97 protein-coding genes, 2 tRNA genes and 8 pseudogenes (1 of these 107 running past the window's edge) are annotated in these 115,343 nt (G+C 58.4%); 50 read left to right on the top strand and 57 right to left on the bottom strand.

Going from position 1 to position 115,343, the window contains the following annotated elements; all coding sequences use genetic code 11:
• Positions 1–32: 32 nt before the first annotated feature.
• The 8 genes and pseudogenes from AC0L7L_RS07355 to AC0L7L_RS07320 all read right to left on the bottom strand — a co-directional run bounded on the left by AC0L7L_RS07355 (position 33) and on the right by AC0L7L_RS07320 (position 8,682).
• A complete protein-coding gene (locus tag AC0L7L_RS07355) occupies positions 33–1,133 on the bottom strand; it encodes an extracellular solute-binding protein (RefSeq protein WP_473513112.1) in 1,101 nt (366 codons plus the stop codon).
• Positions 1,134–1,223: 90 nt separating this feature from the next.
• Positions 1,224–2,318: an ABC transporter ATP-binding protein gene (locus AC0L7L_RS07350; RefSeq protein ID WP_473513109.1), complete on the bottom strand. Its 1,095-nt coding sequence runs from the start codon at positions 2,316–2,318 to the stop codon at positions 1,224–1,226.
• A gap of 301 nt (positions 2,319–2,619) precedes the next feature.
• Positions 2,620–3,446: pseudogene (locus AC0L7L_RS07345) on the bottom strand (MBL fold metallo-hydrolase).
• Positions 3,447–3,448: 2 nt separating this feature from the next.
• Positions 3,449–4,228 (bottom strand): TatD family hydrolase, encoded by a 780-nt coding sequence (locus AC0L7L_RS07340; protein WP_272211167.1) that lies wholly within the window; start codon positions 4,226–4,228, stop codon positions 3,449–3,451.
• A 6-nt stretch (positions 4,229–4,234) separates the two neighbouring features.
• Entirely contained in the window at positions 4,235–5,779 is a 1,545-nt protein-coding gene (metG, locus tag AC0L7L_RS07335; RefSeq protein ID WP_473513105.1) for a methionine--tRNA ligase, read from the bottom strand.
• Between the two features lie 163 nt (positions 5,780–5,942).
• On the bottom strand, positions 5,943–6,989 hold the full coding sequence (locus tag AC0L7L_RS07330) for a DNA polymerase III subunit delta' (protein WP_473513103.1): 1,047 nt from the start codon (positions 6,987–6,989) through the stop codon (positions 5,943–5,945).
• On the bottom strand, positions 6,982–7,644 hold the full coding sequence (gene tmk, locus AC0L7L_RS07325; RefSeq protein ID WP_473513100.1) for a dTMP kinase: 663 nt from the start codon (positions 7,642–7,644) through the stop codon (positions 6,982–6,984). Before tmk ends, AC0L7L_RS07330 begins: the two co-directional genes overlap by 8 nt.
• Positions 7,645–7,800: 156 nt before the next feature.
• A complete protein-coding gene (locus AC0L7L_RS07320; RefSeq protein WP_272211162.1) occupies positions 7,801–8,682 on the bottom strand; it encodes a septal ring lytic transglycosylase RlpA family protein in 882 nt (293 codons plus the stop codon).
• Positions 8,683–8,989: 307 nt separating this feature from the next.
• Here AC0L7L_RS07320 and AC0L7L_RS07315 point away from each other — a divergent pair.
• A tRNA-Ser gene (locus AC0L7L_RS07315) sits at positions 8,990–9,079 on the top strand.
• Between the two features lie 124 nt (positions 9,080–9,203).
• Here the strand turns inward: AC0L7L_RS07315 and AC0L7L_RS07310 are convergent.
• Positions 9,204–9,950, bottom strand: a complete 747-nt coding sequence (locus tag AC0L7L_RS07310; RefSeq protein ID WP_272211160.1) for a hypothetical protein — start codon at positions 9,948–9,950, stop codon at positions 9,204–9,206.
• 503 nt (positions 9,951–10,453) lie between these two features.
• Between AC0L7L_RS07310 and AC0L7L_RS07305 the strand changes: the two genes are divergently transcribed.
• From AC0L7L_RS07305 to istB, 3 genes and pseudogenes are all read left to right on the top strand, one after another.
• Positions 10,454–10,915, top strand: coding sequence for a hypothetical protein (locus tag AC0L7L_RS07305; RefSeq protein WP_473513097.1), 462 nt, complete (start codon positions 10,454–10,456; stop codon positions 10,913–10,915).
• Between the two features lie 58 nt (positions 10,916–10,973).
• Positions 10,974–12,568: pseudogene (gene istA / locus AC0L7L_RS07300) on the top strand (IS21 family transposase).
• Positions 12,565–13,325: pseudogene (istB, locus tag AC0L7L_RS07295) on the top strand (IS21-like element helper ATPase IstB). Before istA ends, istB begins: the two co-directional pseudogenes overlap by 4 nt.
• A 602-nt stretch (positions 13,326–13,927) precedes the next feature.
• Here istB and AC0L7L_RS07290 read toward each other — a convergent pair.
• From AC0L7L_RS07290 to AC0L7L_RS07280, 3 genes and pseudogenes are all read right to left on the bottom strand, one after another.
• On the bottom strand, positions 13,928–14,908 hold the full coding sequence (locus AC0L7L_RS07290) for an ExeA family protein (protein ID WP_473513095.1): 981 nt from the start codon (positions 14,906–14,908) through the stop codon (positions 13,928–13,930).
• Positions 14,905–16,557 (bottom strand): annotated as a pseudogene (locus tag AC0L7L_RS07285) (transposase family protein). Before AC0L7L_RS07285 ends, AC0L7L_RS07290 begins: the two are co-directional and overlap by 4 nt.
• A 108-nt stretch (positions 16,558–16,665) precedes the next feature.
• A pseudogene (locus tag AC0L7L_RS07280) lies at positions 16,666–17,145 on the bottom strand (recombinase family protein); the annotation flags it as partial.
• Between the two features lie 361 nt (positions 17,146–17,506).
• On the opposite strand from AC0L7L_RS07280, the gene AC0L7L_RS07275 reads away from it, so the two are divergent.
• The 9 genes from AC0L7L_RS07275 to AC0L7L_RS07235 all read left to right on the top strand — a co-directional run bounded on the left by AC0L7L_RS07275 (position 17,507) and on the right by AC0L7L_RS07235 (position 26,425).
• Positions 17,507–18,439, top strand: coding sequence for a hypothetical protein (locus AC0L7L_RS07275; protein WP_272211156.1), 933 nt, complete (start codon positions 17,507–17,509; stop codon positions 18,437–18,439).
• Positions 18,440–18,472: 33 nt separating this feature from the next.
• A complete protein-coding gene (gene tssI, locus AC0L7L_RS07270) occupies positions 18,473–20,539 on the top strand; it encodes a type VI secretion system tip protein TssI/VgrG (protein ID WP_272211155.1) in 2,067 nt (688 codons plus the stop codon).
• 10 nt (positions 20,540–20,549) lie between these two features.
• Positions 20,550–21,479 (top strand): ankyrin repeat domain-containing protein, encoded by a 930-nt coding sequence (locus AC0L7L_RS07265; RefSeq protein ID WP_272211154.1) that lies wholly within the window; start codon positions 20,550–20,552, stop codon positions 21,477–21,479.
• On the top strand, positions 21,469–22,743 hold the full coding sequence (locus AC0L7L_RS07260) for a Tle-like phospholipase domain-containing protein (protein WP_473513092.1): 1,275 nt from the start codon (positions 21,469–21,471) through the stop codon (positions 22,741–22,743). The genes AC0L7L_RS07265 and AC0L7L_RS07260 overlap by 11 nt, the downstream gene beginning before the upstream one ends.
• On the top strand, positions 22,691–23,155 hold the full coding sequence (locus tag AC0L7L_RS07255) for a hypothetical protein (RefSeq protein WP_473513090.1): 465 nt from the start codon (positions 22,691–22,693) through the stop codon (positions 23,153–23,155). Before AC0L7L_RS07260 ends, AC0L7L_RS07255 begins: the two co-directional genes overlap by 53 nt.
• Positions 23,155–24,243: a DUF2169 family type VI secretion system accessory protein gene (locus AC0L7L_RS07250; protein WP_473513088.1), complete on the top strand. Its 1,089-nt coding sequence runs from the start codon at positions 23,155–23,157 to the stop codon at positions 24,241–24,243. Before AC0L7L_RS07255 ends, AC0L7L_RS07250 begins: the two co-directional genes overlap by 1 nt.
• Complete coding sequence (locus AC0L7L_RS07245; protein WP_272211148.1) at positions 24,240–24,644, top strand: PAAR-like domain-containing protein; 405 nt, start codon at positions 24,240–24,242, stop codon at positions 24,642–24,644. Before AC0L7L_RS07250 ends, AC0L7L_RS07245 begins: the two co-directional genes overlap by 4 nt.
• Entirely contained in the window at positions 24,631–25,260 is a 630-nt protein-coding gene (locus tag AC0L7L_RS07240) for an AP2 domain-containing protein (protein WP_272211147.1), read from the top strand. The genes AC0L7L_RS07245 and AC0L7L_RS07240 overlap by 14 nt, the downstream gene beginning before the upstream one ends.
• Before the next feature lie 78 nt (positions 25,261–25,338).
• Positions 25,339–26,425 (top strand): IS3 family transposase gene (locus tag AC0L7L_RS07235; protein ID WP_272211146.1). Its coding sequence is split into 2 segments (ribosomal slippage): positions 25,339–25,595 and positions 25,594–26,425, totalling 1,089 coding nucleotides; the frame shifts between segments, so codons are not numbered across the junction.
• A 14-nt stretch (positions 26,426–26,439) separates the two neighbouring features.
• Here the strand turns inward: AC0L7L_RS07235 and AC0L7L_RS07230 are convergent.
• Positions 26,440–26,820 (bottom strand): annotated as a pseudogene (locus tag AC0L7L_RS07230) (transposase); the annotation flags it as partial.
• An 819-nt stretch (positions 26,821–27,639) separates the two neighbouring features.
• Here AC0L7L_RS07230 and AC0L7L_RS07225 point away from each other — a divergent pair.
• Positions 27,640–27,855: a helix-turn-helix transcriptional regulator gene (locus AC0L7L_RS07225; RefSeq protein WP_272211145.1), complete on the top strand. Its 216-nt coding sequence runs from the start codon at positions 27,640–27,642 to the stop codon at positions 27,853–27,855.
• A 428-nt stretch (positions 27,856–28,283) separates the two neighbouring features.
• Here the strand turns inward: AC0L7L_RS07225 and AC0L7L_RS07220 are convergent, their stop codons facing one another.
• The 9 genes from AC0L7L_RS07220 to AC0L7L_RS07180 all read right to left on the bottom strand — a co-directional run bounded on the left by AC0L7L_RS07220 (position 28,284) and on the right by AC0L7L_RS07180 (position 38,654).
• Positions 28,284–29,204 (bottom strand): GIY-YIG nuclease family protein, encoded by a 921-nt coding sequence (locus tag AC0L7L_RS07220; RefSeq protein WP_272211144.1) that lies wholly within the window; start codon positions 29,202–29,204, stop codon positions 28,284–28,286.
• A 68-nt stretch (positions 29,205–29,272) separates the two neighbouring features.
• A complete protein-coding gene (locus tag AC0L7L_RS07215) occupies positions 29,273–31,306 on the bottom strand; it encodes a DEAD/DEAH box helicase (RefSeq protein WP_473513084.1) in 2,034 nt (677 codons plus the stop codon).
• Positions 31,307–31,316: 10 nt separating this feature from the next.
• On the bottom strand, positions 31,317–32,474 hold the full coding sequence (locus tag AC0L7L_RS07210; protein WP_473513081.1) for a hypothetical protein: 1,158 nt from the start codon (positions 32,472–32,474) through the stop codon (positions 31,317–31,319).
• A complete protein-coding gene (locus AC0L7L_RS07205) occupies positions 32,471–33,808 on the bottom strand; it encodes an EH signature domain-containing protein (protein WP_473513079.1) in 1,338 nt (445 codons plus the stop codon). The genes AC0L7L_RS07210 and AC0L7L_RS07205 overlap by 4 nt, the downstream gene beginning before the upstream one ends.
• Positions 33,805–34,659 (bottom strand): OmpA family protein, encoded by an 855-nt coding sequence (locus AC0L7L_RS07200; protein WP_473513078.1) that lies wholly within the window; start codon positions 34,657–34,659, stop codon positions 33,805–33,807. The genes AC0L7L_RS07205 and AC0L7L_RS07200 overlap by 4 nt, the downstream gene beginning before the upstream one ends.
• A 65-nt stretch (positions 34,660–34,724) precedes the next feature.
• Complete coding sequence (locus AC0L7L_RS07195) at positions 34,725–36,197, bottom strand: methyl-accepting chemotaxis protein (RefSeq protein WP_473513076.1); 1,473 nt, start codon at positions 36,195–36,197, stop codon at positions 34,725–34,727.
• A gap of 122 nt (positions 36,198–36,319) precedes the next feature.
• Entirely contained in the window at positions 36,320–37,156 is an 837-nt protein-coding gene (locus tag AC0L7L_RS07190; protein ID WP_473513074.1) for an IS5 family transposase, read from the bottom strand.
• 339 nt (positions 37,157–37,495) lie between these two features.
• Positions 37,496–37,669: a hypothetical protein gene (locus AC0L7L_RS07185; RefSeq protein WP_272211134.1), complete on the bottom strand. Its 174-nt coding sequence runs from the start codon at positions 37,667–37,669 to the stop codon at positions 37,496–37,498.
• 157 nt (positions 37,670–37,826) lie between these two features.
• Positions 37,827–38,654, bottom strand: a complete 828-nt coding sequence (locus tag AC0L7L_RS07180; protein WP_272211133.1) for a type I restriction enzyme subunit R domain-containing protein — start codon at positions 38,652–38,654, stop codon at positions 37,827–37,829.
• A gap of 396 nt (positions 38,655–39,050) precedes the next feature.
• Between AC0L7L_RS07180 and AC0L7L_RS07175 the strand changes: the two genes are divergently transcribed.
• Positions 39,051–39,203 carry a hypothetical protein gene (locus AC0L7L_RS07175; protein ID WP_473513071.1) on the top strand — a complete coding sequence of 51 codons (153 nt, stop codon included), beginning with the start codon at positions 39,051–39,053 and terminating at the stop codon, positions 39,201–39,203.
• A gap of 70 nt (positions 39,204–39,273) precedes the next feature.
• Here the strand turns inward: AC0L7L_RS07175 and AC0L7L_RS07170 are convergent, their stop codons facing one another.
• Positions 39,274–39,684, bottom strand: a complete 411-nt coding sequence (locus tag AC0L7L_RS07170) for a helix-turn-helix transcriptional regulator (protein ID WP_473513069.1) — start codon at positions 39,682–39,684, stop codon at positions 39,274–39,276.
• Positions 39,611–40,300: an AraC family transcriptional regulator ligand-binding domain-containing protein gene (locus AC0L7L_RS07165; protein WP_473513067.1), complete on the bottom strand. Its 690-nt coding sequence runs from the start codon at positions 40,298–40,300 to the stop codon at positions 39,611–39,613. The genes AC0L7L_RS07170 and AC0L7L_RS07165 overlap by 74 nt, the downstream gene beginning before the upstream one ends.
• An 88-nt stretch (positions 40,301–40,388) precedes the next feature.
• On the opposite strand from AC0L7L_RS07165, the gene AC0L7L_RS07160 reads away from it, so the two are divergent.
• From AC0L7L_RS07160 to AC0L7L_RS07110, 11 genes and pseudogenes are all read left to right on the top strand, one after another.
• The gene (locus AC0L7L_RS07160; protein ID WP_473513064.1) at positions 40,389–40,739 is read left to right on the top strand and encodes a helix-turn-helix transcriptional regulator; all 351 of its coding nucleotides are present in this window, start codon (positions 40,389–40,391) and stop codon (positions 40,737–40,739) included.
• A gap of 103 nt (positions 40,740–40,842) precedes the next feature.
• Positions 40,843–41,037, top strand: a complete 195-nt coding sequence (locus AC0L7L_RS07155) for a hypothetical protein (protein WP_272211129.1) — start codon at positions 40,843–40,845, stop codon at positions 41,035–41,037.
• A gap of 44 nt (positions 41,038–41,081) precedes the next feature.
• Positions 41,082–43,454: an arylsulfatase gene (locus AC0L7L_RS07150; RefSeq protein WP_272211128.1), complete on the top strand. Its 2,373-nt coding sequence runs from the start codon at positions 41,082–41,084 to the stop codon at positions 43,452–43,454.
• Between the two features lie 346 nt (positions 43,455–43,800).
• Positions 43,801–45,415, top strand: a pseudogene (locus tag AC0L7L_RS07145) (DUF1254 domain-containing protein).
• A 240-nt stretch (positions 45,416–45,655) separates the two neighbouring features.
• The gene (locus tag AC0L7L_RS07140) at positions 45,656–46,015 is read left to right on the top strand and encodes a hypothetical protein (RefSeq protein ID WP_272211126.1); all 360 of its coding nucleotides are present in this window, start codon (positions 45,656–45,658) and stop codon (positions 46,013–46,015) included.
• Positions 45,999–47,162 carry a DUF1254 domain-containing protein gene (locus tag AC0L7L_RS07135; protein ID WP_473513061.1) on the top strand — a complete coding sequence of 388 codons (1,164 nt, stop codon included), beginning with the start codon at positions 45,999–46,001 and terminating at the stop codon, positions 47,160–47,162. Before AC0L7L_RS07140 ends, AC0L7L_RS07135 begins: the two co-directional genes overlap by 17 nt.
• A gap of 175 nt (positions 47,163–47,337) precedes the next feature.
• Complete coding sequence (locus AC0L7L_RS07130) at positions 47,338–47,799, top strand: hypothetical protein (RefSeq protein WP_272211123.1); 462 nt, start codon at positions 47,338–47,340, stop codon at positions 47,797–47,799.
• 86 nt (positions 47,800–47,885) lie between these two features.
• Complete coding sequence (locus AC0L7L_RS07125) at positions 47,886–48,137, top strand: hypothetical protein (protein ID WP_272211122.1); 252 nt, start codon at positions 47,886–47,888, stop codon at positions 48,135–48,137.
• Between the two features lie 323 nt (positions 48,138–48,460).
• Positions 48,461–49,192 (top strand): porin family protein, encoded by a 732-nt coding sequence (locus AC0L7L_RS07120; RefSeq protein WP_272211121.1) that lies wholly within the window; start codon positions 48,461–48,463, stop codon positions 49,190–49,192.
• 84 nt (positions 49,193–49,276) lie between these two features.
• A complete protein-coding gene (locus tag AC0L7L_RS07115) occupies positions 49,277–49,588 on the top strand; it encodes a helix-turn-helix transcriptional regulator (protein WP_473513058.1) in 312 nt (103 codons plus the stop codon).
• Between the two features lie 271 nt (positions 49,589–49,859).
• On the top strand, positions 49,860–51,824 hold the full coding sequence (locus tag AC0L7L_RS07110) for a mechanosensitive ion channel family protein (RefSeq protein ID WP_473513056.1): 1,965 nt from the start codon (positions 49,860–49,862) through the stop codon (positions 51,822–51,824).
• A 473-nt stretch (positions 51,825–52,297) separates the two neighbouring features.
• Here the strand turns inward: AC0L7L_RS07110 and AC0L7L_RS07105 are convergent.
• The 6 genes from AC0L7L_RS07105 to AC0L7L_RS07080 all read right to left on the bottom strand — a co-directional run bounded on the left by AC0L7L_RS07105 (position 52,298) and on the right by AC0L7L_RS07080 (position 61,539).
• Positions 52,298–53,384 (bottom strand): IS3 family transposase gene (locus tag AC0L7L_RS07105; protein WP_272209663.1). Its coding sequence is split into 2 segments (ribosomal slippage): positions 52,298–53,129 and positions 53,128–53,384, totalling 1,089 coding nucleotides; the frame shifts between segments, so codons are not numbered across the junction.
• 34 nt (positions 53,385–53,418) lie between these two features.
• The gene (locus AC0L7L_RS07100) at positions 53,419–53,787 is read right to left on the bottom strand and encodes a hypothetical protein (RefSeq protein ID WP_473513054.1); all 369 of its coding nucleotides are present in this window, start codon (positions 53,785–53,787) and stop codon (positions 53,419–53,421) included.
• Positions 53,788–54,617: 830 nt separating this feature from the next.
• On the bottom strand, positions 54,618–56,327 hold the full coding sequence (locus tag AC0L7L_RS07095; protein ID WP_473513052.1) for an aldehyde dehydrogenase family protein: 1,710 nt from the start codon (positions 56,325–56,327) through the stop codon (positions 54,618–54,620).
• Positions 56,324–57,946 carry a long-chain fatty acid--CoA ligase gene (locus AC0L7L_RS07090; protein ID WP_473513050.1) on the bottom strand — a complete coding sequence of 541 codons (1,623 nt, stop codon included), beginning with the start codon at positions 57,944–57,946 and terminating at the stop codon, positions 56,324–56,326. The genes AC0L7L_RS07095 and AC0L7L_RS07090 overlap by 4 nt, the downstream gene beginning before the upstream one ends.
• 13 nt (positions 57,947–57,959) lie before the next feature.
• Positions 57,960–59,573 (bottom strand): GMC family oxidoreductase, encoded by a 1,614-nt coding sequence (locus AC0L7L_RS07085; RefSeq protein WP_473513048.1) that lies wholly within the window; start codon positions 59,571–59,573, stop codon positions 57,960–57,962.
• A 7-nt stretch (positions 59,574–59,580) separates the two neighbouring features.
• Positions 59,581–61,539, bottom strand: coding sequence for an alkyl/aryl-sulfatase (locus AC0L7L_RS07080; protein ID WP_473513045.1), 1,959 nt, complete (start codon positions 61,537–61,539; stop codon positions 59,581–59,583).
• A gap of 103 nt (positions 61,540–61,642) precedes the next feature.
• On the opposite strand from AC0L7L_RS07080, the gene AC0L7L_RS07075 reads away from it, so the two are divergent.
• The 3 genes from AC0L7L_RS07075 to AC0L7L_RS07065 all read left to right on the top strand — a co-directional run bounded on the left by AC0L7L_RS07075 (position 61,643) and on the right by AC0L7L_RS07065 (position 64,609).
• Positions 61,643–62,566, top strand: coding sequence for a LysR family transcriptional regulator (locus tag AC0L7L_RS07075; protein ID WP_473513043.1), 924 nt, complete (start codon positions 61,643–61,645; stop codon positions 62,564–62,566).
• Between the two features lie 265 nt (positions 62,567–62,831).
• Positions 62,832–64,130: an OmpP1/FadL family transporter gene (locus AC0L7L_RS07070; protein ID WP_272211112.1), complete on the top strand. Its 1,299-nt coding sequence runs from the start codon at positions 62,832–62,834 to the stop codon at positions 64,128–64,130.
• A 62-nt stretch (positions 64,131–64,192) separates the two neighbouring features.
• Positions 64,193–64,609: a DUF2147 domain-containing protein gene (locus tag AC0L7L_RS07065; protein WP_272211111.1), complete on the top strand. Its 417-nt coding sequence runs from the start codon at positions 64,193–64,195 to the stop codon at positions 64,607–64,609.
• Between the two features lie 135 nt (positions 64,610–64,744).
• Here the strand turns inward: AC0L7L_RS07065 and AC0L7L_RS07060 are convergent, their stop codons facing one another.
• From AC0L7L_RS07060 to AC0L7L_RS07035, 6 genes are all read right to left on the bottom strand, one after another.
• A complete protein-coding gene (locus AC0L7L_RS07060; RefSeq protein ID WP_272211110.1) occupies positions 64,745–65,062 on the bottom strand; it encodes an SCP2 sterol-binding domain-containing protein in 318 nt (105 codons plus the stop codon).
• 96 nt (positions 65,063–65,158) lie between these two features.
• Positions 65,159–66,949 carry an acyl-CoA dehydrogenase C-terminal domain-containing protein gene (locus tag AC0L7L_RS07055; RefSeq protein ID WP_473513039.1) on the bottom strand — a complete coding sequence of 597 codons (1,791 nt, stop codon included), beginning with the start codon at positions 66,947–66,949 and terminating at the stop codon, positions 65,159–65,161.
• Positions 66,950–66,952: 3 nt separating this feature from the next.
• Positions 66,953–69,274: a 3-hydroxyacyl-CoA dehydrogenase/enoyl-CoA hydratase family protein gene (locus tag AC0L7L_RS07050; protein WP_473513037.1), complete on the bottom strand. Its 2,322-nt coding sequence runs from the start codon at positions 69,272–69,274 to the stop codon at positions 66,953–66,955.
• The gene (locus AC0L7L_RS07045; protein WP_473513035.1) at positions 69,274–70,410 is read right to left on the bottom strand and encodes a thiolase family protein; all 1,137 of its coding nucleotides are present in this window, start codon (positions 70,408–70,410) and stop codon (positions 69,274–69,276) included. The genes AC0L7L_RS07050 and AC0L7L_RS07045 overlap by 1 nt, the downstream gene beginning before the upstream one ends.
• A gap of 109 nt (positions 70,411–70,519) precedes the next feature.
• Positions 70,520–70,945 (bottom strand): MerR family transcriptional regulator, encoded by a 426-nt coding sequence (locus AC0L7L_RS07040; RefSeq protein WP_473513033.1) that lies wholly within the window; start codon positions 70,943–70,945, stop codon positions 70,520–70,522.
• Positions 70,946–70,962: 17 nt separating this feature from the next.
• Complete coding sequence (locus tag AC0L7L_RS07035) at positions 70,963–72,732, bottom strand: long-chain-fatty-acid--CoA ligase (RefSeq protein ID WP_473513030.1); 1,770 nt, start codon at positions 72,730–72,732, stop codon at positions 70,963–70,965.
• A gap of 182 nt (positions 72,733–72,914) precedes the next feature.
• Between AC0L7L_RS07035 and AC0L7L_RS07030 the strand changes: the two genes are divergently transcribed.
• Positions 72,915–73,541, top strand: coding sequence for an acyl-CoA thioesterase (locus AC0L7L_RS07030; RefSeq protein WP_473513028.1), 627 nt, complete (start codon positions 72,915–72,917; stop codon positions 73,539–73,541).
• Position 73,542: 1 nt separating this feature from the next.
• Entirely contained in the window at positions 73,543–74,475 is a 933-nt protein-coding gene (locus AC0L7L_RS07025) for an NAD(P)H-dependent flavin oxidoreductase (RefSeq protein WP_272211106.1), read from the top strand.
• Between the two features lie 57 nt (positions 74,476–74,532).
• Here AC0L7L_RS07025 and AC0L7L_RS07020 read toward each other — a convergent pair whose 3' ends face one another.
• From AC0L7L_RS07020 to AC0L7L_RS06985, 8 genes are all read right to left on the bottom strand, one after another.
• Complete coding sequence (locus AC0L7L_RS07020; protein WP_473513025.1) at positions 74,533–75,459, bottom strand: electron transfer flavoprotein subunit alpha/FixB family protein; 927 nt, start codon at positions 75,457–75,459, stop codon at positions 74,533–74,535.
• Positions 75,459–76,220, bottom strand: a complete 762-nt coding sequence (locus tag AC0L7L_RS07015) for an electron transfer flavoprotein subunit beta/FixA family protein (protein WP_473513023.1) — start codon at positions 76,218–76,220, stop codon at positions 75,459–75,461. The genes AC0L7L_RS07020 and AC0L7L_RS07015 overlap by 1 nt, the downstream gene beginning before the upstream one ends.
• Positions 76,221–76,499: 279 nt before the next feature.
• On the bottom strand, positions 76,500–78,311 hold the full coding sequence (gene recJ, locus AC0L7L_RS07010) for a single-stranded-DNA-specific exonuclease RecJ (RefSeq protein ID WP_473513021.1): 1,812 nt from the start codon (positions 78,309–78,311) through the stop codon (positions 76,500–76,502).
• A 252-nt stretch (positions 78,312–78,563) separates the two neighbouring features.
• Positions 78,564–78,725, bottom strand: coding sequence for a hypothetical protein (locus tag AC0L7L_RS07005; RefSeq protein WP_272211104.1), 162 nt, complete (start codon positions 78,723–78,725; stop codon positions 78,564–78,566).
• Between the two features lie 179 nt (positions 78,726–78,904).
• On the bottom strand, positions 78,905–80,218 hold the full coding sequence (locus AC0L7L_RS07000) for a homoserine dehydrogenase (RefSeq protein WP_473513019.1): 1,314 nt from the start codon (positions 80,216–80,218) through the stop codon (positions 78,905–78,907).
• Between the two features lie 153 nt (positions 80,219–80,371).
• Positions 80,372–81,589 (bottom strand): LL-diaminopimelate aminotransferase, encoded by a 1,218-nt coding sequence (locus AC0L7L_RS06995; protein ID WP_473513017.1) that lies wholly within the window; start codon positions 81,587–81,589, stop codon positions 80,372–80,374.
• A 205-nt stretch (positions 81,590–81,794) separates the two neighbouring features.
• Positions 81,795–81,992 carry a hypothetical protein gene (locus tag AC0L7L_RS06990; protein ID WP_272211101.1) on the bottom strand — a complete coding sequence of 66 codons (198 nt, stop codon included), beginning with the start codon at positions 81,990–81,992 and terminating at the stop codon, positions 81,795–81,797.
• A 118-nt stretch (positions 81,993–82,110) separates the two neighbouring features.
• Entirely contained in the window at positions 82,111–82,605 is a 495-nt protein-coding gene (locus tag AC0L7L_RS06985; protein ID WP_272211100.1) for a ferritin-like domain-containing protein, read from the bottom strand.
• 196 nt (positions 82,606–82,801) lie between these two features.
• Here AC0L7L_RS06985 and sfsA point away from each other — a divergent pair, with 196 nt between their 5' ends.
• The 5 genes and pseudogenes from sfsA (at position 82,802) to AC0L7L_RS06960 (ending at position 87,698) form a co-directional block, all read left to right on the top strand.
• Complete coding sequence (sfsA, locus tag AC0L7L_RS06980) at positions 82,802–83,506, top strand: DNA/RNA nuclease SfsA (protein WP_473513013.1); 705 nt, start codon at positions 82,802–82,804, stop codon at positions 83,504–83,506.
• A gap of 37 nt (positions 83,507–83,543) precedes the next feature.
• Positions 83,544–84,381: pseudogene (gene map / locus AC0L7L_RS06975) on the top strand (type I methionyl aminopeptidase).
• 10 nt (positions 84,382–84,391) lie between these two features.
• Positions 84,392–85,213 (top strand): RadC family protein, encoded by an 822-nt coding sequence (radC, locus tag AC0L7L_RS06970; protein ID WP_473513011.1) that lies wholly within the window; start codon positions 84,392–84,394, stop codon positions 85,211–85,213.
• A gap of 202 nt (positions 85,214–85,415) precedes the next feature.
• The gene (gene sthA, locus AC0L7L_RS06965) at positions 85,416–86,828 is read left to right on the top strand and encodes a Si-specific NAD(P)(+) transhydrogenase (protein ID WP_272211094.1); all 1,413 of its coding nucleotides are present in this window, start codon (positions 85,416–85,418) and stop codon (positions 86,826–86,828) included.
• Positions 86,829–87,698, top strand: coding sequence for an aminoglycoside phosphotransferase family protein (locus AC0L7L_RS06960; protein WP_473513008.1), 870 nt, complete (start codon positions 86,829–86,831; stop codon positions 87,696–87,698).
• Positions 87,699–87,759: 61 nt separating this feature from the next.
• Here the strand turns inward: AC0L7L_RS06960 and tig are convergent, their stop codons facing one another.
• Together tig and AC0L7L_RS06950 are read right to left on the bottom strand one after the other, a co-directional pair.
• Positions 87,760–89,331, bottom strand: coding sequence for a trigger factor (tig, locus tag AC0L7L_RS06955; RefSeq protein ID WP_473513812.1), 1,572 nt, complete (start codon positions 89,329–89,331; stop codon positions 87,760–87,762).
• Between the two features lie 197 nt (positions 89,332–89,528).
• Positions 89,529–89,604, bottom strand: a tRNA-Thr gene (locus AC0L7L_RS06950).
• A gap of 174 nt (positions 89,605–89,778) precedes the next feature.
• Here AC0L7L_RS06950 and AC0L7L_RS06945 point away from each other — a divergent pair.
• Positions 89,779–90,552: an NAD kinase gene (locus AC0L7L_RS06945; protein WP_272211091.1), complete on the top strand. Its 774-nt coding sequence runs from the start codon at positions 89,779–89,781 to the stop codon at positions 90,550–90,552.
• 112 nt (positions 90,553–90,664) lie between these two features.
• Here AC0L7L_RS06945 and AC0L7L_RS06940 read toward each other — a convergent pair whose 3' ends face one another.
• Positions 90,665–91,267 (bottom strand): NUDIX domain-containing protein, encoded by a 603-nt coding sequence (locus AC0L7L_RS06940; protein WP_272211089.1) that lies wholly within the window; start codon positions 91,265–91,267, stop codon positions 90,665–90,667.
• Between the two features lie 103 nt (positions 91,268–91,370).
• On the opposite strand from AC0L7L_RS06940, the gene AC0L7L_RS06935 reads away from it, so the two are divergent.
• Positions 91,371–92,234, top strand: coding sequence for a 23S rRNA (adenine(2030)-N(6))-methyltransferase RlmJ (locus AC0L7L_RS06935; RefSeq protein ID WP_272211087.1), 864 nt, complete (start codon positions 91,371–91,373; stop codon positions 92,232–92,234).
• Positions 92,235–92,247: 13 nt separating this feature from the next.
• Positions 92,248–92,847 (top strand): glutathione S-transferase family protein, encoded by a 600-nt coding sequence (locus tag AC0L7L_RS06930; protein WP_272211085.1) that lies wholly within the window; start codon positions 92,248–92,250, stop codon positions 92,845–92,847.
• Between the two features lie 105 nt (positions 92,848–92,952).
• On the opposite strand, the gene AC0L7L_RS06925 is transcribed toward AC0L7L_RS06930, so the two are convergent.
• On the bottom strand, positions 92,953–93,588 hold the full coding sequence (locus tag AC0L7L_RS06925) for an outer membrane protein (RefSeq protein WP_473513004.1): 636 nt from the start codon (positions 93,586–93,588) through the stop codon (positions 92,953–92,955).
• 340 nt (positions 93,589–93,928) lie between these two features.
• Here AC0L7L_RS06925 and AC0L7L_RS06920 point away from each other — a divergent pair, with 340 nt between their 5' ends.
• The 6 genes from AC0L7L_RS06920 to AC0L7L_RS06895 all read left to right on the top strand — a co-directional run bounded on the left by AC0L7L_RS06920 (position 93,929) and on the right by AC0L7L_RS06895 (position 99,002).
• On the top strand, positions 93,929–94,699 hold the full coding sequence (locus tag AC0L7L_RS06920; RefSeq protein WP_473513002.1) for an SDR family oxidoreductase: 771 nt from the start codon (positions 93,929–93,931) through the stop codon (positions 94,697–94,699).
• Positions 94,696–96,720, top strand: a complete 2,025-nt coding sequence (uvrC, locus tag AC0L7L_RS06915) for an excinuclease ABC subunit UvrC (RefSeq protein WP_473512999.1) — start codon at positions 94,696–94,698, stop codon at positions 96,718–96,720. The genes AC0L7L_RS06920 and uvrC overlap by 4 nt, the downstream gene beginning before the upstream one ends.
• A 141-nt stretch (positions 96,721–96,861) precedes the next feature.
• Positions 96,862–97,458 (top strand): CDP-diacylglycerol--glycerol-3-phosphate 3-phosphatidyltransferase, encoded by a 597-nt coding sequence (gene pgsA, locus AC0L7L_RS06910; RefSeq protein WP_473512996.1) that lies wholly within the window; start codon positions 96,862–96,864, stop codon positions 97,456–97,458.
• The gene (gene moaD, locus AC0L7L_RS06905) at positions 97,455–97,709 is read left to right on the top strand and encodes a molybdopterin converting factor subunit 1 (RefSeq protein ID WP_473512992.1); all 255 of its coding nucleotides are present in this window, start codon (positions 97,455–97,457) and stop codon (positions 97,707–97,709) included. The genes pgsA and moaD overlap by 4 nt, the downstream gene beginning before the upstream one ends.
• A 4-nt stretch (positions 97,710–97,713) precedes the next feature.
• Positions 97,714–98,175 carry a molybdenum cofactor biosynthesis protein MoaE gene (locus tag AC0L7L_RS06900; RefSeq protein ID WP_272211075.1) on the top strand — a complete coding sequence of 154 codons (462 nt, stop codon included), beginning with the start codon at positions 97,714–97,716 and terminating at the stop codon, positions 98,173–98,175.
• A gap of 116 nt (positions 98,176–98,291) precedes the next feature.
• Positions 98,292–99,002 (top strand): DJ-1/PfpI family protein, encoded by a 711-nt coding sequence (locus tag AC0L7L_RS06895; protein ID WP_473512987.1) that lies wholly within the window; start codon positions 98,292–98,294, stop codon positions 99,000–99,002.
• A gap of 49 nt (positions 99,003–99,051) precedes the next feature.
• Here the strand turns inward: AC0L7L_RS06895 and ndk are convergent, their stop codons facing one another.
• Both ndk and AC0L7L_RS06885 read right to left on the bottom strand, forming a co-directional pair.
• A complete protein-coding gene (gene ndk, locus AC0L7L_RS06890; protein WP_272211072.1) occupies positions 99,052–99,474 on the bottom strand; it encodes a nucleoside-diphosphate kinase in 423 nt (140 codons plus the stop codon).
• A gap of 113 nt (positions 99,475–99,587) precedes the next feature.
• Positions 99,588–100,256, bottom strand: coding sequence for a glutathione S-transferase family protein (locus AC0L7L_RS06885; protein WP_272211070.1), 669 nt, complete (start codon positions 100,254–100,256; stop codon positions 99,588–99,590).
• A 161-nt stretch (positions 100,257–100,417) separates the two neighbouring features.
• Here AC0L7L_RS06885 and AC0L7L_RS06880 point away from each other — a divergent pair, with 161 nt between their 5' ends.
• The 4 genes from AC0L7L_RS06880 to AC0L7L_RS06865 all read left to right on the top strand — a co-directional run bounded on the left by AC0L7L_RS06880 (position 100,418) and on the right by AC0L7L_RS06865 (position 103,969).
• Positions 100,418–100,987, top strand: coding sequence for a DJ-1/PfpI family protein (locus AC0L7L_RS06880; protein WP_473512983.1), 570 nt, complete (start codon positions 100,418–100,420; stop codon positions 100,985–100,987).
• 77 nt (positions 100,988–101,064) lie between these two features.
• Positions 101,065–101,418 (top strand): ribbon-helix-helix domain-containing protein, encoded by a 354-nt coding sequence (locus AC0L7L_RS06875; RefSeq protein WP_272211069.1) that lies wholly within the window; start codon positions 101,065–101,067, stop codon positions 101,416–101,418.
• A gap of 98 nt (positions 101,419–101,516) precedes the next feature.
• Complete coding sequence (locus AC0L7L_RS06870) at positions 101,517–102,035, top strand: DinB family protein (protein ID WP_272211068.1); 519 nt, start codon at positions 101,517–101,519, stop codon at positions 102,033–102,035.
• A 44-nt stretch (positions 102,036–102,079) separates the two neighbouring features.
• Positions 102,080–103,969 (top strand): ABC-F family ATP-binding cassette domain-containing protein, encoded by a 1,890-nt coding sequence (locus tag AC0L7L_RS06865; RefSeq protein WP_473512980.1) that lies wholly within the window; start codon positions 102,080–102,082, stop codon positions 103,967–103,969.
• 162 nt (positions 103,970–104,131) lie between these two features.
• On the opposite strand, the gene metF is transcribed toward AC0L7L_RS06865, so the two are convergent.
• From metF to AC0L7L_RS06845, 4 genes are all read right to left on the bottom strand, one after another.
• Positions 104,132–105,079 carry a methylenetetrahydrofolate reductase [NAD(P)H] gene (gene metF / locus AC0L7L_RS06860; RefSeq protein WP_473512977.1) on the bottom strand — a complete coding sequence of 316 codons (948 nt, stop codon included), beginning with the start codon at positions 105,077–105,079 and terminating at the stop codon, positions 104,132–104,134.
• 3 nt (positions 105,080–105,082) lie between these two features.
• A complete protein-coding gene (locus AC0L7L_RS06855; protein WP_272211063.1) occupies positions 105,083–106,087 on the bottom strand; it encodes an ArsR/SmtB family transcription factor in 1,005 nt (334 codons plus the stop codon).
• Between the two features lie 101 nt (positions 106,088–106,188).
• The gene (gene mfd / locus AC0L7L_RS06850; protein WP_473512975.1) at positions 106,189–109,695 is read right to left on the bottom strand and encodes a transcription-repair coupling factor; all 3,507 of its coding nucleotides are present in this window, start codon (positions 109,693–109,695) and stop codon (positions 106,189–106,191) included.
• Between the two features lie 14 nt (positions 109,696–109,709).
• Positions 109,710–110,012, bottom strand: a complete 303-nt coding sequence (locus AC0L7L_RS06845; RefSeq protein WP_272211057.1) for an FAD assembly factor SdhE — start codon at positions 110,010–110,012, stop codon at positions 109,710–109,712.
• Positions 110,013–110,105: 93 nt separating this feature from the next.
• Here AC0L7L_RS06845 and recG point away from each other — a divergent pair, with 93 nt between their 5' ends.
• On the top strand, positions 110,106–112,205 hold the full coding sequence (gene recG / locus AC0L7L_RS06840) for an ATP-dependent DNA helicase RecG (RefSeq protein ID WP_473512973.1): 2,100 nt from the start codon (positions 110,106–110,108) through the stop codon (positions 112,203–112,205).
• A gap of 6 nt (positions 112,206–112,211) precedes the next feature.
• Here recG and AC0L7L_RS06835 read toward each other — a convergent pair whose 3' ends face one another.
• The 3 genes in view from AC0L7L_RS06835 to glmU are tightly spaced (at most 60 nt apart) and all read right to left on the bottom strand, a layout consistent with a single transcriptional unit that may run on beyond the window.
• Positions 112,212–112,712, bottom strand: a complete 501-nt coding sequence (locus tag AC0L7L_RS06835; protein ID WP_272211055.1) for a GNAT family N-acetyltransferase — start codon at positions 112,710–112,712, stop codon at positions 112,212–112,214.
• A 60-nt stretch (positions 112,713–112,772) separates the two neighbouring features.
• Entirely contained in the window at positions 112,773–114,602 is a 1,830-nt protein-coding gene (gene glmS, locus AC0L7L_RS06830; RefSeq protein WP_272211054.1) for a glutamine--fructose-6-phosphate transaminase (isomerizing), read from the bottom strand.
• A 24-nt stretch (positions 114,603–114,626) separates the two neighbouring features.
• On the bottom strand, positions 114,627–115,343 hold the 3' portion of the coding sequence (gene glmU, locus AC0L7L_RS06825) for a bifunctional UDP-N-acetylglucosamine diphosphorylase/glucosamine-1-phosphate N-acetyltransferase GlmU (RefSeq protein ID WP_473512969.1). Its footprint extends 645 nt past the window's final position; only the last 717 of its 1,362 coding nucleotides appear in the window; the start codon falls outside the window, past its right edge — the gene reads right to left on this strand; it ends in the stop codon at positions 114,627–114,629.

Raw genomic sequence — 115,343 nt, 5'->3', positions numbered from 1 at the left:
GGCCCTTCCGCGTGTCTGATCGAAGTCAGAGCTTACTGTACCAGCCAGGCCTGGAACTTGGCGTCCAGGTCATCGCGGTAGTCAGCCCACCATTCGTAGTTATAGACAAACACGTTCTTGGAGTTTTCCGGAGCGGTCGGCATGTGCGGGCCCATGTCAACGCCGAGTTCGGCATGCTTTCCGACGAGCGGAGCCGAGGAGTTACGCGCCGGGCCGTATGAGATGTATGCGGCCTGGTCGGCCAGGCGCTGCGTATCGGTCGCGTACTTCACGAAATCCTTGACCATGGCGAGGCGGTCTTCCGGAAGACCTGCGGGAATGATCCAGCCGTCAAGGTCGAACACCTGGGCATCCCAGAGCATTTTAAAGGGCTGGTTTTCTTCAACAATCGCGGAGAACCAACGGCCATTATAGGAAGAGCCCATCACGATTTCACCGTCAGCCAGAAGCTGCGGCGGCTCAGCAGCGGCCGACCACCAGATCACGTCATCCTTGATGGTGTCGAGCTTGGCAAAAGCGCGGTCCTGGCCTTCTTCAGTTTCCAGAACGTCGTAGACATCTTCCTTGGCAACCCCGTCGCAGATCAAAGCCCATTCAACATTGTTGATCGGGCGCTTTTCAAGAGCGCGCTTGCCCGGATAGGTTTCGGTGTCGAACATTGCGCAGATAGATTCCGGCGCCGGCGCACCTTCCGGCAGAAGATCCGGACGGTAAGCAGCGGTTGTTGAATAAACGATCTGCGGAATGAAGCAGTCCGAAACGATCAGGTCGCCGAAATCTTCCGATGCCGGTGTGCCATCCGGCGCCGGAGCGAGCATTTCGTCGGGATCGTATTCCATGGCGAGGCCTTCGTCGCAAAGACGCATGGCATCAGCGGCAACAACATCGACCAGATCCCATGTGACATTGCCGGCCTCGTTCATGGCTCTGAGCTTGGCAACGGCCTCATTCGACGATTCGTCCCAGACAACTTCGATATCCGGGTTCATTTCCATATAGGGATCCGTGTAGGCGCTCTTCTGAGAAGCCTGGTACGCGCCGCCCCACGAGACGATGGTCATTTCTTCGGCGTAGGCCGCCGTCGATGTGGCAAGCGATGCCGCCAGTGCCAGAATAATAGACTTGGTTTTCATAGTCTTTCTTCCCCTTCTTCGAGATAATTCTGCGGGCCTCAATGCCCGCATCTTGAGAGAACCGCCGGTCACAGGACCAGCGGACGCTACTTACGCGACAGGATCAAGCGCCTTGCAGTCGGCGGCGGTAAACCCGATCGCCTGCTGCTTGCCTTGGTGCAAATCCCAGCGCTCGCCGCGATTTCTAACCTTGACGACGAACTCGTTGTTTCCGCACACATTCATGCGCACGCGGATGTGGTCGCCAAGATAGATCAGTTCCTCGATCGTGCCGGTAATGGTGTTGGCATGATCATCCGTGGGAACGATTTCGACACGCTCTGGACGGAGCGAAATAGTGGTGCGGTCGCCGACCTTGTCGACATTCACCTTGTCGGCAACGATCATGGTGCCGTCATCGAGCTTGACCGCGCATTCATCGCCGCGAACCTCGGTAACCGTCCCGCTGAGCTTATTGTTCTCGCCGATAAACTGGGCGACGAACGAGTTCTGAGGGTTTTCGTAAAGCGCGGATGGTTCCGAAAGCTGCTGCACGATACCGTCGTTGAACACTGCGACGCGGTCCGACATGGTCAACGCCTCGGTCTGGTCATGCGTCACGTAAACGAAGGTCACGCCGAGGTTGTCGTGGATGTGCTTGATCTCGTACTGCATCTGCTCGCGCAGCTGCTTGTCGAGCGCGCCGAGAGGTTCATCCATCAGCACCAGTTCCGGGTCAAACACCAGCGCGCGGGCCACGGCCACACGCTGCTGCTGGCCGCCGGAAAGCTGCGCAGGACGCCGGCTTCCGAAATCTCCGAGCTGGACCATGTCGAGCGCACGCTTGACCTTTTCCTCCTGCTCGGCCTTGCCGATGTTGCGCAACTGCAGCGGAAACGCGAGATTTTCAGCCACCGACATATGCGGAAACAGCGCGTAATTCTGGAACACCATGCCGATTCCGCGCTTGTGCGGCGGTACGTTGTTAATCGGCCTTTCGTTGAGATAGATCTCACCGTAAGTGGCCGGTTCGAACCCGGCCAACATCATCAGGCAGGTGGTTTTCCCTGAACCTGACGGGCCGAGCATGGTCAGAAATTCGCCCGGCGGAATATCCAGATTTAATTTTTTAACAACGAGGCTTTCGCCATCATAACTTTTTTGAACACTATCGTACTTAACCGAAGCACCCCGGTTTTCAGCCATTTTGTCCCCTTATTATTTTGGACCTCGCGGGCCGCATTCTTGTGCGCGCCTTCTCAAATGATCCGGCTTCATACTGCAATTCGCGCTGCCTAAATCAACCTCAAATTTAAATAACGGACAAAGAATGGGCAAAAATGATCGCAATTTCAACCGGGGTTTGATGATTTTATGGGGTTGACAGACTTTCGTCTGTATTGGCTTTTACTGCGAAAACAGATGTTTATGGCAGGAAATTCAAGCCGATCGACGATGCCGAACACACGGAATCCCGGCACCTCTCAGAAATTTCTATTAGGAAAATTCAGAGCGCCTCGTCGGCAATCAAGACCTCGACGCTCAACCCGTCATAGGCAGGTTCAACATAATCGGGGGTCTCTTTTGCAACCGTCTCATAGTCGAGAGGGATATGCATATGGGTCAGAATCGCCCTGCGCGCGCCGAGATAATCCACCCAGGACAAGGCCTGCCCCAGCGACAGGTGGCTCGGATGCGGGTGGTACTGCAGTGCGTCGATCACCAGAAGATCGAGATCGCGCAGCTTTTCGATGGCGGTGGCCGGAAAGTCGCTAACATCTGTGCAATAGGCAACATCGCCCAGCCGATAGCCGAGCGAAATAATATCGCCATGCTGCTGGCGGTGCGGCATGAACCGCATCATTCCGCCGGGTCCATCGATGATAACCGGCTTTTCGAAATCGGCAATGACATTGGCCTGTGCAATCGGAGGATAGGCACTGCCCTTCGGTGTTTCGAGACAATAGGCAAAGCCTTCGAGCATCCGCGCCATCGTCTGCTCGTCAGCATAAACGGGAATCCGCTGACGCTGAGCGTGAAAATAACCGCGAAGGTCGTCAATGCCGTGAATATGGTCGGCATGAGCGTGGGTGAACAGCACTGCATCAATACGGCCTACGCCTTCGCGCACCATTTGCTCACGAAAATCAGGCCCGGTGTCGATCACCACCGTCGTCGCGCCGCCGTCGGGAGCAAACTGCTCCACCAACAGTGCCGTGCGTGTGCGCCGATTCTTCGGGTTTTGCGGGTCGCAAGCCCCCAGTCTCCGGTGATGCGCGGCACACCGGGCGATGACGAACAGCCGAGAATGGTGAAACGGCGGCGGTAGACCAAGGTCAGACCCGCGTCATCTTTGAGAAGCAACGAAAGGCGTTTTCTGTGGTCGTATCAGCTATCTCAGCCTCGCTTATGCCCTTGACCTCAGCCAGAACGCGGGCCGTGTTGACCACGTAGGATGGCTCATTGCGCTTGCCGCGAAACGGTGTCGGCGCCAGATAGGGCGCGTCGGTTTCCACCAGCAGGCGGTCCATGGGAACATCGGCGGCAATCGCCCGCAACTCGTCCGACTTCTTGAAGGTCAGGATACCTGAAAAGGAAACGTATCCGCCGAGCTCGACACCTGTGCGCGCCAGTGCCGCGCCGGAAGAGAAGCAATGCAGAATGAAGGGAAACGCGCCCTCGCCTGCCTCCTCACGCAGGATTGCGGCCATGTCATCATCGGCATCACGGCTGTGGATCACCAGTGGCAGACCGGTTTTGCGAGCGGCAGCAATATGGCGCCTGAGGCCCGTCTTCTGTGCCTCTGCCTTTTCCGGCTGGTAATGGTAGTCAAGCCCGGCCTCGCCGATCGCCACCACTTTGGGGTGATCACTCAGGCGAATGACGTCATCGGTGCTGATATCGAGTTCTTCATCAGCATTGGCCGGATGGGTTCCGACAGAGCAGAACACATTCTCATATTTTTCTGCGATTTCAACAACCTGATTGAACTTCTTCACCCGTGTTGAGATCGTCACCATCTGTGCAACGCCCGCCTCCTTCGCCCGCGTAACGAGATCGTCACGCTCGGCGTCGAAGTCGGGAAAATCGAGATGACAGTGCGTATCGATCAGCATGAGTTCCTATTCCTCAGGCGCGACATAGCGCGGAAAGACTGGGGACGGCTTTTCCTGCGGTGTGCCAGCCTTCAGCCGGCCAGCCTTACCCAAATGCTTAAAGTCGCGTTCTGTTTCCGGTATCGAAATCAGATCGAGCAGTTTTCCCGCAGAGGTCGGCATAGCCGGCTGCAACAGGATTGCCACTTGGCGCACCACCTCGGCCGTCACATAAAGCACGGTCGCCATGCGCTCCGGATCGGTTTTCCTTAAAGCCCAGGGCTCCTGCCCTGCAAAATAACGGTCGGCCTCCGAGACAAGCCCGATAATGGCCGCCATGGCGCGGTGGATCGCGAACTTCTCCATGGCGTCGCGGACAGTATCGATCGCCGCGTCAGCAGCGGCCAGCATCGTCTCGTCTTCGGCCGCCAACGGCCCGCATTCAGGGATCTGGCCGTCGCAGTTCTTGGCGATCATCGACAGCGACCGACTAGCGAGATTGCCGATACCGTTGGCAAGATCGGAATTGATGCGGATGCCAATCGCTTCATCGCTATAGCTGCCATCCTGACCGAACGAGACCTCACGCAGCAGGAAATAGCGGATCTGGTCGAGGCCGAAATGGTCGACAAGATTGAAGGGGTCGATGACATTGCCCACGGATTTCGACATCTTCTCCCCCTTGTTGAGGAGAAACCCGTGCGCATAGACCCGTTCCGGCAGCGGCACACCGGCGGACATCAGGAATGCCGGCCAGTAAACCGCATGGAAACGGATGATATCCTTGCCGATGATGTGTACGCCCGGCCAGTATGACCACAGCGGATCGCTCTCATCGGGGAAACCGAGCGCCGTGATATAGTTGGTCAGCGCGTCGACCCAGACATACATCACATGATCCGGGTTATCTGGAACCGGCACACCCCAGTCGAAGGTGGTGCGCGAGATCGAAAGATCCTTGAGGCCGGATTTCACGAATGAGACGACCTCATTGCGCCGTTCGGCCGGGCCGATGAAATCGGGATGCTGGTCAAAATATTCGAGCAGCTTGTCGCCATAGGCAGACAGCTTGAAGAAATAGCTTTCCTCCTCGACCCATTCGACCGGAGAACCGAGCGGCTCACGGCGCAGGCCATCCTCACCGACAGTCGTTTCGCTCTCGTCAAAATAGGCTTCCTGGCGCACCGAATACCAGCCGCCATATTTCCCGAGATAAATATCGCCATTGTCCTGCATGCGCTTCCAGAGCGCCTGTACAGCCTTGCGATGGCGCTCTTCCGTGGTGCGGATGAAATCGTCATTGGAACAATTCAGCTCAGCGAGCAGCCCGCGAAACACTGCCGAATTGCGATCCGCCAGTTCGATCGGCGCGATGCCTTCCTTTTCGGCGGTTTGCTGCATCTTCTGGCCATGCTCGTCGGTGCCGGACAGGAAACGCACATCCACGCCGTCCAGCCTGCGAAAGCGCGCAAGGGCATCGCTGGCAATCATGGTGTAGGCATGACCGATATGCGGTGCACCATTAGGATAGAAGATCGGCGTTGTAATGTAGTATTTGTCTTTATCGCTCATTCTACTGTCCGTGTGCATGGCTGTCGCGGCGCTGGCGGCGGGCCGCTCAGCAGGCTATCTTCGATGTCGGGGCAAGCCGGGTTCCGGTTAAGATCCGGCCCCGGGTGCTTGAAACCAGACCGGTCTTAACGCCACAGCCAAGGCGCATCAAGTCAAACCTGCATCAGCCCGCCACGGCTTGCAGGCCCAGTGCGGATCTCAGACGCGACAGCAGATCGAGGGTCAGTTGCCGGCGGTCGAGATTATAGGCCTCCGCCTCGATGACGTCCCCCGCTATCCGGGCAGACAGCAGCGCCAGTTTGTCGGCGACAACGAGGTCGCCGGAAAGCGCCGCGTTTCGGGCACGCGCCTTGATGTCTCCATCGATATGCCCAAGCAGGAAATTGAAAACCGTTTCGTTTTCTCGCTTGGCAAGTGCGTCGGCGAGCTTGTGCATCACAAGGCGCGCTGCAGCCGGTTCGCCCTTCAGTGCCGCGTCATAGGTATCTATGATCTCCAGTCCGCCATAGTTGAGAAGCTTCAGCGCCTCCGACACACTGCCATTGGCAAGAGACGCCATCCGCTGCGTATCCTGTTCGCCTGCCGAAACCCCGAGTGCAGACAGCGCCGCGGCCAGATCGTTGGCCGAAAGCGGTCGCAGCCGCAGCGGCAGGCAACGCGAACGTATGGTGGGCAAAAGCCGCCCCGGCGCATGCGACACCAGCAGGAACATCGCATTTTTCGGCGGCTCCTCCAGAATTTTGAGGATGGCATTGGCTGCGCTGCGGTTGAGGTCGTCGGCAGCATCAACGATCACAATCCGCCAGTTTCCCGTGCCTGAGGTCTGAGAGAGAAAATGCCCGGCCCGACGAACCTCTTCCACGGTGATCGCCGTTTTGAGTTTGCCGGTTTTCTGGTCGACAGGCCGTTTGAGATGCAGAAGATCATGGGAGGCACCGGCGATAATCTGACGTGTCAGCGGCGCGGCGTGGTCGGGCACAATCAGAGTATCGGGCGCGTGGGTCGCGTCGGGAAAATGCAGAATATGGTTGGCGAAGCGAAAGGCGAGCGTGGCCTTGCCGATCCCTTCGGCGCCTTCAAGAAGAACGGCGTGGTGGCCCTTACCGCTGCGATAGGACTGCGCAAGAAACTGCTCTGCCTCGCCGTGACCGAAGAGCTGCCGGTTCTGTGCGGGCTCAACCGCCCCATCCAGTAAAAGATCATCAGCCATCAGAACCGACCTTCAGTTGTCGCGCCCTCAGCGCGCCATCGACAGCGCGCCACACATCTGCCGCCACGTCTTCGGGCGTCCCGCCAGCGTCCAGCACCCTGCACCGCAGAGGCTCAGCTTCGGCGATCTTCAGAAAAGCGCGGCGACGAGCTTCGTGAATAGCCAGATCCTCTTTTTCAAACCGATCGGGTGCGCCCGCAAGCGCCGTCTCCGGCAACCGCTGGCGCGCACGCTGTAGCCCTTCCGGCGCCGGAAGGTCGAATATGAGGGTCAGATCAGGGACGATACCGTCGACCGCGACACGTTCGACTGTTGTAACAAATTCCGGCGAGAGCCCGCCCGAGACCCCCTGGTAGACCCGCGAGGAATCCATGAAACGGTCACAGAGAACAATACGGCCGCCCTCGAGCGCCGGCTTGATGACCTCTTCGACATGATCGTTCCGGGCGGCGGCGAAAAGTAAAACCTCCATACCGGCCCCGAACGGCTCCGCTGAACCGGAAAGAAGCACATTACGAACCGCTTCGGCGCCAGCCGACCCACCGGGTTCACGCGTGGTCAGGACATCATGCCCAAGTGCACTCAGCCGGGCGGCAAGCAGCCGGATCTGCGTTGACTTGCCAACACCCTCTCCGCCTTCAAAACTGATAAACATGCCTGTGTGCACCGCAACGCCTGCCTTCGGATAGTCTGATCTCCGAACGGTTTAGCGCACCCGCACCGAAATCGGAATCGATTTCCGCGCCCCCAAAGCGCGCCATGGCAAAATGCAGAGATTCGGACCGGGAAAAAAGCCCTGACGGGACAATGGCTACTTCTTGAACGGAATAGGCACTGCCGAAGACAGGTCACCACGATCAGCAAGGATGGAACTGGCAGCCTCAACTGCCGCCGTCTCCGACGCGTTGTCGACAAGAGCAAGCGCATGGCCGTCCGCCGCAACATTGGCGACCTTGGCAACGGAAGTGTTGTCAGAGCCGGCTTGCGGAACGGACTTCATCTTGGCGAGCGCCAGAAGCGTCGTGCCGGAGCCTTCCGCCTTCTCTTCCGTCTTGATCTGAGCGATCTGCACCTGGGCGTCACCCATGCGTGCCGGATCAACACCCGCTGGCAGAGCCGGCTTCGTCTCGTAAGATGCAAGGAGGTAATTCATATCGTCCGGAGACCGGGGCGCCGGACCAACGTAATCGACGCGCACATCCGCAACGCCTTCATGCGTCATGTCGAGCATCTCGGCCGCCTTCTTCGACAGGTCGATAATCCGTCCCGACACAAACGGTCCGCGATCGTTGACACGCACAATAACCGAGGAATCGTTTTTCAGATTGGTCACGCGGACATAGCTTGGCAAAGGCAAAGTCTTGTGTGCAGCCGAAAGGTGATTCATGTCATAGACTTCACCGTTGGCCGTCTGTCCACCGTTGAAATTAGGACCGTACCAGGAGGCAAGTCCCTCCTTGGAGTATTTCTCCACATGTTTGGGTGTGTACCATTTACCCCTCACCTTGTAGGGCTTTCCGACTTTCAGGTAGCCAAGACTTGCGGAGGTCGCGGTCTCCGTTCCGGCCGCCTCGACAGTTACGTTGGCATCGTCCTCGGTATTATCGGTTGCGTCGCCCGTTGTGGCGCACCCGCCCAACAGTGCTGTCACTGCAAGCATTGCCGCCGAAACAGGAAATCGGAATTCTTTCATGCCAGCAATTCTTCCATCTGTCTTGATCAGACCGCGGAACACTTTCCGCCGGATCACGCCATCTTGAAATTTGGATTCCGTCCCCTATCGCGGGACTTCATGGCTGCTTTAAGGCGCGTATCAAATTCAGCGCCCCCTTTCAACCCGAAATTGTTTTGTCCCGGCACCCGCCGTCTGGCGGATGCCGTTGCAATCATATTGCCACGGCAAAGGCAATCCGGCATTGACCGTTACAAGATTGCGATGATAAAGCCCGATCGCCGGATTGGAAACCACAGCATACCTTTTGAGGTATTCCAGCCGATGCGGAGGAGTGGCCGAGCGGTTTAAGGCACCGGTCTTGAAAACCGGCGTACGTGAAAGCGTACCGTGGGTTCGAATCCCACCTCCTCCGCCATTCAGCTATGTAGGTCCTTGTTTTATATTACTTATATTATAGAGTTCTGCCGCCGCCTGCCATCCTGCATGCCATTGTGGTGTGACGCGCGGTTCAGGAATTTTCGATGTAGTGACACACGATGTCAGTCGTTCTCACCTAATGCTTGCTCCTTCAAATCACTTAAGTTCTTAAATAAGCGATCTATGTCGAAGATAAGCGGATCGGATCGACCGCATTCTTTCAGCATTGATGCCGAGTTTTGTAGGCGTTCTGCTGCTGCAAGCACTCGGCGATGCCCGTCTGGATCATTGGATTCCCAGCCTTCAGTGATCCACTTCGGAACAGGCTTTTCACTGGCAAATCTATCCAAGTTTGAAGAAAAGCGGAGAAGGAGGCTGGTTTCATCAAGTTCGTCGTCTCTCCAATTTATCATTGTTGTCGATATGATTTTTGTCCCCTTTCGATGCTGGTTCAGTGTTTCCCGGTCGGCCTCGATTTGAGCCGCAAACTGGGCTAGGGCCGTGTTAAAGGCATGAAGCGCGTTTTGCTCCTTAAGATACGCCGTCTGCTGACCAACGTATTCGGCTTGCCTCCGGGCTTCCTCAGCTTGGCTCTCCATCACGTTGCGATTTAATTCAAACTCGCGCCGAGTGAGCTTGAGTTCAGCTCGCTGCTCTCGAAGTTCGTTCGACTGGATGAACACGGCGGCTATCAACCAAACGAAGGCCAGCGGCGCGAATGCGCCCGCGAGGAAGTCGCCCCAGCCTTCGGCTCGCTCTGGCCAACCCGTCGCAAGAATTATGAGGCCTTCAAGCACGAGTATCACAATTGTGGTGACGACCGCAGTTTTTAGGATCTTCGGTCGGTCGTCGGGTGACTTCTTTTCCATCTTTTACCCCTCGTCGCGCACAATGGTGCCGCTGCGTTCCCGCTTGACTGAGCCTCGCAGAAACAGCGATCCGTCTATTTGGCGGCAGAAACACAAACAAGGGCAGAGAGAAGGAAGCCCGGAATGCCGCGCAAAGATGAAATTGACTGCTCTACCATTGGTTTCTCGCGAGTATCACAACTACTACGTAACCTGTTGGCCTTGTAAACGGATAAACGTCCCTGTCGACGTCGGCCTTGTTCTCCCTCAAAAATCCACCTTGCGCCTGAAGCCAAGATGTTTGCGGTGCGGTCGCCGAGGCGAGTGGACCATTATTCCAAAGTGCACGGTGGCAATGCGCCCCCGGTTCTCCCGGACACGCAAATCGCTAGCGCACGATGATCTAACCGGACATAATGCATGTCGCAGATTTGCAGACTGTGTTGCATTGGTCAGGAAGCACGTACTGCTTCAAACCCTAGGCTATGCTAGCTTTGCATCTGCGCTGGGGGTGATTCTGCAGAATGGACATTGTCGGACAGATAAAAGCTGCGTTTGAGGCAGGCGCCAAGTTCCTCTGGGGCATTTTTCTCGCTGCAATCGTGGCAACATACCTCTACCATTTGAGGCCTGAATGGTTTTTCGGGCTGCCTCAATGGGCGATGCCTGTCGTTAGATTGGTGGCGACCATTTTCGGGGTGTTTGCGCTCGTATCAGCAGTGGAACCCATATGTTCGAGTTTGAAAAAACTTGGGCGGTTTCTGCTGACGCCCTTTAGAAAGAGGCGCATTCGGCGAGAGCTTCTGCGTGTCGGCATTTCTGAGCTATTTTTCATCTGCATCGCGCGGACGTCTCAAAATCGTTCTTTTCCGGCAAAACCAGATTCGGAGCATATTCTCGCGCTTGAGAGAAAAGGCCTTATTGAGAACGGCGGTGCAAAAGTCGGCCACGAAAGCGGCGGAATAATTCGTCCGCGGGCGGAGTAAAATCCGGCCACCTATCTTCCTTCTGCAATGAGCGCAGGAGGGACAGAGGATTTACACCGTGGATCTTTATCTGAAGGTTCGTCTGGCCGTCTCGGAAGGGATGAGCCGGCGTCAGGCAGCCAAACACTTCAACATATCCCGCGACAGCGTAGCGAAGATGCTGTCGTATTCGACGCCACCTGGCTATCAGCGACAATCACCAGTCCGGCGGCCGAAGCTGGACGCGTTCGTTTCGACGATCGACCACTGGTTGGATGAAGACAGACACGTGCCGCGCAAACAGCGCCATACGGCCAAGCGTGTTTTCGACCGGCTTTGTGATGAGTGCGGGTTCACCGGCGGCTATACGATTATCAAGGACTATATCCGGGAGCGGGAACAGCGCCGTCAGGAAGTGTTCGTGCCGCTTTCTCATCCGCCCGGCCATGCGCAGGCGGATTTCGGTGAGGCGACGGTGGTGATCGGCGGTGTCGAGCAGAAAGCCCGGTTCTTTGTGCTCGACCTTCCGCATAGCGACGGCTGCTACGTGCGGGCTTATCCGGCGGCGGTGGCCGAGGCCTGGATTGATGGCCACGTCCATGCGTTCGCCTTCTTCGGGGCCGTGCCGCAATCGATCGTCTATGACAATGATCGCTGCCTTGTGGCGAGGATCCTGCCTGACGGCACGCGTAAGCGGGCAACACTGTTCAGCGGGTTCCTGTCCCACTACCTGATCCGGGATCGCTATGGCCGGCCCGGAAAGGGCAATGACAAGGGTAACGTCGAGGGCCTTGTCGGTTATGCCCGGCGTAACTTCATGGTCCCCATCCCGCAGTTTGCGACCTGGGATGCGTTCAATGCCTTTCTGGAAGAACAGTGCCGGAAGCGCCAATGTGACAGGCTGCGCGGTGAGAGCGAGACGATCGGTGAACGGCTGCAGCGCGATCTGGCGGCTATGCGCCCCTTGCCGGCGTCGCCCTTCGATGCCTGCGATCAGGCCAGCGCCAGGGTGACGGCCCAGTCTCTCGTTCGCTACAAAACCCGCGCATCGGCCAGGAGATCGGGAACGATTTCCGTTCGGAACGATGCGCATATTCAAAGTGCCGGATCGTCGCGTGCGCAAAGAGCGCACGGCGATCCGGTGACTATTCCGTGCCTGTCGCCTACGGTCATCAGGACGTTTGGGTTCGAGGCTATGTCGACAAGGTGGTGATTGGTTGCCGCGGCGAGATCATCGCCCGCCATCCCAGGAGCTGGGATCGGGAAGATGTCATCTTCGACCCTGTTCATTACCTGCCGCTGATCGAACAGAAGATCAATGCGCTGGATCAGGCGGCCCCTCTGCAGGGCTGGGCTCTGCCGGAGGAGTTTGCGACACTGTGCCGGCTGATGGAAGGCCGCATGGCAAAGCATGGCCGGCGAGAATACGTGCAGGTTCTTCGTCTGCTGGAAAGCTTCGATATGGCTGACCTGCATGCGGCGATCAAGCAAGCCCTGCAACTCGGCGCGATTGGCTTCGACGCCGTCAAACATCTGATTCTTTGCCGGGTGGAGCGCCGGCCGCCGCGACTGGATCTGTCGATCTATCCCTACCTGCCGAGAGCAACCGTCGAGACGACATCGGCGAAGGCGTACATGGGCCTCTTGTCATCGGGGAAGGGAGAAGCGGCATGAGCACCGAAGCACCCGAGATTCTGCTTGCCCACGACCTCAAGACCCTGAAGCTGCCGACCTTCCAGCGGGAGTATCAGAAACTGGCCCGGCTTTGCGCCACCGAGGGCGTCGACCACATCGGGTACCTCAGCCGGCTTGCCGAGCGGGAAATGGTCGAACGGGATCGTCGTAAGGTCGAGCGGCGTATCAAGGCAGCCAAATTCCCGGTCGTCAAAAGCCTCGACAGTTTCGACTTTGCCGCCATCCCGAAGCTCAACAAGATGCAGGTGCTGGAGCTGGCCCGCTGCGAATGGATCGAGCGTCGCGAGAACGTCATCGCTCTCGGCCCCAGCGGAACCGGGAAGACGCACATAGCGCTCGCCCTCGGCCTTTCAGCCTGCCAGAAGGGCCTGTCCGTTGGCTTCACCACAGCCGCAGCCATGGTCTCAGCGAGATGATGGAAGCCCGTGACGAGCGGCGCCTCTTGCGTTTCCAGAAGCAGATGGCAGGGTACAAGTTGCTGATCATCGACGAACTCGGCTTCGTGCCGCTCTCCAAGACTGGCGCGGAACTGCTGTTCGAGTTGATCTCGCAACGTTATGAGCGGGGCGCCACCCTGATCACCAGCAATTTGCCCTTTGATGAATGGACCGAAATCATGGGATCCGAGCGCCTGACCGGCGCTCTGCTCGACCGCGTCACGCACCATGTCAACATTCTCGAAATGAATGGCGACAGCTATCGTCTCGCCCAAAGCCGTGCCCGAAAGGCCAGCTGAAACCCTTCAAAATCGCTACGCAGGTATGAGGCCCCCGCTCGGGCTACGCCCTCCCGCGGGCCTCATACCTGCGCCCGAGGTGGCCGACTTTTGCTCCGCCCCGTGGCCGGTTTTTACGCCGCCGTTGACAATGCGCGCCCCAACCCTCACGGAACGAACCTCTCTTCACCGTGAAAGGCTTGCGGATTTGATGATCGAACATGGCGTGGGAACGCGCGATTACCGGATGTTGAAGGTGCAGCGTCTTGACGAGGACTTTTTCAATGAAGACGGTTGATTGAGCTTTCTGATGCGTTTGGTCAGATAGGCAGCCCCCGCCGACCACCGCCACAATGCGGACACTTGCGTTGAAATATATCTGACCCGTTGGCGCCGTATCTTTCCTGGCATCTCGTGCACTGAAGAATGTATGCCTTCTGGTTGTAGTTGTAGGCGCTTGCAAACATAACGGCCTCTGCTTGCAAACATCGGCGATTTCTGCTCGGATTATCTGACAATGGAGAGCGTGATTTGCTCACGCTCTTTGCCAATGTGCTTGCCAACATCCTGCGCTGCTCGCAAACGACGGCCCGTGCTCACATTAACTGCCAGCGAGGGCATGATCAAACCGGCACGCCCGCCTGGCGCAGTTGCTCGGTCAGGTCGCGGGAGTGTTCGGGATCGAGGGTGCCGGCCAGGAAAGCGCGGATATCTGACGGCCGCGCGTTGAGATGCGTGACCAGAGCCGCTGCGTCGTAGCCATTGCGGGTCAATGTCGGCTCGAGATCGTCGATGGCGCGGGACAGCACCTGCTCGACGATTTCGGCGGTGACCGGTTTGGCGCCGAGACGAAAGCCCTGCTCGAATGCGAGGGTGAGATGCATTTCGATCTGGAGCGGTGTCCGCAGCCGGTCGGCGAGGAGGTCGATGGCTTCTTCCTCGAGGAGTTCACCAACCTTCACCCCTTCGGTCGCACAGGCGCCAAGCAGCCATGCGACATAGTCGCGACGCGCGGAACCGATCCCCTCGTAGTCGAATATGGTCGTTCGATACCCGATCTCCTCCATTTGCGGACGACGCAGATCATTGCGCAGACGGGGATGGCCGACAAGCAGCACGGAGAGGAGGATGCCTGCGTCGGCAACCACCTCCATCAGCCGTTTCAGGCCGGTTAGGGTCTTGTGGTGCAGGTCATGGGCCTCGTCGACCACCAGGACGATGGGCCGTTTGCCCTTTTTCATGATGTCACGCAGATCGCGCTCCCGGCGTTCGGCCTGTTTGGGGATCTTCACTTGCGCGCGATCGCCGGGCGACAAGTCGTAGAACAGGGCTTCAATGAGCGACGGCAGCGAAGTGCGCCGTTTGTCGACCGCCAGCGACTTGGCGAGCGCAACCTTGCCGGCCTTGGTGAGCTCGGCTTCGATGCGCCGCAGAAGGTGCGTTTTCCCCGAACCGACGAGGCCGGAGACCACGACAAGCCGGCCGGTCTGGACGGCCGCACACACCTCGCGAATGATGGTGCGCTGATGCTCGGTCTCGAAGTTGCCGGCCCCCTGGAAGGGTCGGTCGAGGCCGTAACTGGATTGAACGTCAGCGAGCATCATTCTTCCTTTCGTCGCGCCTGGAAGCGTTCGCGGATACGGGCCGCGATCATCTTTTTGTCGAGTGTTTCTGCGAGCAGTTCATCAATGAAGGCGCGATCGGTAGCATTCATCGCACCGATCGGCCGGCCGAGCTGGTCGGCAATCGCCCCACGAGCTGTGAGACCATTTGGATAAGCGGTCTCTATCACCGGCTCCGCAAACGGCGTTCTTCGGACGCTCAGCCCGGCCGCAGTTGCGGGCAACGAGGGCAATGGACGGTTCCCGCCGGTGACTGCGGCTCGGGGGAGCCCAAGCTGGTCTGCCAACCGCACTACCTTGTCGAGCCGTTCTTCGACCCGGCTCTTCTGGTATTTGCGATAACGAAAGAGGGGCACCGCCCCGCGCGAAGGCTGGAACGGTCCGAAGCGCTTGCCCTCGTGCTCGACGAACAGTTCCTGATCGAACAGGCCCCAAAGCAAGGTCACCGTTTCGCCGGCGAGTTCGGGCTCGACCTCATAGGATGCCCCCTCGATCGATACGGTCGCGTCTCCAGCAACCGTCCGTCGTTCCGGTTCGCGCGCAAAGGCGCAGAACCGCTCCCAAGAGCACATGGCCCGCACGCCGTCCGGGGGAAGATGCCGCAGCCAATCCTCAATGCGTGCATGGGATTCGGTGCGATGCTCGCCGTTATTGTAGGTGACCAAAGCGCGCCTGAACCACAGGTTGGCTTCCTCCTCGTCCTTCGGCCTGTGGAAATGATAGAGGGTTTCGTGCACTTCCTTGATTGTGCGAAACGGCCGCTCCACCTTGCCCTTCGCACGCGCCGGCGTGCGACGCTCGCTGTCCGACGGGGGCATATGCGTGAGAACCCGGACACCGAGACTGCCCATAACGGACTGGAAAACGCGCGAGCGGCTGACCGGCCCGTTATCCATGTGGATCGTCGTCGGAATACCCTAAAACGGTAGCTCCGGTTCGGGTTTGGCCGCGAACGCGTTGTAGAGAAACCGCAGCGCGGATTCGGCATCCTCGCCGTAGACACAACGATATTCCTGATAGGTCACGCCAGAACGGTCATCGACCACGGAAAACAGCATCAGGGTTGGTTTGCCGCGCCTCTCATCGACCCAAAGCGGTGCTTCCACCTGCTTCAGATCGGACGGGCTCATGTCGAAGTGCCACAGTTCGTTGGAGCGCTGCGCCTGGAAACGGACGGCAGCCACCGGCCGGGTGACGCGCTTATGGTCGAGCCCGCAGACACGCAGCAGCCGATCCATCGTTGCCCGTTTCAAGAGCCCGGGCGGCGCACGCACCAGGCCATCGGGTGTCTCAACGCCGTCTTCCTCAAGCAGCTTTATGGCCCGCGCCGTGGAAATGTGCCGCCCTTTCCGGTTCGCCGTTCTGATCTTCAGGGCGGCGATGATTTCGGCATAGGATTCCATTTCCGGCTGCGGAGCGATCCGGGAGGTTCCATGGTCGGCGCGTCTTACGGATTTGGGACGGTTCAACTCCCGCAGCGCCCGATACAGCGTCCAGATCGAAACGCCGTAGGCTTGCGCCGCGCGAGCGACTATCTCGGTGCGGCCGGGATCACGGGGAGAAAGCAGCGACAACCGGCGCCTGATGTCGACAAGTGCCTCGCCGGGCGGCCGCTTTCTCCGCTCAGCCATTGGCTTCCTCGGATTCTGTGACTTTGGGACCGCCCCCTTCTTGCCGATATGGCGATAGAGGGTTGCCACGGAAACCCCCATGCGCTGAGCAATATTGCGCACCGGTATGCTTCCCTCCTTCATCAGGGCGCGCGCGGCGGCAATATCGCCCGGGCGCATCGCGGGAGGCCGGCCACCCTTGCGACCACGTTGCCGCGCCTCAACCAATCCAGCCGTCGTGCGTTCGCGGATCAGAGCGCGTTCGAACTGCGCGATCGCACCGAAGACATGAAAGGTCAGCATGCCGCCCGGCGTCGTTGTATCGATGCTCTCAGTCAAGGACACGAGGCCGATCTGCGCGCGCTCCAACTCTTCCGCCGTCGCAATCAACTTCTTCAGTGATCGCGCCAGCCTGTCGAGTTTCCAGACAACCAGCGTATCGCCGCCACGCAGCACATCGGAAAGAATTCGACCCAGTTCCGGGCGGTCATCCCGAGCGCCGGATCCACGCTCGGTAAACACCTTCTCGCAACCGGCGCGCCTCAGGGCCTCAAGTTGAAGCTCCGGATTTTGATCGATCGTGCTGACCCTGGCGTACCCGACCCGCATAGCCATCCCAATGTTCTCGAAAGTCGTCGGACGTATAGCATTTGCGACAAATGTTTCTATAACAGTTTTGAGAAGACGTTCTCAGGCCATAGTGGCCCTCGCTGTGGATCTCTCAAAAACCCTCGTTTCCTGAACAGCCTTTAGGTGGCAGGTCCGTTACCCATGGGACACGTCCCAACTATTGTCGGGTCGGGTTTTCCAATGACTTTCGTTCAGAACAATCTTCTCGTTGATGTTGATCAACACCACCGTTCTCAGGTCCGATGCCATACTCCGGTTGCATTTTTGCCGGACTATGATTGACATCATCCCTTAAAGTTGTAAAATTTCTGCTGTCATATTAGCGATAGTGGATATTAGTATGTCCTCTTTGACGATGCTGGAAACAGTTACGCCGATCACGGATATCGATGGACGGGTGTTTGCCTGCCGGCAGGCGATTGACAGCGGACACGGCTTTCTCACCTTTCTCGGTTATCCCGAAGATCGGTCGCAAGGCACGCCGGAAGCGGTGTTGACGCGCGAACTCGCCGACCATCTGCTTGCCCATGGCTTCTCGAAGAAGCGTTCCGGCCTGCCGCTCGGATTGGTGCGGTTGAAGAAATTTCGCAAGCGGCTCGGCATCGTCGATGGCCGCGACCGTCAAGAGCGGGCGCGGCGCGCGGCGCTCGCAAAGCCGGTGCGCATCGTTGACGATATCGACGGAGCCCGCTTCAGGGTCCGGCGCGAACAGAAGACGGATCTCGGCGTCACCATCCTGCGCGGCGTCGAGATCGGCAGGCCCAAGACCAGCCCGCAGGTTGTCCTGACGCCGGCGCTTGCCGCGCTCATCCGCGAATGGGCCGATTTTCCCATGAAGCTCGATGCGTTCCTGCCCTTCGACACCAAGATCCTGATGAACCTGCGTAACCGGCTCGGCCTGTCCTGGCATGACGACCGTGCGGCATGGTGGGCGGAGCGGTTCGGCGACCTGCTGACGCTCACGCCGGAGGATTTTTCCGCCCGTCACGGTCGCAGGCCCAATGTCGCGGCCGACGAGCGGCGGGCGGTGCTCTATGTCGAAAAACGCCTGTCGCAGACGCCGGCAGACAGGGATTTTCTCGATCTGATGATCGATGACTGGTCGGGCAAGCGCAAGGACAACGGCGCGGCCAAGGGCGAGGCGCTGCGCGCCAGAATCGGGCTCAGCTACACATCGGCGCGCCGCTACCGCCGCGCCTACAAGGTGCTGAAGGCGGCAGGCCGGATCGGCGCCAATGGCCTTCCCGTCATTTCCCCATCCCCACGGTCTTGAGCCAAACTCTCCCGCGTCAGGAAGGACATCACCATGAACGCGATCATCGACATGCCGGTCCTCTTTCAGGATCAGGACATCGCCTTCACCTTCGAGGCCCCGGCGTTGAAGGATGCCGGACTTCTTGTTCACGGGTTTACGGCGCAAGAAAAGCTGTTCGAACTTTCCGAGGTGGTGATCGAACTCGTTTCCGACGATCCCAAAATCGATATCAACGCCCTGCTCGACACACCGGCGACGCTGACCATCCATCACAAATATGCCGGCATCCGGCATTTCTCCGGCATCATCGCCGACATGGCCCGCCGCGACGAGGGGCTTCACCGCACCTTCTACACGGTCGTCCTCATGCCTGCGCTCGGCCGGCTCGCCCATGGCTCCGACAGCCGCATCTTCCAGCAGAAGAGCGTGCCCGAGATCATCGCCGAGGTGCTGAAGGAAAGCCGCGTCGAGGATATGCGCTTCGTGCTCGAAGGCACCCATGTGGCGCGGGAATATTGCGTCCAGTACAACGAGACCCATCTCGATTTCGTCCGGCGCATCGCCGCCGAGGAAGGCATCTGGTTCTTCTTCACATCCGGCGAGAACGGCCAGAACCAGGTGACTTTCATCGATACACCGATGATCGTGCCGAAGCTGAAGGAGATGCCGGAACTCGAATACAATGCCAATCCCGGCGGCGTGGCGAAGGGCGTCTTCTGCCGCAGCTTCACCTTCCGCGAGCGCCTGCGGGCGACGAGCTTCACCCAGCGCGAGCGTCTCTTCACGAATCCGGGGTACAGCCAAGAGCATCGCGCCGACCGCCAGGCCGATAACGGCACCAAAGGCGATTACGATCTCTACAACTATCCGGGCGGCTACAAATACGACAATGCCGGCAAGCCGTTTACCAAAACACAGATCGAGGCGGTGCGCGTCGAGGCCACCACCGGCGAAGGCCGCACCAATGCGCCGGCGCTGACGCCGGGCCGCAAGGTCCGGCTCACCGAGCATCCGAATGAGGACTGCAACGTCTTCTGGCATCTTCTCACCGTCACCCATGTGGGCGAACAGCCGCAGGCGCTGAAGGAAGAAGCCGGAGCGGGCGCCACCACCTATGCCAATCGCTTCCTGGCGATGCCGGCGGACCTCAATTACGCCCCGCCGAAACAGCCGAAGCCGAAAGCCGACGGTCCGGAGATCGCAACCGTCAGCGGCCCGGAGGGTGAGGAAATCTACTGCGATGACTGGGGCCGCGTGAAACTTTCCTATCCGTGGGACAGACGCTCGAAAGACAATGAGCACTCCTCGGTCTGGACGCGGGTGACGTCGAGTTCGGCGGGCGGCACTTTCGGCGAGGTGATCCTGCCACGGGTCAAACAGGAAGTGCTCGTCAGTTACATGGGCGGCGACCCCGACCAGCCGATCATCACCGGACGCTCCTACAACGCCCTCAACCTGCCGCCCTACAAGCTTCCCGACAACAAGACCAGAACCGTCTGGCGATCCCAGACCCACAAGGGCAATGGCTATAACGAACTCAGATTTGAGGACGAGAACGACCGGCAGGAAGTCTATGTCCACGCCCAGAAAGACCGCAACGAAAAGACCAACAACAACCACTCCGAACGCATCAACAACAACTGGGTCCAGTCCGTCGGCCACAACAAGGGCATCGAGGTCGAGAACAATCATACCGAGGTGATCGGCGGCGATATGGCGCTTTATGTCGGCCCGGCGCAGAAGGGCATGTTCACGCCCACCGGCGCTGACAGGATGATCGACGGCCTTCCGGGCGTCCCCTACGGCCTTGGCGACAAGGGAGCCGGGGCCGGCGAAGGGTCGATGCAGGTCAGCATCGAGAAGAACCGGAACGAGAGCATCGGCAATAATGACTCTCAACTGGTCCAGAACACCAAGACCGTCAACGTCCTCAAGAGCTATTATCTCGATGTCGGCGAGGAACTGGTGATCACCGCCGGCAAGCGGATTCTCCTCAAGAGCGGCGACAGTGTGATCGTGCTCAACTCCGACGGCTCGATCCAGATCAATGGCAAACAACTCAGCCACAACGTCGGTCAACTGATCAAGCTTCTGTCCGATGTCGTGAAGGTGAATTGAGGAGCCGTCAGTGACCACACCCGACAAGAGACAGGCCTCTATCCGGCGATTCTACGCGGTCGTTTTCGTGGCCTCTGCCGTTATCGTCACGCCTCTCGTCTGGTGGGGCTATGGCAAATACGAAACCTATCGAACGGAGCAGGACATGATCGAGAGTTCTCCGGATACGCCGCTTTCCAGCAGGTTGATCCTGCCCTATGGCGAACAGCCTTATCGGCTGGCGCAGAAGATCGAGCGCGGCGATGCGATTTCCGAGGCCGAGGTGAAGGCGCTCCCGGACGGCGTCGACAAACGCTATGGCGATGAGATCACCATGCTGTTTCTGGCGCTTCAGGCACATAATCTTAAAGCGATCGACACACTGCTGGCGGCTGGAGCCGACCCTTATATTGTTGACCGGCCATCGCAGGGATCTGCACGCAACTTCGCCTATTATGTCACCATGCCCGGAAGCCCGGAAGATCAAAAAGATGGGCATTCGTTCATGCTGTCGCTGATTCAGCTATATCTAAAACACGGCGGCGATCCCAATCATAGGCTGGGAGGCGGATTCAATGACACGGTGGCCGAAGCAACGGCTAGCAATAAGAATTATGCTGGCTTTATTGAGTTGGTCAGGGCTGGCGCGGACCCTTGGGATGAAGACAGTTATGGAGACTCATCCATGGATGTTCTCGCAATGGCAGGGACTTCATCCTCGCTCAACATAATCAATGAACTCATCAATGACGGATATTTTCTAAAAATTCCTTTGAAGAAGCTACAGAATTTCATGAGTTCACTTGCAGCTTATACCCAGCGTCGTGACAGAATGAGCGAGGAGATACAGCAGATCGCGCTACGCGTTCTGAAACGCAATCCGGACTACCCTCCCGACCAGAACACGCAAGACATCTTTGGCGGACCGATCCCCTGGAAGGAGGTGGAAAATGCCAAATGATCAGGAACATGTTGTCAAGATTCCGCCGATGCGGGACACCGACCATATCATCCCGCCTAAGATCGACATTCCGCCCATCCCCCCGGATACGGCCAACACCACGGTGATCCACGGGCACGCCAACCCGAAAACCTGTCGGCGGCAGGCGGCCTATCTGTGCAAGCTGGTTTATAAGAACCCGCCTCCGACCGGTGGCTTTTCGACACTTTATCCGGACAAGATCGCTGAGGCGGAGAAGAACTGGGAAGAATGGGGGGATGGCTTGAACGATCAGGACATTACCGGGCTTGTCGCAAAGCTCTACAAGGTGAAGGGCTACGACCCGAGCAGCAAGACAGACACGTGTCCGCCGACACTGGTGTTTCGCGGAACCGATTTTGACGACATGCGCGATTTCGCCTTCTGCGTCATCCTCAACATCGCGCCAGGCGCGGGCGAGACGCCGGTGATCGATCTTCAGGATGTGCTGGAAAAGCAATATCCCGGCGGCGAGATCATGTTCGCCATGGACAAGCGGCTGAAGGGCAAGAGCCGCAAGGAGCTGATCGCCGACAACTTCATTCCGATCACGCTTCTGAACAGTTCCTGTGCATTTAGACTTTTGGGCGTTCCCTATCAGGCAAGCCTGCAACTGATCTTTCTTGGCGGGCCGAATGGTGACTGGGCCAACAATGTGGAACAGGGGTTGGGGAAGCCGAGCGAGCAGTACAACAAAGCTGAAAGGTTCGGAGGAAAAATAGCCAAGAGTAAGATCAAACCCGGCCAAGATCGTCGTCTGAATATCGCAGGTCATTCATTGGGCGGTGGATTGGCCAGTGCAACAGCTACGGTAGTCGAACACTTTTACCATACCGACATCACCACGCTATGCCACACCTTCAATCCTTCTGGCGTCAATACCGAAACGGTCAAGCCTGCCTCGCTCGGCGAGGCGACGATCAATGCATTCGGCGTGCGCGATGAAATCCTGACGACGATCGAGACCCGCGCCGGACAATTGCCGTTTCTCGGCGCCATTCTGCGATGGGCCAAGGCGGAGGCGAATATCGACGGGTTTCCCGCGCCAGCGGGCAATTTCGTCCCGAGAAAGGGCATCAGTCCCGGTCCCTCCAGCGATCCACCGCAAACGCGGCCCGTCGTCTTGCCGACCGGCGGTATCGGCCAGCAAATCATCCCCACCTGGCAGCCGCCCGCACGGGGAGGAACTGCCCGTGGTCTGGCCGATCACCGAACAGACCGTCTTTCCCGCCGCCCTTGCCAATAACTTCCGCCTGACCCTTGCGCTGGACGGGATTCTCAACAACTCCGCTTCGTTCGTGCAGGCGCTCAACCTGCTTTCCGCCCGCATCCCCGGCTGGGTGGAAGACGCGGTAAACGCCAATTCGAAGATAAAAGTGCCGCCGCCCGGCCCGAACACATCCTATCAGCCCTGGGTCTATGACAAGTTCACGTTCGGCGATCTTCTCGGCAAGATGGCCCAGGACAGAACGAGATCCGTCGTCAAGGATTACAGAGGTTTCCTTGACGCGCAGGTCGTTCTTCCGACGGTAGGCCCTGCACTTGCGATGTTCGCCGTTGAATTTTCCTATCTTCTGGACCTCTTCGGCGTTTCAGCGACCTATCACGGCATGGATTATGTGATCGCGACCTTCGAACAATATCTGGATTCAGAATAATGATCCCCCAAATCTCGCTTCCCTTTCCGTGCCTGTTCTTCCGCCACTGGTATCTGGACGGCAGTGAGATGGGGGTGCTGGTGGTGCGGGCAGTGTTCGAAATAGACGAGGGCAGACGCGCGGTGCTGCCGAAGGCGCAGCCGGAGATGGCGCTTTCGGATGCGTTTTACGGTGAGGCGAATGTCTCGTCGCTGAAAGCCGAAAGCGAGATCGCGCCGTTCAAGCCGAAAACCGATCTGACCTTTTCCGCCATTGCCCGCTCGCCGGAGGAAAAGCAGCTTGCGAGTTGGCCGGTGCGGGTGGATATCGCCCGGCCCACGGAGGATGGCGCGGCGCCCGAGGTCATCGGCAGCCACGGCTTTCATGTGTTCGGCGAGCGGCTGATGGAGCCGGAGACGGCAAAAGGCGGCAAGCGCTGGCAGCTTTCTGACGCAATGCCGGTTACGCAAGTGCCGCTCGTCTATGAACGCGCCTATGGCGGCACGGTGAGGATCGATGACGAAAGCGAAGACGCGCATGTGTTCAACCCGATCGGGCGCGGCATGGTCAGCGATTATCTGCTGGAGGCCAGCGAGGCCCTGCCCGCCCCGCAGATCGGCCTCGCCGGCGAATTCGCCGCCTGGGTGCCGGGCGCGGAGATGACCATCTGCGGGGTCGGGCCGTTGACGAAATCCTGGCAGCCGCGTCTTGCGCTCGCCGGCACCTTTGACGATGCCTGGCAGCGCGAACGCCATCCGCGCATGCCGGCGGATTATGACTTTGCCTATTGGAACGCAGCGCCGCAACGATTGCAGTTTGCGCCGTTTCTCACCGGCATGGAAGAAATCACCGTCCACGGTGTGCGCCATGACCCCGCCCCCTATCGCTTCACGCTGCCCGAGGGCGGGCTGAAAGCGGCCGTGCGCTATGCCGACACTGCCGATGACCGCACGCTGATCATGCGCCTTGATACCGTCCATTGCGATATCGCCGATCCGGACCCGGAAAAACATCAAATGACGCTGGTCTGGCGGCAGGCAATCGAAAACCCCAATGATGTGACAGCAATCGAAGTTTTGCCGCATGCCTTGAGGAAGGAACCATCATGAGCCGCAGTGCTGCCCGCAATACCGGAAAGAACAACGCGATCGTCTGTCTTTCGCCCTGCGTGTGCCTGACGCCGCGCGGCCCGAAAATGGTGCCGGTGCCCTATATGATCGTCTCGAAGCTCGAATGGAGCACGAAGACGATCTCCAATACCGGCTTCGGCGGCGATCAGGCTTTCACCATGGCCAGTCGCACGGAGAAAGTGACCGGCAACGAGCCGGGCACCGGCGGCGGGGTCTCGTCCGGCGTCAATGTCGGCTGGTGCCGGCCGCAATCGAACAAGTCGAGCTTTCTGGTCGAAGGCCATCAGGTTCTGCAGGACAACTGCGTCTACGAAATGAACTGCGCCGGCCCCGACGGGCCATCGAACACGCTCGGCAAGCTGAATTATGACGACGCTTGAGCGCGACGGCATTGAAATGGAAGCAAAGCGCGGCGGAAGATCCGGAAACGACAAGGGCCCCAAGGGCGGCAAGGGGAAGCGCGGTCACAAGAAGGGCAAGTTAGCGCGCGTTGACACAGTGGATGGTTCGCGCATTGCCCGGGAGGATGATCTTTATGCCATCGCGGCAGGCAAGAGCCGGGTCGGCGCGCCACACTGGACCGTGACGATCTCGCGTCGGACAATCCTGCTGAAGCGCACCTTTCCCCATGGCGTCTGGGGCGGCGAGGCGGAAGCCCTTGCCATCGCCAAGGCCTGGCGCGATGCGGTCCTTGACATTATTCCGCCGCTGACAAACCGCGAGCGGGCGCGCAAGCCGCTGGCAACGACAACCGGCGACATCGGGGTCTACCGTCATCTGCGCTGGGGCAAGGATCCGGTCTATGTGGCGAAGATCAACCACAAGGGCCAGACCAGGAGCGCATCGTTCGCCATCAGGGATCATGGTGAGGATGGAGCGCGTCGGCTGGCGATCGCCCCGGCGCGAGGAGTGGGTCAGCGAACTGCCGGCCGCGTTCGACATCGCACCGGGTCTTCCGGCCGAACATGCGCTGAGCCATTTTCCCGAGCGGCTTGAGGAGGAGGGTAATCCCCCCGAAAAATAATGGGCTTCAAAAGTAGAATTTTCTCGGGTTTTATGACTGAGGAGATTTTGATGAAAAAGACGAGATTTAGCGAAGCACAGATTATTGGCATTCTGCGTCAGGCAGAAGGTGGCGTTCCTGTGCCTGAACTTTGCCGGGAGCACGGGATGAGTTCAGCGAGTTTTTATAAATGGCGGGCCAAATATGGCGGCATGGATGCGTCGATGATCAGCCAGATGAAAGCGCTGGAAGACGAGAACCGCCGTCTGAAAAAGATGTATGCGGAGATGAGCATGCAAACCGAACTGCTGAAAGAGGCTTTGGGAAAAAATGACGCGGCCATCTCTACGCCGGGAGGTGGCCGCGCAAGCCGTGGCGATACGTGGGGTGAGCATAGCACTTGCCTGCCGAACGTTCGGTGTCAGCGAAACTTGCTACCGATACAAAGGCAAACGCAATGATGAGAATGAACAGATCGCCGATCTTCTGGCCGGCTTGACGCAGGCAAAGAAGAACTGGGGCTTTGGCCTTTGTTTTCTCTATCTGCGGAACGTACAGGGACGGCGCTGGAATCATAAGCGTGTTTATCGCATCTACCGCGCGCTTGAGCTGAACCTCAGGATCAAGCCACGCCGGCGGCTGAAACGGGAAAAACCGGATACACTCAATGTCCCGACAACGCCGAACGCGGTCTGGTCCATGGACTTTATGGCGGATCGGCTGGCCGATGGCCGGCAGTTTCGGCTTTTGAATGTTCTGGATGACTTTAACCGTGAGGGGCTTGGCATTGAGGTCGATTTCTCTCTACCTGCGGAGCGTGTCATCCGTAGCCTGAACCAGATCATTGAGTGGCGCGGCAAACCGCTGGCAATACGTGTTGACAATGGCCCGGAATATGTCAGTGGAAGGCTTATGGACTGGGCTGAAAATCAGGGCATTGCGCTGAATTACATCCAGCCTGGAAAGCCGCAGCAGAACGCTTATGTCGAACGCTACAACCGGACAGTACGACACGAATGGCTTGACCAATACATCATCGAGAGTATCGAAGAGGCGCAGGCGTTCGCCACACAATGGTTATGGAGCTATAACAACGAGCGACCCAATATGGGCATCGGCGGAATGACACCCGCACAGAAACTGAAAATGGCTGCGTGAATTCTACCAAAAAGCCCCGTTAAAAAGGGGAGGATTACCCCCCGGGCATACATCGAGATGATCTTGCGGTCGAAATCGGGAAAGCGGCGCTGGTATTTGGCGATCAGCACCGGATCGAAGGTGCCGTTGCGGTCGCGTGGGATGTCGAGGACCACCTTGCCGCTGTCGGTGGTCACCGTCTTGCTGCTGCTGCCATTGCGGCGGTTTGCCGGCTCGTTATGGCCTTCGGGCACAGCCTCAGCCCGCTCTTCGTCGAGATGGACGTCAATCTCGGTGCTCAGGGCACGTTCGGCCAGTGCTTTCGTCAGTTCGGACAGAATACCATCCTTGCCGAAAAGGTCACCGGGCGAGCGCCCTTGCATCAGGCGGTCCAGGAGTTCTTTGTCGATGCTCATACGTGGGTCTCCTCAAAGAGCAGTTACCACGCCAGAGCACAAAAATCAGGACAGTCCCGAACGGAAGGCGGCTTCGAAGCAGTTAGGATTGGACCTGGGTAACAAAACGCGAAAGACGCCTTACAACCCCAGCCAGAGGATCATACCCGCGCAATATGAGCCTGTTCCCCAAAAGTTGCGATTTTCATTGGCCGAAGCGTGCACATCATTATGCCGAGCTGAGATGTAGGCTTCTGGAGACTGAACCAGAACTGGCCAGATGTTGTAAATGGTTGCTTATCCCACAGACAACCATTCTACGGTTTCAGATCGGATAGCCGCTTCCCGCCCTCAATAGACTTTCGCCCGCCCCGCAACGAACGGCAGCTTTATGGATAGCGCCGAATTCCTGCGAATGTCCAGAATGCAGGCGCTAAGCTGTCGTTCCCAGATGCCGCGCCGACTAAAGGGCCGACACATGGAAAACCGAAAGGGCTACGCTCGATTCCGTGGCTGAAGACGCAAAACTCTAGACTTGCCGAAATCTCTTGACTGCGGGAACACGCACAATGCCGATTTCATCCGCACTTTTGCCCGATCGGCACGACGTATGGGCTAGACAGCGCCTGACATCGTCGTGATTGGTAGATCATAAGAATTCTTCGGGCACTTTTATAAATTGGAATACTTAAAGTTCGTTTATCCACATAATTAAGCGACAATTGCGCACGAAAGTCTGCGGAACCGCCCACTTTCCACATTTCCAGACACTCCCCCTATATCGCATTCCGAAAATCTGTCTAAATTGTCTTGCCATCTCAACACTCTCCGGAGGCCAAGATGGCAACGAAAATCCCGCTAGAACACCGACTAATTTCCAAGTTCGAACTCATGGAGCTGCTGTCATGGAGCGAGAGCTCCATCGACAGAAGGCTGCGCGAGGACCTCGATTTCCCGAGACCCGTCCGTCTGGGGCCTCACACCGTCCGATGGCGATTGGCCGACGTTCTCGATTTCATCGACTCGCTTCCTCTGGCGGAGGAGGAGTGGCGATGAGTTCTCAAAGGACGGAAATTTTCCAGACCCGCCTTACGCGATCGGAGGCGTCGGCAGTCCGGTGGCATATGCTGCAATGCCGCGAGCAGCAAAAGGCGAAATACGTCCGTCTCTGCCTTCTGGCTGGCGGCGGCGCGAGATTGCGAGAGCTTGATCGCCGCACTGGCGAAATCATGAAGATCGTTAGAGATCTTCAGATGTGCACGCACCTGACCCGGGCTGAAAAGGCCAGACTACTGCGTGTAGGGTTGTTTATGTTTGCGTGGCAGACGGCCGCCGCTGTTTTTCTCGAACATGGGCTGTGCTCCATTTGAACAGGCATGACTCGACACTTCCGCGCCCAACACATCGTTGACAGCGCGGCGTATCCGGAAAGTCCGGGTCGATTATTCGGAAACGGGCGAAGGAGGATCTCGGAACGGCTGCCGCTAACGCATCAGCAGTCCGAGTGCGGTTTCGCCCGGCGGTGCTCTCAGTTTAGCGTCGGCTGTTCCGGAAGGTCGGTCCTGCCCTGCAGACTGTCGGGCTGCAGGCGGTAGGCCATGGATAATCTCGCCATTGCTCACGAGCCGGTTCTTCGAAAATCGTTTCAGCAATGCTTGTTCCACGCTTCGCGCGTCGTCCTCGGTCGCCCACGCTTCTTTGTGTAGGAATTTCCAGCGAAGACCGGTAACTTCCTCAGCCATCGGAAACTGGTAGGCTTTCCGGCGCGCTTCGGGATCACTAGCATAACCGATTTTGAAGGCGAGGCTTCGGCCTTGCCGGTCATGAAGAGCGAATACGTAGACAAACCACGTCTCATGTTCGCCGAACCGACCGCTGAATTCGCCCTCATGTTTGGGCGCCAGCCTGCTTTGCTGGATCCGCCTTTGTCCCAGAAGCGTTGTCGGTTCGGCAAGCCGAACCGGGCGGCGCGTCAGCACCAGCAGTCTTTCAGCGGCCTCCGGCGAAAGCTCTGCGACGCCGGTCTGGGCGCGATAGTAAAGCGCGCGGGGTAACGATCCAACAAGGTTGCCGAAATCATTGTCTGTGTCGGTGATCTCCCAGACCAAGGCCGGATGGAGGGCGAAGGCAAACTCCTCCGCCGTGCGCCGCATCGCCTCGCCGGCGCTTAACGGGTCGATATAGTCCCGGGTGTTCACTTCTTGTGTCGTGACCTGATAGAGGCCAAGCACACGACCGCGATATTGTTCATCGGTTTCTTGCTGCCGGGTTCCGATCGTGAAGACATAGTCGCCGTCGGACAGGACATTTCTGGCCTGGGTGCGTCCGCCCTTCGAGCTGAAGGTCAGCGGCCAGCAAGGCTCGCCGGGCGGGCCCCAGACATATGTGAAAAAGACCTTCGGCATCGTGTTCTCCCCTCATGGACCGGCGCGGCTCAGGCCTTGCTCCGCAGGATGATGTCGCGAAACCCGCATCAGTCGGGCAATAAATAGTCCGGCCACAAGGAGCGGTCCGGAAGACACACAGTTGGAAGGCTCTGATTGGCCGGGTTGTCTCCGCATCTGTCCATGACAATGAGCGCAGCGTCGTGCGCGGAGAACAGGTTTTCGATGTCGCTAGGCTTCTTCGCACGCGCAATCACCACGCTGCTGCCGCCAGCCTTCGACGCAACACGCATGGTTTCATTGCCCATCATTTCGAAAACCAGATCAACGCGACCTTCCAGCGCTTCGAACTGGCCCCCTTCCTGCGGCTTCTCAGGAGCTTCGACGATCCTGTCATGCAATAGATGCAGTTCACTTTCATTGCTCTCCTGGGGCCAGAGCACGCTGTCGGCGAGGTTGCGCTTGCTGCGCATCAGGTCCTGCAACAGACAATCGAAAGAGCCGCGGCCAAGTTTCGGGTGGATGGCAAGCGGGATGTGAACGGTCACCGGCTTAGTCTGTCCAATACGATGCGTACGATCGTTGCATTGCTCTTCCACAGCAGGGTTCCACCATCGTGTCAGGTGGATGACGTGATTGGCTGCGGTCAGAGTCAGCCCAGTGCCGGCGGCTCTCGGACCAAGCACCAGCACGTCAAATCCTTCGTCGTTTTCAAGATGACGGTTGAAACGATCAGTAAACTGCTTGCGCTGATCGACGGACGTTTCTCCGTTGATGATATCAACCCTCTCAAGGTCGAATTCGAGGCGGATGAGTTCTGCCAGCCACTTTTGGACATCGCGGTACTCAACGAAGATCAGTGCTCGCTCGCCTCTCGCCTTTATCCATCGGAGGATATCGATCGCAGCGGTCAGTCGAGCTGAGGCTTCGGTAAAATTGTCTGTCAGTTCGCTGTCAATCAGGCCCGGGTGCAGCGACGTACGACGAATGTGATGAAGCAAAGCAAACATCTGCAAACGTTTGGCGCGGGCTTCGTCATAGCGCAACGCCTGTACAGGGGGCATGATGCGTGGATGATAGATACGCACCTTCGGAGGCAGGCTGCTCGCAGCCTCAGATTTCAGCCGCCGTTGTCCTAGCGGGGGAATATCTCCATGTCGCGTAAAGACGGCAGCGTTTAGGCCGCGAATCCGCTCGGCCGTAGGCGTATCATAGAGGTCCTTGAAATCGACAAGTGAGCCAAGCGCGCCTGGGACAAGTTGATCCATGATCGCCCAGAGGTCCTGTGTCTTGTTCTCGACTGGCGTTCCGGTCAGCCCGATCTTGAAATCCGCATGGGTCGCACGGGCAGCGGTTGAGCGCAGTGTTGCCGGGTTCTTCAGGTTCTGGATTTCATCATAAACGATCGCCGCAAAACGCGTTTCGGCGAAGCTCACCGCGTAATTTGCAAGCGTCTGATAAGTGGTCACCGCCAGCTTGGGGCCTTTCGCATCCATGAGTGCACCGAAATCAAGACGTGCCTCCCCATCCTGAATGTCCTGACCACTGACGCCGTTGGTCTTGAACGGTACCAAATGAGCTCCATAGAGGCGAACTGGCTTACCCCAGATATCAGGCTTCAGATGTTTGCCTATCTCATCTTCCCAATTTCGCAGCAGAGACGTCGGCGCGACAATCAGGATGGGAGCCGCCCATTTGGGATCGAAACGCATCACTTCGGTCAGCCAGGTCAGAAAGGCGAGTGTTTGTAGCGTTTTTCCCAGCCCTTGCTCATCCGCATTGAGAATGCCCGGGAGACCTTTACGCCAGCATTCAATTTGCCAGTTGAGCGCTTGACGTTGATGATATTGCAGCGGTCTCAAAACGCCGTCGGGTAATGCGTTGTCCCGTGCAGATTGTCGCTCGACCGGTTGCTCGCGGAAAGTCAACTCGAAAAAATTGTCGTGAGATATCGGAAGCACCGGTTCTGCGTCATTGCCGCCGGCCAGATGCTTCTCCTTCATGATTTCAAGGCGCCTTTCCAGCGCCTCAGCTATCAATTCGGTCGCCGGGAACTCGCCTGCAGTTTCGTGAACAACTGCGGGCAGAGCATTTTCTAGGGCTGAGCGAACCGCCTTCAGCATTCCCTCGACGTCATGATCCGGGATCTCGGCCCAACGTCTCGCCGACCGATGGATCGATATCCGCCGGGAGCCAGTTCCTTCCCGATGCCTGAATTGTCTCCAGAACGGGCTTTTGCCAAGCGCGGATTTCGATAACCCGCGCCGACCACTCGCGGGTCTCCGCCCACCCGCGGGAAAATGTGTTCTCGAAGGCCTCTTCCTGCGCCTCGATGCTTTGAAGCGCTTTGAGGCTGCCATCACTTCGAAGTTGTTCGGCGACGGCTTCAAACACTATACGCTCGGCATTTTCGATGAAATGGCGTCGCGATACCTCATCCTTGGCGGCATGTTCGCTGATCACGCGTGTGATTGTCATGGCCGTCCGATCCAGGATCAGGAATCGTTTTTTTCCAATGCTGAAGGCTGGCTGGCCACCACGTTTTTCAACCTGCTGCTGAAACTGGATAAGTTCTTCATCCTTGAGGGCGGCGGAACCGTGTGAGAATTCTTCGGAATCAAACTCGTCATTGAAGGGCAGAGGGCGGAACTGCGAAGGATCATCATCGTCGAGATCAAGACCGACGCGATCGCAGCTGACAATGGAGATGTCTTTCAGGAATTGCTCGGGAGAACTGAGATCCGTAATCGATTCAGCTCCAAGCAACTTGCAGAAATCGGCAAGTGCCTTCCAGTGAGCGGGTAACGGCGCGTTTGCATTAAAGGCTTCGGAAAGCTGAATGGCGTCGTAGATCGGCGCAGGGATCCTTTGCTTCCGGCCGGCGCCGATGATCGCCCCGAGACGGTTCTGGGGTTTACTTTGACCATGTTGCTCCCACCACCAGTTGAACCGGAAATTTGCTCGTCCCATCTCGCCTTTCGTTTCTGCCCGGAATACGAGATTGCTGACGCGTGGCGGCAGGCCCAGGACTGTCGCCGTGTGATCATCAAGTCGCGAAATGAGCCAGTGATCGAGCGTTATTTTGCTTGCGTCGAGCGTGTGGTGTCCGTTTTCAGGGTCGAGAAAGCGCAAGCTGGCAATGGCCAGAGCAATATCGCGCTCGTCCTTCGTAATGTGCCTCAGGTCGGGCATTCGTTGTTTGCGCAACCGGCCAAAAATGCCTTTTTCTTCGCTGGTCAGGTCCAGCACGGCGCCGTTGGCGTCGTAGTGAGGAGAAAAGGAAAGGCTCATCTGATGCGCTCCATGACCCAACTCATCCAGTTGCCACCCGTGTCATGTACGCGCGTGCGGGCATCGCCTAATGGCAGAACGATCTTTCCGAGATCGTAGTCTGTTGCATAAAGCTCAGGTCTTTCCTGCACCGGTTTATCGAAAACATGGACGCGGAAGCTGTGAGAGCCCTCCACAACGATCTTTTCGCCGATCCTCATCATGAGAATACTCGTATCTGATCTTGAACGCTGTCGCCCAAAATTGCGATAAGCAGGATCGCCTGTTCGGCGGTAAAGATTGGCCGCTGCGGTCTCAGAATCTTTTCCCAGCGCAAGCCACGCTTCATCGATGCGACCCCTTTTATAGAGGTCCATCCAGAAGCGTTTGCGTTTGATCCATTGCTCGTTTGTGTCCCGTATAGATTCTGCCCTCGAAACAATTTCGAAAATGGCTTCCATGCTTTGTCCTGCCAGCCATTTAAGCATGACGCGCAAATATTCGTGCCCGAGATTCAGCCAGATCCGCGCTTCTTCGATATGACTGTCGTCAGCGTCCCGATGTCTCGGATCGCCGAACAGCCTGTTCAGTTCTTTCACGCAATGCAGACGCAAGGCTTCCGGGCAGTTTCTGTCGCGCCAGGGTGATAGGATTGCCCTCACCGCAGAAATGGCCCTAACATCGATGAGTTTTGGCTGACCTGCTGGTGCAATCCAACCCAGTATGCGGTCCACGGTCGCTTTTGTTTCTGCAGGCGACAGGGCGTGAATGAACGCCTCATGTACTTCGGTCATCATCCCGGGCCCGTGGGGAGCTGGAAGACCCGCGCTGCGCAGTGTCTCAAAGGGGCTATTGTCGACAGCAAGGATGTGGCCAAGCGCCTCTGCTCCGCGTTCAGTATCCAGCAGTTGTGGGTATCGGCGGAAAAGCACCTGCCATCGCGCAGGCAAAGACGCGCTCTTGCCAATGATCATCTTGGCAAGGCGTCGGGTTTTGTCTGCGCCGACCTCCCAGTTTTCCATGTAGGCTTCGCAGAGAGCTCCAAGCAGCACCGGTCGGGTGGTGGCTTCAAGCTCCGCGTCGATGAAGCGAAGGAGCTCTTTGCTGCATTGGACCTTTCCGGTCATGGCCGCTGCAATGACCACGGCAAAGTCGCCCTGCTTGAGCGTGCTCCAGTCCCAGTTTGCGACGGCCTTTTCGGCAAGCGCGAAAAGTTCTGAAAGTTCGTCCGGCCGCGCGCTCGAAATTCCTGGATAGGCATCGCTGATCTGCTTGCAAATCACCCCCAGCGCATCTGAACCAAAAGGCCGCAAGCGATATTCGACAGGCAGGACAATTCGATCTCGAAGTGTCATTGGGAAGCCCTGCCACGATCGAAGATATCTTGAATTCTTCCAATGTCGGCCACGTCATGCGGGATCATTTCTTCACTGACGGGAGAAAACATGATGAAACGAAGGTCGATCCTGCGGTTGTTGTCGCGTCCCTCCGCAGTTTCGTTATCAGCGATGGGGCGGCCTTTTCCATAACCTGCTACGGACAGGATTGGTTGAGCATGAAGGTTATCGAATGCCAGTAAATCGGGTTGAGCTTGAACCAGGATTTCAAAGACTTGGTCGCCGCGTTTCGTGCTCAAATCCATATTGAAGATATCCGTGCCCTGGCTATCTGTATGTCCCTCAATCTGAAGCGAGTCGATTAGGGCAAGGTCAGGATTGCAGCTACCTTCCACGGCAGAACCCAATCCCAGTGTGTAACAACGCAATTCATCGATCAGTATTTTCGCCACTTCGACCATCTGTTCTCGCCCAACCGAAGAAGGTTCTGAACTGCTCACCGCAAAAAGCCCATTGCCCTTGAATTGTAGGGCGTCCATGTCGCGGCTAACGGTAACTTCGATGTTAAGATCCTGGCTTTCGATCTTGCTCTTGATTTCGCGAAGCAATTTCCCCCGGCTGGCGGCGACATTCGTGTTGTACGTTTCAATGGGATTTGTGTCAGTGGATTGCGGCACGAGTCTTCGAAGACGCTCGACTTCGTTCTTGAGCAAAACAATCTCCCTCTGACGTTCTGCGAGTTGGTCGAGAGCGGCGTCGTGGATTGTACGAGGTACGACTTGATCCTTCTCTTGCGGAGCGACCTGTGTGGCAAAGAATGCCAGCAATATCAGAACGATGAACAGGAAGCTCACTGTCATATCCGTCATGGAGACGAACGCTGACTCCTCTTCGTCTTCGGAATTGTGTCGGCGACTTCCTCCCCTCATACCTCTTACTGCCCCGCATTTTCATTGGAAGGTGGGGCGCTTTCCGGTTCGAAAGATTTAGCGTTTTCGATGACGCCTTTCAGCGTCGAAAGCGCCTCGGCGAACCGCTCATGAATGCCTTTGGTATGAGCCTCGAGCTCGGCGATCACGCGCTCCACTGCGCTTGCCTGTGTATCGAAGGCTTTTTCGAGCTGGCCGTCGTAGGCAGCAGCAAGGTCCTTAAAGCTCCGGATGGCCAGATCAATGGACTGTGTAGCGCTGACAACTGTCTCTCGCTCCGATTCAAGCGTCTGCTTGGCCGCGTTGATCATGACGAGGGAACTTTCGGCGATTTCCCTGCTTGCGGTGTTGTTCTCTTTGACTGTCTCAAGGACAGGTCCGGCAGTTTCGGAAACCATGTTTGCTGCCTCGGCTAGCTGACCGCTGACAGTCCCAAGCTGTTCGACGATTGTCTGCAGTCTATCGATGCCATTGGTGAGGTTCCGGTCAAACTGCTCGGCTGCGCCGGAAAGAGCCGAACTCACTGCTGTCATGGACTTTGCGGAACTGTCTATGCTCTCGCCAAGCGACGCAAGAGAGGTGCCAATGCCTTCTGTCAGGGCGCTGGAAAGATCGTTGACCATCGTCCCGACGGCCTTCATGGAGTTGTCCGCCATGTTTTCAAGCGGGCGGCTGAGCTTCGCAATCAACTCGGAATTCAGAAGCTTCATCTCGGCGCTCTGGGCCTCGATCGCTTCGAGCTGGCGTGTTGCCAAGCTTTCCAGACTGACGAAGACAACCTTTTCTTCAATCGCGCGATTCAGTTCTTCACCACTTCCGTTCAGGTTGCGTGTCTGTCGGCGGATCAGCAAGGTAAGGAGGATCGAGCAAAACAGCCCCGTCAGCGACATGATGAACTTTGCCGAAGCACGGGACAGAAGTTGCTTCAATGCATAAATGGTCTGCTGCGGATCAACCGCGCCGTCCGGAAGCAATCCTTGAGTGTTGTTTAGTACTGCGATCAGCCCAAGAAACGTCATCAACAGACCGACTGACACGAACACGCCTGGCCAGAAGCGCCAGCCGCTAAGCGAAAAGCCGAGGTCCTCCAGATTGATAAAGACAGATGGTCTGATGCCATTCAGCACAACACCTTCGCCCATCTGTTTCGGTTGGATCAGGGTTTCCCCAAACTCGGAAAAGGCAAATGCCAGCTGCTTGTTCGGCTTGCCTTTCTTGGTATTCATCTCATCTGAGATCGCTTCAAAGTCTTGTTGGAAATCTTCCTTGCTCCTTAGTGCGACGATCCTTTTGCGGAGCGTTTGGAGAGCGTGCTGGCGCTGGTGCGAGATAGAGAAAATACGAACAGCCACAAATATCATCAAAAGGAAAATGAAAGAGCTGATTAACCCTGGCGAATAATCATTGGTGACGGCATTCGCCGCAAAAAGTATGAACGTCTTTACACTTTCACCAATCTCCATCAATATTTGTGGCACAATTCCTATCCCCCTGTCTGAAAAGCAGACCGTCCTCGATCACCAAATACTAAGATTAAGTTTTTAAGCATACCTTTGTTTTCATGCGCAACGGATTTCGCTTTAGAGCCGGATTCAAAAGTTCATGATGGGAAACGATATCGTGCGAGGCGTCTGGTCATCACCCTGATGCTTGCGATGTTGACCCATGCTGTGGCGCTTGCGATGGACTTTTCCCAATCTTTGGCCAGTCGACGGCATCGACCGAACCAGCCGAAGGTGCGCTCGACCACCCATCGGCGTGGCAGAACCTCAAAGCCTTTCGCTGTGTCGGAACGCTTGATGATCTCAAGGTTCCATTGGCCGCATCCGCGCAGCGCTTTTCGCAACTTCTGCCCGGCATAGCCGCCATCTGCGAAGACATGGCGCAACCAGGGGAAACGGTAGCGGATGGCTTTCAGGACATCGGGTGCGCCGTCGCGGTCCTGGATATCGGCTTCATGGACATGCGCGAACAGCATCAGACCGAGCGTATCGGTGATAATGTGGCGCTTGCGGCCCTTGATCTTCTTGCCGGCGTCGTAGCCCGAGACCCCGCCACTTTCGGTGGTCTTGACACTCTGGCTGTCGATCACACCGGCCGTGGGCGAGGCCTCACGCCCCTCCAGTTCGCGCGTAGCACAGACAAGCAGATGGTTGATGGTCTGCCAAAAGCCGATATCGCGCCAGCCATAGAAATAGCCTCGCACCGTGGAGACCGGAGGGAAGTCCTTCGGCAGTGCCCGCCATTGACTGCCACTGCCCGCAATATAAAGGATCGCGTTCACCACTTCCCTCATATTCGTTTTCCGTGGCCGCCCACCGGGCTTGGCCGGCGGTATCAGTGGAGCAATTACAGCCCACTCACGATCCGTCAAATCGGTTGGATAGCGAAGGCGATCGCGGTTATGCTGCAGGCGGGTGATATCAGTCCAGGGCATGCAATCCTCCACGTTCTTGGCAGAGGTGGTTGAATCACATCCTTCTGATATCACTCAACAACTTTTAAATCGGGTTCTTAGCATTGGCCGTCTTCCATTCTTCGAATTGAGGAGGACAAGGAATTGCAGACGTCTGCCTGCTTTGATGGGCCGGAAAGACGATCATGAGCCAACCGAACGGACAAGATGTCCGGCCTCGGCCCTATGACGGCGGAGAGCCGCTCGGTGGGCTTATGCAAGTCGAATATCGGCTTCGTCCCGAGCGTGCCTGGGTCCGCGACAGACCACGAGCCGCGATCATATCTACAATAGCCCGGCGCGGGACCGGCGGCTACCTTTCTATGGCTGCACGCAGTAATGACCGCCCATCTTGTGGTGCTCACGGTTCTCGTTGAGGCCTGCCGGACGGGGATCGGTTACGCTCATCGCAACGCCAGCCGGTTGCTTCGCACCGCTATCGGTGACGAGTGACAGGACGGGAAGCATCAGGGATTGGAAGTCGGGAATTGTCATCAATTTCGATCTCAAGGGTTTTCGAGAGGCTAATCATCCAGGCCGCGTACGAGATTCAGCAGTAGCCTGAATTCTTCATTATCAGCATCGCCCTTCCAGAAATTGATGAACTGGCAAACCACCTGAAGATTGCCCTCCTCGTAGTGACCATTACTGTCTAGTCGCGCTCTGAAAGGCGGCGTCCCCGGTAGGCGCGGATCGTGTCCTCAAGCAGCTCCGAGAACTCGCGGTAGAACGTGGGGTCCTCCTCCATCTTTTCCGTGATGGCGGGGCGTGTGGCGCTGGCAATGCGATCCGCTCGCGACGCCTCCGAGACACATGTTTCTTCAACAACCGCCTTCAATGCATCGGGATCGTTGATGTTGACCACTTCGATGATTGTTTCCGCTGGCAATGCCACGACGTGGTCATCAAGCAGTTTCTGAATCTTCGGTTCGAACTCGCGGACATCGACGGTTTCTTGATACCGGAGTTGAACCGAGCGCCTCAGTTCAGAGAACTGCTTCCAGTCACGCTTCAACGTGTCGATTTTGGCTTCGTCAAAGACATCGAGCAGCTTGTCTGATGATAACGATATGTGGAGGCATCGGCTGAAGGCCCGAAGCCGTGCATAGAAATCCTGCCGCAGGGCTTCATCACCAAGCAGTTGTTCGAACTGCTCCATATCCTTCTTGTTGCGGACGGGCTTGAAGATATCCCAGAGCTGGTCGTGCAGTTGGGGGAGTTTGCGGATCTCCTCCCTGACGTCGTGGACCGTCCCGACAAGGTCCGCAGCCTCATAGCCCTCGAAAGCACTGTAGGTCGTCAGGGCACTGTCAAGTTCACCAAGCAAGCCCTCATAATCAACAATGAACCCAAATTGTTTTTCTGTGTCCCCGTCCTCGTACAGGCGGTTCACGCGCGCGATGGCCTGAAGCAGATTGTGCTCCTTCAGGGACTTGCAAACGTACAAAACCGTGTTTCTCGGCGCGTCGAAGCCGGTCAACAACTTCGATACGACAATGAGGATTTCGGGATCCCTGATCCCTTGAAGGCGTCGATTATCTGACGGTTATATTCATCCTCAGTTTTATATTGGGCCATCATTTTCGACCAGAAGCTGCGGACGACGTCCTTGGATTCCTGATCGACTTCTTCGTTCCCTTCATTGTCGTCTGGCGGTGCCGGTGATCTGCTGTTCAACCAGTCGCCCCTCGTACAAAAGTGGGACCACCGCCTCATCGGCAACCGCTTCATCGATGGCACGGCAGTGGGGCGAGCGGTTCCCGGTCCGGGCGACTGCCTTCGCAGCGGAGGCGCCGCCCGCGCGCGAGGTTTTGGCTGATAGCCGCACCGCGGTGCGGCTGGCGTGGCGACGCTGGGTGCCGCGGGTGTGGAGGTGGTGCAGAGCATCCTCGCCGAGACCCAGACCGCGATCCTGCCGCTGGTGCCGCATCTTGATACGCTCCGCTGGGCGTTCATCGTCGTGGCACTCGGTGGCATCGCAGTGACGATCTACGCCCGCCTCGATGACTGGCGCCGGGGGCGACGGTGATCGCCACGCTCCTGACCGGGTTCGCCGGCATCCCGTGGATACGGGCGGCGTTGCGGCCGGATACTCTATCTTAGGCGTTCTCGGAAAGCGCCTTTCGGAAAACCGACGGGGACACCCCTGCATACCTGCGGAACGCCCGCGCGAAGTGCTGCTGATTTCCGTAGCCTGTGGCCAACGCGACCTCGGTGATCCTCGTCGACGGATCGCCGAGAAGTTCCCGCGCGAGGTCAAATCGCGCCTCTTGCACGACGTCTAGATAGGAGCGGCCGCTCTCGCTCAGCCGCCGCTGGAGGGTTCGCCCGCTCATCTGGAAAGCCTCTGCGATTTCCGGAAGCGCGGGGTATCCGTCGGCCAGATAGGGTCGGACGGCAACCCGGAGCGCCGCGGCGAAACTCCATCCCGTCGGATCATCTTCCGGAACGGCATCGGTCGGGGACTCTGTTCGTCTGGCCGGGGCCCCGCTGCCCGGCGGGTATGGCACGGCAAGCAAACTGCTGCTGACAAGGATGGACGTGCAAGGCTGGCCGACGAGGATGCGGGTGTTCGGGAACGCTTCCAGTATCACGGCGTCCGGGCGCTGGCGCGAAACGAAGGTCATCTCGTGCGGACACCAGCGAGGACCCGCCACGCTTCGGACAATCGAGATCATGCCCTGGAGGTCTACCCATTCGCCAATACTGATCAACGGATCTCGTCTCGAACCCCGCCTGGGTGCTGATCACCCGGATCCGGTCACCCTCGGGCTGAAGTCGGATCGACAGCACATTGTCCTCGAGCGCCGCGCAGCGAACGAATGTCTGGAGACGCTCGAAACCGGTGGGCGCGCCAAGGATCGCACGCCGAAATGGCCCGCTCAGGGTTGCCAGCGATCCGCGCCGTGCGGCGCGGAACCCAAATTCCATCAACTCCATATCGCTGCTGCAACCGGCCAGCCATTCAAGGCAAAGCGCATAGCTGACATAGGCGTCGGGGTCTTCCAGGGCCCAGGGTGGTAGACGGGAGCGGGCAAGCGCCCGTTCCACTGGCACGCCGATTTCTCGAAGCTCGTCGATGTAGACGAGCAGATGCGCCGCCCTGATGATTGCAATTTCGGTCACTTCGTCTTTCCGTTGGCGCAAGATGGGCGACTCGAACCGTCGATATCTGCCAAGCTGCGATTCTACATATCAGTTTAGCAGCATGGCCATGCGTGAAAAAGACGGTCTCATCGATCCCGCTCAAGTCCGGGCCTACGCTGCGGACCTCGCGCTGACAGGCCCGGTGACGGTCGAGCGGATTGCGGTCCACCTCGACACCAGTACCCGGACGCTCCAGCGACAACTGGCACAGCAGGGGATCAGCCTGCGTGCAATGGTGGTGGAGAGCCGGATGCAGATCGCCCGGGTGCTGCTCCGCATGACCGATCTTGACGTCCAGGAAATCTCGGTCCGCGCCGGTTATAGCACGCCCAGCAGCTTTGCCCGCGCCTTCGTCCGCTGGTCTGGATGCTCACCGCAGACCTTCCGGAAGACCGAAGAGCGAAGCGCTCAGGAATAAGCAGGCGTGGCGTGAAATGGGCGAACCGACTGTCCCTGCAAGTATACCATGGAGGCCAACCGGTGGCGCCGCTGCGTGCATCATCTGAAACAGGAGCCAAACGATGATCCGACTACCCCTCTTGAGTGGCCTCGCCATCGCCGCGGTCGCCACCGCTGGCTGGGCTGACATGCCCGCGTCGGCCGTCACCCCCGACGTGGTGCAGACGTCGCGCGGCACCTTCGAGTTCAAGGACGTCGTGCCCACCCAAGAAACCTCGCAGGCGCTCCGCGATCAGAACGACTTCACCTTCGCATAAACTACCTCCGTCCTAAGATCTGAAACAAACAAAAGGGTAAGTTCATGTTTAGACTTAAGAAGAGAAGCGGTTGGTTAGGCTTCGGCGCCGGCCTGCTGTTGGCGGCCCCGGCAGTCGCACAGGAAAGCCTTCCGTTCCCGCCGACGCCTTCAGGCAGCACAGCTGGCCCGACGCTGGCGGAGTCTACATACAATCGGCTGCCGGAGGTCTCCCATCTTCCCGATAATGCGCCGAACATCGTGATCATCATGCTGGACGACGTCGGCCCGGCCTTGCCGGAAACATTCGGCGGTGTAATTGCGACGCCAGCCATGGACCGGCTGGCGGCGGAAGGTATCGCCTATAGTCGTTTTCACAATGCCGCGATGTGCTCGCCCACCCGCGCTGCGCTTCTTACCGGGCGCAACCATCACCGGGTCGGCAACGGCCAGATCGCCGAGCTGGCCAATGACTGGGACGGATACACAGGCCAGATTCCGCGCACCTCGGCAACCGTCGCCAAGGTTCTGAGCGAATATGGCTACGCGACGTCAGCCTTTGGAAAGTGGCACAACACCCCCGCCAATGAAACCACCGCCGTGGGCCCCTACACAAACTGGCCGGTCGGCGCAGGTATCGGCTTTGACTATTTCTACGGTTTTCTCGCGGGAGAATCTTCTCAGTGGGAACCTGCCGTGGTCGAAAACACCGTTCGCAGCGATCCCTCGCATGGGGTAGAAGGATATCATTTTACCGAGGATATGACGGACAAGGCCGTATCCTGGATGAAGCAGGTTCATGCGCTGACCCCTGATCGGCCGTTCTTTGTCTATTGGGCACCGGGCGCGTCGCATGGCCCCCATCATATCTTCAAGGAGTGGGCGGATAAATACGCCGGAAAATTTGATGGCGGTTGGGATGCCATGCGCGAAACGATCTTTGCGCGCCAAAAGGAAATCGGATGGACCTCCGAGGATACCATTCTCACGCCACGGCCAGAGTCGCTCGCGGGCTGGGACGACATCCCGGAAGATGAACGGGCATTTCAACTGAGGCTCATGGAGGTTTTTGCCGGCTTCACCGAGCACGCCGATACGCAGGCGGCCCGGCTGCTCGACACGCTCGACGAACTTGGCGTTCGTGATAACACGCTGATTTTCTACGTTTGGGGCGACAATGGCTCCAGCGCCGAAGGACAGGGCGGGACGATCAGCGAACTTCTTGCGCAAAACGGGATCAGCACCGAGATCCAGGATCATATCACCGCGCTGGACGAACTGGGCGGTCTCGAAGTCCTGGGTTCGCCCAAGGTTGACAACATGTACCACGCCGGCTGGGCCTGGGCCGGTTCAACGCCATACCGCTCGACCAAGCTGGTCGCGGCGCATTTTGGCGGAACACGCACGCCGCTGGTGGTTTCCTGGCCGGATCAGATCACGCCGGACGATACGCCGCGCGCGCAGTTTCACCACGTCAACGATATCGTACCCACAATCTATGACGTTTTGGATATTGAGCCACCGCAAACGGTTGACGGAATCAGCCAGGATCCGATGGACGGTATCAGCCTGGCCTATACTTTCGATTCAAGTGCGGCCGAAGGCCAAAAACAGGGTCAGTATTTCGAGGTGATGGGAAGCCGTGCCTACTACCAGGACGAATGGATCGCTTCGGTCTTTGGCCCGCGCACGCCCTGGACGCCGGGGATCGATCCGGCCATTTTTGAATGGACGCCCGACAACGATACCTGGGAACTGCATGATCTTAGCAAAGACAGTTCACAGGCCAACAATCTTGCAGATGCTAACCCCGAAAAACTCGAAGAGCTGAAGCAGGCGTTCAATGTCGTAGCCGAGGACAACCAGGTCTGGCCGATCGGCGGCGGATTGTGGTCAGCCGTTTTCCACCCCGAAGATGCGCCATCCAATCCCGCGACAGAGTTCACCTACACACAGGAGGTGACTGGCGTTCCCGAATTCACCGCCCCTAAGGTCGGTGCGCGCAGCAACCTCGTCACCATCGAGGCAGAACTGACGCCGGAGTCTCAAGGTGTGCTCTATGCGCTCGGTGCCTTCTCTGGCGGCCTCGCGTTGTGGGTCGATGACGGCAAGCTGACATACGAATACAACCTGTTCGAGATCGAGCGGACGCGAATTGCAACCACGGAACCTCTGCCGACCGGGAAGGTGACGATCGAAGTCGAAACCCGGAAAACCAGCGACGAGCGTGCCGGCCCCCTTGATGTCACGATCCGGGTCAACGGCACCGAGATGGCGAAAGGTACGGTTCCCCGCTTGGCACCGCTTACGTTCACTGCAAACGATGCGTTCGATGTCGGACGGGACAGCTATTCACCGGTATCGCTGGCGTATTTCGATAAGAAACCGTTCGCTTTCAACGGCACGATTGATCAGCTGAAGGTCAATTATCTGGAGTAGCATCAGTTACTGACGAACACAGTTAGTCAAAACGTGACCCGGCGGCAAAGAGTATCGCCGGGCATAGTTCCGCAAAAGCAATGAGAGCTCACATGACAGACGCCGCAAGAGACGCACCTGGCCCCTTTCGCTTGCGAATGGGGTTGGGTTCGCCCAGTGGTTTTAGCCGCGCGTTTGCTTCCTGGGCCGGATGCTCACCCCAGTCCTTCCGGAAAGCCGCCACGCGAAGGGGGCACTCGTGAACAGAGGTGGCGCAAAATGGGCGGACTAGCAGTGCGTCGTGATTTAGCATTGCGTCGATCTTCGGGCGCTCCGGCGACCGTGAATCTGATGCAGGAGAAAAATAATGATTCGATTTGCCACTATTAGCATCATGGCGCTCGCAGCGACATTGGGTCCCGCGTGGGCCGACGTCTCGCAGGAGACCATAGACTCGCTGGCTGCGCCTGACAGCGTGGAGACCTCGATCGGCACGCTTGAGTTCAAGGACGGTGTCCCGACGACCGAAACCGCCAGTAAAGTATTCGACACGCTCGCCTTCACCAACGCGCTCAACGTCTACAACAACAGCTTCCGCGGCGCCTCGGCGCTGGGGCTAGTCAAGGGGTTCCAGGAGTTGGGCGCTGGCAGCGGCGACGTCGTCATCTTCGAGGAACTTCTGGATCTCGTCCGGGCTGTTCCTGACCGGCAACGCCGACACCGTATATTACCTCTCTTACCTGGATCTGTCAGATGGTCCCGTCGTGATCGACCAGCCGACCGACGGGCTCGGCACGATCAACGACATGTGGTTTTCCTGGGTCATCGACGTCGGCAGGCCGGGGCCCGACCGCGGGCTGGGCGGCAAGTACCTGATCGTCGGACCCGGCTATGACGGTCCACTGCCCGAGGACGGCTATTTCGTCGCGCATTCCAAAACCAACACCGTTCTCTACGCCGACCGCGCCTTCATCAAGGACGGCAACGACCCCAAGCCGACGGTCGAGAACATCAAGGCGAACATAAAGATCTATCCCTACGCGCCCGGCAGCTACGGGACATCCATCGCCGAAGCGCTGAAAGGCGAGGTCAAGCTCGCCGGCGAGCCGAAAATCCCCGAGATGAAGTTCATCAATGGCAGCGGGAAGCCGTTCAACACCATCCCGCCCAGCGATTACGGCTTCTTCGAGATGATCAACGAGAACGTCCAGACCGAGCCGGCGACGAGCTATGATCTCGAACTGGCCGGCCAGCTCTCCGCCATCGGCATCGTCAAGGGCAAGGACTTCGCCCCCGACGAGCGGATGAAGAAGATCCTGACCGACGCCGCCGCTGTCGGCCAGGGGGTCGGCCGTGCGCTGCAGTGGAACTTCGCCGACGCGCATCCCGAATGGGCCCGTTACGAGGACTCGCAATGGGCCTTGATGCTCTGGGAGGGCGGCGCGTTCTTCGAGACGCCGCCGCCTGCCTTCGAGGACGGCGTGTTCACGCCGCTGCCGCCCACCGGCGCGCGCACGCTCGACAGCCGCACGGCCTTCTACTACGCCTACACGCTCGACAGCCCGGCGATGATCATGAACATCCCCGGCGTCGGCTCGCAGTATGTGATCGCCTTCCGCGATGCCGACGGCGACCTCTTCGACGGGGCCAAGACCTACAAGGTGACGCTGCCCAAGGACATTCCGGCCGAATTGTTCTGGTCCTTCACGCTCTACGACAACCAGACCCGTTCGATGCTGCAGACGCCGCAGAAGTACCCGCGCGCCGGCAGCCAGAGCTACCCCTCGCCGGCCGCCGAGGCTGCCGAGGACGGCTCGACGACGGTCTATTTCAGCCCCGAACAGCCGGACGGCGTGGATCGCGGCAACTGGATCCAGACCGACCCGGAGAAGGGCTGGTTCAACATCCTGCGCCTCTACAGCCCCGAGCCGGCCTATTTCGACAAGTCATGGCGGCCGGGCGAGATCGAACTCGTGAAGTAAACCGACGGCGCGGCTGGGATGCAGGTGCGGATCGAGCAGCTCGCTGCCTCCGCGCATGTCAGCCGCGTCGTGATGCTAACCGCTTTGCGACGTTCGGTTGCGGGCAGAATACTGCGGCCCCCGGGATAGATCGTTTTTGGCCCAGACTGTCGCACGAACATGGAGAATCTACCGATGAAACTCACGAACAGATTGCTTTGCGGCGTTGCTGCAATGACACTCCGCACAAGGATAAACCCCATGAAATCTGCAATGCTCTGCGCAGTTGCAATTGCCGCGGCCGCCGTACCGGCAGTGGCCGAGCTTCCCAAGTTCCAAATGACCACAGAAATTCCGGAGTCGATCACCACGCCGGACAAGGTGGAGACTTCCATCGGCAACCTCGAGTTCTTCGACGGCGTGCCCTCGGAGCAGACGGTGCAAACTCTGTACGACAACCTGGATAGCATGCGCGGCGTGCAGACTTTTCTCGCCGGCTATCCGGCCGCCTCCGCGTATGCCCTGTACGATGGTCCAAAGGCGATAGGCGCCGACAGACCCAACAAAATCCAGATCTTTAAAGAGATGATGGATCTCGAAAACATTGCTACTGACGGGTAATACGTCGACTCTCTATGCGCTCACCACTCTGGATCTGAAGACAGACGGCCCCACCGTAATCGAATTGCCGCCGGGCATGCTCGGGATGCTCGACAGCGCCTGGTTCAAGTTTATCGATAACTTCGGTGTCGCCGGGCAGGATAAAGGCAAGGGCGGCAAATACCTTGTGCTCCCGCCTGGATACACCGGCACCGTGCCGGACGGCTACTTCGTGCTGGAAGCCCCCACCAACCGCAATTGGGTGTTTCTGCGCGGCTCCATCGCCAACGGTGTGGAACCGGCGGTCGAGAATATCGAAAAAAACCTCAAGGTCTACCCACTGGCCAAGGCCGACAATCCGCCCGCGACCGAATTTATTGACGCATCCGGCAAGGTTGCAAATTTCGTTCCCGCCAATGATTTCACCTTCTTCGAGCAGCTGAACGCTGTGGTCCAGTACGAACCCATCGAATCGCTGGATCCGGTGACCCGCGGCCTTTTCGCTTCGGTCGGCATCATCAAGGACCAGCCGTTCGAGCCAGACGCGCGTATGAAGAAACTGCTCACCGAAGCCGTCGCCATCGGCAACGCCACCGCCCGCGCCATCACCTTCTACCCCCGTAACCCGGGCAACTACATGTACGGCGAGGACAGCGGCTGGCTGATGGGTTATGCGGACAAGAACACCACATTTACCTACGACGGCGCCTACAATGTGGACGCCGCGACCTTGTTCCATTACAACGCCATCGGTGTAACCCCGGCGATGGCGGTCACCCGCCCCGGCGTTGGCTCCGACTACGGCCTTCTCAGTATCGACTCTGAAAAGCGCGCGCTGGATGGCTCCAAAACCTACCGCCTGACCCTGCCGCCCAATGTGCCGGTCAAGGACTTCTGGGCAGTGACCATCTACGACACCCAGACCCGCTCGCAGCTGCAGACCGATGAGCAGTTTCCCACCCTCGGCAGCCAGACGGAGGGCTTGCAGAAGAATGCCGACGGCTCCTACGACATCTACTTCGCGCCTGAGCCACCCAAGGGTAAAGAGGGCAACTGGCTACAGACGATCCCCGGCAAGAGCTGGTTGATATTGCTGCGCACGTACGGTCCGGAGCAGGCGTGGATTGATAAGACCTGGCGGCCGGGCGAGATCGAGCTCGTAGAGTGAGTCGAAGATACAAATAAGGTCGCACAGGTTCGGCGTAATGCTGACTGACAATTCCTGCTTCGCGGCCCTGCGCTCCATCCATTGACCGCGTCTTGGTGGTTGGTCTTATGACTTCTCCTGCATCGCCGAATAGAAACAATCTGCAAGCCAAAGACCAACCACCGGAGAAATTTCAATGCTGAAATATCATCTTGCCGCACTTGCATGTATCGCCTTTCCCACTCTAGCCCTCGCGCAAGACGGCGGAAACGATGGCGCCGATCTGGCCAAACAACTCTCCAACCCGATTGCAAACCTCATCAGCGTACCGCTCCAGTACAACTTCAACGATGGTTACGGCGATGGCTCCGGTAAGCAAAGCTACGTCAACATCCAGCCGGTGATCCCGTTTTCCATTAGCGCCGATTGGAACGTGATCTCCCGTACAATCATTCCGCTTGTAGATCAGGACAATCTCAGTCCGGGGTCGGGTTCGCAAAGCGGCGTCGGCAACATCTTGCAGAGCTTCTTCTTTTCCCCCAAGGCCCCCACCGCCGGGGGCTCATTTGGGGTGTCGGGCCCGTCATCCAAATTCCGACGGCCAGCGACGATGTTGCACCCGACCAATGGGGCGCAGGGATCACCGGGGTCGCCCTGAAGCAATCCGGCGCCTGGACGGTCGGCGCGCTCGCAAACAATGTCTGGTCGATCAGCGACAGCGAAGAGTTCGGGGATCAGTCTTCGATGTTCCTCCAGCCGTTCGTGTCCTACACGACGCCCAAGGCAACAAGCTTTTCAGTGAATACCGAAAGCAGCTATAACTGGGAAACAGAGGAGTGGGCAGTTCCCGTCAACCTTGTCGTGTCGCAGGTCGTGAAACTCGGCAAGCAACCCGTGCAACTTAGCCTCGGCGCAAGATATTGGCTGGATTCGCCCGACGGTGGACCGGAAGGCTGGGGTGCGCGCTTTCAGGTAACATTCTTGTTTCCGAAATGATCCAAAGGGCTGCACCGGGAGGTAGTATGAAACGATTTTTGACCCCTGGTCTGCCGGCCGGAGGTGACCGGTTTGGAAGGTCCGCATTCGCTGACATGAACCCTGTTGTGCACGAGGTATGAGATATTATGGCTTTCAAAGAACGATACAAACGCCAACAAGGATAAACCGATGACAAGGAGAATTATTTCAGCCGTATTCATTGCTGCGCTTCCAACGGTAGGTCATGCCGAGCGGTGGGAGGAGGCAGTTTCTCTTTATGGTTGGTTGCCTGGAATGGATACATCCATCGCAACAGACTTTGGCGACGTCGGGAGATTAACATGAGTGCCTGGAATAGTATTACGATCTGCGGCCTCCTCCTCGCATCCATGTGTGCACCTGTCGCCGCCCAAAGCGATGAATGGATTTTCGACGGCTCGTTATATCTGTTCGCGGCCGAAACGGATGCAACGGTTGGCGACGTAAAGGGGACGCTGTCCTTCTCGGATGCTCTGGACAACCTGGATTTCGCCGGCATGGCGTCTTTGAAAGCGACCAACAATCAATGGACCTTCATCGGCGACCTGATGTATTTTAATCTTGGGTTTGAAAATGATCGATCTGGACCTTTGATATCCGGAATCGATACCGATCAAAAGAACACGATTTTTTCCGGTTACGCGCTTTATCGTGTCTACGAGACACCAAATGCGATTATCGATTTGGGCGGCGGATTCAGGTATTTCAGCAATGAGACCACTATTACAGTAAGGAGTGATCTTTTTCCAACCCGTCAGGTTGGCACTGACGATGATTGGACGGACCCACTGATCGCCGCACAAGTAAGCTTCAATTTGTCGGATAAGTGGAGCTCAATGCTGGGCGTGGATTACGGGAGCTTTGTCGATGACCGAGAGACCTACAGCGCGACCCTGACGTTCGGCTATGCGTTCAGCGATAACTGGTTCGGGCGTCTAGGCTACAGATACATCAGCGTCGAAAACAAAGATGATGATGTTGACTTTCGGTTTGAGCAGTCTGGCCCAATTTTGGGCGTTACATACCGGTTCTAAGTTCTAGCAACTGTGTTAGTCAGGAGGGCTGAAGCTGCCAAGGGGTGCCGGTTTTGATGAGGGCGCTGTTCCTGCCGTCACGGTTTGAAGGCGGGTTTGCGCGACAGCGAGCTCCGGATCTGTGTTGCTCCGTTGGGCCCCAGGCCGCTCCAGCGGTTGCTTATGGAACAGGGGACGAGCTTCTCCCAGCTGCTCGAACGGGACAGGCGGCAAAAAGCGGTTCAGCTTCTGGTAAAGGAGGATCTTACCATGTCCGAGATCGCACGGATGCTCGGCTACAGCGACCCCAGCAACTTCGGACGTGCAGTCCGGAAGTTGACAGGACAGTCCCCGAAGCAGTTGCGCGTACGCCTTCTGCGCGAATGCCGACAGGGCATACCGAACCGACGATCCTGACGTCCCAAGCGGGCCGTGTTCGGCCGCAGGGGGTCGGATATTCTGGCTTGTCGTCTGTCGGAGACACCGCCTGCAGCTTGGTTTGATCCGTCGCGCTCAAGGCTTTCTCGCGTGATCCGGGACGTTGGCGCGATATGACCAAAACCAGAGGGTATGTTCCGCCAGTTGATCACCGCAGGGACCGGCTCCGTCGTTTCGGATGTTGGACATCAAACGCCTTCACAGCGAATGATGGGTCCAAGCAACGAGCGTATGGCGTAAGGAAGAAGACATGACATTTTTCAGATTTCTGCTCGTGGCTTCGGTCTCACTGCTCTGTGCTTCTCAGGTCACAGCACAGGAGGCGACCGAGGGAAGTGTCGTCAGTGAGCTGGATTCGATGCTTGAGAGGGTCGAAACCGCCGAGATCACCCTGATCCGGACAGAAAGCCCGCGCAATACTCTTCAGTCTCTGTACCAGTTGCGCCATGACCTCGAAATCTCTCTGGGCGCATACTGGCAGCAGCAGAACACATCGAACGCGGCTCGGATCGCCTTTGTGATGGGGCAGATCAGGGCCCTGATCGATCTGTCCCAATTACCCTTGGCCTCAAATCGCGAGGTCGGATCGCAGACCGGCTTGTTCCTTCTCGATATCCTCGGGCGGATCAAACCTATCGACGCGGCGGACCTGCCCGGGCCTGACGACCTCGATGACCAATCCACCGCCGGGTTTCGTTTGCCCGGCACACCCCTGCGCATCGTTGAAGTGGCGGAAGGTGACCGCGCCGGCGAGTACCTGTTTTCTGCGGATACGGTCCACGGCGCGCCCAGATTTTTCGCGGGCTTGGCAACGCTTCCGCTTCGGTCATCTCTTGCCATAAAGTCCTGGGACGACACGGGACGCCAGCTTGCCGGTCCATGGATCCCGACCTCCTGGATCGCGAAGCTGCCGGACTCTCTGAAACGCACGCTTCTCGACACTCCGGTCTGGAAGATTCTCCTCGTTATCCTGTTTTTCGTCGCAACAGGCGTCGCTCTGCGCGTCTGGCATCGAATTCTGGTCGATTGGCTGACAGACGATCCGGTCAAAATTGTCCGTTTCAGGATCCTGAGTCCGATCGCCATCATGCTCGCAGTGCTCTGGCTTCAACACGTGTTCTCGTTTCAGGTGAACACCGCCGGACGGTTCTTCGAGCTGACCGAATCCTGCCTCGTGGCGGTCTTTTACGGCGCCGCCACATGGGCCGTCTGGGCCATGTGCAGAGCATTCTTTGACACCATCATCGTTGACCCCAGGCTTGCAAACCAAAGTCTCGACGACAGTTTTGTCCGGTTGGTGGGACGGATCATCGGCGTTATCGGCGGCGTCCTGATCCTTGGGTACGGGGCATATGAATTGGGCGTGCCCGTTCTCAGCATGATCGCAGGCTTCGGGATCGGCGGCATTGCCGTGGCTCTTGCGGTCAGGCCGACGCTGGAGAACCTGATCGGCGGGTTCATCCTGTTCCTGGATAAACCGGTCCGGGTTGGCGATTACTGCACGTTTGGCGATCAGAGTGGAACCGTCGAAGCCATTGGCGTGCGCTCGACCCAGCTGCGTGCGATGGATCGTACACAGATTTCCATTCCGAATGCGCAATTCGCCGACATGCAGATCGTCAACTGGGCCAGATGCGACACGATGTTGATCCGGGAAACTCTGGGGCTGCGCTTCGAGACGGATGCGGAGCAGATGCGCCATGTTCTCGCGAAAATCCGTGAAATGTTGCATTCGCATCCGCGGATCGAGGCCGAAACGATCCGTGTCCGGTTCGTTGGGTATGGGGACTCGTCCAAAAACGTTGATCTGCGCATCTATGCCATGACACGGGAGTGGAACGATTTCTACTCCATCAGAGAGGACGTTCTCCTGCGGATCGATGACATCGTGGAAGCGTCCGGTACGGGCTTCGCTTTTCCGTCTCAGACGCTCTACTGGAGTCGCGATCCCGGCCTGGATGCCGAACGCACGGAACATGCGCATCAGGAAGTCGCAACCTGGCGGCGACAGCGGCAACTGCCGTTTCCACGCTTTTCCAGCACAGCGCTTGAAGGTCTTTCCGGAAAACTGAAATACCCGCCACCAGGTTCACCGGATTATTTCGCGACCAATGAGGAACTGGCGGAAGGTGGCGAAACGCTTTCAGCGGATCAGCCGCAAGAACCGGATTCAGAAAGAAATCCGGATGAGAAACCTGGAAAATCCGGCGATTGAAATTGTGGCACGTAAGCTCCTGGCAAATTTGCTCCGCCGGTAGGGGACAGGTGGATCGAAGCCTTCAAGTTGGCGTTTGCAGCAAGCGGGTTTTCAAACCACAGGTCGTTATAGTAAATTCAATGGCTTAGGGGGCAGAGAAGGTTGGACGTCAGGCCCACCTCCTCCGCCACTTCGGTATAAAACCGGGAACGCCGATTCCCGCCGATTTCCCTCCCTTAGGCCGTAGACTCGTAACGCTTTAGCCATAATCGCACAGAGAAGAGTGAAGTGGTTCGGGAAATCTGCACAGGCGGTATAAGTGGTTTTCGGCTCTGGAATTCGGCATCATGCCGTCAACAGGAGCCCGTATGACAAGAAGACCCCGCCGTAATCATAGCCCCGCTTTCAAAGCGAAAGTCGCCCTGGCAGCGATCAAGGGCGAGAAGACCATGGGTAATCCTCCCCTTTTTAACGGGGCTTTTTGGTAGAATTCACGCAGCCATTTTCAGTTTCTGTGCGGGTGTCATTCCGCCGATGCCCATATTGGGTCGCTCGTTGTTATAGCTCCATAACCATTGTGTGGCGAACGCCTGCGCCTCTTCGATACTCTCGATGATGTATTGGTCAAGCCATTCGTGTCGTACTGTCCGGTTGTAGCGTTCGACATAAGCGTTCTGCTGCGGCTTTCCAGGCTGGATGTAATTCAGCGCAATGCCCTGATTTTCAGCCCAGTCCATAAGCCTTCCACTGACATATTCCGGGCCATTGTCAACACGTATTGCCAGCGGTTTGCCGCGCCACTCAATGATCTGGTTCAGGCTACGGATGACACGCTCCGCAGGTAGAGAGAAATCGACCTCAATGCCAAGCCCCTCACGGTTAAAGTCATCCAGAACATTCAAAAGCCGAAACTGCCGGCCATCGGCCAGCCGATCCGCCATAAAGTCCATGGACCAGACCGCGTTCGGCGTTGTCGGGACATTGAGTGTATCCGGTTTTTCCCGTTTCAGCCGCCGGCGTGGCTTGATCCTGAGGTTCAGCTCAAGCGCGCGGTAGATGCGATAAACACGCTTATGATTCCAGCGCCGTCCCTGTACGTTCCGCAGATAGAGAAAACAAAGGCCAAAGCCCCAGTTCTTCTTTGCCTGCGTCAAGCCGGTCAGAAGATCGGCGATCTGTTCATTCTCATCATTGCGTTTGCCTTTGTATCGGTAGCAAGTTTCGCTGACACCGAACGTTCGGCAGGCAAGTGCTATGCTCACCCCACGTATCGCCACGGCTTGCGCGGCCACCTCCCGGCGTAGAGATGGCCGCGTCATTTTTTCCCAAAGCCTCTTTCAGCAGTTCGGTTTGCATGCTCATCTCCGCATACATCTTTTTCAGACGGCGGTTCTCGTCTTCCAGCGCTTTCATCTGGCTGATCATCGACGCATCCATGCCGCCATATTTGGCCCGCCATTTATAAAAACTCGCTGAACTCATCCCGTGCTCCCGGCAAAGTTCAGGCACAGGAACGCCACCTTCTGCCTGACGCAGAATGCCAATAATCTGTGCTTCGCTAAATCTCGTCTTTTTCATCAAAATCTCCTCAGTCATAAAACCCGAGAAAATTCTACTTTTGAAGCCCATTATTTTTCGGGGGGATTACCTCATCAGCGCGCGCTTCGCTTTCGATCTCGACCACTTGCACGCCGGTATTCAGCATTTCGATCGCCTTGCGGTCCTCGGCCCGCAGATGCATGATGCCGGACACCTTTTCCCGCCCCTTGATGATCCGTACTGCCCATCGCCTGATCCGTGCCCGGTCGCGACTTGTCACAATGTCTCTCGAGCGATGCCAGTCGTCCTCTTCGGAGATTTCTTCGACAGAATGCTTGTCCTCGCGCAGCTTGCGCAGGTGGTTTTCAAATCGGTATTCAAGATCGGTTTCGCTGTCGCCGACCGGGAACAGCTTCGCCTCGACAAAGGGGATACGCGTCATACTACAATGTCCGGATACAGAAAAAGAAGGGACGAGACCGCCTGATCAGGCGATCTTCGGATGCCATCGGTAGAGAGCCCGACCTTGAAGCCCCAAATGTCCACTGACGCCATTCTTCCCTCCTGATTTCAAAGGCAGGGAGAAATTACCATCTGGCGATTTGGCTTCGATAGTCCAATTCTCAGGGGCAATTGCAACGCTTACGTCTCTCGGGTTCCCCCATCGCCTCCGGATCTGAATCTCTGGTTCAAACAGCGGATTTGCTATGGGTTCAGCGATTTCTTTACGAGTATGGTGTCAGGTTGCGGTTTGTGGCTCACCAGACACGAGATGGCGACCTGACGAGGCATTTTTCGCCCTCGTATCGATTTATGATGGCGGCTCGCGTACCGATTCAGCGCGGCTCGGCAGCGTTACTGTTCAGACCCCGCGCATCTGAGCAGTACGCATCAATGTTCGCGGTGCCGACGGCCGTATCAATCGATCAAGGCGGGATGGCACATGTTCAACGACCTCGTTGTACCCGAAAACATCACCATGCTGCCGCAGCCGCCCAAATTGGCCACGGCAATGGGGGCAAGGGGTCTAGTCAGCGACGGTTGGTATCGGCCATAGCCTTCCACCACCGACGTGACGAAACGGACAAACCTGCACGTTTGCAGTCACTTTCGCGTCGGAATGCAATAACCATCTGCTCAGGATAATCTCCCCTACCGCACCCACACGAGTCGTGAACGACAACAGCATTCCGCTCGCCAGACTGCCGCGCAACCAGCCAACTTCTGCTCCTCCCGTTATACGCTGACTTCGCACCAGTTGCTTCAAGCGGATCACCCGCGCAGAGCATTCAGCAAAATTCCGGGCAGCTTGCCCCATGCCGGTTTGTACTCAAACCCGGTCAGCAGCTTGCCCAGCTTGTCTGCCTTTTTGTTGGTTATGAACCATGGCGGTTTGGGCAATAGCGTGAACTGCCCGGACAACAGACTGCGCGGGAAAGGCTGCCATGGTGCCTGAACCACGACACGTTCGGAGGCCTCGAACATAAAGGAATTGTGTACCGATCCGATCCCGCTTTGCACATCTTCAGGAGTATGGCCGGGAAAAGCGCCCCAGGGACATGGCGGCAGCAGAAATGCCAGCCCGGTCCAGGCATTGATGGCAATCGTGCCATAATGCAGATCAGAGATCAGGGCTTCAAACCGGTCCTTGCCGATGTCGCGGATGGTCTTGGGGTGGACCAGGATATTCGCGCCCAGCGTGCCGTGCAATGTGTCATTGGCATAGGCAATTGCCGCGCGCAGATAGCTCTCGGCACCGTCGCCAGCAACCTCATGGGTGCTGAGAGCCGGGGCAAACACTTCGGTTGTGGTAAACATCGGATCGTCATCGGCCCGCGTGACAACACAATCGGGACCGACAGGCCGCGCGATCCTTTCGGGCACTTCGCCCCTTGCGGCAAATTCCGACAGGCGGCCTTCGGCACCGGGGTAATAGGCGGGACGGGCCGATGCTGCTATGGCAGCGGTCACGGCCTTCATCAGGTCGTCCTTGAGACGCCAGGTTGTCGGCAGAATCAACACCTGGCAGGCCACACAGTTGAAACCGCTATTGTGCATTTTTTGCGTGGCAATATGTTCGGCCTGAAAAGCGATATCAGCCGGCGACCATGGCCCCGGCACAATGATGGTTGGGCAAACGGCGCCCAGCTCCGAGGTAAAGCGGCGGGTGTTTTTGGGCGTTCCAGCCTTTTTGTTGGCGGTTCCCTCTTCGCCCGTCCCCCAAACGATTGCATCATGGGTCGAGCCGGAGCCTGTGATGTGCAACTCGCTGACTAGCGAGTGACCTGTCAGATAGGCCCCTTCGGCTCCGCCACCCTTGACGATCCGCAATGCGTTGCGATCAATCAACGTTTTCAGCGCGGTCCTGAGGACCGTGATCAGGTAATCGTTCACAGGGTTCAGCTTGAGCAGGACAACCTGATTTTCCAGGAACAGTTTCTGAAAACAATCCAGCGGAGCGATGGACGCAATATTACCTGCGCCCAGAACCAGAGCCACCTTGCCCTTTCGCTCCTGCGGCGGCAGGTCATAGGCATTGGCGGTATACGCAGCCAGATTCTCCGCCATGACATGCGGCTGCATCCAGACCTCTGCCTTGACACCCGACAGCAAAAGCCGATCCCAGACGCTGTGGGGGGTGACCTTCACAGCAAGCTGACCGCTGATAGTCTGGCGTTTCGGCAGGTCGTCCAGAAACGCCTTGCCTTCCATCGCGGCCAGCGTCTGCATCAATCCGTTGCACGCCCCCATAACCGCATACGGGCCGGAGACCCATTCTTCACCGGTAAGGGGCGAACCGGTGGGGATTTGTTTTGCCTGCGCCGCCGCCTCGACCCAGGCCAAGGCCACCGGTAAAAGCGCCTCCTTGATTGCCTGCAGAATGGCGATCCGGTCCGGAATCGACGTGCGCGCCCAATCATCCTTGGATGCATCAAGCGTTTTCAGATCCTGATCCAATTCGGCAAAATCGGTCACGTTCATGAGCACATCGTTCCTTCTATCAGGACATTGCCGTAGTTCTTGCGCAGGCTTGTCTTGAGCATTTTGCCGGCGCCGTTCACAGGAATCTTGTCAACAAAAATCACAGCATCAGGGATCTGCCATGACACGACCTTGCCGCGAAAATATGCAATGAGGTCCGACTCATCGAGCTCGGCGCCCTCGGCACGAACAGCGACGATGACCGGACGCTCGCCCCATTTTTCGTGTCGTGCGGCAATGGCGGCGGCCAGAACGATACAGGGATGGGAAACGGCGATATTCTCCAGTGCAACGGAGGAAATCCACTCGCCGCCGGACTTGATCAGGTCCTTGGAGCGATCGCGAATGGTCATGAACCCATCGGCATCAAGGCTGGCGATATCGCCGGTATCAAACCAGCCATCGTCGGTCAGGGCGTTCTGATCCTCTCCGAAATAGGTATCGACCACCCAATGCCCACGTATGTGCAACTCGCCCTGCGCAACACCATCTCGGGGCTGTTCCGCCCCCTCTTCGCCGACAATCCGCAAATCCACGCCGAAAGGCGGACGACCCTGAGTGCAACGCAAAGCAACAATTTCGGCGCTAGATAGTTCGTCATGCCTGGCTTTTGGCTGATTGATGCTACCCAGCGGAGACGTTTCCGTCATACCCCACGCATGAATTGTGTCGCAATTGTAGACCTCGCGAAATGTATCGATCATTGCAGGCGGGCAGGCCGCGCCCCCCACCACATTGCGTGTCAGAGAAGGCAGCTTCGTCCCGTTTTTATCGGCAGCAGCGAGCAGCCCCTGCCAGATCGTCGGCACACCGAGCGCAACCGTGACCTTGTAGCCGTCGATCAACTCAATCAGGCTGTCGCCATCAAGGCCCGGACCAGGCAGAACCAGTGTTGCCCCTGTCATCGCTGTTGCATAGGGCATGCCCCAGGCATTGACATGGAACATCGGCACCACCGGCAATACGATCTCGCGCGCCGACAGTCCAACCGAATCCGGCAGGCAAATGGAAAACGCATGCAGCATAGTCGAGCGGTGGGAGTACAACACACCCTTCGGGTGTCCCGTGGTACCGGAAGTATAGCACAGCGAAGACGGCAGATGCTCGTCCAGCACAGGCCAGGTGTAATCGTCACCCTGTCCGGCGACCATCTCATCAAGGAACAGAACATCAGGCAAGGCGGACAGTACCTCGTCGTCAAAAGCGCCGAGACAGACCAAATGGTCCACCGCAATCAGGCTGTCCTTCACCCCGGTGACCAGCGGCAGAAATGTCTTGTCGAAGATCAAAATCCTGTCCGACGCATCATTGATCACAAACACCAGTTGCTCCGGGGACAGACGCGGATTGATCGTATGACAAACCAACCCGCTTCCAGAGGTGGCGAACCAAGTCTGCAAATGGCGATGATTGTTCCAGGCAATCGTTGCCACCCGGTCGCCCTGAACCAGACCGAGCGCGGCAAGGGCACTGGCCTGCCGGCGTGCGTCCCGTTCCAACGTAGACCAGTCCGTTTGGGTGATTTCGCCTGATGTTTCGCGCGATATAACGGCAGTGCTGCCGTGATATTTCGCGGCGTGAACGATCAGGTCGCTGACAATCAGCGGACGTTCCATCATTTTCCCGAACACCTTAGTCCCTCCCCCTCTGATATGCGGTCCGGATCAAATCCGCGGCCTTTTCGGCAATCATGATTGTTGGTGCATTGGTGTTGCCCGTAACCAGCGTCGGCATGATCGACGCATCGACAACCCGCAGGCCGTCTATCCCGTGGACCCGCAATTCGGCATCGACCACAGAGAGAGGGTCCTCCTTCCCGCCCATGCGGCACGTTCCAACCGGGTGATATTGCGTGTCGGCCCGGTTGCGAATGTCCTGCTCCAATGTCGCACGGTCACCCAGCATATCCACATAAAGCGGCTTGCCACGCACGCGAGATAGCGCTTCATCCATCAAAATGGACCGCATTTTCTCCGCCCCCTTCAGCATGACATCCATGTCATCGGGGTGGCCGAAGAAGTTCAGATCGATCGTCAGCGACCGGGCCGGGTCGGCGCTCTGCAAAGCCACATACCCGCGGCTTTTGGGGCGGGCCACCGTGACGTGACAGCTGAAGCCATGACCAAGATGGAGTTTCCGGTTGTGGTCATCGACAATGCCAATCACAAAGATGAGCTGCAGATCGGGCGCTTCCACATCAGGGGAAGACCGGAAAAATGCCCCGGATTCAGCGATGCTGGTGGTCACGATCCCGCGACGGTAGCGCGCCCATTGAGCAATACCTTTCATCACCCGCATTCCGCCGCGCAGGCTAAAGCCCAGCGTTTCGGATTTCGCAGGCGCACGGAAGGTCATCACATAGTCGATGTGATCCTGAAGGTTCTGGCCCACACCCGGCAATTCGTGCAGCGGGGTAACGCCGTGCCGGCGCAGTTCCTCCCCCCGCCCGATCCCCGACAGCATCAGGATTTGCGGACTGCCGAAGGTCCCTCCAGACAGGATCACCTCGCGCCGGGCCTTGATCTCATACCGTGTGCCGTTCTTCAGATAGGCAACACCTGTGGCGCGCTTGCCCTCCAGCACCACCCGTTCGGTCCTTGCCTGCGTGATAACGTTCAGGTTCGTGCGTGACAGGTTTGGCGTCAGATAGGCTGTAGCGGCGGAGCAGCGTTCACCATTCCTGATCGTGCGTTGCAAGATATGCGCGCCATATTGATCGGCGCCGTTATAATCATGATTTACCGGAAGTTGCTGGTGCGTACAGGCTTCGAGAAACATGTCGTTCAGATTGCTGGGATCCGTCGGCGTGCTGACGCCCAGCGGGCCGTCCTTCCCGTGATATTCGTTCGCGAAATGACTGTTCCCTTCGGAGCGGATGAAATAGGGCAAAACCTCTTCATAGCCCCAGCCCGGATTGCCCAGGCTACGCCAGTGGTCGTAATCCTGACGGTTGCCGCGCACATAAAGCATCGCGTTGATCGAGCTGGAACCGCCAAGTCCGCGGCCGCGCGGCTGATAACCGCGCCGCCCGTTCAGTCCCTTTTGCGGGACAGACTTGTATTGATAGTTGTGGATCGGCGTGCCGATCAACACCGCCATACCCAGCGGAGCGTGAATCAGGACGGATTTGTCCTTTCTTCCAGCCTCCAGGAGACAGACCGAAACTGACGGATCTTCGCTGAGCCGCCCGGCAAGGGTGGCACCGGCGGAACCGCCGCCAACGATGATGTAATCAAACTCACGCATTGTCTTGTCACTTCACCTGAGTTGTAATTGGGAACCACGGATCAAACGTATCCATCATGGACATGAGCTGACCGAGGGCTTGCAGGTTACCGTCAAAGGTGAGCGTGCCGTTTTTGACAAGCTGCGGGACGGTCGCACGCTGCAGTAACAAGGCGCCAAACGCCGGAAGGGTCAGCTGAAAGGATGCATCCGCGTCTTCTGCAACCAGCCCCTCGGTGTTGTTCAACACATCGTTTTCCAGGCTGACGGCGTATTGTTCATCGACATCGGTGAATTCGAAATTGAACGTTAGCGTCTGATCTCCCGCCTTCGCGGGGTTAAGATGAAGCGCAAGAAAATCGAAGATCATTTCCGGCGTCATCGCCGTCATAACATCGGCACCGATGCGCGGCGCGGGTGTCGGCATGACCCCGTCACGCAACTCCTGCGCACCTGAGAGATAGAAATTCCGCCACGGTCCGCTTTCCGCCTGATAGCCAAGCTGCGTCAGCGCCTTCGCCTGCAATTCGCGGGCAGCCTCGTTTTCGGGGTCGGCGAGCAGCAGGTGATTCACCACCTCGGCTACCCAGCGATAGTCACCCTTGTCGAAGGAGGCCTGCGCCTTGGCAAGCAGAACGTCCGGCCCGCCGATAAATTCCACGTAGCGCGCACCGCTTTCAGCCGGCGGCAGACGATCCAGATTTGCGGGATTACCGTCAAACCAGCCCAGATAATAATTGTACACCGCTTCGGCATTGTGCTTCAGACTGCCATAATAGCCGCGGGTGGCGAAGTTCTGCGCAAGCGCCTCCGGTAATTCGATCATGTTGGCAATGTCGCGCGGGCCGTAACCCTGATTGGCCAGACGCAGGGTTTGATCATGGATGAACCGGTAAATATCCCGCTGGCCGTCCAGAAGATCCACGACCCGCTCCTGTCCCCAGGTTGGCCAATGGTGGCCGGCAAAGGCAACCTTCACGTCGTCGCCAAAGAGCTGAATGGTTTCGTTGATATATTTGGACCATCCCAGAGCATCGCGCATTTTCGCACCGCGCAGGGTGTAGACATTGTGCATGACATGGGTTGCGACTTCGGAAAGGCAGAGCGCTTTTTGTTCCGGAAAGTAGAATATGAACTCTGACGGTGCCTCCGAACCGTTCGCCATCTGGAAGATGATCGGCACACCGTCGACAACCATTTCTGTACCGGTTTCGGAAACAATATCGGTCGGCGGAATCAACGTCACAGTCCCGGTCGATGTGGTCTGTCCCAGCCCGCTGCCGACTTGGCCCTTGGGTCCCTTTTCCAGAACATTGCCGAACTGATAGGCCGCCCGGCGGGTCATCACATTGCCGGCCATGACATTCTCAGCCACGGCATATTCCATAAACCCGGACGGCGCGATGATCTCGACCTGCCCCGCTGCAAACCGGTCAGGGTCCACGATGCCGCGCACACCGCCAAAATGATCGGCGTGGCTATGGCTGTAGATAACCGCAACCACCGGCAAAGCACCCAATTCGCGGTTGGCAAGCTCCAGTCCTGCACGCGCTGTTTCCTCGGAGACAAGCGGGTCGATCACAATCCAGCCCGTGTCGCCGCGTACCAGCGTCATGTTGGAAAGATCGAAACCGCGAATCTGGTAAATCCCGTCAGTGACCTCGAACAGGCCGTTGATCGCGTTCAGCTGTCCCTGTCGCCAGAGGCTTGGATTGACCGTCGCCGGGGCTTTGCCTTCCAGAAATCCATATTGATCCTGGTTCCAGACCGGTGCGCCATCGGAATCCGTAATGATCGCGGGATCGAACGTAGCAATGAAGCCGCGTGTCGCATCCTCGAAGTCCCGACGATCGGAAAAATCGAGTTGCTGCAGCATCAGGGCGTTAGCGGCGGCGGTCTTCGGGCTTGCAGTGTCTGCAAAAGTCGCAGTACCGCTCAGGCACACGCCGGACAACAATATAATGCGCGCCATATTTAAGCATCTCATAATATTCCTCCCAAAACACTATTTCGGCGTCTTACAGGGAGTCTTAAGGCAGTAAAAATTGATTTAAATTGCAAAAGCTATAGATTTTACTTATTAGATAGAAATGATTTCCGCAAAACACCTTAAACAAGTTCTGGCTATTCACAGCTGCGGCACGTTCAACGGCGCCGCAAAAGAGCTGAATCTGACCCAGCCTGCGTTGACCTCGAGCGTTCAGAAACTCGAGGAAAACCTGGGGTTTGCGCTGTTTGTAAGAAACCATCGCGGTGTCGAACTGACTGTGTTCGGCCAGCACATTGTTGAAACGGCCCCTGAAATCCTGTCGCGATTGCAGCGGCTTCGTGATGAGCTCAACCTGATTGCGGCCGGAGAACGCGGCGAGATCAAGCTTTCTGCCGGACCAGTGCTGATCCACGGAGCGATGCGCGCAGTTATTCCTGAATTTTGCCGGAAATTCCCGAATGTGCATCTGTCGCTTCGCACCGACGCGACACAAAAAGTCCTGACCGATATCGCCGCGGGGCGTATTGACCTTGGAATTGCCGCAAGCGCCCACCTGCCAGACACAGGTGACATCATGATGCATGAGGTTGTCAACGAACCTATCGTTTTCGCAGCGAGCACGAAGCACCCTCTGGCAGGCCTGCGCAACGTCTGCAGGGAAGACATCTTTAAATTCCCCCTGGCCGTGCCGGAAATCCCGGTTGAAATGTTGTCATGGTTCGCAGCACCCAATTCCGACATTGAACCGCAGATCGCCCTTCAAACAGACCACTATGAGCTGTTGTTCCGCACCACGCGTGAAAGCAACGCAATCACGGGCGCACCGGGCCACTTGCTGGTGCCCTACCTTGCGGACAATTCCCTCGTTGCACTCGATTATACCGGGCCGGTCCTGAACTGGAGTGCCAAGGCCATCTACCGCCACACCTCAACCCTGTCGCCAGCCTTCTCCGAACTCGTCAAACTGATCGAAACATATTTCCAACAGATCTCCGGCACGGCAGAACCTGTGCCTGAAGTATGAAGCAGATGCCGCCGGTGTGAACCAGTTGTTCGGCCTTGTTGCCGGAGCCGACTGTCCCGACAGGTATCCAGGCGGCACAACCATCTTCGCATTCTCCTCCGGCTGACAATGCTGACTGTTGCGGTTTGGCAACATTTTAGCAAATAAGCTCACACCCACACTCTTTGGTATATTTAATGACGTTAACGTCGCATATGTTTCCGATTGGGAGATATGGACTGAATAGGTTTTAAAGTTAACGTTTTGTTTCAAGGAGGAGGAAACAATGCCTATCACCAACAGGACAGGTCTGTTCTATTTTTCGTTCATGGCGGCGACCGCTTTAATGGCGGGATCGGCGCTCGCCGGATCGTTCGGATTGCGCGAGCAGAGTGCAGCAGGTCTTGGCCAGGCGTTTGCGGGCGCAGCAGCCGGTCAGGCCGGGTTGGGCTCAACCTACTGGAACCCGGCAACCATGACCGAGTTTAAAGGCCTTCAGGCCGAAATCGATCTGACGGGCATTTTTCCTTACGCCAGTACGACGCCGACCACCGGAACCAGCCCGGCGCTGATCTATTATGGCGGATCGGGATCCACGGGCGACATCGGGCTCGATGCTGCATTGCCTGCCGGCTATGTCAGCTTTCAGGTCAATGACAGCATCTGGCTCGGGCTTGGGGTGAATTCCCCGTTCGGGTTGACGACCAAGAACCCAACCAATTACGCAGGCCAGGTCTATGCCCGCACCTCAGAAGTCCGCAGCTATAATTTCACCCCGATGGCAGCCTGGAAGGTCAATGACTGGCTGACCGTCGGTGCCGGCGTGGAAGCGATGTATTTCAAGACCCGCCTGACGCAGGCAATGTCACCGCTTCCGGGAGCGCCCAGTGCCGAACTCGAAGGCGATTCCTGGGCGGCCGGTTACACGCTGGGTTTCACACTGACGCCGATGGACGGCACGGTCATCGGCGTCGGCTATCGCTCCGCGATCAACCAGAATCTCTCCGGGGATCTGACCCTCGGCGCCTCCAGCGGCCCGCTGCCGGCTGGGCGCTACGGCATTGATGCAGACATGAAACTGCCAGATCAGCTGACGGTTGGCCTGAGCCAGAAGGTTACAGACGCACTGACCTTCAATGCCGGGTTCGAGTGGACCAACTGGAGCGTATTCAACACCATCCCGGTCTACGGCAATTCCGGCCCGACCAACGGTATGCAACTGACAGATCTGCCGTTCGAATATGACGATGGATATTACGCGGCGCTGGGCATGTCCTATGATTGGACAGAACAGTTCACCGTGCGCGGCGGCCTCGGCTATGAGTGGTCTCCAATCTCGACAAGAAACCGGGATCTCCGCCTGCCCGACAGCGATCGCGTCCATGCCTCGATCGGCGGCACCTACAACTGGACCAACGATCTGTCGCTCGATTTTGCCTATGAGCACATCTTCTCCGTAGGCGATGGCGATGTCAGGCTGGTCAATGGCAACCCGCATTACGAACCGGGCGCCGATTTCGTCGGAAAAGTCGATTCCCGCGTCGATCTCATTTCTGTCAGCTTGCGCTACCGTTTCGGCGGTTGAGACTTGTCGCCAGCCGGGCCGGCTCTCCGGTCCGGTCTGTCTGCACAAACGAGGAGAGACTTATGCGCAAACACACTGTTCTTGCGGCAGCAGGCCTGATCGCGGGCCTCGCCTTTTCCGGCACCGCCTTTGCCACATCGCCAGCCGGAACCTGGATGACGGAAAGCGGCAAAACGCAGGTAAAGATTGCCCCTTGCGCGGACGCGTTCTGCGGCACGATCGTCTGGCAGAAAACACCGTCAAAAGATGTCAAAAACCCGGACAAATCCAAACGCGGCAACGCGCTGGTTGGCACGCAGATGCTCTTTAACCTGAAACCGGTTGGGACTGACGCCTGGAAAGGCAAGCTCTATAACTTCGAAAACGGCAAGAACTACACCGGCAAGATGGAGCTGACCGGAGGCGATACGCTCAAACTGTCAGGCTGCGTCCTTGGCGGCGCAATCTGCAAAAGCCAGCAATGGAAGAAAGTGAAGTGAGCGTGGGCTGAGGACAAGCCTCACCCACAACAATATATTGAGACAAAAAGGGGCGCCGGAAACGGCGCCCTTATGTTTTGGCTCTAGGTCGGACGCAAGGCCGTCGCCCACTTTTATTGGTCATGGACTGAAGAACTATTCCGCTTCCAGCAGCCCGGCCAGCTTGAGAGCAACACCCTGCGAGCCACGCACTTTCAGCCGTCCGGTGGAGAAGGCCAGCATCGGGTTGAGCTTTCCATCAATCAGTTTCGCAAGATTGTCGGATGTCATCACCAGAACCGTGTCGGCTTCGGCCTCGTTGGTCTCGTCGCGCGAAACGGCGACATCCCCGTCAACCGCATCCAGCAGTATCGACCCGCCGTCCTTCAGGTCGAAACGGACCCTGTAGCCGAGTTCTTCCAGCCGGTCGGCCCTGTCTTCCATTGCGGCGATCAATGTATCGAGATCAGCCATATTACCTCCAGAATCTAACAAGCCTCTCGGCTCTATCGGGTTGCAAGCCTACCTCACCCGCACCTGAACGATGCGCGGACGACGTCAATTGCGCTGTCAGAACGACATTTCATCGAGCGCCATCATCGACGCCTTGCCAGCACGGACAGAGCCAACCAGACCTGCAGCCTGCGGCAGGATCCGCTTCATGTAAAACTGGGCGGTCACGAGCTTGGCCTTGTAGAAGGCCGGATCGTCGCACCCACCTTCCAGCGCATCATGTGCGACCCTGGCTGACTTCAGCCACATATAGCCCAACGCAACAAGACCGAAGAGCCGCAGATATTCCGTGGCAGCGGCCCCCGCTTCCTCTGGATCCTTCATGCCCTTTTGCGCAATCTCGGCGGTACAAAGTTGCAGCCCGCCAAAGGCTTTTGCCAACGGCTGGGCTAGTTCGGCGAGTCGTTCATCATCGACAGCAGCGTCGATCTCGGCCAGAACGGGGTGGAAGAAAGAGCGCAGATAGCGGCCCATATGGGCGGGCATCTTGCGACCGACCAGATCCAGCGCCTGAATTCCGTTGGTGCCCTCGTAGATCATCGAAATACGACTATCGCGGACATATTGCTCCATGCCGTGATCACGGATGAAGCCGTGGCCACCATAGACCTGCATCCCGATGTTGGTGCATTCAAACCCGAGGTCGGTGAACAACGCCTTCACGACCGGCGTCATCAATGCGGTGAAGTCCTCGGCGTCCTGACGCATTTCCGGGTCGGGGTGATGCTTGAGCATATCAAGATTGCGCGCCACCCAGCCGCCAAGTGCCCGGCACCCTTCGGTATAGGCGCGGATTGTCATCAGCATGCGCCGCACATCCGGGTGAACAATGATCGGATCGGCGGGCTTGTCGGGATGTTTCACGCCGGCGAGCGAACGGCCCTGAAGCCGCTCTTTGGCATAGGCCACGGCCCCCTGATAGGCGGCTTCCGCAGCTCCCAACCCTTGAATACCGACCGACAGGCGCTCACTGTTCATCATCGTGAACATCGCCCGCATGCCCTTGTGCGGCTCACCAACCAGCCAGCCGGTGGCATCGTCAAACGACATCTGGCAGGTGGCCGAAGCCTTGATGCCCATCTTGTGTTCCAGCCCCGAGCATGAAACACCGTTGCGGGGACCTGGCGTGCCATCCTCGTTCGGCAGGAATTTCGGCACCAGAAAAAGGCTGATGCCCTTGACCCCCTTCGGCGCATCGGGAAGCCGTGCCAGCACCAGATGAATGATGTTTTCCGTCAGGTCATGCTCACCGGCGGAAATGAAGATCTTCGATCCGGTAATCTTGTAACTGCCATCGGACTGCGGCTCTGCGCGGGTGCGCAACAGGCCGAGATCGGTTCCGCAGTGGGCCTCGGTCAGGCACATGGTGCCCGACCAGGTGCCTTCCACCATTTTCGGCAGGTAGAGCTGCTTCAGTTCATCGGTGGCGTGATCGGCGATCGCCTGATAGGCGCCATGGGTCAGCCCCGGATAAAGGCCGAAGGCGAGATTGGCAGCGCAGCTCATCTCCTCGACCATTTTGTTGATCGTTTCGGGAAGTCCTTGCCCGCCCCATTCGGGGGCGGATGCCATCGACGTCCAGCCGCTTTCGGCAAAGGACTTGTAGGCCTCCCTGAAGCCTTCGGGCGTGCGCACCACGCCGTTTTCAAGAACGCAACCTTCCTCATCGCCAGATGCGTTCAGCGGCAACAGGACTTCGGTACAGAACTTTCCAGCCTCTTCAAGAATAGCGTCGGCAAGGTCGGCGGACACATCTTCAAAACCGGGCAATTGTGCATAATCGTCAATGCCGATGAGTTCGTGCAAAACGAAACGCATATCCCGGATCGGGGCGTTATAAACTTGCATGGTTCAATTCCTCAAAGGTTTGCCGGTTTCGATGACGCTTTCAAAGCGGGCGAGCGTCTTGCGGGTTTTGACAAGGCGCATAAAGCTCTCCTGTTCAAGCTCCATCACCGTCTCTTCACTCACCGTATCGATGATGTCGGTGTCGCCGCCTGAGAGTACAGTCGCCAGTTCTCCGGCAACGGTCTGATCATGGGGCGTGGCGATACCCCGGCGTGCAAAACCGTCTACCGCCATCTGCATGGCAGCCTTCCCTGACGGGCCCGGCAGCACGATGTCCTGCGGTTCCGGAGGCTGGTAGCCATCAACCATGGCAAGCGCCTTCGCCTTGGCGTCAGCCAGAAGGCGGTAGCGGTTCATCGTGACCGCATCGTCCTTTTTCAGGAACATCAGATCGCGCGCATCTTCGGCCGATTTGGCGACAGTGGCGGTCGAAATCATTTCGAACACTTTGGCGGCGGCCGGCATCGGGCCGTTCGGCAGCTTTCCGGTTTTCTGCCAGCGGGTCAGCATTTCCTTGCAGCCGCCCCAGGCGGGCAACAGACCGACTCCACACTCCACAAGCCCGATATAACTTTCCGCATGCGCCTGAACGGCATCGGAATGGAGCAGGATTTCGCAACCGCCGCCAAGCGCCATGCCGGATGGCGCGGCCACGACAGGAAATGGAGCATATTTCATTTTCAGATAGGTTCTCTGGCCGCCGTCAACGAGCTTTTCGATCTCACCCCAGGCTCCGATATTGGCAGCGAACAGCGCCAGCCCGAGATTGGCGCCGACCGAAAAATGCGTGCCTTCGTTATAGATAACCAATGCCTTGTATTTGCGTTTGACCAACCCGATCGTCTTGTCAAGCAGATCCATGATCTGGTCATCCATGGCATTGGCCTTCGAGATAAACTCGAAACAGACGACGCCATCGCCGATATCCCAAGCCGCAGCAGAGCCATTTTTCAACAACGGCTCGCTGGTGCGCTTAATGTCTTCCAACATGATCACGCCGTCCGGCCGGACGATATCGGCATAGGATCCATCGGGCTGCAGCGCCTGACGGCGCCCGTTCTCGATCCGGTAGAAGGTCTTGTCGCCGAGCGCGTCCAGCAGTGCCGGCACAGGAATATTTTCCGCACGCATGCGCCCGACCAGCCATTCGCCGCCGATAAGGTCGATCAGTTCGAACGGTCCCCACTTCCAGTTATAGCCGAGCCGCATGACCTCATCGATGGAGGCAATATCATCGGCAGCATCACCGATGAGGCTTGCCGCATAGGACAGTGCGTTGGCCATGACGCCAAATGCATAGCGCCCCAGCGGTCCGTTCAGCTCCATCATCTGGCGCGGTTTTCGCGCTGCCTTGAGCGCGCCGTTCTCCGGCTTCACCGAAACCCGGTAGGCACCGGTTTCAAAATCGATGGCTTCCTTGATCTTTTGCCCGCCTTCACGGTTCAGCCGGTAAAAACCGCCCTTTCCCTTCCGCCCGGTATAGCCGTCGGCAATCATCTTGTTGACCAGCGGCAGATCACGGCTGGTTTGATGGAACATGTCGTCTTCCGGCAGCGAACTCTTCAGGCTGGCGCCGATATGCGGCATGAGATCCAGCCCGACCAGATCAATCAGCCCGAAAACACCGGTCTTCGGAATTCCAAACGGCCTGCCCATCACGGCATCGGCCTCCTCAACCGTAAGGCCTTCTTCCAGTGCTTTGAGAACACCAAGCTGTATCCAGGTGGTTCCCAGCCGGTTGGCGACGAAGCCAGGGCGGTCGTTGCAGGAAACAACACTCTTGCCGAGCCTGCGGTCGGCGAAATCCGTGACCACTCTCGCCAATGCCGGATCCGTTGAAGGACCTGTCACAAGTTCCATCAGGCGCATATAGCGCGGCGGATTGAAGAAGTGGGTAATCATGAAGTCATGGGCGAAGTCGTCCGGCATGCCCGCCATCAGATTTTCAAGTGGGATGGTGGAGGTATTGGAAGAGATAGCTGTACCACGCTTACGCACCGTGTCGATCTTGCGGTAGAGCGCCTGCTTGATATCGAGCCGTTCTACCACGACCTCGATGATCCAGTCGACATCGGCCAGCTTTTCGAGATCGTCCTCTATATTGCCGGCTTCAACCAGTCTCACCGCACGCTTTGACATGAACGGCGCAGGATCGGCCTTTTGCATTTTGGCGAGTGCTGTTTCAGCAACGACGTTCCGGGTTTTAGCGTTTTCCGGTACGATATCGAGCAACAGCACAGGAACGCCGGCATTGGCAACCTGCGCGGCAATGCCCGACCCCATAACGCCTGAGCCGATCACAGCAACTTTGTTGATTTTTTCCATCACACCCGCTCCAGAATGGTTGCGATCCCCTGTCCGCCGCCGATGCACTGGGTTGCCAGCGCGTGGCGCCCGCCTTCTCGCTGCAACAACGAGGCGGCCTTGCCGACAATGCGCGCGCCCGTCGCGCCGAGGGGGTGGCCAATCGCAATCGCGCCACCATCGACATTGACATTGTCCGGGCCGAGACCCAGATCGCGCATGCAGGCGATCGACTGGCTGGCAAAGGCTTCGTTGAGTTCGACGATATCCATCGCGCCGATTTCCAGCCCAGCGCGCGCCAGCGCCTTTTTGGTCGCGCCGACCGGCCCGATGCCCATGATCTCCGGATCACAGCCGGAAATGCCGACGGACGTCAGACGCGCCAGTGGCGTCAGCCCATTCTTCTCGGCATAGGCCTGCGAGCAGATCAGAACGGCAGATGCCCCGTCGGTCAGCGGCGAGGATGTTCCGGCCGTCACAGTTCCGTCCTGAGAGAAGGCCGGTTTCAGCCCGGCAAGAATCTCAGCCGTCGTTTCCGGGCGAATGCAGCCATCCTGATCCACCTGCGAACCATTGACATTGATGGGAACAATCTCATCCGCAAATTTGCCCGAAGCCCGCGCTTCGCTGGCACGGACATGGCTACGCACGGCAAAAGCTTCCTGCTCTGTGCGCGAGATCTGCCAGCGCGAGGCCACATTTTCCGCCGTATCACCCATGCCGATATAGGCACCGGGCAGTTTCGCATAGAGATCGGGATTGGGGAGTGGGTTATAGCCCATCATCGGCACCCGGCTCATGCTTTCGATACCGGCACAGATGAAAACCTCGCCAGCACCAAGCTGGATCTGACCGGCGGCCATGTGGATTGACTGCATCGACGAACCGCAGAAACGGTTGACCGTGACGCCACCGACAGACTGCGGCAGGCCGGCCAGAAGCACAACCAGACGGGCAAGATTCAACCCCTGTTCGGCTTCGGGAAAAGCACAGCCGAGGATCAGGTCTTCAATATCATCCGGTTTGACGCCGGATTTTTCGACCAGACCTTTGACCACCTGTGCGGTCAGATCATCCGCACGCAAACGGGAAAATTCACCTTTTTTGGCGAGCGTAAATGGCGAGCGCTGATAGCCCGCGATGACAACATTGGTCATGGCATCCTCCCAGAAACCTGAAGATCATGGATTGTAAAAAGCACAGCAAAGCCAACGCCCGACGCGGTTGCGACGGCGGTTTTGTGCCGATGAGGGCTGTAAACTGGATTTAGCTGGCGAGCTTGCCGATCTTGTGAGAAAGACGGGCTTCGGCTTCGCGCTCTACCGCTTTCAGTTCGTCGAGCGTCAGATCGAGCGCGACCTTCTGCTCTTCGAGCATACCGACGCGCTCGCGAACGGCCTTCAGAAGCGCATTCAGCTGCTCCTGCTGGGTTCGGTCGATTTCGTAAAGATCGAGGAAATTCTTGATTTCCTGCAGGGAAAACCCAAGGCTCTTGCCGCGCTGAACAAGGATCAGACGAGCACGGTCGCGCTGGGTGTATATCCGTGTCTTTCCCGCACGTCCGGGGTTTATAAGCCCCTTCGTTTCGTAAAAACGCACAGCCCGTGGCGTCAAACCAAGCTCTTCGGCAAGTTGAGTCACGGTGAAAAACTGATCCGTCACGAGAAACCTTTTCTTTTTTAAGCGTTTCATCATAACGACCTCCTGCCCTATGCGTCAACATGACGTTGCCCCTTCTCCCGCTTTGGTTCCGCTGCGTGATGAGAGGTGTTGCGCTCTTCTTCGATCAGTTCCTTTTTCGAAAGCTTCCCGATCATTGTCTTCGGCAGGCTTTCACGTATTTCGATGGCGCGCGGAAGCTCGATCTTCGACAGTCGGGGCTTGAGAAACGCATGTAATTCCTCAACCGTGACAGTCGAGTCTGGCCTCAGGGCAACGAAGGCCTTCGGCGCTTCGCCGCGATATTCATCCCGCACGCCGATCACAATCGCCTCAGCAACGTCTTCATGCTCGTAGAGGGCTTCCTCGATCAATCGCGGGTAAACATTGTAGCCGCCGCAAATGATGAGATCCTTCAGCCGGTCGACCAGAAACAGGTAACCGTCCTCGTCGATATAGCCGACATCGCCGGTGCGAAATGCGCCGTCGCGCAAGGCATAGGCGGTATCGTCGGGCTTGTTCCAGTAACCGGACATCACCTGCGGACCGCGCACCCACAACTCGCCTTTGACACCTTTCGGCAGCACAACAGCGGGATTTTCGGAATCGCGAATTTCCAGCACGGTGCCTGGCAGCGCCAATCCGGCAGAGCCGGGCCGCGCCGGTCTCCCGTCGAAGGGATTGACGGAAACCACCGGCGAACATTCGGTGAGGCCATACCCTTCCGAAAGCTTGCAGCCGGTCAGTTTTTCAAAGTCTGTGCGCACCTCCAGCGGCAGCGGCGCGCCACCGGAAACGCATATTTTCAGCGATGTAAGATCGATCCGGCGGGTCGCAGCGACAGCGTTGATCGCGCCATAAATCGTCGGCACGGCAGGCAGAAGTGTCGGCCGGCGCTTCTCCATCAATGCGATCAGATCGTCGCGGTTGAACCGCGGAACGAGCAGCATGACAGCGCCGATTTCAATCGCATAAAGCATGCAGACGGTCATGGCGAACACGTGGAAGAACGGCAAAACACCGACAATCACCTCTTCGCCCGGGGTCAGCACATCCTCGCCGGTCTGGGCCAGCATCTGCCGCGCATTGGAGATCAAGGCAGTATGAGAGAGCATTGCGCCTTTCGGGATACCGGTCGTGCCGCCGGTATATTGCAGAACGGCGATGTCTTGCGGCGTAATTTCAACGGCCCGCCTTTCGGTCTGGTCTCCTTTGCGCAAAACCGCATCATAGCTGATATGATATGCGTCACGCGGTATACGGGCCCTGTCGGCGCGCTTGAACAGCCGAAAAAGCAAACCCTTGGCCGTAGGCAGGCTTTCTGCCATCGAACAGACAATCACATGTTTGAGCTCGGCATCGGCGATAATTGGACCAAGCCCTTTATAGACCTGCTGAAGATCCAGCGTGATCATGACCTCAGTGCCGGAATCACGGATCTGGGCCAGAAGCTCACGGCTGGTGTAAAGCGGGTTGTAGTTGACGACGACGCCACCCGCCTTCAGCACCGCAAAAAAACAGACTACCGAATAGGGAGAATTGGGCAGGCAGAGACCGACACGTGTGCCCTTTTTAACCCCGAGCCCGGCAAGGCCGCGCGAGAACCGGTCCACAAGATGGTCAATCTGGCCATAGGTCCAGGTGCGGTCGAAAAACTCAACCGCTGCCCTGTCTGAAAATCGGCGAACGGCGTCATCCAGGAAGTCCGGCAACACTTGCCCGCCCTCCATGAGCGCGGACACCATTGCCGCAGCCTGCTCTGAACTGCAGAAATTTCCGGACGTATATGCTGCCGGGGTCACCTCTGGGTGCTCCTGCATGTCTCCTCCCATTTGGCCGGGGCATCCCTCCTCAAGGCTACGTCCGGCTTTATCTACTCGACATGACTAATAGGATACGTAATATACGTATACGTTATCTCTTTCAAGAGGAATCGTTGACGTCAGTCAATACCGAAGCACCCATGGGCCTCAACGCGACGAAAGCATGATTGGAACACGCCATGTATGTATGGAGACGGTTGCTCACAGTGATGCTGGCATCGAAGTCACGCCCGCGACTGCGACCGCTGCAGGACATATCCTCGATTGAACTCAGGGTCTGGCCGCAGGACCTTGACCTCAATCGGCATGTCAATAATGGCCGCTATCTGGCCTTTATGGATCTCGGCCGGATGGACTTGCTGTTCCGCTCCGGCCTTGGACAGTTGACGATGAAAAACAAATGGCAGCCGGTGTTGACGGGAGTGAATGCCCGCTACCGGCGACCGCTTGGCGTGTTTCATCGGTTTCAGGTTGATACTGAGCTCTGCGGCTGGACAGAACAGTCCCTCTTTATGGAGCACCGGATTGTCGCAACCTCAGGCCCCTTCAAGGGAGAGCTCGCCGCATCCGCCGTTGTCCGCGCGGTCATGCTGAAGCCGGGCACCGGATCGGAAAAGGTCAGGACCGCCGAGCTATTCGCCCCGTTTGGGCCCCTGCCGGAGAGCCCGCCACTGCTGGAGACCTGCCTCATGCTGCTTTCTCCCAAAGAGCGGCAAGCCCTGGCGAACCAGCCCCAAGGCGCCGTCGTTGACCCGATACCTGCTGGAAGCCCTGAACAGACAGCATATCGCAGAGGAGGAGAATGAAATGCACAATAGTAGCGGCCTCGGACCACGTCTGCGACTACCTGTAGTCGCCGCCCCGATGTTTCTGGCATCGGGCCCCGATCTAGTCGTCGCCTGTTGCAAGGCGGGAATTTGCGGGACATTTCCAGCACTGAACCAGAGAACCACCGATGCGTTCGCTCGCTGGCTCAACGATATCGAAGAACGGCTTGCGGCCCTGGAAAACCCCGTGCCCTTCGGGGTCAATCTGATCGTGCACCCGTCGAACACCAGGCTTAAGGCCGACCTCGCTCAGGTCGTTGCTCATAAAGTGCCTTTGGTAATCACCTCGCTCGGTGCAGTGAAGGATGTGGTCGAGGCCGTGCATTCTTATGGTGGGTTGGTGTTTCATGATGTCACCACCCGCCGTCACGCTGAAAAGGCGGCTGAAGCCGGCGTTGACGGGATTATCGCCGTTTGCGCAGGCGCCGGTGGCCATGCAGGCGTGATGAGCCCGTTCGCGCTGGTGCCGGAGATTCGGTCCTTCTTTGGTGGCACGATTGCGCTGGCAGGCGCCATGTCCACCGGCGCGCACGTCGCCGCAGCAACGGCACTGGGTGCTGATCTGGCTTATATCGGAACCCGTTTCATCGCCACGCGCGAAGCTTTGGCGCCTGAAGGTCACAAACGCATGATCATCGAAGGGCGCGCCGCCGATATCCTCTACACTCCCGAAATCTCGGGTGTCCCTGCCAATTTCCTGAAGCCCAGCATCATCGCCGCCGGGCTGGACCCTGATCACCTGCCACCCCATTGCGGAATGAACATGGAAAGCGAAACAAAAGCCTGGAAAAACCTCTGGTCGGCCGGTCAGGGCATCGGCGCGATCGACGATCTTCCTGAGGTCGCGGACCTCATCGATCGGCTGGAACAGGAATATCGCAGCGCATGCGGCAGTCTTTGTGCAGAGGCCTGAACATCAACGGGCGGCCTTGATAAGCCGCCCGCCTCTTCGCGCACATGCAAGAACAGATCAGAGCTTGTCGGTCAGTTCCGGAACGGCATCGAAAAGATCGGCGACAAGACCGTAATCGGCGACCTGAAAGATCGGGGCCTCCTCATCCTTGTTGATGGCGACGATGACCTTCGAATCCTTCATGCCCGCCAGATGCTGGATGGCGCCGGAAATGCCGCAGGCGATGTAGAGGTCCGGTGCGACCACCTTGCCGGTCTGCCCGACCTGCCAGTCATTCGGCGCAAAGCCGGAATCAACCGCCGCCCGCGATGCGCCGACCGCAGCACCAAGCTTGCCGGCAAGCTTTTCGATCACCTCGAATTGCGCCGCCGAGCCAACGCCGCGTCCACCGGAGACCACAACCCGCGCCGATGTCAGCTCCGGCCGGTCACTGGTCTCAACCTTGTCTTCGATCCACTCGGAGGGCGCAGGGACGGCAGCAACGGAAACAGCCTCAACCGCCGCGGATGTGCCATCGCCCGCCGCCTCAAACCCGGAGGTGCGGATCGTCAGGACTTTTATCCTATCTCGACTTTTGACCGTCTGGATCGCATTACCCGCATAGACCGGCCGCTCGAATGTCGACGCGTCGGCGATGGCACTGACGTCGGAAATGATCATCACATCAAGCAATGCCGCCACCCGTGGCAGGATGTTTTTCGCATCACTGGTTGCCGGCGCGACGATCATGTCAAAGCCATCGCCGAGAGAAACAATCAGGTCGGCGGTGGCTTCGGCGAGACGATGACCGAGTGCCTCATGATCGGCCACGAGTACTTTCGAAACCCCCTCGATCATTGCCGCCTCTTCGGCGGCAGCGCCAAGCCCGGCGCCCGCGCACAGCAGCGTCACGTCACCAAGACCGGACACCGCATTGACCGCTTTGGCCGTTGCATCGCGCACCAGGGTTTTACCATTGGTTTCAGCAAGAACGAGTATCGCCATCACAGAACTCCCGCTTCCGTTTTCAGTTTTGCAATGAGTTCATCAACAGATGCAACCTTGACGCCGCCCTTGCGCTCCTCAGGGGCGCGTGTGGCAATCACATCAAGACGCGGGCTGATATCGACACCATAATCTTCCGGTGTTTTCTGCTCCAGCGGCTTCTTTTTGGCCTTCATAATATTGGGCAGCGAGGCGTAACGCGGCTCGTTCAGCCGCAAATCGGCAGTCACCACCGCCGGAAGGTTGACCGAAATGGTCTGCAATCCGCCATCAACCTCGCGCGTGACCTTCGCCTTGCCATCCGTGATCACAACTTCGGAAGCGAAAGCGGCCTGCGGCCAGTCAAGCAGGGCCGCCAGCATCTGGCCGGTGGCATTCATGTCATTGTCGATCGCCTGCTTTCCGGCAATCACCAGACCGGGCTCCTCTTCAGAAATCACCGCTTTCAAAAGTTTGGCGACGGCGAGCGGTTCAATATCGGTTTCCACCGTTTCGGCAGCGACAATCAGGATCGCCCGATCGGCCCCCATGGCCAGCGCCGTGCGCAGCGTTTCCTGCGCCTGCTTGACGCCGATGGACACCGCGAGAACCTCACTGCAAACGCCTTTTTCCTTCTGCCTGATCGCCTCTTCCAGCGCGATCTCGTCAAAAGGGTTCATCGACATTTTCACATTGGCGAGATCAACGCCGGAGCCATCGGGTTTCACCCGTGCCTTGACGTTGTAGTCAATCACCCGCTTGACGGGCACCAGTATCTTCATCGCAGTTCTCCTCCTTCTCGCGCGCACGGGCGGGCCGCTTCCTCCCAGCCACGCCTGTGTCGAACCTATAATTACATATACGTCATAATAATGACGTTAACGTCATACAGAATTCTTCCCGCCGCAGCAACCCTTATCCATCGGCATGCCCCTCCCCATCCAACAAACAGGTTTCGGCGGAATTTTGCCCCACACACTGATCAGAGAGAGCCTTCGGCATGGTTGGCTTCCGGGCCAGCCTGCACAGCCATTCGGTCTGTTGCGCTCCTGTACTTTGCATCAGCAAAACACAGCCGCGACAATCAGGACCGACGAAGGAAAGACTACCGGCTTGCCGGGATTGCTCAAGCGCAACCTTAAAGCGGTTGCGTCGAGATCGATGATGCGAAGCTGCACCCGGCGTCGACCCTGCCAGTGATCCCCCGCGATCGAACCGGCCACGCTGAGCCTGCGCCCGCGCGCTGACAGAAGCGCCTCCCCAAGAGGTTTGTCGGCAGCCCTGAACGCTATGGCGTCCAGACGACTTCCTTCTGCGCTTTCAAGGGTGACTTTCACATGGCCACCGGCGCCGAGCGTGCGAACATCACGCACTTTATGGTCTGGCACGACAAAGACCGGCGCCGGGTGGCCCGAGCCATAGGGGCCGGCGGTCTCCAGCCGGTCAATCAGGTCCAGCGTGGCGCCGGAGGCATTCAGCGCACCGTCGATCTTCAGCACAGCATCAGCGGAAAGTGCCTCAACCGCTTCGCGCGCGCGCTCCTCGAAAAAGCCCCTGAGCGCGGAAAGTCGCTCGCGACGCACCGTCAGACCTGCCGCCATGGCATGTCCGCCACCCTTGACCAGAATGCCCTCATCCACCGCCGCGCGGACCATCCGCCCGAGATCGAAACCGGCGATCGAGCGACCGGAACCGGTGCCCTTGCCATTAGCGTCAAAAGCAATCGCAAAAGCAGGACGCGCGAAACGGTCCTTGAGGCGCGAGGCCAGAAGCCCGACAATGCCCGGGTGCCAGCCTTCGCGCGCGGTGACGATCACACCCACACCTGCACCGGTACCGAATTCGGCCACGGCATCGGCTTCCGCCTCTTCCAGCATGGCTGCTTCGATGGCCTGGCGTTCGCGATTGAGCTGATCGAGCCTTTCGGCGATTTCCTCGGCTTTTGCCGCGTCATCCTCCGTCAGAAGCCGGCTACCGAGCGCCGCGTCTCCGATACGCCCGCCGGCATTGATCCTCGGGCCGATCAGAAAGCCGAAATGATAGGGCGCGACCGGTCCGGAAAGCCCTGCACGCTTGAAGAGCGCCGCAAGTCCCGGATTGGAGAGCGTCCGCGCCACGATCAGTCCCTTGACGACATAGGCGCGGTTCAGGCCCTTCAACGGCACCACGTCGCACACCGTCGCAAGTGCAACGATGTCCAGCCACGACAACAGGTCGACCTTGCCGGCACGCATGTCGCCGGACTGCCGCAACGCCCGCAAGGTGGCAACCAGAACCAGAAACACCACGCCGGCGGCGCACAAATGTCCTTGTCCGGAAAGGTCGTCCTCTCTGTTCGGATTGACCAGCGCCGCGCACTCCGGCAGATCAACGCCGACCTGGTGGTGATCGATGACAATAACGTCGACACCGCGCGCCCGGGCAACAGAAAGCGAATCGTGGCTGGTAGAGCCGCAGTCGACCGTCACGATCAACCGGGCGCCGGAATCGATCAGTGCACCGATTGCCTGCGGGTTGGGGCCATAACCTTCGAAAATACGATCGGGAATATAGATTTCCACATCGAGCCCGAAAGCCCGCAAAAATCGGTACATCAAAGCGGTGGAACAGGCGCCGTCAACGTCATAATCGCCGAAAACCGCAACCTTCTCACCGCGTCGGACCGCTTCGAGCAGGCGCCCGGTGGCGGTTTCGCAATCTGTCAGCGTGAACGGATCCGGCATAAGCCGGCGCAAGCTGGGGTCAAGAAATTCGGCGGCCGCATCAACAGGGACATCGCGACCAGCCAGAACCCGCGCAATCAATTCCGGGATCCCGTGCCCCTGTGCGATGGCGAGGGCTCTGTTCTCCCCGGCCGGTCCGAGTCGCGGCACCCAACGCAGCTCACGCGCCGATCGTTCTACACCCAAAAAGCAGGCCGTACTGCTCTGCGGCTATCTGGATTATCCGTCATCTGGCATCATGCTCTGAGGGCGTGTCATGGTCTCTGTTTAGCGCCATTCGGGCATCGGTGTCATGATCAAGTTTGCCGCCCGCCGAAAAAACGGCCTGCAGAAGCAGGATTTCTCGGCACCACTGCCAGCAAGACCGAAATCGGACGGGCAATCAGGCGGAGCCGGCAGCTTTCAGATCAGATACCACAGTAGAACGGCTAACCCGCCCCAGAAGATCAGCGCAGCGAGCACGATGACCACCGGTCCCAGGTTCCTCTTGCGACCATGAGGAACCCGCTGCTGTTCGCGTTTGCCCGGCTCGCCATAGGCTCTGATAGAGCTATCAAATCTCACTTTTCTTCCCACAATCTCACCAAGCGTTACCTTTTGTCGCCGAGACAATTAGGCAACCCAGAATGAACCCTACATGAATAAATGCAAGGTAGAGTTTAGAAGAAATTTACGCGATTTTTTAGCGAAAAAATATCGAAAACAGAGCAATTGGTCCCGGAAGACCGATCGAGAACCCGTCGTTACGGCTTCTCGATTCGGATCACCTGCGGCTTGCCGACGATGTAGCCATCGCTTTCCATGGCGGCCACGGCGTTGCGAACAGACAATTCGGTCGTGGCATGGGTGACCATGATAATGGTTTTAGTCGGGGCGCCTTCGCTGCCATTGGCAGAATGCTGAACGATGGATTCAAGCGAGATCTGGTTATCCGCCATCCTACGGGCAATCGCGGCGATCACGCCGATACGGTCGACCACGCGCAGGCGGATGAAATAGCCGCCCTCGTGGCTGCGCATGCGCGCGCGTTTGTAGGGCTCAAGCGATGCTGCCGGGCGGCCGAGCGCGGCAACCGTCTGGACGCCGGGACGCGACTTGGCAATATCGGCGATATCGCCCAGCACGGCGGAGGCGGTGGCGTCGCCGCCGGCACCAGGACCAACCATCAGCAAGTCGCCGAGGATGTCGGATTCAATTGCCACTGCATTGGTGACGCCGTCGACCTGGGCAATGACGGTATCATGGGGCACCATGGTCGGGTGAACGCGCTGTTCGATGCCGCCGTCGGTGCGCTGTGCAACACCCAGAAGCTTGATACGATAGCCGAGTTCGGCCGCCGCACGGATATCTTCCTGCGTAATGTTGGAGATACCCTCGAGATAGATATCGTCGCAGGAAATCTGGCAACCAAAGGCCAGTGCAGTCAGGATGGCAAGCTTGTGAGCCGTATCATTGCCTTCGATATCGAAGGTCGGATCGGCTTCGGCATACCCCAGCCGCTGGGCCTCCTTCAGGCAGTCCTCAAAGGATAGCCCCTCCTTCTCCATCCGGGTCAGGATGTAGTTGCAGGTGCCGTTCATGATCCCGTAGACGCGGGAAATCGTATTGCCTGTCAGCGATTCACGCATCGCCTTGATTACTGGAATACCACCGGCAACGGCGGCCTCGAAATTCAACAGAAGACCCTTCGATTCGGCTGCAGCCGCCAGTTCCACGCCGCTTTCCGCCAGCAGCGCCTTGTTGGCCGTCACCACATGCAGTCCACGCTCAAGTGCTGTTTCCACAGTCGCACGCGCGGCGCCGTCAGCCCCGCCGATCAGCTCGACCAGAACCTCGATATCGGCATCTTTCGCCATCTCCACCGGATCGTCGAACCAGATGGGGCCGGTAAGGTCCAGTCCGCGGTCCTTGTCTCGATTTCGCGCCGAAACGGCGGTAATCTCAATGCTACGTCCGCAGGCGACGGCGAGACTTTCCTGCCGATCCTGAATAATACGCACAAGCGAGGCGCCGACGGTCCCGAGACCGGCGACGCCGATTTTCAAGGCATCTGCCATGGGGTATTCCTACTGGCCCAGAATTTCAATTTCGGGGGCGCTTTCACGCACCCGCGCTTCATTTAGATTGTTTCACGGTGAAATGAAACATTCGGGCCGCGGAAATTTCGCGAAGCGGGCCGGAGACCAAAAGCCCCCTGCCCACATTCGTGCCTAGCGATGGGCGTTGAGGGCAATGATGTTGTCTGGCGTCACGTCGGCAGAGGCGAAGAAGCGCTTCAGATTACGCGCGGCCTGGCGAATGCGATGTTCGTTTTCAACAAGCGCAATGCGGACGTACTGATCACCATGTTCGCCAAAGCCGATGCCGGGTGCGACGGCGACATCCGCCTTCTCGACCAGTAGCTTGGAGAATTCGAGCGAGCCGAGCGCAGCAAACGGCTCGGGTATTTTCGCCCAGGCAAACATTGTGGCCGCCGGCGGCGTGACCACCCAGCCGGCTTTGCCAAAACTCTCGACCATCACATCGCGCCGCTTATGATAGGTGGAGCGCACCTCCTCGATATCCGCGCCATCGCTGTTGAGAGCGTGAGTTGCAGCCACCTGGATCGGCGTGAAAGCACCGTAGTCGAGATAGGATTTCACCCGTGCCAGCGCCGAGATCAGCCTTTCATTGCCGACAGCAAAGCCCATGCGCCAACCCGGCATCGAGAAGGTCTTCGACATCGACGTGAACTCGACAGCGACATCCTTTGCGCCAGGAACCTGCAAAACGGATGGCGGCGGCGCACCGTCGAAATAGATCTCCGAATAGGCAAGGTCCGACAAGACGATGATCTCGTGCTTTTTGGCGAAGGCGATCACGTCCTTGTAGAAATCGAGCGTTGCCACATGCGCCGTCGGGTTGGACGGATAGTTGATCACCAGCGCCAATGGCTTCGGGATCGAGTGTTTCACCGCGCGCTCAAGCGGCGGAAAAAAACTGTCATCGGGCTCGACCGACATCGAACGGATCACGCCGCCGGCCATCAGGAAACCGAAGGCATGGATCGGATAGGTCGGGTTCGGACAGAGAATCACATCGCCGGGCGCGGTAATCGCCTGCGCCATGTTGGCGAATCCCTCCTTGGAGCCGAGCGTCGCGACAATTTCCGTCTCGGGATTGAGCTTCACCCCGAAACGACGGGCATAGTAACCGGCCTGGGCGCGTCTCAGACCCGGAATCCCCTTGGAAGACGAATAGCGGTGAGTGCGCGGATCCTGCACGACCTCGCAAAGCTTGTCGACGATAGATTGCGGTGTCGGAAGATCGGGATTGCCCATGCCAAGGTCGATAATATCGGCGCCCGCCGCTCGCGCGCTCGCTTTCAAACGGTTGACCTGTTCGAAAACATACGGCGGCAGTCGCCTGACCTTGTGGAACTCTTCCATTTTCTTCCTCTTGGAATGCGAAAATCTACGATCCCGGGACATTAGCAGGATCATCGAAACGAGAGCAGAAAAATACCCCGCGGCGCAAGAATCAACTGCACTTGCGTCATTTTTGGGGCAAAAAAGCTAACAGCCTGTTTCATCATTGCCACAGAAGCACATAACATAGCCCTGGCGGTTCACATCTGCCGCCATATGCGCAATGTCACTGCGGGCTGGACACGCCGGCAAGCCCATCAAGCTTTTTAGTCATCACGGTAACATCCTCATCACTAATCTGCTGATAGGCCGGCGTCGGCTGGGCACAAATATCGGGATCACCGCAAGTGGTGGAACAGGATGAAAGCCCGATTGACGCAAAGGCAGCAAACACAATGAACAGAACGATGCGACACGCTTTCAAGATTTCAACTCCCGTTTACTGTCCTTGCGCCTCTTGCAGAGACACCGGAACTTCAGATCCGGCCTGAAATCTGCACGGTTTGGTCCGATTGCGCAAGCGCGCCCCTCAAACCTCCCTGTCAACGCCCCGCACAGCGCACGAATGCGGGAAGATGATTATTCTCCGAAGCATCACGAAGCGCTTCCATGATGTTGACGATATCCGGGTAGGCACTGACAGCCGGAATAAGTTCGCCGTCATAAAGTGATCGATTTTCGAGTTCGGCCTCGACGCCAATTGAACAGGCCTCAGCCAGACTGCCGGGAACGGCAGCAGCAACGGCTTCGGAGCCGAGCATAGTGTTTTCAGGCACCGCCATGCCATATACCGCCATCAGATTGATGATCGCATCAGCATGCTGCTGCTCGGCGGCAATGATGTTCACGAATGGCCGCACCGGACCATATGCGGTGATAACGGCATCGTAGAACGCCGCCGCATGGTATTCGTCCTCAAGTGAACGTGTCAGCGCGGCCTGCACGCTTTCAGGCAGAGTAGTGGCGGCCGTTGCACCAGAAACGCCGATGCCTGCCGCGATCACACCACCTGCGAAAACTCCTGCCAAGATGTTCATTTTCTGTCCTTCCGTCCGTTGCCTGGATCGCTGGTCAAAGCTATGCGATCTACTCAATTAATATTCTAACATTCGTATTTACGAATTAAAGTTAAATATTGGCAAGGTCGACTGACACTTGTCCGATATCCTCTGGCGGGCCAACGGCCACCGAAAGCAGCTTGCACCGTCTCGCAAAGTGCCTAAAACCAAAGCCATGAAATTTGACCCTCCCCTTGAACCCGCCGGGCTTATAAGGCGCTACAAACGCTTTTTGTTCGATGCCACTCTGGAAGACGGCACGCTGATCACCGGCTCCTGTCCGAACACCGGCTCTATGCGCGGACTGACAACACCGGGTTCGCGGATCTGGCTTTCCAGAAATAATGATGGCAAACGCAAATATCCCCATCGTTTCGAGCTGATCGAGGCCGATGGAACCATGGTCGGGGTCAATACCGGCCTTCCCAATCGAATCGCGGAAGAAGCCTTGCGCGCCGGCCTGATTTCCGATTTCGCGGGTTATCCGCTCATACGCCGAGAGCAAAAATACGGACGGCAGAGCCGCATAGACCTTCTCCTGAGCGATGAAGGCCGCCCGGATCTTTATGTCGAGGTCAAAAACGTTCACTTTATCCGGACACCCGGCCTCGCCGAATTTCCTGATTCGGTGACAACGCGCGGCGCGCGGCATCTCGAAGAGCTTGCCGACATGGTCACCGCGGGAAAACGTGCCGCCATGGTCTACGTTATCCAGCGCAACGACTGCAACCGCTTCAGGATCGCCTGCGATCTGGACCCGGCCTATCATAGAGCGTTCAGAGCTGCACGGGCTGCCGGTGTGGAGGCTTATGCGATTAAATGCGAGGTGGCCTGTGACAGCATCACAGCAGATGCTACAGTGCCGGTTGAATACATGTAAGCGCGTCGCCCGGATGACGCGCAAACGGTGAAGCATCATGGTAACTTATGTTGATGCGGCCAGCGCGCCGCTGAAAAATGACGGAACGATACGCCTCTACGACGCGGCGTCATTCGAGAGGATGCGGCAGATCTGCCAGATCACGGCGGCATGCCTCGACGGACTGGCCGAAATTATCCGGCCTGGCATCACGACCGAGGCGATTGACCGGTTCGTGCTTGAATTCGGGCTGGAACGCGGGGTCGTACCGGCAACGCTCGGCTATCGGGGCTACAAATTTTCAAGCTGCACCTCGATCAACCACGTGGTCTGCCACGGCATGCCCAATTCAAAACCTCTGAAGGAAGGCGATATCATCAATGTCGATGTCACCTATGTGCTGGACGGATGGCACGGTGATTCTGAGCCGGATGTACCCTGTTGGCGAGATCAAACGCGCAGCGGAACGGCTTATGGAAGTCACCTACGAATCACTGCTTCGAGGCATTGCTGCGGTGAAGCCCGGCGCGCGCACAGGCGCGATCGGAGAGGCAATCCAGACCTATGCGGAAAGCGAACGCTGCTCAGTCGTGCGTGACTTCTGCGGCCACGGTGTCGGCAGGCTGTTCCACGACACGCCGAACATTCTCCACTACGGCCACGCCAATGAAGGTCCCGTGCTGAAAGAAGGCATGATTTTCACCATCGAGCCCATGCTCAATATTGGCAAACCGCATGTGAAGGTCCTGAACGACGGCTGGACAGCGGTGACACGCGACCGCTCGCTTTCGGCGCAGTACGAACACTGCGTCGGTGTCACGAAAGATGGCTGCGAGGTCTTCACCCTTTCACCCGGCGGCCATGACCGGCCAGGCCTGCCGGATATCAACGCCTGACGCTGTTCCCATGACCAAGCCGCCAAGCACAGACCAGAGCGACAAGCCAGTAACCGGCGGTTTCGGAGACGAAGGAGCCGATGAACGCTCTTTCTTCGCCGACCAGCCGCCGGAAAGGCCCTTGCATGGCAAGCGTCAGGGGGCCACCAGCGACAAGGACTCAAGCCATGTGCACGGGCATCGCGACCGCCTCCGTGCGCGTTTTCGCGATAACGGTGCCAACGCACTGGCCGACTACGAAATCCTCGAACTTCTGTTGTTCCGCCTGATCCCCCGGCGCGACACCAAACCGATCGCCAAGGCGCTGATCGACCGGTTCGGTTCGCTTGGCGGCGTGTTCGGTGCCCAGGCTGAACTGCTGCAGGAGGTCTCCGGCATCGGCGAAAGCGTGGCCTTCGACCTGAAGCTCATCTCCGCCCTCGCTCAGCGAAGCCTGAAAAATACCCTGAAAGAGCGTCCGGTTCTGGGATCATGGTCGTCGGTCATCGACTACTGCAACGCCGCCATGGCTCACGAAACCCGCGAGCAGTTCCGCATCCTGTTTCTCGACAAGCGCAACAAGCTGATCGCCGACGAGATTCAGGGCATCGGAACGGTCGACCACACGCCCGTCTATCCACGCGAGGTGGTCAAGCGGGCGCTCGAACTCTCCGCAACCGCGATCATTCTCGTGCACAATCACCCCTCCGGTGACCCGACGCCGTCGCGCGCCGATATCGACATGACCCATATGATCATTTCCAGTGCCAAACCCCTCGGCATCACGGTGCATGACCACATCATCATCGGCAAAGACGGCTATGTCAGCTTCAAGGGATTGAAACTCATCTGAAACCGGGATGGACATGAGGCACAGCTTGTGGCTGTATTTAGTGAAACCATCACATTGCACGTTTAGGCATCAAAAGCGCGCGCGTGACAGCCCGGGAGTTCGAGGGAACTGTTTTCACACAAACGCAAAACCTCTAAGTATGTCGTTATCGCCTTGGGGATTTTCACATCCGAATTTTTAATAACCAAATCGGGGTAGTTTTATGGATTCTTACGATCTGGTCGTGATTGGCAGCGGTCCCGCTGGCCGTCGCGCCGCGGTTCAGGCTGCCAAGCTCGGCAAAACCGCACTGGTCATCGACAAGGGCTCACAGGTGGGCGGCGTCTCCGTGCACACAGGCACCATCCCCTCGAAAACCTTGCGTGAAACCGTGCTCAACCTCACCGGCTGGCGCGAACGCGGCTTTTACGGTCGCTCCTACAGGGTGAAGCACAAGATTACCGCCGACGACCTGCGCGCCCGCATGATCAAGACTCTCGACTATGAAATCGACGTTCTGGAATGGCAGTTCGAGCGCAACCGCGTCGATCAGGTGCGCGGCTTTGCCCATTTCGTCGACCCCCACACGATCGAAATCGAAAAAGACACCGGCGAAATCCAGCGCGTTCACGCAAAATCCGTTCTCGTCTCCGTAGGCACCCGCCCCTATCGCCCGCCGGACGTTCCGTTTGACGGCCAGACGGTCATGGATAGTGACGAGCTGCTCAACATCGCCTCAATCCCGCGCTCGATGATCGTCGTCGGCGCCGGCGTCATCGGCATCGAATACGCAACCATCTTCTCGGCGCTCGATACCCAGGTGATCGTGGTCGAGCCGCGCGACACCATGCTCGACTTCATCGACCGCGAGATCCGCGACAATTTCGCCGCACAGCTGCGCGACCGCAATGTGAAGCTTCTGTTCGGCGCAGGCGCCGACAAGGTCGAGAAAGCATCGAATGGCAAGGCCCGCGTGACACTTTCGAACGGACGCGTCCTGATGGCCGAATCGGTTCTGTTCGCCGCCGGCCGCCAGGGCGCCACCGACACGCTCAACCTCGAAGCCGTCGGGTTGAAGGCCGACCACCGTGGCCGGCTGAAGGTCGATCCGATCACCTTCCAGACCGAAGTGCCGCACATCTATGCCGCCGGCGACGTGATCGGCTTCCCCGCGCTTGCCTCCACATCGATGGAACAGGGCCGTATCGCCGCCCGCCACGCCGTTGGCGCGGAAGCACAGGAACCGCCGCAGTTCTTCCCCTATGGCATCTATGCCGTTCCGGAAATGTCGACCTGTGGCATGACGGAAGAGGAAATCCAGGAGCGCGGTATTCCCTACGAATGCGGTGTCGCCTTCTTCCGCGAGACCTCGCGCGGCCACATCATGGGCCTGCAAAACGGCCTATTGAAGATGATCTTCTCGCTGAAGACCCATCGGCTGCTTGGCGTCCATATTGTCGGCGAAGGCTCGACCGAGCTGATCCATATCGGCCAGGCTGTTTTGAACCTGAAAGGCACCGTCGAATATTTCGTCGAAAACACCTTCAACTATCCGACGCTCGCCGAAGCCTACAAGATTGCAGGCCTCGACGCCTCCAACCGGATGGAGATGCTGGAAAGCGCCGACGACAGCTAGATGCGACGCCAAAACCCGTCTGCCGGCGCTGAACCGCCGGCAGGTGCCGTCTTCGACGCCGCGCTTGCCCGCTTTCAGCTTAAGGCGGATGGCGCCCCCATTGTGACGGCGACAGGCGCGTTGCTTCCGGTACGGCGCGCTGGCGTGCCGGCTATGCTGAAGCTTTTTTCCAACGACGAAGAAAAGACCGGAGCTGCTCTGCTCTCGTGGTGGTCGGGCGAAGGTGCCGCCCGTGTGCTCGCCGCCGATGACGGCGTATTGCTGATGGAACGGGCGACCGGCACAGGTTCTCTCATAACCATGAGCGCGACAGGACGTGATGCGGACGCCTGCAGCATTCTCTGCGATGTTGCGGAAGCACTGCACCGCGGACGCCCTCACCCGCCGCCTGCAACGCTGATACCGCTTGAGACCCGTTTTACCGCACTCCTTGCAAAGGCGGCTGCCTTTGGCGGCATTCTGCCGTCATGCGCCGAAATCGCCAGTGATCTCATTGCCACCCAGCAGGACATAAGGCCACTTCACGGCGATCTGCACCACGCCAATGTTATGGATTTCGGAGAGCGCGGTTTCCTGGCGATCGACCCCAAAGGGCTTATGGGCGAACGCACTTTCGACTTCGCCAATATCTTCTGCAATCCTGATCTTGGCGATACGGCGCTTGTCATTGCCCGCAACCCCGATCGCTTTGACCAGCGCCTTGCGCAGATCGCCGCAAGAGCCGGGCTCGATCATGACCGTCTATTGCGCTGGATCGCCGCCTGGGGCGGACTTTCGGCCACATGGTTTGTTGCAGATGCCGATGCCCGCGCAGAAATTCAGCTGAAGATCGCCAGCCTCGCGCTGGCGCGGATTGGACCCATACGCTGAAACGAAAAAAACCGTCCGGCGATGAACCGGACGGCTTCTGCATTCGATGCGAATGAGGAATTTATTCCTCGGTCTTGTCTTCAGCCTGGGCAGGCGCCTTCTTCTTGGGCGCAGCCTTTTTCTTCGGAGCAGCCTTCTTTACAGCAGGCTTTTCCTCGGCGGCTTCGGCAGCGGGCGCTTCTTCAGCGGCCTCAGCCTTATCCTCGGTCTTGGCGGCCGCCTTTTTCTTCGGCGCAGCCTTTTTCTTCGGAGCGGCCTTCTTGTCGTCGGATTTCTTGGTCGCGGCTGCAACCTCGTCCTCGTCGTCGGCCATCAGCTCTTCCTTGGAGACGGTAACGTCGGTGACGTCGATGTTCTCCAGAAGATGGTCGACAACCTTTTCCTCGAAGATCGGCGCGCGCAGCGAAGCAGCAGCACCGGGGGTTTCGCGGAAGAATTTGAGGATTTCCTGCTCCTGACCGGGATACTGACGCATCTGGTCGTAAAGCGCGCGCTGCATTTCGTCTTCACCAACCTCTACACCAGCCTTCTCGCCGATCTCGGAGAGAACGAGGCCAAGACGGACGCGGCGTTCGGCCAGCTTGCGGTATTCTGCGCGGGCCTCTTCCTCGGTCGTGTCTTCATCTTCGAAGGTCTTGCCGCTGCGCTCCAGATCGGCACTGACCTGACGCCAGATGTTTTCGAATTCGGCATCAACGAGCGAAGCCGGCGCTTCGAAGGAATACTGCTCATCGAGCTGGTCGAGGATCTGACGCTTGACCTTCTGGCGGGTGTACTGGTTGTACTGGCCTTCGATCTGCTCGCGCACGAGGCCACGCAGACGCTCGGCCGATTCCAGACCCAGCTTTTCGGCCAGTGCGTCGTTGATTTCCAGTTCGCCGGCGTTTGCGACTTCCTTGACTGTAACAGCGAAGACGGCTTCCTTGCCGGCGAGATGCTCGGCCGGATACTCTTCCGGGAAGGTAACCCTCACCTGCTTTTCGTCGCCAGCCTTGGCGCCGACAAGCTGTTCCTCGAAACCGGGGATAAAGCGGTCAGAGCCAAGCACAAGCTGTGAATCGGTGTCGGTACCGCCATCAAAGGCTTCGCCGTCGATGGTGCCAACATAATCGATGGTGACGCGATCGCCGTTTTCGGCAGCGCCATCCTTGGTCTCGTATTCGCGGGCGTTTTCGGCTACGGCCTTGACCTGCTCTTCGACTTCCTCGTCGACGATCTCGACCACCGGACGCTCGACCTTGAGGCCATCGGTCGGCTGCAATTCGAATTTCGGCAGAATTTCATAGGCCACGGTGAACTCGAAGTCGGCCTCGCCGTCAAGAACGCGATTGGCTTCGTCTTCGTTCTCGGTCATGTCGATTTTCGGCTGACCGGCGGCGCGTTCGCCACGCTCAGTGATGACGGCCTGCGGCTTTTCCTGCAGGGTCTCGTTGATCAGCTCGGCCATGATCGACTTGCCGTACATCTTCTTGAGATGGGCCATCGGAACTTTGCCGGGACGAAAGCCGTTGATGCGAACCTTGTCCTTGGCTTCCGCCAGGCGCTCGTTCATCCGCGCCTTCAGATCGTCCGCAGGAACTGTGATCTTGATTTCGCGCTTCAGCCCTTCGGCGAGCGTTTCGGTTACCTGCATATCCATACCTTCATTTCATCTCGGCTTTAAAAGCCGTTGGGTTTCATGCGCACACAGACCGGCATGGCCGGGCGCGACTTCATGCAATATCCTCGGCATTTTGACAAGCTTTTCCGGGCCTGGACAAAATGGCACCAAGGCAAACGGCCGGAAAAGACGTTTCTAAAACGCCGGCAGCGATTACCCTGAAAGCGACTTGGTGCCCCCGGCAGGATTCGAACCCGCGACCCCCTGATTACAAATCAGGTGCTCTACCAACTGAGCTACAAGGGCATTGGGCATGCCCACTAGCAGATTTGAACTCGCTGTAAAACGAAAAAATCAATAATGTTACGGGTATTTTCTCACGCGCCTCCAAGATCATTGCCGCATGGGGCTTGCAAAACATTGCCCGCTCGGGTGATCTGGCGCGGCGAAAGTTCTCTTCCTGCGAACGGAAATACCTCAATGCCCGAGAAAATGCCGTCACTGTGTTTCCTGTCCTCAGACGCCGAAGACGCCAAGAAGGCAAAGGCCGAACTTGTCGGGCTCTATGGCGATGTTGCGGCCGAGGACGCCGACTTTATCGTCGCGCTCGGCGGCGACGGCTTCATGTTGCAGACCCTTCACGAGACCATGAATTCGGAGACCCCGGTCTACGGCATGAACCGCGGCTCGGTCGGTTTTCTGATGAATGAGTATTCGGTCGAAAACCTGCACGCCCGCCTTCAGGCCGCAGACAAGAACGAATTGCGGCCGTTGCGCATGACGACCCGCAATGCCGATGGCACCTCCTCGATCGCCCTTGCCATCAATGAAGTCTCGATGCTGCGCCAGTCACACCAGGCGGCCAAGCTGCAGGTTCGCGTCGATGGCCGGGTTCGCCTGCCGGAATTGGCCTGCGACGGCATTCTGGTGGCAACACCGGCCGGTTCCACGGCCTATAACCTTTCGGTTCACGGGCCGATCATTCCGCTGGATGCCCCGCTGCTGGCCATCACGCCGGTCAGTGCGTTTCGTCCGCGCCGTTGGCGCGGCGCCCTTCTGTCGAACCGATCTGTGGTCGATATCGAAGTGCTGGAGCCCGAAAAGCGCCTTGTGAACGCATTTGCCGATCATACAGAAGTCAAGCACGTGCTGCATGTGCGCATTGAACAGGACCCCGAGGCCCGCGCGAAAGTGCTGTCGGACCCGAACCGCTCGTGGTCTGAACGCATCCTGGCCGAGCAGTTTTCCGACTGAGCCTGAGTATCACGGTGCGTGCGGGCCTGCGGCTCACTGTTCGGTCGCTTCTGGGGCAGCACTATCGCATCGTCTATGACACCAGGTCGTGACGGTACGTAAAAAACTTTGATCAGAGACCGAAAACCCTGCGGTTCAGCGCTGCCCATTGCAGCATCACAACCGTTTTTGCGTCCGAGATATCACCGCTCTCGACCATAGCCATGGCCGCGTCGAATGTCAGGAATACCAACTCGATATCCTCGTGCTCCGCATCGAGGCCGCCACCGCTGCCGACACGCATTGCGCCATCGACAACAGCGGCGTAGCAGTGCACCTTTTCAGTCATCAGACCCGGCGCTGGAACGATAGCGCGAACGGGGATCAGCTTCTCGACATTATAGCCGGTCTCCTCGCGGGCCTCGCGGATCGCCGCCTGTTCCGGCGTTTCGCCTTCATCGATCAGGCCGGCAGCCGCTTCCAGAAAGAAGCCATCGCCCTCGCCCATGGCATAGACCGGCACACGGAACTGGCGGACCAGAACGAATTTCCGGGCATCGCGGTCGAAAACGAGGACCGAGGAGGCAGCCGGCCGTTCGCAGACTTCCCAGTTGCGCGCGACCACTTTTCCATCGCTGAACGTATAGGAGAAACTGTAATCGACCAGCCGGCTCCAGCCATCGTGCAGCACCGTCTTCCCGGTCATGGAAATACGGTCGCTCTGCCCTTTCGTCATGAAAAATCCCTTTGAAGTATTCCTGAACCTACAAAGAGGCCCGCTTGTAAAACATGTCTGAGACTCATAATAACTTCTCCGGCAAACACAATGCGGGGCCGCAATGAACTATCGCCACATCTATCATGCCGGAAACTTTGCGGATGTGCTCAAACATGCCGTGTTTGCGCGGCTGATCATCTATTTCCAGCGCAAGGACGCTGCTTTTCGCATTCTCGACACCCATGCCGGTACGGGTGCGTACGACCTTTCCAGCGAGGAAGCCCGGAAAACCGGCGAGTGGCAGAACGGCATCGGTCGCCTTCTTGAAGCAGACATGCCCGATGAGATCGCGGCCCTCCTGGCACCCTATCTCGATGCCGTGCGCACAATGAACGGGACGCCGGATATTACCGCCTATCCCGGCTCACCGAAACTTGCGCGCGTGCTGATGCGCAAGCAGGACCGGCTGTCGCTGATGGAATTGCACGAAACCGACTTCGCGACCCTGCAGGCGCGCTTTACCGGCGACCATCAGGTACGCACCACAAGGCTGGACGGATGGCTGGCGCTCGCGGCCCACCTGCCGCCGAAAGAACGGCGCGGCATTGTGCTGGTGGACCCGCCATTTGAGCAGGAAGGCGAATTCGAGCGGCTTGCCGACGGTCTGGCGAAGGCCGTCCGCCGCTTCGCCACAGGCACATATTGCCTGTGGTACCCGATCAAGAAGGGCGCGCCGGTGGCGGCTTTTCACGAGACGCTCAAGGGCCACGGGATTCCCAAAATCCTCTGTGCGGAGCTTTCGGTCAGAAGCGACCGCGAAAACGACGGCCTGACCGGATCCGGTCTCATCATCGTCAACCCGCCCTACACGCTGAAAGCGGAGCTGCACACGCTGTTGCCCTACCTGAAGACCTCTCTTGCCCAGGACCGTTTCGCAAGCCAACGCTGCTTCTGGATTGCAGGCGAAAACTCAGGCAGCAACTGACAAAGGGAAAAACATGAAACTGCTCTATTCGTCCGCATCCCCGTATTCCGCAAAAGTTGTGATGGCCGCAAACCACCTCGGCATCAAGGCCGAACTGGTCCCGGTCGATACGGCTGCGGACCCCGAGGAATTGCTACGTGCCAACCCTCTCGGCAAGATACCGACACTGATCACCGATGATGGCCTGACGCTTTATGACAGCCGAACCATCATGCACTATCTCGACAGCCTTGACAGCGAACAGCGGCTCTATCCGCGCAAGCCTGAAAAGCGTGCGGAAATCGAGCGCATGGAGGCGCTTTGCGACGGCATATGTGACGCTTTGCTGCTGATCGTCTACGAAAAACGCTACCGTACGCCTGAAACCTACCACCAGCCCTGGGTTGACAGGCAGTGGGAAAAGGTCCGTCGCGGGCTGGATTATCTCGACGAAAATCCGCCGAAGCTCGGCAAGCGGCTGAATGCCGGTCATTTTGCGCTCGGTGGCCTTCTTGGCTATCTGATGCTGCGTTTCCCCGGCGAATGGGAGCAACATCGCGTGCGGCTGGCGCGCTGGCCGTCGGCCTTCCAGGAGGCCTATCCGCCGTTCATGACGCTGAAGTCGCACGTCTGAGCCGGGCATCACCAGCATGCTGCGGGTGACGATAATTTCCGCTCGTAGAATCAGAAAACCCGCCATTGCGGCGGGTTCTCCGTATTCCCTGCAGGTCGTCAGCAATCAGAAGTGAACACCGAGACCAACCTTGACGGTGTTTTCCTGGAAGCCGCGCTCGTAGGTATTGCCGTTGAGCTTGAAATCCTGCTTGCCATAATCGGTGTAACGGTATTCGACGCGGGCCGAGATGTTTTCGGTGACCATCGCTTCGACACCGGCGCCGAGCGTCCAGCCCCAGCCCATCTGCGTGTCCTTGTCGCCAGGCTGCTTGGCAACGAGCCTGGAACCGGCAAGGCCGCCCGTGCCGTAAACCAGAACCGGATCCATGGCGTAGCCGAGACGGCCGCGCACAGAACCGTTGAAGCCCTGCTCCATTTTCACGCCGGGCGGGACCTGCTCATTCTGATTCGAGGTCGCGAGATCGCCTTCGATACCGTAGACAATCGAGCCTGACTGCATGTTGTAGCCGCCAAACAGCGTACCGCCCCAGCCGTCTGCCTTGAAGTCGCCCTCATCGAACGTGCCCCAGTCCCAGTTGGCCGCGCCACCGAGGTAGACGCCGCTCCAGTTCGAGATCGGAGCCGGAGCCGCATAGGTAGCCGGGCTCGGTTCGTAAGGCTGAGCGACGATTGCATCGGCGGCCTGAGCCGCGCCGGCGCCCATCAGTACCGCTGTTGCGGCAGCAAGTGTCTTGTTCATGTTCCGCATCTTGTCTCTCCTTCAATCGATACCGGCTGTCGAATGCCCGTTGAAGGACAATCATCACGCCGCATGCGCTTTAAAGATGAAATACAACCACAGGCACACGCTATCAATACTGAAAAAAATAATGCCAAATCTAAGGTTAATATAGTATTTATGTTAAAATATTTGATGTAAAACGTAGTTAATATTGTATTTAAATGAATTTTATATTTAATAACAACACAGACTCACTCAGAAATAAAGCGCCGGAAGCCGAGCAACAAAACCGGACACGCTTTTGCGCTTAACTGCGCAGAGCGATATAAGCTTCAACCTGAAGCGAGGGAACATCACTATGCAACAGAAAGCACCAGCGAAGACCGCACTTGTGACAGGCGGTGCCAAAAGACTTGGCCGTGCCATCGTCGAAGACCTCATCAATTACGGCTTCAATGTGGCAATCCATGCCCACACGTCCCTGTCCGAGGCCGAAGAACTCGCGGAATCGTTGCGTGGGACGTGTGTGACAGCGCAGGCCTTCGGCGCTGACCTTCTCGATTCCACGGCAACCGGCGGGCTTCTTGATGCGGTCAACGCGGCGATGGGCCCTGTTCATCTGCTCGTCAACAATGCCTCGCTGTTTCGCGCCGATACCGCCGGCAGTTTTGATGAAACACAGTTCGATGCGCATTTCGCCATCCACCTCAAGGCGCCGCTCTTGCTTGCGGATCGCTTCGCAAAGCAATTGCCCGAGGGAGCAAACGGCCTCATCGTCAATATGATCGATCAGCGTGTCTGGGCTCCGGGGCCGAACTTCTTCACCTACGGGCTTTCCAAGAGCACCATGTGGGCCGCAACGCAGACCATGGCGCAGGCCTTCGCTCCACACATCCGCGTCAATGCGATCGGCCCGGGACCAACGTTGAAAAACAGCCGCCAGAGCGATGAGGATTTTGAAAGCCAGGTCGCCGCTCTTATCTTAAAGAGAGGACCGGGGCTTGGCGAATTCGGCGCGACGATTCGCTACCTCTTCGAAACCCCTTCGATCACGGGACAGATGATTGCGCTCGATGGTGGGCAGCACCTGGCCTGGGAAACACCGGATGTGGCAGGTATCAACGAATGACAGGCAAGGCGCCGCCGGATGGCGGCATTTTATACGATGAGAACGACGGCGATCTGCCCGACGTGACCGAGGCGATGGCCGCAATAGACCCCAGCCAGATCGCCTGGAACGACGCGGCGGCCGAAAAACATGCGCAAAAGGGGGCGGCCCTGATTGGCGAATTCGTCAAGCACCTGCCCAACAGTCCCGGTGTTTACCGCATGTTCAATGCCAATGGCGACGTGCTCTATGTCGGCAAGGCCCGCTCGCTGAAAAAGCGGGTCACCAACTATGCGCAGGGACGCGGACACTCCAACCGTATCACCCGTATGATCACGCAGACAGCGCATATGGAGTTCGTCACGACCCGGACGGAGACCGAAGCGCTGCTTCTTGAAGCCAACCTTATCAAACGGTTGCGGCCGCGCTTTAATGTCCTTCTTCGAGACGATAAATCCTTTCCCTATATCCTGATCACCGGAGATCACGAGGCCCCCGCCCTCTTCAAACATCGCGGCGCACGTGCGCGAAAGGGCGACTATTTCGGGCCTTTTGCCTCCGCCGGAGCGGTCGGCCGCACCATCAACGCCATGCAGCGTGCCTTTCTGATCCGCTCCTGCACCGACAGCGTTTATGAAAGCCGCACCCGGCCCTGCCTGCTCTATCAGATCAAACGCTGCGCCGCGCCGTGCACCGGCGAGATATCGCAGCAGGACTATGCGGTGCTGGTCGACGAAGCCCGGGCTTTTCTCTCCGGCAAAAGCCGACAGGTCCATGCCGACCTGGCCGAAGCCATGAACCAGGCTTCCGAGGCGCTTGATTTCGAACGCGCCGCGATCTATCGCGACCGGCTATCCGCGCTCTCGCATGTTCTTGGCCATCAGGGCGTCAATCCTGCGGGTATCGAGGAGGCTGATGTCATCGCGATCCACAACGAGGGCGGGCTCTGCTGCATTCAGGTGTTCTTTTACCGAACGGGCCAGAACTGGGGAAACCGCGCTTATTTTCCGAAGGCAGACCCGTCGCTTTCGGCGGCCGAAATCCTCAATGCCTTTCTGGCCCAGTTTTACGATGACAAGCCGATCCCGCGCGACATCTTCCTGTCGGAAGAGATCGAGGAGCGGTCGCTGCTGGAACTGGCGCTTTCGGAGCGGGCGGGCCGAAAGGTCGGTATTGCCGTGCCGAAGCGCGGCGAAAAGCGCGAGACGGTCGATCATGTGGTGGCCAATGCGCGCGAGGCTCACGGTCGCAAGCTTTCCGAGACAGCCACCCAGTCACGGCTTCTCGACGGCCTTGCCGAAACCTTCGGACTTTCCGCTCCGCCGCGACGCATCGAGGTCTACGACAACTCCCACATCATGGGTACCAATGCCGTCGGCGGCATGATTGTCGCCGGGCCGGAAGGCTTCGTGAAGGCGCAGTATCGCAAGTTCAACATCAAATCGACCGAGATTACCCCCGGCGACGATTTCGGCATGATGCGCGAGGTGATGACCCGCCGCTTCTCCCGCCTCGTCAAGGAACACGGCATTCCCGACCGCAGCCAGCCCGTCGAAGTGGATGATGACGCTCCCTTCCCTGCCTGGCCGGATGTGATCCTGATCGATGGCGGTCAGGGGCAGATGTCAGCGGTGCGGACCATTCTGGAAGAGCTCGGCATCAAGGATGCAGTCACCGCAATCGGCATTGCTAAGGGCGCGGACCGAGAGGCCGGACGCGAGCGCTTCTTCATGGAAGGAAAGCACGATTTCTCACTGCCGCCGCGTGATCCGGTGCTCTATTTCATCCAGCGGCTGCGTGACGAGGCGCACCGCTTCGCCATCGGCTCGCACCGCGCACGGCGCAAGAAGGAGATGGTCAAGAACCCGCTGGACGAGATCGGGGGCATCGGCCCGTCGCGCAAACGCGCGCTGCTGCAGCATTTCGGTTCCGCCAAGGCGGTTTCGCGCGCCGGGCTTTCCGATCTCAGCGCGGTTGAGGGTATTTCCGAGGCGATGGCGGAGCAGATCTACAATCATTTTCACGACGGCGGCGCAAAATAGAACGCGCCCAGGCCCGCCGGTATTCAAAATGACAGACTATTAATCCGGGCCGGCATTGACCTTGGCCCTCCAATGGAAGCAATTTGCGCCTACATACAGCGGACTGCCGACGCCGGCAGCTCGAGCACACGGAATGAAGCCATGGCATCAAAAGCATACAACATCCCCAATCTCCTGACCTATGGCCGCATTCTTGCCGTCCCGCTGATCGTCCTCTGCTTTTTTCTGGACGGCAAGCTGTCCAGTTCGGACACGGCGCGCTGGGCGGCGCTCACAATTTTCGTGATCGCATCGGTGACCGATTTCTTCGACGGCTATCTGGCGCGCGCATGGAACCAGCAATCCAATATCGGACGTATGCTGGACCCGATCGCCGACAAGCTTCTGGTTTCAGTCTGCCTGCTGCTTCTGGCCGCCGATGTCGAGCGGACCATTGCCGGCTGGTCGCTGTGGGCCGCAATCATCATTCTGTGCCGCGAAGTGCTGGTGTCGGGGCTCAGGGAATATCTAGCGGGCCTGAAGGTATCTGTGCCGGTGACCCGCATCGCCAAATGGAAGACCACGTTTCAGATGATCGCAATCGGCCTGCTGCTTGCCGGTCCTGCCGGCGACAAGGTCATTCCCTACACCACCAGTTGCGGCATCGTGCTGTTGTGGGTCGCGGCGGCTCTGACGATGTATACCGGCTATGACTATTTCAGGGCCGGGCTGAAACACGTGGTGGAGGCCGAGCGATGACCAAACTTATCTATTTCGCATGGGTGCGCGAACAGATCGGTGTGGCCGAAGAAGAGATTTCTCTCCCCGCCGACGTCAACGACGTTGCCGCCCTGCTGTCTTTTCTGAAGGCCCGTGGCGAAGGCTATGAAATCGCCCTGCAGGAGCCAGAGGTGATCCGCGTGGCGCTAGACCGGGTTCATGCCGAGCACGATGCACCGCTTTCCGGTGCGCGCGAAATCGCCCTGTTTCCACCGATGACCGGGGGCTGAGACCATGCCCGTCTCGCCCGATATCCGCATTCAGCGGGGAGATTTCGACATCTCCGCCGAACAGGCCACGCTCAGCGAAGGACGTGCGGATATCGGCGCAGTCGTCAGCTTCACCGGTCTCTGCCGGGATGAGAACGGACGCCTGGAAGCCCTTGAACTAGAACATTATCCCGGCATGGCCGAAAGCGAAATCGCGCGGATTGCACGCACTGCCATTGACCGCTTTGGCCTTGTCGGCCTCACCGCGATCCACCGCTATGGCCTCATCCGCCCCGGCGAAAACATCGTTCTTGTGATTGCCGCGGCCACCCATCGCAAAGCCGCCTTTGACGGGGCAGCCTTCGTTATGGACTTCCTGAAAACCGATGCACCTTTCTGGAAAAAGGAACACCTGAAGGATGGCAGCGACAGCGGTTGGGTGGAGGCGCGGGAGGCCGATTTCTCCGCCCGCGGATACTGGCAATAAAAAGGACATGATGTCGCAGTAAGATAGCCCTTGCCGAATGATTGCCGCAGCCTATTTTAGCTGAGATTCTAATCGATTTGGCTTTGCGGCTTTACGACTGACTGAACGAGGAAAACATGCCTTCCAGTTCCGACTCGCTCACTGTGGGCTTCATCATGTATCCGGGTCTTACCCAGCTCGATCTGTTCGGGCCTGCCGACGTGCTCAACCGGATGCCGGGCACCGAGATCAAGCTTTTGTGGAAGAACCTGGATCCGGTGATTGTTGATCGCGGCATGCGGATTATCCCGAATATGACCTACGGCCAGTGTCAAAAATTGGATATCATCTGTGTTCCCGGCGGACCGGGCCAGATCGCGCTGATGGATGATGACGAGACGCTGAACTTCCTGCGGCGCATTGCGCCTGGTTGCAAACTGGTAACGTCGGTATGCACGGGCTCTCTTGTGCTGGGTGCGGCGGGGCTTTTGAAAGGCTACCGCGCCACCTCGCACTGGTCTTCGGTCGACCAGCTCTCGCTCTTCGGGGCGACGCCTGTGGAGGAACGCGTGGTCATGGATCGCAACCGCATCACCGGCGCTGGCGTGACCTCGGGCATCGATTTCGCGCTCCGCGTGGTCGAAAACCTGATGGACAAGACCACGGCCCAGCAGATCCAGCTGCAGATGGAGTATGATCCCGAGCCGCCCTACCGCTGCGGCACGCCAAAGACGGCGCCGCCTGAAATCCTCGACAGCGTGCGGGCGCGCCTGCACATGTTCCAGTCCAGCCGGCGCTCTGCCAGCGAGCGTGCCGCAGAACGGTTGAACAGCAAAAAATCCGCATAAAAAAGCCCGCCACATGGGCGGGCTTCATAACGTCAGTGAAATATCAGCCTCAGCCGACGACTTCGGTTTCGGAGAACCAGAAGCCGATTTCGCGTGCTGCGGTTTCCGGAGCATCGGAGCCGTGAACAGAGTTTTCGCCCATGGACAGCGCGAAAGTCTTGCGGATCGTGCCTTCATCGGCCTTTTCCGGGTTGGTGGCGCCCATGATTTCGCGGTTCTTCAGAACGGCGTTTTCGCCTTCGAGGACCTGCACGACGGTCGGGCCGGAGCACATGAACTCAACCAGCTCGCCGAAGAACGGACGCTCCTTATGCTCGGCGTAGAACGCCTCGGCATCGCGCTTTGCCATCCATACGCGCTTCGAAGCGACGACACTCAGGCCGTTTTCCTCGAAAACCTTGGTGATGGCGCCGGTCAGGTTGCGCTTGGTGGCATCCGGCTTGATCATCGAAAATGTGCGTTCAATCGCCATATCATTCGTCCTTTGGCAAATTTCGTTCAGGGAAATTTGGCCGGTGTATAGAGGTCTTTGAGGAAAAATGGAAGCGTATCCGGCAGCTGAATCGGCCGGAAATCCAAGAGTTGTCAGCCTTTCTCGACGAATTCCAGGCAGCGCTCGAACCAATTGGACACCGGATCGTTCGGATCCAGAAGCCCGGTACTGCCGGTCAAAGCCGCCCACTGGAACGCACCGAAAACAATGTAATCTGAGAAAAGGGGTTCACGACCACCAATAAAAGGCTGGAATTTCAGCATGTTTCGGATCGGCGCGCATTTCTCAGGAAACGCCATGATCTCAGCCTCGCGCCCGGTGACCACCTCTTCCAGTTTTGCCCCGAGGCGGGCCTCACGGCTATTGCGGAAATAGACCTGATCATCCGGCAACAGCATATCGTGAATGTGCTTGACCGCGATGCGGGTAATCGCCGGATGAAGCGTGGAAAGCGTCCAGGCTTCGACAAATCGCGCCATCGCCATTCCGCCCTCGCCCTTGAAAAGTGAGGGAGTATCCGGATAAGTCTGCTCCAGATAGATCGCGATCGCAAAACTGTCCGCAATCAGCTTGTCGCCGTCCTTCAAGATCGGCACGGTTTTGGAAAAGCCGCCTTCAAGTTTGGGGATCTCGGTGAAGCCGACCGGCTTTTCCTCGAAATCCAGCCCCTTGTGCTTCAACGCCAGTACGACTTTCCAGCAATGCGGTGAAAAAGGCACCGACCCGTCGGCGCCGCAGAGCGAATACAGTGTTCGTCCCATGGCATAGCTCCTTTTCTGACTCGAAAGATGTGCTGCAGTGCGAAAAGATTCAAGCCACCCGCGTGACCAAAACTGACCGATTGCCCCTGTAGTATACCCATAATACCAGCAAGCGGAACATCACTGCTACAATTGAAACTCGTCATCTTGAGGAGGACAAAATGGCAGCGAAGAAAATTCTGATGATCACCGGTGATTTCACCGAGGACTATGAAACCATGGTGCCGTTCCAGACCCTGCTGGCCGTCGGCCACACGGTCGATGCGGTGTGCCCGAACAAGAAAGCGGGCGACACGGTTCCCACCGCAATCCACGATTTCGAGGGAGACCAGACCTATTCGGAAAAACCCGGCCACCGTTTCGCACTGACAGCGGATTTCGATGCTGTCGACCCGGCGACCTATGACGCGCTGGTGATCCCCGGCGGGCGGGCGCCTGAATATCTGCGGCTTGATGACCGGGTGCTTGGCCTGGTGAAACACTTCTTCACCGAGAACAAACCGGTTGCCGCGATCTGTCACGGTGCGCAGATCCTTGCCGCCGCCGACGTCATCAAGGGGCGGCAGTGCTCGGCCTATCCGGCCTGCGCGCCGGAGGTGAAGCTTGCCGGCGGCACCTACGCCGATATCGCCGTCACCGAAGCGGTCACAGACGGCAATCTGGTCACCGCCCCCGCCTGGCCGGCGCACCCGGCGTGGCTGTCCCAGTTCATGAAACTGCTCGACGCCTGAACCGTCATCCCGGCGTAGGCGCTACCGTTTCTGCCCGCGCCGGGCTATACTGCCTCCGGGAGAACAGGGAGGAGATTATGTGCAGACTGTTTATCGAGGCCGATCCGGAGCAGTGGGACAGCACCACCCGTTCGATCCGCATTGACGGCATGGTAACCAGCGTCAGGCTGGAAAACTTCTTCTGGCACGTGCTCGCCGATATCAGCGCGCGCGACGGCTTGAACACCACGCAGCTGATTGCAAAGCTATTTCATGAAGCCATCGAAGCCGGCCACGACAGCGGCAATTTCACATCGTTCCTGCGGGTATGCTGCGGGCGGTATCTGTCACTTCAGCTCGCCGGGGAAATACCGGGCGGCCTGCCAATCGCGAAACTCGATGCGGGGCGCATTCTGGAACGTGAGAAAGGCCGGCGAAAAGCGGTGGCATAAGGCAGGCTGATGGCCGCCATCACAATAATTCATGAGGCTGTCAGGCGCATCTGCTCTAACATTGATCTTACGGTTTCACGTCTTGAAGAGAATTCCGCATGTTGCAGCACTATCGTATGTTTGCCGCCTACAATGCCTGGGCCAATGCACAGATCCTGGACGAAGCTGCCAATATTTCGGATGACGAACGCAAGCGCGATCTTGGCGTTTTCTTCCGATCCATTCACGGCACGCTCAACCATGTGCTTTACGCCGACCGTGTCTGGATGACCCGGTTCGCAGGCGCTGCAACCGGCCCGGTCAGGCTTGATACCATCCTCCACGACGACTTTTCCGAACTGTGCCTCGCCCGCACCGAGCAGGATCGCGAGATCTCGGCATTCATCGAAGCTATGGACGAGAACAAGCTGCAGGGCCGGGTTTCCTACACACGCGGCAATCCGCCCGAGCCCCATACGGACTGTCTCCAGACCACGCTCGCGCACCTCTTCAACCACCAGACCCATCATCGCGGCCAGGTGCACGCCATGCTGACCATGCTGGGGTATTCGTCGCTCGCGCTCGACCTGATTTACTTCCTGCGAACAGAAACCGGTCGTCCCTTCGCCGATCGCTGACGGAGCGCTTGCCAAACGGCGCGGTTTCGGACAAAACCGCATCCATGATTTCCATATCCGACCTTTCCGTCCGCGTTGCCGGGCGCCTGCTCATCGAACACGCCTCCGTTTCCATTCCCGATGGGATGAAGGCGGGGCTTGTCGGCCGCAATGGCGCTGGCAAATCCACCCTGTTCCGCGTTCTCACCGGCACGCTTTCGCCTGAAACCGGCTCTGTATCGCTGCCGAAACAGGCCCGTATCGGCCAGGTCGCGCAGGAGGCGCCGGGCACCGAAGATCCGCTGATCGACATCGTGCTGGCTGCCGACAAAGAACGCGCCGCGCTGATGGCGGAGGCGGAAACGGCCACAGACCCGCACCGGATCGCCGAAATCCAGACCCGGCTTGTCGACATCGACGCCCACTCGGCTGAGGCGCGCGCGGCGGGCATTCTCTCCGGCCTTGGCTTCGATGAGGCAGCGCAGAAGCGTCCGGCCTCGTCGTTTTCCGGCGGCTGGCGCATGCGCGTCGCACTGGCCGCCGTACTGTTTTCCGAGCCCGATTTGCTGCTGCTAGACGAACCGACCAACTATCTCGACCTCGAAGGTACGATGTGGCTGGAAGACTATATCCGCCGCTATCCCTACAGCGTCATCATCATCTCGCATGACCGCGACCTTCTGAACACGGCCGCCAACGCCATTATCCACCTCGACCAGCAGAAGCTGACCTTCTATCGCGGCTCCTACGACCAGTTCGAGCGCCAGAAGGCGGCAGCCGACGAGCTGCAGACGAAAGCGCGCATCAAGAACGAAGCACAACGCAAGCATCTTCAGAGCTTCGTCGACCGCTTCAAGGCCAAGGCCTCCAAGGCGCGCCAGGCCCAGAGCCGGGTCAAGGCGCTGGAACGCATGGGCACTGTCGCAGCCGTGATCGAGGACCATGTTCAGGGCTTCACATTTCCGGAACCGGAAAAGCAGCCCGCCTCCCCCATCATTGCCATCGAAGACGGCGTTGTCGGCTATGAACCCGAAAAGCCGATCCTTTCGGATCTCAATCTGAGGATCGACAATGACGACCGCATTGCCCTCCTGGGTGCAAACGGCAACGGCAAATCCACCTTTGCCAAGTTCATTTCCGGCCGGCTGAAGCCGCAAAGCGGCACACTGAAGCTGGCGCCAAGCCTTTCGACCGGCTTTTTCGCCCAGCACCAGATTGATGATCTCGTTCTCGACGAAACGGCAGTGGATCACGTCCGCAAGCTGATGCCGGCAGCATCTGAGGCCAAGGTTCGCGCCCGCGTCGCGCAGATGGGCCTGGCCACACAAAAAATGGACACGCTGGCCAAAGACCTGTCAGGCGGCGAAAAGGCGCGGCTGCTGATGGGGCTTGCAGCCTTTCACGCGCCCAACCTGCTGATCCTCGACGAGCCGACCAACCACCTTGATATCGACAGCCGCCGTGCGCTGATCACCGCGCTCAACGATTTCCCCGGCGCTGTGATCCTGATCGCGCATGACCGCTACCTGATCGAGGCGACGGTCGACCGGCTGTGGCTGGTGCATGGTGGAACCGTCAAGAGCTATGATGGCGACATGGAGGACTATCGTTCGCTGATCATACAGGGCGGCAAGCAGAGATCGTCCAAAACAGAAACCGCTCCCGGCGAAGATCAACGCTCGAAGACAGAGCAACGCAAAAGCGCTGCCGACCGCCGCGCTACGTTTGCCCCGCTCAAGAAAGAAATCGACAGGGCGGAAAAGAAAACCGCCAGAATCGAGCAGATCATCGCAAAGCTCGATGTCGATCTCGCCGATCCGAAGCTCTATGAGAGATCACCGGAGAAGGCCAAGGTGATGATCCAGGCCCGCGCCAATGCCGCGGCAGAGCTTGCCAAGGTCGAAGAGCAATGGCTGGAACTTTCCGCCAAATACGAGCGCGCAATGGGCGCGTAAGCGCCCGCATGCCCTGAAAACGACCAAGAAACTATCTTGGTATGCCCGATGAGCTGGCGCGATAGGTCGCTTCAGCTAACGGCACTGATCGTGAACACAGCAAGGAGCGCGGCACCATCTGACCCGTCAGACCGTACCGCGCTCCAAGCGTTTTCCGTTCCTTCATCCGGCGCGCAGCAGCGTCCCGTCGCCACCACCGATAACCGTGCCCGACGTCTTGACGCTGCTTTTTGCAGGTTTGATGCCCAGACGGTCGAAAACGGCGATCTGCAATTTGGACCGATTCATCGTATAGAAATGAAATTCCGAAACGCCGCGACGTAGCAGGTCGAGCACCTGTTCGGCCGCAATATCGGCTGCCACTTCGAACCGGCCATCGGGATCATCGTCCAGCCCGTCGAACCGCTGCTCAACGGCAGCCGGGATACTCGCACCGCACATGCGGGCGAAATTTTTCAGCTGCTTGAGGTTCTGGATCGGCATGATTCCCGGCACAACAGGAAGGGTAATCCCTGCACCGCGCACAGCGTTCAGATAATCCTCGAACACATCATTGTCGAAGAAGAACTGGGTCAAGGCTCGGTCGGCGCCATTCTCGGCCTTGGCCTTGAGCATGGCGATATCCGCGCTGCGATCGACACTTTCGGGATGTTTTTCCGGATAGGCGGACACGGAGATATCGAAATCGTCGATCGCCTTCAGCGCAGAAACCAGAGCGGCCGCATTGGCATAACCACCCGGATACGGGCGGTAGGCCGAGCCGATGCCATCCGGCGGATCTCCGCGCAGCGCCACGAAACGGCGAATGCCGGAATCGCGAAAACGGCGGACCACATCATCCACTTCTCCGCAGGTGGCTTTGACAACGGTCAGATGCGACGCTGTCACCAGATCGGTCTCATCCACCAGCCGCTTGACGGCGGCATAGGTGGGCACCTGGCTGGTTGCACCAGCACCATAGGTTACCGATACGAAATCGGGGGCATAGGCGCGCAGAGCTTCCACGGACCGCCACCAGTTGGCTTCCGCATCGGCACTCTTGGGCGGAAAAAACTCGAAAGAAAAGCCGATTTCGGGCGCGTCGCCACGCGGCAGGTTACTGTCGGACATGGTTCAGACACTCCTCGCATAATGTGTTTCGGTTTCGGACGCCATCAGGATGCGCCGGTCGCGCCCAAGCCAGACGGTCACCGTCAGCGACCGGCCTTCGGCACCGGCGAACGGCAAATCCACCACCCGCTCGACATCCAGGCCCGCAGCCGTCATCCAGTCCGACATCGCCGCATGGGAAAAACCAAGCCGCAGATGAGCATGCTCGGCCCGCAGATATTCAAGATCGTGGGAGGCAAGATCAACCACCACAAGACGACCGCCCGGCCGCATGACCCGAGTGGCTTCAGCTATCGCGCGTTCGGGGTGCTCGAGAAAGTGAAGAACCTGATGGATGATCACCAGATCGAAGTCCTCGCTTTCAAGCGGCAGGTTCAAAATATCGCCAAGTCGAACCGCAGCCTTCGTCACCCCTTCGGCATCCAGATTGGCACGGGCGACAGCCAGCATGTCGCGGCTGGCGTCAACACCGACAGCACGGCGATAAAGGTCTCTCAGCAGCAGAAGCATGCGGCCCGTGCCGGTCCCGAGATCGAGAATGCTCTCGACCCGCTTTTCGCCGATGAGTGAAACAAGGCATCGTTCAACCTCGGCCTCGGAAATATGCAGCCGCCGCATCTCGTCCCACTCACCGGCATGCGCGGCGAAGTAGGCAAGCGCCTTTTCTGAGCGCGCCTGTTTGACGGCTGCAAGGCGCGCGGCATCGCGGCTGAACGCCGAATCGCTCTCGGAAGCGCTCTCCAGGAGCTCACGGACGAGACGCGCAGGTGCGCCCTCCTCCTTCAGCCGAAAATAGGCCCACGCCCCTTCCTGATAGCGGTCAATCAGGCCAGCCTCAGCGAGAAGCTTCAGATGACGGGAAATGCGGGGCTGGGATTGTCCGAGAATGTCGGTCAGATCAGTTACGGTGAGGTCACCGGACGAAAGCAGCGCAATAAGCCTGAGCCGCGTTGGTTCGCCAACCGCCTTCAGGACATCGACCAGATCGTCGAGATCAAGCTTCGTCATTTTGCTCCGCCTTCATCAAGATATAAAGATATGTTTATATCATAAGTCCAGCGTTCGCAAGCCCGGAACGCAGCCGTGCACCAAGGAGGGGCAGCAGCCGGCTAAGCAGCTTCAGCGATCTTCGAGAGCTTGTTCATGATGATCGCGGCCTGCCCCAGGCGCTGGTCCGGAGACGGCAGGTCGCGGTTGAAGAACACGCTCTGATCCGGCCGGATCTTGGCTGAAACGCTCTGTTCGGCGATGAACTGCACCAGACCCGCCGGGTTCGGAAATTCCTGATTGCGGAATGTGACGACGATACCCTTGGGGCCGGCGTCGAGCTTTCCGACATTGGCGGTGCGGCAGAGCGATTTGATGAACACCACTTTCAGAAGCGACTGCACTTCATTCGGCATCGGTCCGAAGCGGTCGATCAATTCGGCCCCGAAAGCATCGATATCGCCGGCATCGTTGAGATCGCCGAGCCGTCGGTAAAGCGCCATTCTGAGGTTCAGATCCGGAACATAGCTTTCAGGGATCATCACGGAGGTGCCAAGCCCGATCTGCGGTGACCAGTCGCTGCCGCCTGCGTCCTCGTCGCCCTTGGCTTCGGCCACGGCCTCTTCGAGCATCTGCTGGTAAAGCTCAAACCCGACCTCCTTGATGTGGCCGGACTGCTCCTCACCGAGAAGATTGCCCGCGCCGCGAATATCGAGGTCGTGGCTTGCCAGCTGAAAACCTGCGCCAAGCGTGTCGAGCGATTGCAGAACCTTCAGGCGACGGTCGGCGGTGTCAGTCATGCGTTTGTTGACCGGAAGGGTAAACAGCGCAAAGGCACGGATTTTCGAGCGACCGACGCGGCCGCGGAGCTGATAGAGCTGCGCCAGACCGAACATATCGGCACGATGGACGATCAGCGTATTGGCCGTCGGCACATCAAGCCCCGATTCCACGATCGTGGTCGACAGCAGCACGTCGTAGCTGCCGTCGTAAAAGGCGTTCATGATGTCTTCGAGCTGGCCTGCGGCCATCTGCCCGTGGGCAACGGCAACCTTCAGTTCCGGCACTTCGGCCTGCAAGAAGGCATGAACCTCCTCCAGATCCGAAACGCGCGGGCAGACATAGAAGCTCTGTCCGCCGCGATAATGCTCGCGCATCAGGTTTTCGCGGATCACCAGCGGATCGAACGGCGAAATGAAGGTGCGCACCGCCATGCGGTCCACCGGCGGGGTGGTGATCAGCGACAGTTCGCGCACCCCGGTCATGGCAAGCTGCAGCGTGCGCGGGATCGGCGTTGCCGAAAGCGTCAGCACATGCACATCGCTCTTCAGTTCCTTCAGCCGCTCCTTGTGGCGCACGCCGAAATGCTGCTCTTCATCAATGATCAGCAGGCCGAGATTGGCAAACTTGATCGATGATCCCAACAGCGCGTGGGTGCCGACAACGACATCGACCTTGCCTTCGGACAGATCCTTCTTGGTCTGGGCCAGTTCCTTGCCGCTGACGAGGCGCGAGGCCTGCGCCACCTTGATCGGCAACCCGCGGAAGCGCTCCACAAAGGTTTTGTAGTGCTGGCGTGCGAGAAGCGTGGTCGGCACCACCACGGCCACCTGAACGCCGTTCATGGCCGCGAGAAACGCGGCGCGCAATGCCACTTCGGTCTTGCCAAAGCCGACATCGCCGCAGATCAGCCGGTCCATCGGACGGCCAAGGCCGAGATCGCCGCGCACCGCTTCGATGGCGTTATACTGATCCTCGGTTTCCTCATAGGGGAAACGGGCGGCAAACTCGTCGTAAAGGCCCTCGGTGGCCATCAGCGGCGGCGCCGTGCGCGTTGCCCGTTTGGCGGCAATCGCGATCAGTTCGTCGGCCATGTCGAGAAGGCGTTTCTTCAGCTTCGCCTTTTTCGCCTGCCATGCGCCGCCGCCGAGCCGGTCCAGCGGCACATCGGCGGAGTCCGATCCGTAGCGCGACAGCAGTTCAATATTCTCGACCGGCAGAAACAGTTTGGCATCGTCGGCATAATGCAGTTCAAGACAATCACGCGGCGCACCGGCCGCCTCGATTGTTCTCAGGCCCGCAAACCTGCCAATCCCGTGTTCGGCATGAACGACAAAGGAACCTTCATCCAGTCCGGAAACTTCCGAGATGAAGTCACTGGCTTTCCTGTTTTTTCTGGTCTTGCGAACCAGCCGATCGCCGAGGATATCCTGCTCGCCGATGACATGAAGATCGCCGGTCTCGAAACCACCCTCAAGGCTGAGCACAGTGCTTGCCGCTTCGCCTCTGGCGAGCTTTTCGAGATCCGCCAGCGCCTTGACCGGCTTGACCTTGGCCAGTCCGTGTTCCTTCAGCACCTGCAACAACCGGTCAAGCGAGCCTTCGGACCAGCCGGAGATCAGGATTTTGCCGCCTTTGGCGCGGGTGTCGGCAATATAACGGACGGCCTCCTCGAACACATTGGCGCGCTCGCCGTCGGAACTCTGCCGCGCCTGCGCCGCAACCGCCCAGCGCGGGCCGGCATGGGCCGCAAGCGCGATAACCGGTTTGCCGAGAGCAGAGGCTTCATTGAATGGCGACAGGCGCACGGCCTGCATCGCTTCAAGCCCGGCAGAAAGCGCGTCTTCGCCGAGATAGAGCATATCCGGCGGCACGGGCTTGTAGGGCGCACCCTGCCCGCCGTGTTTTGCCCCGAGATTGGTCCGGCGGGCCTCGTAGTAATCCGCGATCAGTTCGGCTCTTTCGCCTGCAGCCTCGCGCGCGGTGTGGTCGAATACAATCCGAAAACCGGAAAGATAGTCGAACATGGTCTCAAGCCGCTCGTAAAACAGTGGCAGCCAGTGCTCCATACCGGCATAGCGGCGGCCTTCCGAAACGGCCTGATAGAGCGCATCGTCACGTGTCGACGCCCCGAACAGCGAGAGATAACTCTTGCGGAAGCGGGCAATGTTTTCGTCATTGAGCGTCACTTCGCTCATGGCGTTGAGATCGAACGCCTTGACCGAGCCGATGGTGCGCTGGCTGGCAGCATCGAAGGCGCGGATCGATTCCAGTGTGTCGCCGAAGAAATCAAGGCGAAGTCCGTTATCCGCGCCGGGCACGAAAACATCGAGAATGCCACCCCGGACGGCATATTCTCCGACAGCACGCACCGTCGGCACCCGTTCGAACCCGGCATCGGAAAGCCTGCGGACGATGGCCTCCATGTCGATCACCTGACCGGCACGGGCCGAAAAGCCGAGCGTTGACACGACATCGCGCGGCGGCAGTTTCTGCAACATCGCATTGACGGTGACGAGGATGATCGCCGGATGCGGCTTTTCGGCATGGGCAATCAGGCCGGACAAAGCTGAAAGCCGCCGCGCCGAGGTATCAGCACCGGGCGAAACCCGGTCATAGGGCAGGCAATCCCAGGCCGGCAGCGTCAGAACCGGAATGTCGGGGGCCGCAAAACCCAGCATCTGCTCGAAATCGGCGATGCGCTGGCCGTCGGACAGCACATAGGCGACCGATTGCCCGGCGCGCGCCATTTCCGCAAGCACCAGCGGTTCGGTGCCCGGCACGGCATTGGCAATCGTGACGGCGCCGCTGAGGGCATCCAGCTTTTTCGGGTCAAATCCGGCTATCATGTGTTTTTAAATCTTCATCTGTCGTTTTCGACCGGGTCGAAATCCGGCTTGTAAGCGCAGATACTGTCAAAAAGCGGAATACGCAGATGATCGGGCACCGGTTCTGCGCCGTTGATCCATTTGATCAGATCATTGTCTTCCGCCGCCATGATCATTTCGAAAGCATCGAGCGTATCGTCTTCCATATCGGCGAGGTTTTCCTCGGCGAACTGACCGAGGATCAGATCCATCTCGCGGATACCGCGGTGCCAGCAGCGAAACAGGATCCGCCGGCGGCGGGGATCGAGGTCGGCGCTCGAGCGTTTCAAACCGGTCATTTCCAAAACCTTCTTTGTTGATTGGTCTCTATAACCGCTCGTTTCGCCGTTGTCAGCCTTGCCAAAGCGCTTCGTTGGGTCCAATTGGAAATAATGCGCCCGGCTTTGCTCGATCCATTGTTCGCGCCCGTCACCTCGCTTTCGGGGATAGGGCCGAAGCTTGAAAAAGTGCTCGCCCGCCTGACAGGCCGCGAGGACGAAGCGCGTGTGATCGATCTGGTGTTTCATACACCGTCCTCCATCATCGACCGGCGGCTGAGGCCGGGTATCGCCCATTTGCCGGAGGGCATGATTGTCACGGTTGAAGGCCGCGTTGATCGGCACCAGCCGGCGCCTGCCCGTTCCAGCGCGCCCTATCGCGTCTTTGTGCATGATGATACCGGTGAACTGACACTGACCTTCTTCCGCGCCAAGGCCGACTGGCTGGAACGCGCACTACCCGTCGGCGAGACGGTTCTGGTGAGTGGCCGCGCCGAGTGGTTCAATGGCCGCCCGTCCATGGTGCATCCCGATTACATGGTGACCGCCGACAAGGCCGATACACTGCCGGACTGCGAACCCGTCTATCCGATGACCGCCGGGCTTTCGCCAAAAGTGCTGCGCCGGGCGGTCGAAAGCGCCAGTGAGCGGCTTCCGGCCTTTCCCGAATGGATCGATACCGAGATCGTTCGGCGGCAAGGCTTTCCGCCACTTAAAGATGCGCTTCTTTCCCTGCATAATCCGCGTGACGAGACCGATCTGGACCCGCAGGCACCGGCAAGACGCAGGCTTGCCTATGACGAGATTCTGGCCGGGCAGCTTTCGCTCGCCCTTGTCAGAAGCCGGATGCGACGGACCAAGGGACGGCCGGTACACCCGACAGGCGCGTTGTCGGGGAAGGTGCTTTCCGCCCTGCCCTTTGCGCTGACAGCCGGACAGAATGAGGCCATATCCGCCATTCTGGGCGACATGGGCCAGGAAACCCGAATGCTGCGCATGCTTCAGGGCGATGTCGGCTCCGGCAAGACGGTCGTCGGCCTGATGGCAATGCTGGCGGTCGTCGAAGATGGCGGCCAGGCGGTACTGATGGCGCCGACTGAAATTCTGGCGCGCCAGCATTATGAGGGCATTGCAGCACTTGCGGAAAAGGCCGGCATCGCCGTCAAGCTTCTGACAGGCAAGACCAGGGCGCGCGACCGCCGTATCATCGAGGAACAGATCGCAGATGGCACGGCGCGGATCGTCATCGGCACCCACGCATTGTTTCAGGACAATGTCGCCTATCGTGATCTACGGCTGGCGATTGTCGACGAGCAGCATCGCTTCGGCGTACACCAGCGGCTGAAACTGACCGCCAAGGGCATGTCGCCGCATCTTCTGGTGATGACGGCAACGCCGATCCCGCGCACGCTGGTACTCGCCGCCTTCGGCGATATGGATGTGTCGAATCTTACTGAGAAACCGGCTGGCCGTAAGCCGATACAGACGGTGACGATTCCGACGGAGCGGATCGGCGATGTCGTCGGCCGGCTGCGACAGGCGCTTGGCGAAGGAAAAAAAGCCTACTGGATCTGCCCGCTGGTTGAGGAGTCGGAAGCCGTCGACCTTGTATCCACCGAGGAAAGACGGGAAACGCTGGCAAAGGCGCTGGGGCCTGAGAATGTCGGCCTGGTCCACGGCCGGATGTCGTCTGCAGACAAGGAAGCCGCGATGGAGGCCTTCAAGAGCGGCGAAACCCGACTTCTGGTGGCAACCACGGTGGTGGAAGTCGGTGTTGACGTGCCCGATGCAACGATCATTGTGATCGAGCATGCCGAGCGTTTTGGCCTCGCCCAGCTTCACCAGTTGCGCGGCCGTGTCGGCCGCGGAAGCGAGGCCTCATCCTGCATTCTGCTTTACAAGGGGCCGCTTTCTGAAACCGGAAGGGCGCGGCTTTCGGTGCTGCGCGACAGCAATGACGGGTTCACGATTGCGGAAGAAGATCTCAGGCTGCGCGGCGAAGGCGAGTTGCTGGGCACACGCCAGTCCGGCATGCCGGGCTTCCACTTTGCCAATCTGGAGGCCCATAGCGATATTCTGGCGCTTGCCCGCAAGGACGCGGCTTATATCGTCAACCGCGACCCCGAGCTTGCCGGCGAGCGCGGCACGGCGCTGCGCATGCTGCTCTATCTTTTCCGGCGCGATGAGGCGATCCGTTATCTAAATGCCGGATAGGCCGTTTCAGATCTCGCCGAAAAAGGCGCGGTGAAAGGCAACCTCGCCGGACGGCATCTCATCGTCAAACGGCAACAGAAGCAGGTTTTCCGGCGGAACGCCCTCGTGTGAAACGCCGTCCTCCGTCCGAAAGCCGAACCGAGCATAAAAACCGAGATCACCGACCAGTATTGCGCCCTTCGCGCCATCATCCTTCAAAAGCTCTATGCCGCCGATCATCAACGCCGAGCCGATACCCTTCCTTTGGTGATCGGGATCGACGCCGACCGGGCCGACACCGAACCAGTCGGCGGCACCACCTGAAAAACCCACCGGCGAAAAGGCGACTTGACCGACAACCCGCCCGCCCTCTTCCGCCACCAGCGAAAGCGACAATGCGCCGGCCTTTCTAAGTCGCCGTATGATATCCGGCTCGCTGCCATCGCTATAGGGGTGACCATCGAAGGCACGCCGAACGAGCGTGTCGACGGCGCTGACATCACCGGGGCGTTCGCGACGAATTATCATTGTTTGATCCTCCCTTCAGCACAGACTATCACGCTCATCAGCGGCCAGGCCTGATCTGCCTCACTCCACGGTCACGGCCTTGGCCAGATTGCGCGGCTGGTCGGCGTCAGTGCCCATAAACACGGCCGTATGATAGGCCAGCAGCTGGATCGGAAGCGCGAACACCATCGGCGCAATAAATTCCGGCATATCCGGCAGCACGATGGTTTCCATGGTTTTGAGATCGGATGCCGCAGCACCCGCCTCGTCTGTGATGAACACGATACGGCCATCGCGGGCGGCGACTTCCTGCATGTTCGACACCGTTTTTTCGAAGAAACGGTCATGCGGCGCAATGACGATGACGGGCATGTTTTCGTCGATCAGCGCAATCGGCCCGTGCTTCAGCTCTCCGGCCGCATAGCCTTCGGCATGTATATAGGTGATTTCCTTCAGTTTCAGCGCGCCTTCCAGCGCCAGCGGATAGCTGGTGCCGCGGCCGAGATAGAGCACATGATGAAAGCGCGACAGCTCACGCGCCAGCCGCTCGATCTGAGGCTGAACGGAATGCAGCACCTTGTTCATCAGCCGCGGCACTTCGGACAATTGATGGACCAGCGCCTGCTCTTCATCGAGCGTCAGCGTCCCGCGTTCGCGGCCCGCCCTGAGCGCCAGTGACGCCATCAGTGCCAGCTGGCAGGTAAACGCCTTGGTTGAGGCCACGGAAATTTCCGGCCCCGCCAGGATCGGGAAAACCGCGTCGGCCTCGCGCGCTATCGTTGAGCCGGTCACATTCACAAGCGCACCGGTTTTCACACCATTGGCCTTGCAATATCGTAGCGACGCCAGCGTATCGGCGGTCTCACCGGACTGAGAGATGAACAGCGCAAGCTGGTCTGACGACAGCGGCATTTCTCGGTAACGGAATTCCGATGCAACATCAATTTCAACCGGCAGCCGGGCAAAACGCTCGATCCAGTATTTGCCGATCAGACCGGACAGATAAGCCGTCCCGCAGGCGGCAATCGCAAGCCGCGAGACCTTGGAGAAATCAATGCCATCGTCATCCGTCTGGGCGCGCTGGTGGGCAAAATCGCAGTAATGGCCAAGCGTGTGCGAAATCACCTCGGGCTGGTCGAAGATTTCCTTCTCCATGAAGTGGCGGTGGTTGCCCTTGTCGATCAGCATTGCGGAAAGCTGCAGCGGCTGACGGTTGCGGGTGACCGGAAGTCCTGAAAAATCGCAGAACTCGACCCCATCGCGATCGACAATCGCCATGTCACCGTCTTCGAGATAGGAGATACCATCCGCAAAAGGCGCCAGCGCAATCGCATCCGAACCGACATACATTTCCGACGCGCCGTAACCGATGGCAAGCGGCGGGCCGTAGCGGGCGACATAGAGCGTTTCCGGCCGGTCCTGAAACAGGATCACCAGCGCGAACGCACCGGTCACCTTCTGCAGCATCGCCAAAACGGCGTCGCGCGGTGCCATGCCTTCATGGCGATAGCGCTCCAGCAGCTTCGCCACGATCTCGGTATCGGTATCGGTTTCGAAGACGGCGCCTTCGGAAGACAGCTCGTTCCGCAGCTCGGCAAAGTTTTCGATGATGCCGTTGTGGACTACCGCCACTTCGCCGGCGATATGGGGGTGGGCATTGATCTCGTTGGGCACGCCATGGGTGGCCCAGCGGGTGTGGGCAATGCCGGTGACGCCGTCGACGGGATCTTCGGCCAGACGGGTCCGCAGGTTTTCAAGCTTTCCCGGCGCACGGCGACGGGAAAGCGCGCCATCGCTTTCGATTACGGCGATGCCTGCGGAATCATAGCCGCGATATTCAAGCCGCTTCAGAGCGTCTACGAGGCGTTCCGCGACCGGTTCGCAGCCGACAATTCCGACAATTCCGCACATTCCGATAAAATCTCCGCTGAATTTCTACTTCTGGGACTGTCTTGCAGCCTTGATGGCAAGCGAGCGGGCACGGATCAGTTCGGCGCGCCCTTCCCGGTTTTCCTGCCGGCCTCGGCCGATGGCCAGCGCATTGTCCGGAACATCTTTGGTGATCACACTGCCGGATCCGACATAGGCGCCGTCACCGATGGCGACAGGGGCGACCAGTGCCGAATTCGAACCAATGAAGGCGTTTTCACCGATCACGGTCTTGGCCTTGTTGAGGCCGTCATAATTGCAGGTGATTGTGCCAGCGCCGATATTGGCGTTGGCACCGACGCTGGCATCGCCGATATAGCTCAAGTGATTGACCTTGGCGCCGGCACCGATGTCGCCGTTTTTGACCTCACAAAAATTGCCGACCTTGGCATCGTCATGAAGCACCGCGCCCGGCCTGAGCCGCGCAAACGGTCCGATCTGGCTGCCGGAAGAAACCGTGGCGCCCTCGATATGGCTGAAGGCGTGGATAGTGACATGGCCGGCAATCCGCACGCCGGGACCGAACCAGACATTGGGCTCGATCACGGTATCGGGGCCAATCTCGGTGTCATGGGACAAGAACACCGTTTCCGGCGCAATCATGGTCACGCCGGAGAGCATCAGTTCGCGACGCTGGCGCACCTGCCATATGCGCTCGAGTTCGGCCAGCTCCGCGCGGTTGTTGCAGCCGAGCACCTCGTCTGGATCGGCCATCACCACGCT

It is taken from the genome of Martelella sp. K41-7, from assembly GCF_055808365.1.
The sequence above is the reverse complement of the archived record's forward strand: the minus strand, read 5'-3'. Positions and strand labels throughout refer to the sequence as shown.

What these genes read in the sequence shown, in the direction of transcription:
- AC0L7L_RS07355 (WP_473513112.1), bottom strand. Translation starts at nt 1,133, where the DNA reads ATGAAAACCAAGTCTATTATTCTGGCACTGGCGGCATCGCTTGCCACA.
- AC0L7L_RS07350 (WP_473513109.1), bottom strand. Translation starts at nt 2,318, where the DNA reads ATGGCTGAAAACCGGGGTGCTTCGGTTAAGTACGATAGTGTTCAAAAA.
- AC0L7L_RS07340 (WP_272211167.1), bottom strand. Translation starts at nt 4,228, where the DNA reads ATGCTGATCGATACGCACTGTCATCTCGATTTTCCCGACTTCGACGCC.
- metG (WP_473513105.1), bottom strand. Translation starts at nt 5,779, where the DNA reads ATGAGCGATAAAGACAAATACTACATTACAACGCCGATCTTCTATCCT.
- AC0L7L_RS07330 (WP_473513103.1), bottom strand. Translation starts at nt 6,989, where the DNA reads ATGGCTGATGATCTTTTACTGGATGGGGCGGTTGAGCCCGCACAGAAC.
- tmk (WP_473513100.1), bottom strand. Translation starts at nt 7,644, where the DNA reads ATGTTTATCAGTTTTGAAGGCGGAGAGGGTGTTGGCAAGTCAACGCAG.
- AC0L7L_RS07320 (WP_272211162.1), bottom strand. Translation starts at nt 8,682, where the DNA reads ATGAAAGAATTCCGATTTCCTGTTTCGGCGGCAATGCTTGCAGTGACA.
- AC0L7L_RS07310 (WP_272211160.1), bottom strand. Translation starts at nt 9,950, where the DNA reads ATGGAAAAGAAGTCACCCGACGACCGACCGAAGATCCTAAAAACTGCG.
- AC0L7L_RS07305 (WP_473513097.1), top strand. Translation starts at nt 10,454, where the DNA reads ATGGACATTGTCGGACAGATAAAAGCTGCGTTTGAGGCAGGCGCCAAG.
- AC0L7L_RS07290 (WP_473513095.1), bottom strand. Translation starts at nt 14,908, where the DNA reads ATGATGCTCGCTGACGTTCAATCCAGTTACGGCCTCGACCGACCCTTC.
- AC0L7L_RS07275 (WP_272211156.1), top strand. Translation starts at nt 17,507, where the DNA reads ATGTCCTCTTTGACGATGCTGGAAACAGTTACGCCGATCACGGATATC.
- tssI (WP_272211155.1), top strand. Translation starts at nt 18,473, where the DNA reads ATGAACGCGATCATCGACATGCCGGTCCTCTTTCAGGATCAGGACATC.
- AC0L7L_RS07260 (WP_473513092.1), top strand. Translation starts at nt 21,469, where the DNA reads ATGCCAAATGATCAGGAACATGTTGTCAAGATTCCGCCGATGCGGGAC.
- AC0L7L_RS07250 (WP_473513088.1), top strand. Translation starts at nt 23,155, where the DNA reads ATGATCCCCCAAATCTCGCTTCCCTTTCCGTGCCTGTTCTTCCGCCAC.
- AC0L7L_RS07245 (WP_272211148.1), top strand. Translation starts at nt 24,240, where the DNA reads ATGAGCCGCAGTGCTGCCCGCAATACCGGAAAGAACAACGCGATCGTC.
- AC0L7L_RS07240 (WP_272211147.1), top strand. Translation starts at nt 24,631, where the DNA reads ATGACGACGCTTGAGCGCGACGGCATTGAAATGGAAGCAAAGCGCGGC.
- AC0L7L_RS07225 (WP_272211145.1), top strand. Translation starts at nt 27,640, where the DNA reads ATGGCAACGAAAATCCCGCTAGAACACCGACTAATTTCCAAGTTCGAA.
- AC0L7L_RS07220 (WP_272211144.1), bottom strand. Translation starts at nt 29,204, where the DNA reads ATGCCGAAGGTCTTTTTCACATATGTCTGGGGCCCGCCCGGCGAGCCT.
- AC0L7L_RS07215 (WP_473513084.1), bottom strand. Translation starts at nt 31,306, where the DNA reads ATGCTGAAGGCGGTTCGCTCAGCCCTAGAAAATGCTCTGCCCGCAGTT.
- AC0L7L_RS07210 (WP_473513081.1), bottom strand. Translation starts at nt 32,474, where the DNA reads ATGAGCCTTTCCTTTTCTCCTCACTACGACGCCAACGGCGCCGTGCTG.
- AC0L7L_RS07205 (WP_473513079.1), bottom strand. Translation starts at nt 33,808, where the DNA reads ATGACACTTCGAGATCGAATTGTCCTGCCTGTCGAATATCGCTTGCGG.
- AC0L7L_RS07200 (WP_473513078.1), bottom strand. Translation starts at nt 34,659, where the DNA reads ATGACGGATATGACAGTGAGCTTCCTGTTCATCGTTCTGATATTGCTG.
- AC0L7L_RS07190 (WP_473513074.1), bottom strand. Translation starts at nt 37,156, where the DNA reads ATGCCCTGGACTGATATCACCCGCCTGCAGCATAACCGCGATCGCCTT.
- AC0L7L_RS07185 (WP_272211134.1), bottom strand. Translation starts at nt 37,669, where the DNA reads ATGACAATTCCCGACTTCCAATCCCTGATGCTTCCCGTCCTGTCACTC.
- AC0L7L_RS07160 (WP_473513064.1), top strand. Translation starts at nt 40,389, where the DNA reads ATGCGTGAAAAAGACGGTCTCATCGATCCCGCTCAAGTCCGGGCCTAC.
- AC0L7L_RS07155 (WP_272211129.1), top strand. Translation starts at nt 40,843, where the DNA reads ATGATCCGACTACCCCTCTTGAGTGGCCTCGCCATCGCCGCGGTCGCC.
- AC0L7L_RS07150 (WP_272211128.1), top strand. Translation starts at nt 41,082, where the DNA reads ATGTTTAGACTTAAGAAGAGAAGCGGTTGGTTAGGCTTCGGCGCCGGC.
- AC0L7L_RS07140 (WP_272211126.1), top strand. Translation starts at nt 45,656, where the DNA reads ATGAAATCTGCAATGCTCTGCGCAGTTGCAATTGCCGCGGCCGCCGTA.
- AC0L7L_RS07130 (WP_272211123.1), top strand. Translation starts at nt 47,338, where the DNA reads ATGCTGAAATATCATCTTGCCGCACTTGCATGTATCGCCTTTCCCACT.
- AC0L7L_RS07125 (WP_272211122.1), top strand. Translation starts at nt 47,886, where the DNA reads ATGTTCCTCCAGCCGTTCGTGTCCTACACGACGCCCAAGGCAACAAGC.
- AC0L7L_RS07120 (WP_272211121.1), top strand. Translation starts at nt 48,461, where the DNA reads ATGAGTGCCTGGAATAGTATTACGATCTGCGGCCTCCTCCTCGCATCC.
- AC0L7L_RS07110 (WP_473513056.1), top strand. Translation starts at nt 49,860, where the DNA reads ATGACATTTTTCAGATTTCTGCTCGTGGCTTCGGTCTCACTGCTCTGT.
- AC0L7L_RS07100 (WP_473513054.1), bottom strand. Translation starts at nt 53,787, where the DNA reads ATGACGCGTATCCCCTTTGTCGAGGCGAAGCTGTTCCCGGTCGGCGAC.
- AC0L7L_RS07095 (WP_473513052.1), bottom strand. Translation starts at nt 56,327, where the DNA reads ATGAACGTGACCGATTTTGCCGAATTGGATCAGGATCTGAAAACGCTT.
- AC0L7L_RS07090 (WP_473513050.1), bottom strand. Translation starts at nt 57,946, where the DNA reads ATGATGGAACGTCCGCTGATTGTCAGCGACCTGATCGTTCACGCCGCG.
- AC0L7L_RS07085 (WP_473513048.1), bottom strand. Translation starts at nt 59,573, where the DNA reads ATGCGTGAGTTTGATTACATCATCGTTGGCGGCGGTTCCGCCGGTGCC.
- AC0L7L_RS07080 (WP_473513045.1), bottom strand. Translation starts at nt 61,539, where the DNA reads ATGAGATGCTTAAATATGGCGCGCATTATATTGTTGTCCGGCGTGTGC.
- AC0L7L_RS07075 (WP_473513043.1), top strand. Translation starts at nt 61,643, where the DNA reads ATGATTTCCGCAAAACACCTTAAACAAGTTCTGGCTATTCACAGCTGC.
- AC0L7L_RS07070 (WP_272211112.1), top strand. Translation starts at nt 62,832, where the DNA reads ATGCCTATCACCAACAGGACAGGTCTGTTCTATTTTTCGTTCATGGCG.
- AC0L7L_RS07065 (WP_272211111.1), top strand. Translation starts at nt 64,193, where the DNA reads ATGCGCAAACACACTGTTCTTGCGGCAGCAGGCCTGATCGCGGGCCTC.
- AC0L7L_RS07060 (WP_272211110.1), bottom strand. Translation starts at nt 65,062, where the DNA reads ATGGCTGATCTCGATACATTGATCGCCGCAATGGAAGACAGGGCCGAC.
- AC0L7L_RS07055 (WP_473513039.1), bottom strand. Translation starts at nt 66,949, where the DNA reads ATGCAAGTTTATAACGCCCCGATCCGGGATATGCGTTTCGTTTTGCAC.
- AC0L7L_RS07050 (WP_473513037.1), bottom strand. Translation starts at nt 69,274, where the DNA reads ATGGAAAAAATCAACAAAGTTGCTGTGATCGGCTCAGGCGTTATGGGG.
- AC0L7L_RS07045 (WP_473513035.1), bottom strand. Translation starts at nt 70,410, where the DNA reads ATGACCAATGTTGTCATCGCGGGCTATCAGCGCTCGCCATTTACGCTC.
- AC0L7L_RS07040 (WP_473513033.1), bottom strand. Translation starts at nt 70,945, where the DNA reads ATGAAACGCTTAAAAAAGAAAAGGTTTCTCGTGACGGATCAGTTTTTC.
- AC0L7L_RS07035 (WP_473513030.1), bottom strand. Translation starts at nt 72,732, where the DNA reads ATGCAGGAGCACCCAGAGGTGACCCCGGCAGCATATACGTCCGGAAAT.
- AC0L7L_RS07030 (WP_473513028.1), top strand. Translation starts at nt 72,915, where the DNA reads ATGTATGTATGGAGACGGTTGCTCACAGTGATGCTGGCATCGAAGTCA.
- AC0L7L_RS07025 (WP_272211106.1), top strand. Translation starts at nt 73,543, where the DNA reads ATGCACAATAGTAGCGGCCTCGGACCACGTCTGCGACTACCTGTAGTC.
- AC0L7L_RS07020 (WP_473513025.1), bottom strand. Translation starts at nt 75,459, where the DNA reads ATGGCGATACTCGTTCTTGCTGAAACCAATGGTAAAACCCTGGTGCGC.
- AC0L7L_RS07015 (WP_473513023.1), bottom strand. Translation starts at nt 76,220, where the DNA reads ATGAAGATACTGGTGCCCGTCAAGCGGGTGATTGACTACAACGTCAAG.
- AC0L7L_RS07000 (WP_473513019.1), bottom strand. Translation starts at nt 80,218, where the DNA reads ATGGCAGATGCCTTGAAAATCGGCGTCGCCGGTCTCGGGACCGTCGGC.
- AC0L7L_RS06995 (WP_473513017.1), bottom strand. Translation starts at nt 81,589, where the DNA reads ATGGAAGAGTTCCACAAGGTCAGGCGACTGCCGCCGTATGTTTTCGAA.
- AC0L7L_RS06985 (WP_272211100.1), bottom strand. Translation starts at nt 82,605, where the DNA reads ATGAACATCTTGGCAGGAGTTTTCGCAGGTGGTGTGATCGCGGCAGGC.
- sfsA (WP_473513013.1), top strand. Translation starts at nt 82,802, where the DNA reads ATGAAATTTGACCCTCCCCTTGAACCCGCCGGGCTTATAAGGCGCTAC.
- radC (WP_473513011.1), top strand. Translation starts at nt 84,392, where the DNA reads ATGACCAAGCCGCCAAGCACAGACCAGAGCGACAAGCCAGTAACCGGC.
- sthA (WP_272211094.1), top strand. Translation starts at nt 85,416, where the DNA reads ATGGATTCTTACGATCTGGTCGTGATTGGCAGCGGTCCCGCTGGCCGT.
- AC0L7L_RS06960 (WP_473513008.1), top strand. Translation starts at nt 86,829, where the DNA reads ATGCGACGCCAAAACCCGTCTGCCGGCGCTGAACCGCCGGCAGGTGCC.
- tig (WP_473513812.1), bottom strand. Translation starts at nt 89,331, where the DNA reads ATGCAGGTAACCGAAACGCTCGCCGAAGGGCTGAAGCGCGAAATCAAG.
- AC0L7L_RS06945 (WP_272211091.1), top strand. Translation starts at nt 89,779, where the DNA reads ATGCCCGAGAAAATGCCGTCACTGTGTTTCCTGTCCTCAGACGCCGAA.
- AC0L7L_RS06940 (WP_272211089.1), bottom strand. Translation starts at nt 91,267, where the DNA reads ATGACGAAAGGGCAGAGCGACCGTATTTCCATGACCGGGAAGACGGTG.
- AC0L7L_RS06935 (WP_272211087.1), top strand. Translation starts at nt 91,371, where the DNA reads ATGAACTATCGCCACATCTATCATGCCGGAAACTTTGCGGATGTGCTC.
- AC0L7L_RS06930 (WP_272211085.1), top strand. Translation starts at nt 92,248, where the DNA reads ATGAAACTGCTCTATTCGTCCGCATCCCCGTATTCCGCAAAAGTTGTG.
- AC0L7L_RS06925 (WP_473513004.1), bottom strand. Translation starts at nt 93,588, where the DNA reads ATGAACAAGACACTTGCTGCCGCAACAGCGGTACTGATGGGCGCCGGC.
- AC0L7L_RS06920 (WP_473513002.1), top strand. Translation starts at nt 93,929, where the DNA reads ATGCAACAGAAAGCACCAGCGAAGACCGCACTTGTGACAGGCGGTGCC.
- uvrC (WP_473512999.1), top strand. Translation starts at nt 94,696, where the DNA reads ATGACAGGCAAGGCGCCGCCGGATGGCGGCATTTTATACGATGAGAAC.
- pgsA (WP_473512996.1), top strand. Translation starts at nt 96,862, where the DNA reads ATGGCATCAAAAGCATACAACATCCCCAATCTCCTGACCTATGGCCGC.
- moaD (WP_473512992.1), top strand. Translation starts at nt 97,455, where the DNA reads ATGACCAAACTTATCTATTTCGCATGGGTGCGCGAACAGATCGGTGTG.
- AC0L7L_RS06900 (WP_272211075.1), top strand. Translation starts at nt 97,714, where the DNA reads ATGCCCGTCTCGCCCGATATCCGCATTCAGCGGGGAGATTTCGACATC.
- AC0L7L_RS06895 (WP_473512987.1), top strand. Translation starts at nt 98,292, where the DNA reads ATGCCTTCCAGTTCCGACTCGCTCACTGTGGGCTTCATCATGTATCCG.
- ndk (WP_272211072.1), bottom strand. Translation starts at nt 99,474, where the DNA reads ATGGCGATTGAACGCACATTTTCGATGATCAAGCCGGATGCCACCAAG.
- AC0L7L_RS06885 (WP_272211070.1), bottom strand. Translation starts at nt 100,256, where the DNA reads ATGGGACGAACACTGTATTCGCTCTGCGGCGCCGACGGGTCGGTGCCT.
- AC0L7L_RS06880 (WP_473512983.1), top strand. Translation starts at nt 100,418, where the DNA reads ATGGCAGCGAAGAAAATTCTGATGATCACCGGTGATTTCACCGAGGAC.
- AC0L7L_RS06875 (WP_272211069.1), top strand. Translation starts at nt 101,065, where the DNA reads ATGTGCAGACTGTTTATCGAGGCCGATCCGGAGCAGTGGGACAGCACC.
- AC0L7L_RS06870 (WP_272211068.1), top strand. Translation starts at nt 101,517, where the DNA reads ATGTTGCAGCACTATCGTATGTTTGCCGCCTACAATGCCTGGGCCAAT.
- AC0L7L_RS06865 (WP_473512980.1), top strand. Translation starts at nt 102,080, where the DNA reads ATGATTTCCATATCCGACCTTTCCGTCCGCGTTGCCGGGCGCCTGCTC.
- metF (WP_473512977.1), bottom strand. Translation starts at nt 105,079, where the DNA reads ATGTCCGACAGTAACCTGCCGCGTGGCGACGCGCCCGAAATCGGCTTT.
- AC0L7L_RS06855 (WP_272211063.1), bottom strand. Translation starts at nt 106,087, where the DNA reads ATGACGAAGCTTGATCTCGACGATCTGGTCGATGTCCTGAAGGCGGTT.
- mfd (WP_473512975.1), bottom strand. Translation starts at nt 109,695, where the DNA reads ATGATAGCCGGATTTGACCCGAAAAAGCTGGATGCCCTCAGCGGCGCC.
- AC0L7L_RS06845 (WP_272211057.1), bottom strand. Translation starts at nt 110,012, where the DNA reads ATGACCGGTTTGAAACGCTCGAGCGCCGACCTCGATCCCCGCCGCCGG.
- recG (WP_473512973.1), top strand. Translation starts at nt 110,106, where the DNA reads ATGCGCCCGGCTTTGCTCGATCCATTGTTCGCGCCCGTCACCTCGCTT.
- AC0L7L_RS06835 (WP_272211055.1), bottom strand. Translation starts at nt 112,712, where the DNA reads ATGATAATTCGTCGCGAACGCCCCGGTGATGTCAGCGCCGTCGACACG.
- glmS (WP_272211054.1), bottom strand. Translation starts at nt 114,602, where the DNA reads ATGTGCGGAATTGTCGGAATTGTCGGCTGCGAACCGGTCGCGGAACGC.